Origin of the sequence: Streptomyces sp. NPDC005533, assembly GCF_042871845.1 — a bacterium.
Lineage (GTDB): Bacteria > Actinomycetota > Actinomycetes > Streptomycetales > Streptomycetaceae > Streptomyces.
The window spans coordinates 56,622-171,964 of the sequence record NZ_JBIAJH010000016.1; the positions used below are offsets into that span (position 1 = coordinate 56,622).

Annotated in this window: 92 protein-coding genes and 1 pseudogene (2 of these 93 cut by a window edge); 33 read left to right on the forward strand and 60 right to left on the reverse strand. The window is 72.2% G+C overall.

The features are described 5' to 3' along the window. Window positions 1-1,047: the 3' portion of an HRDC domain-containing protein gene (locus ACFYP3_RS18250; RefSeq protein ID WP_388833167.1), read on the forward strand. Its footprint begins 237 nt before the window's first position; the window shows 1,047 of its 1,284 coding nt (coding positions 238-1,284); its start codon lies beyond the left edge, outside the window; the stop codon is at window positions 1,045-1,047. A gap of 53 nt (window positions 1,048-1,100) precedes the next feature. Here ACFYP3_RS18250 and ACFYP3_RS18255 read toward each other — a convergent pair whose 3' ends face one another. Then, on the reverse strand, window positions 1,101-2,288 hold the full coding sequence (locus ACFYP3_RS18255) for an alpha/beta fold hydrolase (RefSeq protein WP_388833170.1): 1,188 nt from the start codon (window positions 2,286-2,288) through the stop codon (window positions 1,101-1,103). 321 nt (window positions 2,289-2,609) lie between these two features. On the opposite strand from ACFYP3_RS18255, the gene ACFYP3_RS18260 reads away from it, so the two are divergent. The 3 genes from ACFYP3_RS18260 to ACFYP3_RS18270 all read left to right on the forward strand — a co-directional run bounded on the left by ACFYP3_RS18260 (window position 2,610) and on the right by ACFYP3_RS18270 (window position 7,094). Beyond that, entirely contained in the window at window positions 2,610-3,836 is a 1,227-nt protein-coding gene (locus ACFYP3_RS18260) for an acetyl-CoA C-acyltransferase (RefSeq protein WP_030713513.1), read from the forward strand. Next, window positions 3,833-5,962, forward strand: coding sequence for a 3-hydroxyacyl-CoA dehydrogenase NAD-binding domain-containing protein (locus tag ACFYP3_RS18265; RefSeq protein WP_388833173.1), 2,130 nt, complete (start codon window positions 3,833-3,835; stop codon window positions 5,960-5,962). Before ACFYP3_RS18260 ends, ACFYP3_RS18265 begins: the two co-directional genes overlap by 4 nt. Window positions 5,963-6,053: 91 nt before the next feature. After that, window positions 6,054-7,094 (forward strand): LCP family protein, encoded by a 1,041-nt coding sequence (locus ACFYP3_RS18270; protein ID WP_388833176.1) that lies wholly within the window; start codon window positions 6,054-6,056, stop codon window positions 7,092-7,094. 71 nt (window positions 7,095-7,165) lie between these two features. Here the strand turns inward: ACFYP3_RS18270 and ACFYP3_RS18275 are convergent, their stop codons facing one another. The 6 genes from ACFYP3_RS18275 to ACFYP3_RS18300 form a co-directional block, all read right to left on the reverse strand. Next, window positions 7,166-8,650: an amino acid permease gene (locus ACFYP3_RS18275; protein ID WP_388833179.1), complete on the reverse strand. Its 1,485-nt coding sequence runs from the start codon at window positions 8,648-8,650 to the stop codon at window positions 7,166-7,168. A 132-nt stretch (window positions 8,651-8,782) separates the two neighbouring features. After that, window positions 8,783-10,699: a 1-deoxy-D-xylulose-5-phosphate synthase gene (gene dxs / locus ACFYP3_RS18280; protein WP_388833182.1), complete on the reverse strand. Its 1,917-nt coding sequence runs from the start codon at window positions 10,697-10,699 to the stop codon at window positions 8,783-8,785. Window positions 10,700-10,960: 261 nt separating this feature from the next. Further along, window positions 10,961-12,247 (reverse strand): sugar ABC transporter permease, encoded by a 1,287-nt coding sequence (locus ACFYP3_RS18285; RefSeq protein ID WP_388833404.1) that lies wholly within the window; start codon window positions 12,245-12,247, stop codon window positions 10,961-10,963. A 26-nt stretch (window positions 12,248-12,273) separates the two neighbouring features. Beyond that, window positions 12,274-13,062 carry an ATP-binding cassette domain-containing protein gene (locus ACFYP3_RS18290; protein WP_030713496.1) on the reverse strand — a complete coding sequence of 263 codons (789 nt, stop codon included), beginning with the start codon at window positions 13,060-13,062 and terminating at the stop codon, window positions 12,274-12,276. A gap of 164 nt (window positions 13,063-13,226) precedes the next feature. Then, window positions 13,227-14,342 (reverse strand): sugar ABC transporter substrate-binding protein, encoded by a 1,116-nt coding sequence (locus ACFYP3_RS18295; protein ID WP_030713494.1) that lies wholly within the window; start codon window positions 14,340-14,342, stop codon window positions 13,227-13,229. A 117-nt stretch (window positions 14,343-14,459) separates the two neighbouring features. Beyond that, window positions 14,460-15,674 carry an ROK family protein gene (locus tag ACFYP3_RS18300; RefSeq protein ID WP_376612551.1) on the reverse strand — a complete coding sequence of 405 codons (1,215 nt, stop codon included), beginning with the start codon at window positions 15,672-15,674 and terminating at the stop codon, window positions 14,460-14,462. A 627-nt stretch (window positions 15,675-16,301) separates the two neighbouring features. Here ACFYP3_RS18300 and mgtA point away from each other — a divergent pair. Continuing rightward, complete coding sequence (gene mgtA / locus ACFYP3_RS18305) at window positions 16,302-19,028, forward strand: magnesium-translocating P-type ATPase (protein ID WP_388833186.1); 2,727 nt, start codon at window positions 16,302-16,304, stop codon at window positions 19,026-19,028. 58 nt (window positions 19,029-19,086) lie between these two features. Here the strand turns inward: mgtA and ACFYP3_RS18310 are convergent, their stop codons facing one another. The 4 genes from ACFYP3_RS18310 to acnA form a co-directional block, all read right to left on the reverse strand. Further along, entirely contained in the window at window positions 19,087-20,013 is a 927-nt protein-coding gene (locus ACFYP3_RS18310) for a carbohydrate ABC transporter permease (protein ID WP_388833189.1), read from the reverse strand. Between the two features lie 13 nt (window positions 20,014-20,026). Continuing rightward, window positions 20,027-20,971, reverse strand: a complete 945-nt coding sequence (locus ACFYP3_RS18315) for a carbohydrate ABC transporter permease (RefSeq protein ID WP_388833192.1) — start codon at window positions 20,969-20,971, stop codon at window positions 20,027-20,029. A gap of 42 nt (window positions 20,972-21,013) precedes the next feature. Beyond that, window positions 21,014-22,438, reverse strand: coding sequence for an N-acetylglucosamine/diacetylchitobiose ABC transporter substrate-binding protein (ngcE, locus tag ACFYP3_RS18320; protein ID WP_388833195.1), 1,425 nt, complete (start codon window positions 22,436-22,438; stop codon window positions 21,014-21,016). 295 nt (window positions 22,439-22,733) lie between these two features. Continuing rightward, on the reverse strand, window positions 22,734-25,451 hold the full coding sequence (gene acnA, locus ACFYP3_RS18325) for an aconitate hydratase AcnA (RefSeq protein WP_388833198.1): 2,718 nt from the start codon (window positions 25,449-25,451) through the stop codon (window positions 22,734-22,736). Window positions 25,452-25,946: 495 nt separating this feature from the next. Between acnA and ACFYP3_RS18330 the strand changes: the two genes are divergently transcribed. From ACFYP3_RS18330 to ACFYP3_RS18345, 4 genes are all read left to right on the forward strand, one after another. After that, the gene (locus ACFYP3_RS18330; protein WP_388833200.1) at window positions 25,947-27,476 is read left to right on the forward strand and encodes a helix-turn-helix domain-containing protein; all 1,530 of its coding nucleotides are present in this window, start codon (window positions 25,947-25,949) and stop codon (window positions 27,474-27,476) included. A 563-nt stretch (window positions 27,477-28,039) separates the two neighbouring features. Further along, window positions 28,040-28,288 carry a hypothetical protein gene (locus ACFYP3_RS18335; protein WP_388833203.1) on the forward strand — a complete coding sequence of 83 codons (249 nt, stop codon included), beginning with the start codon at window positions 28,040-28,042 and terminating at the stop codon, window positions 28,286-28,288. Between the two features lie 156 nt (window positions 28,289-28,444). Next, a complete protein-coding gene (locus ACFYP3_RS18340) occupies window positions 28,445-28,654 on the forward strand; it encodes a DUF6879 family protein (protein WP_388833206.1) in 210 nt (69 codons plus the stop codon). Between the two features lie 160 nt (window positions 28,655-28,814). Then, window positions 28,815-29,372, forward strand: a complete 558-nt coding sequence (locus tag ACFYP3_RS18345) for a hypothetical protein (RefSeq protein ID WP_388833208.1) — start codon at window positions 28,815-28,817, stop codon at window positions 29,370-29,372. 2 nt (window positions 29,373-29,374) lie between these two features. On the opposite strand, the gene ACFYP3_RS18350 is transcribed toward ACFYP3_RS18345, so the two are convergent. Next, window positions 29,375-30,346: a MerR family transcriptional regulator gene (locus ACFYP3_RS18350; RefSeq protein WP_388833211.1), complete on the reverse strand. Its 972-nt coding sequence runs from the start codon at window positions 30,344-30,346 to the stop codon at window positions 29,375-29,377. 162 nt (window positions 30,347-30,508) lie between these two features. On the opposite strand from ACFYP3_RS18350, the gene ACFYP3_RS18355 reads away from it, so the two are divergent. Beyond that, window positions 30,509-31,498, forward strand: a complete 990-nt coding sequence (locus tag ACFYP3_RS18355) for an excalibur calcium-binding domain-containing protein (protein ID WP_388833214.1) — start codon at window positions 30,509-30,511, stop codon at window positions 31,496-31,498. A gap of 108 nt (window positions 31,499-31,606) precedes the next feature. Here the strand turns inward: ACFYP3_RS18355 and ACFYP3_RS18360 are convergent, their stop codons facing one another. Further along, on the reverse strand, window positions 31,607-31,912 hold the full coding sequence (locus ACFYP3_RS18360) for a putative quinol monooxygenase (RefSeq protein WP_388833217.1): 306 nt from the start codon (window positions 31,910-31,912) through the stop codon (window positions 31,607-31,609). Window positions 31,913-32,136: 224 nt separating this feature from the next. Between ACFYP3_RS18360 and ACFYP3_RS18365 the strand changes: the two genes are divergently transcribed. Continuing rightward, complete coding sequence (locus tag ACFYP3_RS18365; RefSeq protein ID WP_388833220.1) at window positions 32,137-33,558, forward strand: cytochrome P450; 1,422 nt, start codon at window positions 32,137-32,139, stop codon at window positions 33,556-33,558. Between the two features lie 101 nt (window positions 33,559-33,659). Continuing rightward, window positions 33,660-34,178 (forward strand): FBP domain-containing protein, encoded by a 519-nt coding sequence (locus tag ACFYP3_RS18370; protein WP_388833223.1) that lies wholly within the window; start codon window positions 33,660-33,662, stop codon window positions 34,176-34,178. A 51-nt stretch (window positions 34,179-34,229) separates the two neighbouring features. Here the strand turns inward: ACFYP3_RS18370 and ACFYP3_RS18375 are convergent, their stop codons facing one another. Beyond that, complete coding sequence (locus ACFYP3_RS18375; protein WP_388833226.1) at window positions 34,230-35,174, reverse strand: LysR family transcriptional regulator; 945 nt, start codon at window positions 35,172-35,174, stop codon at window positions 34,230-34,232. A gap of 71 nt (window positions 35,175-35,245) precedes the next feature. Here ACFYP3_RS18375 and ACFYP3_RS18380 point away from each other — a divergent pair, with 71 nt between their 5' ends. Then, window positions 35,246-35,980, forward strand: coding sequence for an SDR family oxidoreductase (locus tag ACFYP3_RS18380; protein WP_388833228.1), 735 nt, complete (start codon window positions 35,246-35,248; stop codon window positions 35,978-35,980). A 71-nt stretch (window positions 35,981-36,051) separates the two neighbouring features. Here the strand turns inward: ACFYP3_RS18380 and ACFYP3_RS18385 are convergent, their stop codons facing one another. Further along, entirely contained in the window at window positions 36,052-37,605 is a 1,554-nt protein-coding gene (locus ACFYP3_RS18385) for an MFS transporter (protein WP_388833231.1), read from the reverse strand. A gap of 83 nt (window positions 37,606-37,688) precedes the next feature. On the opposite strand from ACFYP3_RS18385, the gene ACFYP3_RS18390 reads away from it, so the two are divergent. Further along, the gene (locus ACFYP3_RS18390) at window positions 37,689-39,788 is read left to right on the forward strand and encodes a prolyl oligopeptidase family serine peptidase (protein ID WP_388833233.1); all 2,100 of its coding nucleotides are present in this window, start codon (window positions 37,689-37,691) and stop codon (window positions 39,786-39,788) included. An 89-nt stretch (window positions 39,789-39,877) separates the two neighbouring features. Here the strand turns inward: ACFYP3_RS18390 and ACFYP3_RS18395 are convergent, their stop codons facing one another. The 14 genes from ACFYP3_RS18395 to ACFYP3_RS18460 form a co-directional block, all read right to left on the reverse strand. Beyond that, window positions 39,878-40,903: an ABC transporter ATP-binding protein gene (locus tag ACFYP3_RS18395; RefSeq protein WP_388833236.1), complete on the reverse strand. Its 1,026-nt coding sequence runs from the start codon at window positions 40,901-40,903 to the stop codon at window positions 39,878-39,880. After that, window positions 40,900-41,904 carry an ABC transporter ATP-binding protein gene (locus ACFYP3_RS18400; RefSeq protein ID WP_388833238.1) on the reverse strand — a complete coding sequence of 335 codons (1,005 nt, stop codon included), beginning with the start codon at window positions 41,902-41,904 and terminating at the stop codon, window positions 40,900-40,902. Before ACFYP3_RS18400 ends, ACFYP3_RS18395 begins: the two co-directional genes overlap by 4 nt. Then, a complete protein-coding gene (locus tag ACFYP3_RS18405) occupies window positions 41,904-42,890 on the reverse strand; it encodes an ABC transporter permease (RefSeq protein WP_388833240.1) in 987 nt (328 codons plus the stop codon). Before ACFYP3_RS18405 ends, ACFYP3_RS18400 begins: the two co-directional genes overlap by 1 nt. Further along, window positions 42,887-43,972: an ABC transporter permease gene (locus ACFYP3_RS18410; protein ID WP_388833243.1), complete on the reverse strand. Its 1,086-nt coding sequence runs from the start codon at window positions 43,970-43,972 to the stop codon at window positions 42,887-42,889. The genes ACFYP3_RS18405 and ACFYP3_RS18410 overlap by 4 nt, the downstream gene beginning before the upstream one ends. A 23-nt stretch (window positions 43,973-43,995) precedes the next feature. Beyond that, window positions 43,996-45,738: an ABC transporter substrate-binding protein gene (locus ACFYP3_RS18415; protein WP_388833246.1), complete on the reverse strand. Its 1,743-nt coding sequence runs from the start codon at window positions 45,736-45,738 to the stop codon at window positions 43,996-43,998. 178 nt (window positions 45,739-45,916) lie between these two features. Next, window positions 45,917-46,627, reverse strand: coding sequence for a GntR family transcriptional regulator (locus ACFYP3_RS18420; protein WP_319725896.1), 711 nt, complete (start codon window positions 46,625-46,627; stop codon window positions 45,917-45,919). 66 nt (window positions 46,628-46,693) lie between these two features. Continuing rightward, window positions 46,694-47,599, reverse strand: coding sequence for an ornithine cyclodeaminase family protein (locus ACFYP3_RS18425; RefSeq protein WP_388833406.1), 906 nt, complete (start codon window positions 47,597-47,599; stop codon window positions 46,694-46,696). A 134-nt stretch (window positions 47,600-47,733) separates the two neighbouring features. Then, window positions 47,734-48,750, reverse strand: coding sequence for a proline racemase family protein (locus ACFYP3_RS18430; RefSeq protein WP_388833249.1), 1,017 nt, complete (start codon window positions 48,748-48,750; stop codon window positions 47,734-47,736). Further along, on the reverse strand, window positions 48,747-49,751 hold the full coding sequence (locus ACFYP3_RS18435; RefSeq protein WP_388833252.1) for a proline racemase family protein: 1,005 nt from the start codon (window positions 49,749-49,751) through the stop codon (window positions 48,747-48,749). The genes ACFYP3_RS18430 and ACFYP3_RS18435 overlap by 4 nt, the downstream gene beginning before the upstream one ends. Before the next feature lie 20 nt (window positions 49,752-49,771). Next, window positions 49,772-50,704 (reverse strand): dihydrodipicolinate synthase family protein, encoded by a 933-nt coding sequence (locus tag ACFYP3_RS18440; RefSeq protein WP_388833255.1) that lies wholly within the window; start codon window positions 50,702-50,704, stop codon window positions 49,772-49,774. Window positions 50,705-50,779: 75 nt separating this feature from the next. Then, complete coding sequence (locus ACFYP3_RS18445; protein WP_388833258.1) at window positions 50,780-52,243, reverse strand: NAD(P)/FAD-dependent oxidoreductase; 1,464 nt, start codon at window positions 52,241-52,243, stop codon at window positions 50,780-50,782. After that, window positions 52,224-52,538 (reverse strand): (2Fe-2S)-binding protein, encoded by a 315-nt coding sequence (locus ACFYP3_RS18450; protein ID WP_388833261.1) that lies wholly within the window; start codon window positions 52,536-52,538, stop codon window positions 52,224-52,226. Before ACFYP3_RS18450 ends, ACFYP3_RS18445 begins: the two co-directional genes overlap by 20 nt. A gap of 82 nt (window positions 52,539-52,620) precedes the next feature. After that, on the reverse strand, window positions 52,621-53,772 hold the full coding sequence (locus ACFYP3_RS18455; RefSeq protein ID WP_388833264.1) for an NAD(P)/FAD-dependent oxidoreductase: 1,152 nt from the start codon (window positions 53,770-53,772) through the stop codon (window positions 52,621-52,623). Window positions 53,773-53,863: 91 nt separating this feature from the next. Continuing rightward, window positions 53,864-56,236: a collagenase gene (locus ACFYP3_RS18460; RefSeq protein ID WP_388833267.1), complete on the reverse strand. Its 2,373-nt coding sequence runs from the start codon at window positions 56,234-56,236 to the stop codon at window positions 53,864-53,866. Between the two features lie 174 nt (window positions 56,237-56,410). Here ACFYP3_RS18460 and ACFYP3_RS18465 point away from each other — a divergent pair, with 174 nt between their 5' ends. Continuing rightward, window positions 56,411-57,781: an aminopeptidase P family protein gene (locus ACFYP3_RS18465; RefSeq protein WP_388833270.1), complete on the forward strand. Its 1,371-nt coding sequence runs from the start codon at window positions 56,411-56,413 to the stop codon at window positions 57,779-57,781. Between the two features lie 86 nt (window positions 57,782-57,867). On the opposite strand, the gene ACFYP3_RS18470 is transcribed toward ACFYP3_RS18465, so the two are convergent. Beyond that, window positions 57,868-58,551: an alpha/beta fold hydrolase gene (locus ACFYP3_RS18470; protein WP_388833273.1), complete on the reverse strand. Its 684-nt coding sequence runs from the start codon at window positions 58,549-58,551 to the stop codon at window positions 57,868-57,870. A 127-nt stretch (window positions 58,552-58,678) separates the two neighbouring features. Continuing rightward, window positions 58,679-59,608, reverse strand: a complete 930-nt coding sequence (locus tag ACFYP3_RS18475) for a LysR family transcriptional regulator (RefSeq protein ID WP_388833276.1) — start codon at window positions 59,606-59,608, stop codon at window positions 58,679-58,681. 106 nt (window positions 59,609-59,714) lie between these two features. Here ACFYP3_RS18475 and ACFYP3_RS18480 point away from each other — a divergent pair. Continuing rightward, window positions 59,715-60,458, forward strand: a pseudogene (locus tag ACFYP3_RS18480) (SDR family NAD(P)-dependent oxidoreductase). A 236-nt stretch (window positions 60,459-60,694) separates the two neighbouring features. Here ACFYP3_RS18480 and ACFYP3_RS18485 read toward each other — a convergent pair. Together ACFYP3_RS18485 and ACFYP3_RS18490 are read right to left on the reverse strand one after the other, a co-directional pair. Continuing rightward, window positions 60,695-61,093: a RidA family protein gene (locus tag ACFYP3_RS18485; RefSeq protein ID WP_388833280.1), complete on the reverse strand. Its 399-nt coding sequence runs from the start codon at window positions 61,091-61,093 to the stop codon at window positions 60,695-60,697. Next, the gene (locus ACFYP3_RS18490) at window positions 61,090-62,220 is read right to left on the reverse strand and encodes an acyl-CoA dehydrogenase family protein (RefSeq protein ID WP_388833283.1); all 1,131 of its coding nucleotides are present in this window, start codon (window positions 62,218-62,220) and stop codon (window positions 61,090-61,092) included. The genes ACFYP3_RS18485 and ACFYP3_RS18490 overlap by 4 nt, the downstream gene beginning before the upstream one ends. Before the next feature lie 127 nt (window positions 62,221-62,347). Between ACFYP3_RS18490 and ACFYP3_RS18495 the strand changes: the two genes are divergently transcribed. The 4 genes from ACFYP3_RS18495 to ACFYP3_RS18510 are packed head-to-tail and all read left to right on the forward strand — an operon-like array spanning window position 62,348 to window position 66,111. Continuing rightward, complete coding sequence (locus ACFYP3_RS18495; RefSeq protein WP_388833286.1) at window positions 62,348-63,997, forward strand: AMP-binding protein; 1,650 nt, start codon at window positions 62,348-62,350, stop codon at window positions 63,995-63,997. Window positions 63,998-64,001: 4 nt separating this feature from the next. After that, entirely contained in the window at window positions 64,002-64,802 is an 801-nt protein-coding gene (locus ACFYP3_RS18500; RefSeq protein ID WP_388833289.1) for a PaaX family transcriptional regulator C-terminal domain-containing protein, read from the forward strand. Between the two features lie 25 nt (window positions 64,803-64,827). Next, window positions 64,828-65,229: a hypothetical protein gene (locus ACFYP3_RS18505; RefSeq protein ID WP_388833292.1), complete on the forward strand. Its 402-nt coding sequence runs from the start codon at window positions 64,828-64,830 to the stop codon at window positions 65,227-65,229. Between the two features lie 42 nt (window positions 65,230-65,271). Continuing rightward, complete coding sequence (locus tag ACFYP3_RS18510) at window positions 65,272-66,111, forward strand: GNAT family N-acetyltransferase (RefSeq protein ID WP_388833294.1); 840 nt, start codon at window positions 65,272-65,274, stop codon at window positions 66,109-66,111. 16 nt (window positions 66,112-66,127) lie between these two features. On the opposite strand, the gene ACFYP3_RS18515 is transcribed toward ACFYP3_RS18510, so the two are convergent. From ACFYP3_RS18515 to ACFYP3_RS18555, 9 genes are all read right to left on the reverse strand, one after another. Beyond that, window positions 66,128-68,395: a bifunctional salicylyl-CoA 5-hydroxylase/oxidoreductase gene (locus tag ACFYP3_RS18515; protein WP_388833297.1), complete on the reverse strand. Its 2,268-nt coding sequence runs from the start codon at window positions 68,393-68,395 to the stop codon at window positions 66,128-66,130. A 4-nt stretch (window positions 68,396-68,399) separates the two neighbouring features. Beyond that, on the reverse strand, window positions 68,400-69,227 hold the full coding sequence (locus ACFYP3_RS18520; protein WP_388833300.1) for an enoyl-CoA hydratase family protein: 828 nt from the start codon (window positions 69,225-69,227) through the stop codon (window positions 68,400-68,402). An 85-nt stretch (window positions 69,228-69,312) separates the two neighbouring features. Next, window positions 69,313-70,332: an ornithine carbamoyltransferase gene (gene argF / locus ACFYP3_RS18525; protein ID WP_388833302.1), complete on the reverse strand. Its 1,020-nt coding sequence runs from the start codon at window positions 70,330-70,332 to the stop codon at window positions 69,313-69,315. 130 nt (window positions 70,333-70,462) lie between these two features. Continuing rightward, window positions 70,463-71,689, reverse strand: a complete 1,227-nt coding sequence (locus tag ACFYP3_RS18530; protein WP_365477242.1) for an arginine deiminase — start codon at window positions 71,687-71,689, stop codon at window positions 70,463-70,465. Between the two features lie 46 nt (window positions 71,690-71,735). Beyond that, a complete protein-coding gene (locus ACFYP3_RS18535; RefSeq protein WP_388833305.1) occupies window positions 71,736-72,212 on the reverse strand; it encodes a hypothetical protein in 477 nt (158 codons plus the stop codon). Window positions 72,213-72,419: 207 nt separating this feature from the next. Further along, window positions 72,420-75,008, reverse strand: a complete 2,589-nt coding sequence (locus ACFYP3_RS18540; RefSeq protein WP_388833308.1) for a polynucleotide kinase-phosphatase — start codon at window positions 75,006-75,008, stop codon at window positions 72,420-72,422. After that, window positions 75,005-76,501, reverse strand: coding sequence for a 3' terminal RNA ribose 2'-O-methyltransferase Hen1 (locus tag ACFYP3_RS18545; RefSeq protein WP_388833311.1), 1,497 nt, complete (start codon window positions 76,499-76,501; stop codon window positions 75,005-75,007). Before ACFYP3_RS18545 ends, ACFYP3_RS18540 begins: the two co-directional genes overlap by 4 nt. Before the next feature lie 62 nt (window positions 76,502-76,563). Continuing rightward, complete coding sequence (gene mmuM / locus ACFYP3_RS18550; protein WP_388833314.1) at window positions 76,564-77,505, reverse strand: homocysteine S-methyltransferase; 942 nt, start codon at window positions 77,503-77,505, stop codon at window positions 76,564-76,566. A 12-nt stretch (window positions 77,506-77,517) separates the two neighbouring features. Beyond that, window positions 77,518-78,444 (reverse strand): LLM class F420-dependent oxidoreductase, encoded by a 927-nt coding sequence (locus ACFYP3_RS18555; protein WP_388833316.1) that lies wholly within the window; start codon window positions 78,442-78,444, stop codon window positions 77,518-77,520. A 201-nt stretch (window positions 78,445-78,645) separates the two neighbouring features. On the opposite strand from ACFYP3_RS18555, the gene ACFYP3_RS18560 reads away from it, so the two are divergent. After that, window positions 78,646-78,900: a hypothetical protein gene (locus ACFYP3_RS18560; protein WP_365477425.1), complete on the forward strand. Its 255-nt coding sequence runs from the start codon at window positions 78,646-78,648 to the stop codon at window positions 78,898-78,900. A gap of 65 nt (window positions 78,901-78,965) precedes the next feature. Here the strand turns inward: ACFYP3_RS18560 and ACFYP3_RS18565 are convergent, their stop codons facing one another. The 4 genes from ACFYP3_RS18565 to ACFYP3_RS18580 all read right to left on the reverse strand — a co-directional run bounded on the left by ACFYP3_RS18565 (window position 78,966) and on the right by ACFYP3_RS18580 (window position 81,835). Then, on the reverse strand, window positions 78,966-79,451 hold the full coding sequence (locus tag ACFYP3_RS18565) for a DUF6099 family protein (protein WP_388833320.1): 486 nt from the start codon (window positions 79,449-79,451) through the stop codon (window positions 78,966-78,968). A gap of 123 nt (window positions 79,452-79,574) precedes the next feature. Beyond that, window positions 79,575-79,916, reverse strand: coding sequence for a nucleotide pyrophosphohydrolase (locus ACFYP3_RS18570; protein ID WP_388833409.1), 342 nt, complete (start codon window positions 79,914-79,916; stop codon window positions 79,575-79,577). A 164-nt stretch (window positions 79,917-80,080) separates the two neighbouring features. Further along, window positions 80,081-81,373: an ATP-binding protein gene (locus ACFYP3_RS18575; RefSeq protein ID WP_388833323.1), complete on the reverse strand. Its 1,293-nt coding sequence runs from the start codon at window positions 81,371-81,373 to the stop codon at window positions 80,081-80,083. 66 nt (window positions 81,374-81,439) lie between these two features. Beyond that, window positions 81,440-81,835: a cell division protein SepF gene (locus tag ACFYP3_RS18580; RefSeq protein ID WP_030721444.1), complete on the reverse strand. Its 396-nt coding sequence runs from the start codon at window positions 81,833-81,835 to the stop codon at window positions 81,440-81,442. A 157-nt stretch (window positions 81,836-81,992) separates the two neighbouring features. Here ACFYP3_RS18580 and ACFYP3_RS18585 point away from each other — a divergent pair, with 157 nt between their 5' ends. Beyond that, window positions 81,993-82,700 carry a DUF2470 domain-containing protein gene (locus ACFYP3_RS18585; protein WP_388833326.1) on the forward strand — a complete coding sequence of 236 codons (708 nt, stop codon included), beginning with the start codon at window positions 81,993-81,995 and terminating at the stop codon, window positions 82,698-82,700. Between the two features lie 37 nt (window positions 82,701-82,737). Further along, on the forward strand, window positions 82,738-83,658 hold the full coding sequence (locus tag ACFYP3_RS18590; RefSeq protein WP_388833329.1) for an NADP-dependent oxidoreductase: 921 nt from the start codon (window positions 82,738-82,740) through the stop codon (window positions 83,656-83,658). A 58-nt stretch (window positions 83,659-83,716) separates the two neighbouring features. On the opposite strand, the gene ACFYP3_RS18595 is transcribed toward ACFYP3_RS18590, so the two are convergent. The 8 genes from ACFYP3_RS18595 to ACFYP3_RS18630 all read right to left on the reverse strand — a co-directional run bounded on the left by ACFYP3_RS18595 (window position 83,717) and on the right by ACFYP3_RS18630 (window position 92,417). After that, window positions 83,717-84,070, reverse strand: coding sequence for a 4Fe-4S dicluster domain-containing protein (locus ACFYP3_RS18595; protein WP_388833332.1), 354 nt, complete (start codon window positions 84,068-84,070; stop codon window positions 83,717-83,719). After that, complete coding sequence (locus ACFYP3_RS18600; RefSeq protein ID WP_388833335.1) at window positions 84,067-85,656, reverse strand: FAD-dependent oxidoreductase; 1,590 nt, start codon at window positions 85,654-85,656, stop codon at window positions 84,067-84,069. The genes ACFYP3_RS18595 and ACFYP3_RS18600 overlap by 4 nt, the downstream gene beginning before the upstream one ends. After that, on the reverse strand, window positions 85,653-86,987 hold the full coding sequence (locus tag ACFYP3_RS18605) for an LLM class flavin-dependent oxidoreductase (RefSeq protein ID WP_388833338.1): 1,335 nt from the start codon (window positions 86,985-86,987) through the stop codon (window positions 85,653-85,655). The genes ACFYP3_RS18600 and ACFYP3_RS18605 overlap by 4 nt, the downstream gene beginning before the upstream one ends. A gap of 103 nt (window positions 86,988-87,090) precedes the next feature. Continuing rightward, complete coding sequence (locus ACFYP3_RS18610) at window positions 87,091-87,840, reverse strand: ABC transporter permease (RefSeq protein ID WP_388833412.1); 750 nt, start codon at window positions 87,838-87,840, stop codon at window positions 87,091-87,093. 734 nt (window positions 87,841-88,574) lie between these two features. Then, on the reverse strand, window positions 88,575-89,369 hold the full coding sequence (locus tag ACFYP3_RS18615) for an ABC transporter ATP-binding protein (RefSeq protein WP_388833341.1): 795 nt from the start codon (window positions 89,367-89,369) through the stop codon (window positions 88,575-88,577). Window positions 89,370-89,377: 8 nt separating this feature from the next. Next, on the reverse strand, window positions 89,378-90,412 hold the full coding sequence (locus ACFYP3_RS18620) for an ABC transporter substrate-binding protein (RefSeq protein ID WP_388833344.1): 1,035 nt from the start codon (window positions 90,410-90,412) through the stop codon (window positions 89,378-89,380). Window positions 90,413-90,511: 99 nt separating this feature from the next. Next, window positions 90,512-91,072 carry an NADPH-dependent FMN reductase gene (gene ssuE, locus ACFYP3_RS18625; protein ID WP_388833347.1) on the reverse strand — a complete coding sequence of 187 codons (561 nt, stop codon included), beginning with the start codon at window positions 91,070-91,072 and terminating at the stop codon, window positions 90,512-90,514. Between the two features lie 406 nt (window positions 91,073-91,478). Then, window positions 91,479-92,417 carry a TauD/TfdA dioxygenase family protein gene (locus ACFYP3_RS18630; RefSeq protein WP_388833350.1) on the reverse strand — a complete coding sequence of 313 codons (939 nt, stop codon included), beginning with the start codon at window positions 92,415-92,417 and terminating at the stop codon, window positions 91,479-91,481. A 1,356-nt stretch (window positions 92,418-93,773) separates the two neighbouring features. Between ACFYP3_RS18630 and ACFYP3_RS18635 the strand changes: the two genes are divergently transcribed. Further along, window positions 93,774-94,898 carry a MerR family transcriptional regulator gene (locus tag ACFYP3_RS18635; protein WP_388833353.1) on the forward strand — a complete coding sequence of 375 codons (1,125 nt, stop codon included), beginning with the start codon at window positions 93,774-93,776 and terminating at the stop codon, window positions 94,896-94,898. Window positions 94,899-94,911: 13 nt separating this feature from the next. Here ACFYP3_RS18635 and ACFYP3_RS18640 read toward each other — a convergent pair whose 3' ends face one another. Continuing rightward, complete coding sequence (locus ACFYP3_RS18640; RefSeq protein ID WP_388833356.1) at window positions 94,912-95,409, reverse strand: hypothetical protein; 498 nt, start codon at window positions 95,407-95,409, stop codon at window positions 94,912-94,914. A 231-nt stretch (window positions 95,410-95,640) separates the two neighbouring features. Between ACFYP3_RS18640 and ACFYP3_RS18645 the strand changes: the two genes are divergently transcribed. The 4 genes from ACFYP3_RS18645 (at window position 95,641) to meaB (ending at window position 101,400) form a co-directional block, all read left to right on the forward strand. Further along, a complete protein-coding gene (locus ACFYP3_RS18645; protein WP_388833358.1) occupies window positions 95,641-96,030 on the forward strand; it encodes a hypothetical protein in 390 nt (129 codons plus the stop codon). Window positions 96,031-96,360: 330 nt separating this feature from the next. After that, window positions 96,361-98,226, forward strand: coding sequence for a methylmalonyl-CoA mutase family protein (locus ACFYP3_RS18650; RefSeq protein ID WP_388833360.1), 1,866 nt, complete (start codon window positions 96,361-96,363; stop codon window positions 98,224-98,226). Further along, the gene (gene scpA, locus ACFYP3_RS18655; protein ID WP_388833363.1) at window positions 98,223-100,406 is read left to right on the forward strand and encodes a methylmalonyl-CoA mutase; all 2,184 of its coding nucleotides are present in this window, start codon (window positions 98,223-98,225) and stop codon (window positions 100,404-100,406) included. The genes ACFYP3_RS18650 and scpA overlap by 4 nt, the downstream gene beginning before the upstream one ends. A gap of 10 nt (window positions 100,407-100,416) precedes the next feature. Continuing rightward, window positions 100,417-101,400, forward strand: a complete 984-nt coding sequence (meaB, locus tag ACFYP3_RS18660; RefSeq protein ID WP_362856612.1) for a methylmalonyl Co-A mutase-associated GTPase MeaB — start codon at window positions 100,417-100,419, stop codon at window positions 101,398-101,400. Between the two features lie 147 nt (window positions 101,401-101,547). Here the strand turns inward: meaB and ACFYP3_RS18665 are convergent, their stop codons facing one another. Next, the gene (locus ACFYP3_RS18665; protein WP_388833366.1) at window positions 101,548-102,549 is read right to left on the reverse strand and encodes an asparaginase; all 1,002 of its coding nucleotides are present in this window, start codon (window positions 102,547-102,549) and stop codon (window positions 101,548-101,550) included. A 140-nt stretch (window positions 102,550-102,689) separates the two neighbouring features. On the opposite strand from ACFYP3_RS18665, the gene ACFYP3_RS18670 reads away from it, so the two are divergent. Beyond that, on the forward strand, window positions 102,690-103,148 hold the full coding sequence (locus ACFYP3_RS18670) for an Lrp/AsnC family transcriptional regulator (RefSeq protein ID WP_388833369.1): 459 nt from the start codon (window positions 102,690-102,692) through the stop codon (window positions 103,146-103,148). A gap of 87 nt (window positions 103,149-103,235) precedes the next feature. Here the strand turns inward: ACFYP3_RS18670 and ACFYP3_RS18675 are convergent, their stop codons facing one another. Beyond that, window positions 103,236-105,485, reverse strand: a complete 2,250-nt coding sequence (locus tag ACFYP3_RS18675) for an MMPL family transporter (protein ID WP_388833371.1) — start codon at window positions 105,483-105,485, stop codon at window positions 103,236-103,238. A 497-nt stretch (window positions 105,486-105,982) separates the two neighbouring features. Beyond that, a complete protein-coding gene (gene argB / locus ACFYP3_RS18680) occupies window positions 105,983-106,891 on the reverse strand; it encodes an acetylglutamate kinase (protein WP_388833374.1) in 909 nt (302 codons plus the stop codon). A 417-nt stretch (window positions 106,892-107,308) separates the two neighbouring features. Here argB and ACFYP3_RS18685 point away from each other — a divergent pair, with 417 nt between their 5' ends. Beyond that, window positions 107,309-107,545 (forward strand): MbtH family protein, encoded by a 237-nt coding sequence (locus ACFYP3_RS18685; protein WP_388833375.1) that lies wholly within the window; start codon window positions 107,309-107,311, stop codon window positions 107,543-107,545. A 110-nt stretch (window positions 107,546-107,655) separates the two neighbouring features. Here ACFYP3_RS18685 and ACFYP3_RS18690 read toward each other — a convergent pair whose 3' ends face one another. Next, a complete protein-coding gene (locus ACFYP3_RS18690) occupies window positions 107,656-109,014 on the reverse strand; it encodes a lysine N(6)-hydroxylase/L-ornithine N(5)-oxygenase family protein (RefSeq protein WP_388833378.1) in 1,359 nt (452 codons plus the stop codon). A gap of 235 nt (window positions 109,015-109,249) precedes the next feature. Between ACFYP3_RS18690 and ACFYP3_RS18695 the strand changes: the two genes are divergently transcribed. Beyond that, entirely contained in the window at window positions 109,250-109,897 is a 648-nt protein-coding gene (locus ACFYP3_RS18695; RefSeq protein ID WP_388833381.1) for an FMN-binding negative transcriptional regulator, read from the forward strand. Between the two features lie 78 nt (window positions 109,898-109,975). Here ACFYP3_RS18695 and ACFYP3_RS18700 read toward each other — a convergent pair whose 3' ends face one another. Further along, entirely contained in the window at window positions 109,976-110,773 is a 798-nt protein-coding gene (locus tag ACFYP3_RS18700; protein WP_388833384.1) for an LmbU family transcriptional regulator, read from the reverse strand. A 490-nt stretch (window positions 110,774-111,263) separates the two neighbouring features. On the opposite strand from ACFYP3_RS18700, the gene ACFYP3_RS18705 reads away from it, so the two are divergent. After that, window positions 111,264-112,454, forward strand: a complete 1,191-nt coding sequence (locus ACFYP3_RS18705) for a cytochrome P450 (RefSeq protein ID WP_388833386.1) — start codon at window positions 111,264-111,266, stop codon at window positions 112,452-112,454. A gap of 109 nt (window positions 112,455-112,563) precedes the next feature. Next, window positions 112,564-115,343, forward strand: part of the annotated coding region (locus ACFYP3_RS18710; protein ID WP_388833388.1) for an acyltransferase domain-containing protein (this coding region is incomplete at its 3' end). The annotated region continues 3,555 nt past the right edge of the window; 2,780 of its 6,335 annotated nt are in view.

Below are 115,343 nucleotides of genomic sequence, written 5' to 3' on the forward strand. Positions count from 1 at the left end.
CGCGCCTACCTGGTGCAGCTGCGCCGCGAGGGTGCGGGGTCCGCGCTGATCGACCCGGTGGGCTGCCCCGACCTGTCCGCGCTGGGCGAGGCCCTGTCCGGCACCGAGTGGATCCTGCACGCCGCCACCCAGGACCTGCCCTGCCTGCGCGAAATAGGCATGGTGCCCACCTCCCTCTTCGACACCGAGCTGGCCGGCCGCCTGGCCGGCTTCCCCCGGGTCGGACTCGGCGCGATGGTCGAGAGCGTGCTCGGCTACGCGCTGGAGAAGGGCCACTCCGCCGTCGACTGGTCCACCCGCCCGCTTCCCGAGCCGTGGCTGCGCTACGCCGCTCTGGACGTGGAGCTGCTGGTGGACCTGCGGGACGCGCTGGAGAAGGAGCTGGACCGGCAGGGCAAGCTGGAGTGGGCCCACCAGGAGTTCGACGCCATCGCCTCCGCCCCGCCCGCGCCGCCCCGCAAGGACCCCTGGCGCCGTACGTCCGGCATGCACAAGGTGCGCCGGCGCCGTCAGATGGCGGTCGTACGGGAGCTGTGGGAGTCCCGGGACCGGATCGCGCAGCGGCGCGACGTGTCGCCCGGCAAGGTGCTGGGCGACGCCGCGATCGTCGAGGCTGCGCTGGCCCTGCCCGCGAACGTGCACACCCTGTCCGCCCTGCCCGGCTACGGGCAGCGGATGGGCCGGCGCCAGCTGGACCAGTGGATGGCCGCCGTGGACCGGGCGAAGGCCCTGCCCGAGAACGAGCTGCCGCAGCCGGGGGCGACTCCGGCCGGTCCGCCGCCGCCGCGTTCCTGGGTGGACAAGGACCCGGCGGCCGCGGCCCGGCTGTCGGCGGCCCGTACCGCCGTGTCCGCGCTGGCGGAGGCCCTCAACCTGCCCCAGGAGAACCTGATCACCCCGGACACGGTCCGCCGGCTGTGCTGGGAGCCGCCGCAGCGCGTCGACGCGGACACGGTGGCCGTGGCCCTGGCGGGCTACGGCGCCCGCCCGTGGCAGATCGAGCAGGTCACCCCGGCCCTGGTCACGGCCCTGGCCGCGACCGCCTGACCCCGCTCCTCCGCGCGCAGGCCCCCGGCTCCCCGCCGGGGGCCTGCGCGCGTTCACGGCGCGGGGGTGATGTTGCCCTCCTTGTCCATAAGGAAGCTGCCCTGGGTGTGCCCTTCGATCGCGGTGTGCTTGAGCCATTCGCGGGACAGGTGGTGCACGTGCTTGGACGCCCGCTCCCACGGGATCTGGTGACCGGCGCAGGCCACCTTGAACATCAGCTTCTTCGCGCCGGGAATGGTTTTGTAGAGCTCGGTGACGGAGAGGAAGGGCACGGTCCCCGCCGGACTCTGGACCGTCTGGTCACGCTCTCCGTACGCGATGAGCACGGGCACCTTGTCACCGAGCACTCCGTGGAGCTTGGCACCGGTCTTGTTCCAGCCCCACCAGAAGGGGTTGCGGTAGCGGAGCACCCCCTGCGGCGCCCCGGAGGCGGTCGGCGGACCCCAGGTGCGGCCCAGCGTGTCGCTTTCCATGATCGCGGCCCACACCTTGTCCTCGATGTCGTCGTCGCGCTGGCCGGGACAGCCCAGCTCCTTGGCCCAGGCGTCCCCGAAGCCCTTCCGGCTGAGGAGGTTCATCGGGAAGCCCCACGTCTCTGCGGGAGTGGACCGGGGCAGCTCGACAGGCGGGTCCCAGTCGGTCCCGCTCAGGGCGGCCGGGCCGTCCGGCGGGAAGACCGGTGCCAGGAGGAACAGGCTCGACACGTTCTCCGGGTACCGAATGGCGTAGGGGCCGAACGCCTGGGCCGCGGCGGACCAGCCCATGAGGGTGACCTTCTTCAGGTTGTGCCGCTTCTTGATGAACTCCACGACGGTGTGCACCTCGGACACGTCGCTGCGGGAGTCTCCGAGCTGCCGGGGGTCCTGCACCGGGTCCGGCCCCGGGCCCGGCAGCGGGTGGCCGTTGTGGACGATGCCCTGGTGCTTGGGGTTGGCGTTGCGGGGGTCGTCCATCACCGGGGGACGGTACGAGCGGCCGTGGCCCTGGAGGTCCATGGCGAAGACGTCGTAGCCCGCGTCGGCCAGGAACATCATCCAGTTGTACTTGCCCGTGCCGAGGTCGGCGCCCGGCAGCACCGGGATGCTGCGGCCGTGCAGCATCAGCACCGCGGTGCGTTCCGCGGGGTTCTGCGTGCCGTCGCGCTCGCGCACGAAGAGGTTGATGGTCTCCCCCTTGTTGACGGGGAGCTGGGAGACGTGGGGTACGGGGTGGTCGGTGGTGATGACGGGCGCGGCGGGCATGGCGGGGCCCCTTTCGGTCCGCTCGGTCCGGTCGGGTTGCCGGGACGCCGAGACCGGGCCAGGATCCGGAAGCTGGGGCTCCCGGAGCCGTCGACGCGACCATGCGGGCCGGTGTCCGACCCGTTCGGGTAGCCCGGGGCGCTCCGATCGGACGGGCGCGAGGAGGGGGCGCGCGCGGGGTGCGGAGTGTGACCTTCGCCGCTGTTCGGGGAGGGGGTGTGCACGTCGGTTACCGACAAGTAGCATGACCGGGTGAGCGGGCGCTCAGTGATGGGCCGCCCCCGCGCAGCAGTGCACACCCGCACCTGGAGGAGAGCCAACGTGCCTCGTACCGTCAGGGACGTCGTCTTCGTCGACGGCGTCCGCACCCCGTTCGGCAAGGCGGGCCCGAAGGGCATCTACCACGAGACCCGCGCCGACGACCTCGTCGTGAAGGCGATCCGGGAGCTGCTGCGCCGCAACCCGGACCTGGACCCCAAGAAGATCGACGAGGTCGCCATCGCCGCGACCACCCAGATCGGCGACCAGGGCCTCACGCTGGGCCGTACGGCCGGCATCCTCGCGGGCCTCCCGCAGTCCGTCCCGGGCTACTCCATCGACCGCATGTGCGCCGGCGCGCTGACCGCCGTGACCGCCGTCGCGGGCGGTGTGGCCTTCGGTGCGTACGACGTCGCCCTCGCCGGCGGTGTCGAGCACATGGGCCGCCACCCCATGGGCGAGGGCGTGGACCCGAACCCGCGCTTCGTCTCCGAGAAGCTGGTCGACGAGTCCGCCCTCTTCATGGGCATGACCGCCGAGAACCTGCACGACCGGTACCCGACGATCACCAAGCTCCGCGCCGACGAGTACGCCGTGCGCTCGCAGGAGAAAGCCGCCAAGGCGTACGCCGACGGCAAGATCCAGCAGGACCTGGTCCCGATCTCGGTGCGCAACACCAACGAGGCGGCCGGTGAGACGGGCTGGGGCCTGGTCACCACCGACGAGCCGATGCGCCCGGGCACCACGCTGGAGAACCTGGCCGGCCTGAAGACCCCGTTCCGTACGCACGGCCGGGTCACCGCGGGCAACGCCGCCGGTCTCAACGACGGTGCCACCGCCGCGATCATCGCGTCCGAGGACTTCGCCCGGGAGAACAACCTCCCGGTCAAGATGCGCCTCGTCTCGTACTCCTTCGCCGGTGTCGAGCCGGAGGTCATGGGCTACGGCCCGATCCCGGCCACCGAGAAGGCCCTCGCCCAGGCCGGCCTGTCCATCGAGGACATAGGCCTGTTCGAGATCAACGAGGCGTTCGCCGTGCAGGTGCTCGCCTTCCTGGAGCACTACGGCATCGCCGACGACGACGCCCGCGTCAACCAGTACGGCGGCGCCATCGCCTTCGGTCACCCGCTCGCCTCCTCGGGCGTGCGCCTGATGACGCAGCTGGCCCGTCAGTTCGAGGAGCAGCCGCACGTCCGCTACGGCCTGACCACCATGTGCGTCGGCTTCGGCATGGGCGCCACGGTCATCTGGGAGAACCCGCACTTCACCGCCGAGGGAGACGCCAAGTGAGCACCACCGCCGAGCTCCTGAAGGGTGCGGCCGAGCTGTTCCCCGACGAGGTCGTCACCTCCGCGCACGTCCGCCACCTGGACCTGCCGTTCGGCGCCGGGCGCTTCGCGCTCATCACGCTGGACAACGGTTTCGACCACACCAAGCCGACCACCTTCGGCCCGCAGTCCCTCGCCAACCTGAACGCGGCGATCGACCAGGTCGAGCAGGAGGCCATCGCGGGCTCCATCGTCGGCGCGGGCATCACCGGCAAGCCGTTCATCTTCGCGGTCGGCGCCGACCTCAAGGGTGTCGAGCTGCTGAAGAACCACGACGAGGCGCTCGCCATCGGCAAGGGCGGCCACGACGTCTTCAAGCGCCTGTCCGCGCTCGCGGTCCCCACCTTCGCCTACTACAACGGCGCGGCGATGGGCGGCGGCGTCGAGGTCGGCCTGCACTGCACCTACCGCACCGTCTCGAAGGCCATCCCGGCCTTCTCGCTGCCCGAGGTCTTCCTCGGCCTGGTTCCCGGCTGGGGCGGCTGCGCCCTGCTGCCGAACCTGATCGGCGCGGAGCGCGCGGTCTCGGTCATCATCGAGAACTCGCTCAACCAGAACAAGCAGCTGCGCGGCAAGCAGGTCTTCGACCTGGGCATCGCCGACGCGCTGTTCGAGGGCGCGGACTTCCTGGAGCAGTCGCTCCTGTGGACCGCGAACGTCCTGAACGGCACCACCGAGGTCGTCCGCGCCGAGGTCGACCGCGGCGAGGCCTGGGACGCGGCCGTCGCCAAGGGCCGCTTCATCGCGGACTCCAAGGTGCACGGCGCCGCTCCGGCCGCCTACCGCGCGCTGGACATCATCGCCGCGGCCAAGGACGGCGACCTCCAGGCCGGCTTCGACGCCGAGGACTCGGCCCTGGCCGACCTCATCATGGGCGGCGAGCTGCGCTCGGGCATCTACGCCTTCAACCTGGTCCAGAAGCGCGCCAAGCGCCCGGCCGGTGCCCCGGACAAGTCCCTGGCCCGTCCGGTCACCAAGGTCGGCGTCGTCGGCGCGGGCCTGATGGCCTCGCAGCTGGCGCTGCTCTTCCTGCGCCGCCTGGAGGTGCCGGTGGTCCTCACCGACATCGACCAGGAGCGCGTGGACAAGGGCGTGGGCTACGTCCACGCCGAGATCCAGAAGCTGCTCGGCAAGGGCCGCATCAACCAGGACAAGGCCAACCGCCTGACCGCCCTGGTGACCGGTGTGCTCGACAAGGCCGAGGGCTTCGCGGACGCGGACTTCATCATCGAGGCCGTGTTCGAGGAGATGTCCGTCAAGCAGAAGGTGTTCGCGGAGGTCGAGGCGGTCGCCCCGGCGCACGCGATCCTCGCCACCAACACCTCCTCGCTGTCGGTGTCGGAGATGGCCTCGAAGCTTCAGCACCCGGAGCGCGTGGTCGGCTTCCACTTCTTCAACCCGGTCGCGATCCTCCCGCTGCTGGAGATCGTCCGCGGTGAGCAGACCGACGACGCCTCGCTGGCCACGGCCTTCGGTGTCGCCAAGAAGCTGAAGAAGACCGCGGTCCTCACCAAGGACGCCCCGGCGTTCGTCGTGAACCGCATCCTGACCCGCTTCATGGGCGAGATCCAGAACGTCATCGACGAGGGCACCCCGGTCGTCACGGCGGAGAAGGCCATCGAGCCGCTCGGCCTGCCGATGTCCCCGCTGGTGCTGCTGGAGCTGGTCGGGCCGGCGATCGGTCTGCACGTCTCCGAGACCCTGAACCGCGCCTTCCCGGAGCGCTTCACCGTCTCCCCGAACCTCGCTGCGGTCGTCAAGGCCGGCAAGCGCGGCTTCTACGTCTACGATTCCGGCAAGCCGGAGCTGGACCCCGAGGTCGCCGCCCTCCTGGTGCAGGGCGACTCCGTCCTGACCGAGGAGCAGGTCCGCGACCGCGTCCTGGACGCGGTGGCGCAGGAGATCGGCCTGATGCTGGAGGAGGGTGTCGTGGCCGAGGCCCAGGACATCGACCTCTGCCTCATCACGGGCGCCGGCTGGCCCTTCCACCTGGGCGGCATCACGCCGTACCTGGACCGCGAAGGCGTCTCGGAGCGCGTGAACGGCAAGAAGTTCCTCGCCCCCGGCCTGGCGAGCGTCCCGGCCTAGTCCGGGTCGCGGACGGCCGTTCCACGGCCCGGCCCGCCCCCTCCGGGGGGCGGGCTTCGGCCGTTCGAATATCTGTCTAAGATTCACCCCCATGACGGAAACGCACGCGCGGCCCAGGCGCCGCCGACGCCGCATTCTGCGGATCACCCTGCTGCTGGTCGCCGTGCTGATCCTGGGCGCGGCCGGGGCCGGCTGGTGGACGTACAGCCATCTCAACGGCAACATCGACAGCGTCGACCTGGATCAGGCGATCGGGGACAACCGCCCCCCGAAGGTGGTCGCGAACGCGCAGAACATCCTGGTGCTCGGCTCCGATTCGCGCGCCGGTGCCAACGGCGACCTCGACCACGGCGACGTCAGCGGCGCCCGCTCGGACACCGCGATGCTGGTGCACATACCCGAGGGCCGGGCCAAGGCGACCGCGGTGAGCATCCCCCGCGACACCCTCATCACCCGGCCCGAGTGCAAGGACCGCGACGGCAAGACCGTGCCGTCCGCGAAGCGGGTCATGTTCAACTCCGTCTACTCGCTCGCCGGTCCGGCCTGTGTGGTCAACACCGTGGAGCAGCTGTCCGGGGTGCGCGTGGACCACTTCGTCGAGGTGGACTTCGCCGGGTTCAAGGGCCTGGTGGACGCGCTGGGCGGGGTCACCGTCACCCTGGACAAGCCGATGAGCGGCGCCAAGGGCGGCCTCAAGCTGGACGCGGGCACGCACCGGCTGAACGGCACCGACTCGCTCAAGTTCGTCCGGACCCGCTACGGCTACGGCGACGGCAGCGACCTCGGGCGCATAGGCCTGCAGCAGCAGTTCATGCTGGCGATGCTGTCGGAGATCAAGAAGCAGGACGCCCTCGGCAACCCGGCCCGGCTGTACAAGCTCGCGGACGCCGGGACCAAGTCGCTGACCACCGACTCCGATCTCGCCTCCCTCACCGCACTGTCCGACTTCGCGCAGAGCATGAAGGGCGTGAACCCGGACACGATGGAGACCATCATGCTGCCGGTCGCCTACGACAAGGTGGACCCGAACCGCGTGGTCGTGGCCGAGCCGCAGGCCACCCAGCTGTGGGACGCCCTGCGCAAGGACGAGAAGGTGCCGGCCTCCGCGAAGAACTCCCCCGCCAAGGGCTGACGGGGCCCGCGCACACCGAGCCGGCCGTACGGGTGACCGTACGGCCGGCTCCGTCGTTTTCTCCCGCTGCGCTAGAACTTCGCCTCGGCGCCGACCTGGCCGAGGCGGCTGTGGGAGCGTCCGTAGGCGAAGTAGACGACGATGCCGATCGCCATCCAGATGCCGAAGCGGGCCCAGGTCTCGACCGGCAGGTTGAGCATCAGCCAGAACGAGGCCGCGATCGACAGGATCGGGATCACCGGTACCCACGGGCAGCGGAACGCCCGGTGCAGGTCGGGGCGGGTCTTGCGCAGGATGATCACGCCGAGGGCGACGAGCACGAAGGCGAACAGGGTGCCGATGTTCACCAGTTCCGCGAGCTTCTCCAGGCTGGTGAAGCCGGCGACGACGGCGATGACCCCGCCGAGCAGGAGAGTGGCCCGGTAAGGGGTGCGGTACTTGGGGTGGGTGACGGAGAAGACGCGCGGCAGCAGCCCGTCACGGCTCATCGCGAAGAACACGCGGGTCTGGCCGAGCAGCAGGATCATGCTGACGGTGATCAGGCCGACGGCCGCGCCGAGACTGATGGCACCGGAGAAGAAGGGCTGGTTCACCGACTTGAAGGCTTCGGCCAGGGGCGCCGTCGGTGACATCTCCGAGTACTTCTGCATGCCGGTGACCACCAGCGTCACGGCGACGTAGAGCACCGTGCAGATCAGCAGCGAGCCGAGGATGCCGCGCGGCATGTCCCGCTGGGGGTTCCTGGTCTCCTCGGCGGCGGTGGCCACGACGTCGAAGCCGATGAAGGCGAAGAAGATGAGGGAGGCCGCCGTGAAGATGCCCATGACGCCGAAGTTGGTGGGCGCGTAGCCGAAGAGCACCTGGACCAGTGGCGCGTGCCAGCCGCCGCCCGCCTCCTGCGGCTGGGCCGGGGGGATGAACGGCGAGTAGTTGTCGGCCTTGATGAAGAACAGGCCGGCGATGATGACCAGCAGGACCACGAAGACCTTGATGGCGACCACGACCGCGGTGATCCGCGCGGAGAGCTTCGTGCCCACGACCAGGATCGCCGTCAGCACCAGGATCAGCAGGAAGGCCAGCAGGTCGAAGCTGCCTCCGGCGTCCGGCCCCTCCAGCGCCCTGGGCAGGTCCCAGCCCAGGTTGGTGTGCATCAGGTGGCGCACGTACCCGGACCAGCCGACCGCGACGACGGCGGTGCCGAGGGCGAACTCCAGCACCAGGTCCCAGCCGATGATCCAGGCGGGCAACTCACCGATCGAGGCGTACGAGAAGGTGTACGCGGATCCGGCCACCGGCACGGTGGACGCGAACTCGGCGTAGCAGAGCGCCGCGAGCGCGCAGACGATGCCCGCCGCCACGAAGGCGAGGGCGGTGGCGGGTCCGGCGTTGTTGCGGGCCGCGATGCCCGTGAGGACGAAGATGCCGGTGCCGATGATGACACCGACACCGAAGACCGTCAGGTCCCAGGCGGAGAGCGACTTCCGGAGCGCGTGTTCCGGCTCCTCCGTGTCGCGGATGGACTGCTCCACCGTCTTGGTGCGGAAGGGGCTGTTCATATCCCTACTCACCGACGCACCTCCGAAACAGGTGTCGACGCACGCGAACGGGCCGGGAGGCCCACCCCTTCAAGGGTGATCTCCCGGCCCGTGACGTGCAACCGCGCGGCGATCTAGTGGCCGGTACCCGACCTAGTCGACGGCGGCGGCCGGCTCGCTGTCGTAGCGCCCGTCCAGCTTCGCCACCAGGCCCGTGACCTGCCGTGCGATGTCCGGGGCGGTCAGCCCGATCTCGGCCATGACCTCCTTGCGGGAGGCGTGGTCGAGGAAGCGCTGCGGGATGCCGAAGTCGCGCAGCGGTACGTCGACGCCCGCGTCCCGCAGGGCCTGCGAGACGGCGGAGCCCACACCGCCGGTACGGCCGTTGTCCTCGACGGTCACGACCACGCGGTGGCCGTCGGCCAGCGGGGCCAGGGCCTCGTCCACGGGCTTGACCCAACGCGGGTCGACCACGGTCGAGGTGATGCCCTGCTTGTCGAGCAGGTCGGCGATCTCCAGGCACATCGGGGCGAGCGCGCCGACCGAGACGAGCAGTACGTCCGGTCGGGTGACGTCGGCGCCGGGAGCGCGCAGCACGTCCATGCCGCCGACCTTGCCGACGGCCGGGACGGCCGGGCCGACGACGCCCTTGGAGTAGCGCACGACGGTCGGCGCGTCCTTGACCTCGACGGCCTCGCGCAGCTGGGCGCGCAGCTGCTCGGCGTCACGCGGGGCGGCGAGGCGCAGACCGGGCACGACCTGCATGATCGACATGTCCCACATGCCGTTGTGGGAAGCGCCGTCGGTGCCGGTGACACCGGCGCGGTCCAGGACGAAGGTGACCCCGCACTTGTGCAGGGCGACGTCCATCAGGACCTGGTCGAAGGCGCGGTTGAGGAAGGTGGCGTACACGGCGAAGACCGGGTGGGCGCCGCCGGTCGCCAGGCCCGCCGCCGAGGTGGCGCCGTGCTGCTCGGCGATGCCGACGTCGAAGATCCGGTCGGGATAGGCGTCCGCGAACTTCTTCAGGCCGACCGGCTGGAGCATGGCCGCAGTGATCGCGACGATGTCCGCCCGCTCCTTGCCGAGCTTGACCATCTCGTCGGCGAAGACGGAGGTCCAGCTGGCGGCGTCGGTGCTGACCGGCAGGCCGGTGTCCGGGTGGATCACGCCGACGGCGTGGAACCGGTCCGCCTCGTCCTGGACGGCCGGCTCGTAGCCCCGGCCCTTCTGGGTGAGGCAGTGCACGATGACCGGGCCGCTGAAGCGCTTGGCGCGCTGCAGGGCGGACTCCAGGGCCTCGATGTCGTGGCCGTCGATGGGGCCGATGTACTTCAGGCCCAGGTCCTCGAACATGCCCTGCGGGGCGATGAAGTCCTTGAGGCCCTTCTTGGCACCGTGCAGGGTCTCGAACAGCGGCTTCCCGACGACCGGGGTGCGCTCCAGGATCTCCTTGCCGCGGGCCAGGAAGCGCTCGTAGCCGTCCGTGGTGCGCAGGGTGGCCAGGTGGTTCGCGAGGCCGCCGATGGTGGGGCCGTACGAGCGCTCGTTGTCGTTGACGACGATGACGAGCGGGCGGTCCTTGGCGGCGGCGATGTTGTTCAGCGCCTCCCAGGCCATGCCGCCGGTCAGCGCGCCGTCGCCGATGACGGCGGCGACGTGGTGGTCCTCGCGGCCGAGCACCTCGTTGGCCTTGGCGAGGCCGTCGGCCCAGCCCAGCACGGTGGAGGCGTGCGAGTTCTCGATCACGTCGTGGTCGGACTCGGCGCGCGAGGGGTAGCCGGACAGGCCGCCCTTGGAGCGCAGGTTGCCGAAGTCCTGGCGGCCCGTGAGGAGCTTGTGGACGTAGGCCTGGTGGCCGGTGTCGAAGAGGACCTTGTCCTTGGGCGATTCGAAGACCCGGTGCAGGGCGATCGTCAGTTCGACCACGCCGAGGTTGGGGCCGAGGTGCCCGCCGGTCTTGGAGACGGCGTCGACGAGGAAGGACCTGATCTCGGCGGCGAGCTGGTCGAGCTCCTCCTGGCTGAGCCGGTCCAGATCGCGCGGTCCCTTGATGCGGGTCAGCAGCACCCGTGCCTCCTTGCAGTTGCTTGCTGGTCTGTCGAGTCTAATGTTCCGCCGCGCGGCGCGGTCATCGGGCCGTCGCGGCGGAGTCACACCTTTGTCATACATGTACGCACCACCACGCGGCCACACCTCACATACGGGCGTATACCCGCACAGGAGTACCCGCACTTGTACGCACGGATGCCCGGCGCCACGTGAGTGGCGCCGGGCACTGTGACCGGTCTTACCGCCGGATGCCGCTCCGGCGCGCAGTCGGACGGGCCGTCAGGCGCGTCCGGCCGTCTTCTGGGTCTTGCGGGAGACCGAGTCGATCACCACGGTGGTCAGCAGCACCGCACCGGTGATCATGTACTGGATCGGCGTCGCGATGCCTTCCAGTGCCAGACCGTACTGGATCGAGACGATGACCATGACGCCGAGGAGGGCGTTCCAGGTCCGGCCCCGGCCGCCGAAGAGGCTGGTGCCACCGATGACGGCCGCCGCGATGACGTTCATCAGCAGGTCGCCGGCGCCGGCGCTCTGGTTGGCCGCCGCGATCTTGGAGGCCCAGAACAGACCGCCGATGGCGGCGAAGGTGCCGGAGATCGCGAAGACCGTGATCCGGATCCGGGTGACGTTGATGCCCGCACGGCGGGAGGCCTCGACGCTGCCGCCCAGTGCGAAAACGTTTCGCCCGAACGTCGTGCGGCGCAGCAGGAAGTCCGTGACGACCAGCGCCAGCAGGAACAGCACCACCGCGAGCGGCAGGCCCTTGTACTGGTTGAACAGCACGGCGGGACCGAAGGTGCACAGCGCGAGCAGGCCGGTGCGCAGCAGGATCTCGGCGAGCGGCCGGGAGGGCATCCCGGCGGCGTCACGGCGCTTCGCGTCGAAGAAGGCCGCGAGGAAGTAGCCGACCACCGCGAGCGCGGCCAGCCCGTAAGCGACGGCCACGTCCGAGAAGAAGTACGTGGTCAGCTGGCCGACCACGCCGTCGGAGTCGATGTTGATCGTGCCGTTGCTGCCGAGGATCTGCAGCATCGCGCCGAGCCAGAAGAGCAGGCCCGACAGGGTGACGGCGAAGGCCGGGGCGCCGATCCTGGCGAAGAAGAAGCCGTGGATCGAGCCGATCACGGCGCCGCCCGCCACGGCCGCCAGGATCGCCAGCCATTCGTTCACGCCGTGGGTGACGGCGAGGACGGCGACGACCGCGCCCGAGACACCGCTGACCGAGCCGACCGAGAGGTCGATCTCGCCGAGCAGCAGCACGAAGATGATGCCGATGGCGATCATGCCGGTGCCGGTCATGGTGATCGCGATGTTGGTGAGGTTCTCCGGGGAGAGGAAGTTCGAGTTCAGCCCCTGGAAGATGGACCAGATGACGATCAGGCCGATGACCACCGGCAGGGAACCCAGGTCGCCGGCCTTCATCTTGCGCTTGAACTCGCCCACGTATCCGGCGAGGCCCTGCTCCCTGACGAGGAGGCGGGGGTCCACGGCCGGGATCGCGTCGTGGGCCGCCGCCGGGTTGACCGGGTCGACGTGCTCCTGACCGGCGGGGCCCTTGCCCAGGGGATCGGTGGCGGGGTTCTGGGTGCTCACTTGCCGGCCTCCGAGGTGCGGGCCGCCCGGCGGGTCACGGCGTTGTCCGTGGCACCGGTGATGGCGGAGATGATCTCTTCCTGCGAGGTGTCGGCGACGTTGAAGACACCGTTGTTGCGGCCGAGCCGCAGGACCGCCACCTTGTCGGCGACGGCCTTCACATCGGCCATGTTGTGGCTGATGAGGATGACGGCGTGGCCGCGCTCGCGCAGCCGCTCCACCAGGTCGAGCACCTGTGCGGTCTGCTCGACGCCGAGCGCGGCGGTGGGCTCGTCGAGGATGACGAGCTGGGGCTCGCCCAGCATGGAGCGGGCGATCGCCACGGTCTGGCGCTGACCGCCGGAGAGCGAGGCGATGGGGATACGGACGCTGGGGATCCGGATGGACAGGGTGGTCAGGAGCTCGCGGGCGCGCCGCTCCATCTCCACCTCGTCGAGGACGCCGTAGCGCTTGAGCTCGCGGCCGAGGAAGAGGTTGCCGACGACATCGATGTTGTCGCACAGCGCCAGGTCCTGGTAGACCGTCGCGATGCCCAGGTTCTGGGCGTCATGGGGCTTGCCGATGGAGACCGGCCGGCCCTCCCACTCGATGACACCTTCATCGATGGGGTGCACGCCGGCGATCGTCTTGACCAGCGTGGACTTTCCGGCACCGTTGTCGCCGACGAGGGCGACCACTTCACCGGAGTGGATCTCGAGTTCTACGTCGGTCAGGGCCTGAACGGCGCCGAACCGCTTCGAGACCCCTCGCAACGCCAGCACGGGCGCAGCGGACACATGAACCATCTCCTTCGCCGCCTGACCGGCGGGGATGTCGTGCAAAAGAGCAGGAGCGGGGCGAATGGGGGGGAGGATCGTTTCTGCCCGGCGCCCCGCCGCGTGGCGGGGATGAGGTGGGCGGGGCGCCGGTCAGGCACGGGGGCCGCCTCGCGAGGAGGCGGCGGAGGCCGCTACTTCAGGCCGGCCGCGGCGCAGGCCGCCGCGTACTTGTCGGTGCAGATCTCGGCGGCCGAGTAGACGCCGTCCTTGACGACGGTGTCGTTGATGTTGGCCTTGGTCAGCGAGACGACGGGGATCAACACGGAGGCGACGCCCTTGGTGGTCGGGCTGTCGACGGTGGAGGTGGTGACTCCGTCGAGCTTCTCGCCCTTGGCGAGGGCGACGGCCATCTTCGCGGCGGCCTCGGCCTCGGGGGCGTACGGCTTGTAGACGCTCATGAACTGCTCGCCAGCGACGATGCGCTGCACACCGGCGAGTTCGGCGTCCTGGCCGGTGACCGGCGGCAGGGGGGAGACGCCGGCGGCCTTGAGGGCGGTGATGATGCCGCCCGCCATGCCGTCGTTGGCGGAGTAGACGCCGATGACCTTGTCCTTGCCGAGCGCGGACAGCGCGGCCGCCATGTTGGTGTTGGCGTTCTCCGGCTTCCACTCGACGGTGTCGTACTCCTTGCCGACGTTCACCTTGCCGTCGAGGACGGAGTGCGCGCCGGACTTGAAGAGCTTGGCGTTCGGGTCGGTGACCGAACCGTTCATCATGACGATCTGGCCGTCCTTGGCCTTGTCGCCCAGCGCCTCCAGCAGCGCCTTGCCCTGGACCTTGCCGACCTCTTCGTTGTCGAAGGAGGTGTACGCGTCGATCGGGCCCTCGGCCAGACGGTCGTAGGCGATGACCGGGATGCCGGCGTCCTTCGCCTTCTTGACCGAGCCGGCGATGGCCTTCGAGTCCACCGCGTCGACGATCAGGACGTCCACCTTGTTGGTGATCATCGTGTCGACCTGGGAGTTCTGCGTGGTCGCGTCCTGCTTGGCGTTGGCGTAGACGACCTTGCCCTTGCCGCCGGTGAGCTCGGCGACCTTCTTCTCGATCAGCGGCTTGTCGAACTTCTCGTAACGCGCGGTCTGGTTCTCCGGCAGGAGCAGACCGACCGTGATCGCGTCGCCCTTGGCAGCGCCGGAGGACTCCTTCGTCGTGTCGCCGGCTTCCTTCGCACTGCCACAAGCGGCGAGCGAAACGGCCATGGCACCGGCGGCAACAGCTACGGCGGCTCTGCGCATACGCGTGTTCATTACTTGAACCTCCCTGACGAGGCCGCAGCACTGCGGCCGAGGTGGATGTGAGTCAACCCCGGCCGCGTTTTGCCGTCAAGGAGTGAATCCTTAACGAGATGACAACGGTGCCATCCGTTATCTACCTGAAGGCAAGACGGCGGGAGCTCGCACTCCACTTCCATGATCTGACAAAAGCGTCGAATCGCCCATCTCGCTGAGTACGAGCGCCAGCGCGCCCAGCACCTCGGCCCGTCCCCCGAGGGACCCGGTCAGCACCGACAATTGCCGTGCCGCGCTGGGAATCGCGTACCTCCCCACTGATTCACGGATGGGGGCCAGGACGAGTTCACCGGCCTCCGCGAGCGAGCCGCCCAGCACCACGCGGCTGGGGTTCAGGAGGTTGCACAGGCTGGCCACGCCGCTGCCGATGTGGCGGCCCACGTCCGTGATCACGCGGCGGCAGCCCGGATCCCCGTCCCGGGCCAGTTCGACCACCCGCTCCATCGTCAACTCCGGTCCGTGCGTGCCCTGGAGCAGCGGCAGGACGTACCGGGCGGCGGTGAAGGTCTCCAGGCAGCCGCGGTTGCCGCAGCGGCAGACCGGGCCCGATTCGTCCAGCGTGATGTGCCCGATCTCGCCCGCCGTGCCCCCCGGTCCGCGGTAGATCTGGCCGTTGATGACCAGGCCGGCACCGACGCCGCTGGCCACCTTGATGTAGGCCAGGTCCTTTACTCCCCGCCCGCTCCCCCAAACGAGCTCACCGAGGGCGCCGAGGTTCGCGTCGTTGTCCACGTACACCGGCACGCCGAGGCGCTGCGAGAGCTCCTGGCGGGGGTTGATCCCCGCCCATCCCGGCAGGATCGCGGTCGAGCCCAGGGTCCCGGACTCCACGTCGATCGGGCCGGGCACGCCGAGACCGACGCCGATGACCTTCTCCAGCCCGACCCCGATGTCCGTGATCAGCCGCCCGACCAGGGCCTCCGCCCGGTTGAAGCCGTCCGCCCAGGAGGCGTCGACGTCGAGCGGCTCGGACTCCTCGGCCAGCACCTGGTGGGCCAGGTTCCCCACCGCCACCCGCAGGTGGGTGTGACCGAAGTCGACGCCGATGACGATCCCGGCGTCACCGCTGAGCGAGACGCTGCGCGCGCGCCGGCCGCCCGCCGAGGTGTCGGTGACCTCGACGGTCCCGCCGTCCTTCAGTTCCCGGACGATGTTGGAGACCGTGGCCGCCGACAGTCCGGTGGTGCGGGCGATCTCCGCCTGGGTCAGCGATCCCGCGAGCCGCACCGCCCGCACGACCCGTTCGAGATTCGCGCGATGCAGCGAGGACTGCGATCCGGGAGTCTGCACGACTCATCCACTCCTGCCCATAAGCGACGGCGAGCCGTCGCCCCCCGGCCGGGACACGTCGCGGTTTCGCGCTCCGAGACCCCGGCGTCTCTCCAACTTGTGAACCTTAAGTCGAGCCTTTGCGCATCCACACGTCAAGAGGCTGACACGACACGAAACGGCCGTACTGGCCTAAAGGGGGAGGGAACCGGCCCCCTGGATCGTGCTACGGTCGCTGAGGCGCCGGTCCTCTGCGGCCTTCCCGGCCGGATCGGGCGCCTCGTCATGACAGCGCTACGCGAGGAGGTGTTCGGGATGAGTCCCGATCGAAGTCCTTGCCGCGCTCTCCTCGGCTGACCTGTTGATCAGCTGACGCCCGCCCGAGTGCGCACGGCCGCGGTTCATCGCTGTCCCGTGCGCGGTCGCGTTTCTTTCCATTCTCTTCCTTCCGCGCGCCCCGGCAGCTCCGCCGGGCGCGCTCCCCCCGGGTTCCCCCACGGCTGTCGCCGAGGCGTGCCCCGGGGCCGCTCCCACCATGCCCACCGGCGCCCTCCGCGGCCTTCCCTGCCGCCTTGCGCCGATATGTGATCACTCCACGTGACCGCGCGGCTGCGCGCTGCCCGGACACCGTGGAGGGAGGTATTCGTCATGACCATGCTCACCCCCCGTACCCCGACCAAGCTCGCACCGCCGGGCCGGTCCCGCCGCAAGCGCAAGAGCGCCGAGCTGGAGTCCCGTACCCGGCTCGTCGGCGAGCGCCTCGCCGAGACGAGCGCCCGCCCGGTCGTCCACGTCCTCCAGGCGGTGGACGCCTCCCCCGACGGCCTCACCCACGCCGAGGCGGCGCTGCGCCTGGAGCGCCACGGTCCCAACGTCGTCGCCCAGGAGCGCGCCCCGCGCTGGTACGTCCAGCTGGCGAAGGCCTTCCGGAACCCCTTCATCGCCGTCCTGGTCTTCCTGGCCGCGGTCATGTACTGGCAGGACCCCGCGGACCCGGGTGTCGTCATCCTCTCCGCGATGGTGGGGATCAGCGGGCTGCTGCGCTTCTGGCAGGAGTACCGCTCGGGCCGCGCCGCCGACGCGCTGAAGGAGCTCGTCACCACCACCTGCGCGGTGCGGCGCCGGGCCGGCAGCGGTTCCGGGCCCACCACCGTCGAGGTGCCGATGGACCGGGTGGTCCCGGGCGACGTCGTCAGGCTGGCCGCCGGCGACCTGGCCCCGGCCGACCTCCGGCTGATCAGCGCGAAGGACCTGATGGTCGGCCAGGCCGCCCTCTCCGGCGAGTCCCTGCCCGTCGCCAAGGCCGATACGGGCGTCCGCGGCGAGGACCTCGGCGGGCTGCCCGCCACCGACCCGGTCGAGGCCGACAACCTGGTGCTGATGGGGACCTCGGTCACCTCCGGCACCGCCACCGGCGTCGTCGTCGCCACCGGCTCCGACACCTACTTCGGCTCGATGGCCGGCTCGCTGGTGGGCGAGCGCCCGCAGACCACCTTCGACACCGGCGTGCGCAAGGTCAGCTTCCTGCTGATCCGCTTCATGCTGGTCATGGTCCCGGTCGTCTTCATGGTCAACGGCTTCACCAAGGGCGACTGGGAAGAGGCCTTCCTCTTCGGCGTCGCCGTCGCCGTCGGCCTGACCCCCGAGATGCTGCCCATGGTCGTCTCCGCCAACCTGGCGCGCGGCGCGGTCGCCCTGTCCAGGCGCAAGGTGGTCGTCAAGCGGCTGGGCGCGATCCAGAACCTGGGCGCGATGGACGTGCTCTGCACGGACAAGACCGGCACCCTCACCGAGGACCGGATCGTCCTGGACCGCTACCTGGACGTGCACGGCAACGAGGACGACGAGGTCCTGGAGTACGGCTACCTCAACGCGCGCTTCCAGACGGGTCTGCGCAACCTCATGGACCAGGCGGTCATCGACCGCGTCGACGAGGCCGAGGAGGTTGTCGTCGACGCACGGTTCTCGATGGTCGACGAGATCCCCTTCGACTTCGCCCGGCGCCGGATGTCCGTGGTCCTGGGCCGGAACAGCGTGGTGGGCGACCCCGGCCGCACCGAGCACGTCATGATCACCAAGGGTGCCGTGGAGGAGGTCCTGGACCTCTGCACGCACATGACCGACCGCGGCACGCAGGTCGAGCTGACCGAACAGCTGCGGTGGCACGTCACCCGGATCGCGGAGGACAACAACCGCCGGGGCCTGCGGGTCCTCGCCGTCGCCACCCGCACCGTCGGCACTCCGCGCGACGCCTACACGGTCGCCGACGAGGACGGGCTGACCCTGGTCGGCTTCCTCGCCTTCCTCGACCCGCCGAAGGCCGACGCCGGGCGCGCGCTCCGGGGCCTCGCCGACAAGGGCATCGCCGTCAAGGTGGTCACCGGCGACAACGACCTCGTGGCCGCCCGGGTGTGCGCCGACGTCGGCATCGAGGTCGGGCACGTGGTGCTCGGCAGCGAGATCGACGGCCTCGACGAGGCGGGGCTGCGCGCGCTGGCCGCCCGTACGACGGTCTTCGCCAAGGTGAATCCGGTCCAGAAGGCCCGGATCGTCCGGGCGCTGCAAGCCGACGGCCACACGGTCGGCTTCCTCGGCGACGGCATCAACGACGCCGCCGCGCTGCGCGACGCCGACGTCGGCATCTCGGTGGACACCGCCGTCGACATCGCCAAGGAGTCGGCGGACATCATCCTGCTGGAGAAGGACCTGACCGTCCTGGAGCAGGGCGTCCTCCAGGGCCGCACCACCTTCGGCAACACGATCAAGTACATCAAGATGACGGCGTCCTCGAACTTCGGCAACGTCTTCTCGGTCCTGGTGGCCAGCGCCTTCATCCCCTTCCAGCCGATGCTCGCGATCATGCTGCTGGTGCAGAACCTGGTCTACGACATCGCGCAGCTGGCGACCCCGTGGGACCGGATGGACGAGGAGTACCTGCGCAAGCCCCGCAACTGGGACGCCAAGGGCATCGGCCGCTTCATGCTCGCCATCGGCCCGGTCAGCTCGGTCTTCGACATCGCGATGTTCCTGGTCATGTGGCACGTCTTCGGGGCCGACAGCGAGGCGAACCAGGCCCTCTTCCAGTCCGGCTGGTTCATCGAGGGCCTGCTCTCGCAGACCCTGATCGTCCACATGATCCGCACCCGGAAGATCCCCTTCATCCAGTCCCGCGCCTCGTGGCCGGTGATGGTGACGACGGTCCTCGCGGTGCTGACGGGGCTGTGGCTGCCCTTCTCCCCGCTGGCTCCCACGCTCGGCTTCGTGGCCCTGCCGGCGAGCTACTTCCCGTGGCTGGTCGGCGTGCTGCTCGCGTACTGCACCCTCACCCAGCTCGTGAAGACCTGGTACATCCGCACGTTCGGCACCTGGCTCTGAGCGGACGACGAGCCGATGACCAGCGGGTGGATCACGGCCGGTCATCCGGCCGCGTGACCTACTTCAGGGTGGCGGAGGTCAGGCCGGCCTGGATCTGGCGCTGGAAGGAGAGGTAGACCACCAGCATCGGGATCATCGCGATCGTCACGCCGGCGAACAGCACCGGCAGGTCGGTCTCGTACCCCTGCTGTTGCTGGAGCTGGATCAGGCCCTGGGTGAGCAGGTAGCGCTCGGGGTCCGATCCCGTCTGGGGCTGCATCAGCACGGAGGGCAGGATGTACTGGTTCCACTGGCCCAGGACGTTGAAGATCCCGACGCTGATCAGGCCCGGCTTGGCCATCGGCACCATCACCTGGAAGAAGATCCGGGTGTCGGAGGCGCCGTCGATCACCGCCGCCTCGTGCACCGCCGTCGGCAGCGTGCGGAAGAACGAGTGCATGAAGAAGACGGTGAACGGCATCGAGTAGGCGACGTACACGAGGATCAGGCCCTGGTACGTGTTCAGCATGTCGAAGCGCTTGACCATGAAGAACAGCGGGACCAGCGCGAGGAAGACGGGGAACATCGCCCCGCTGACGAAGAAGTAGTAGATGAACCGGTTCCCCGGGAAGGGGTAGCGGGCCAGGACGTACGCCGCCATCGAGCCGAGCAGCATCGTCAGCGGGACCGAGAACGCCATCACGAGCAGCGTGTGGGCGAAGTAGTCGCCGATGCCCTTGTCCCAGGCCCGGCCGAAGGCGTCGACGTTCCAGTTGGCGGGCCAGCTGAGGGCCGAGCCGCCGATCTGCGCGTCGGTCTTGAAGGAGCCGAGCGCCAGCCAGATCAGGGGCAGGACGATCAGTACGGCCCAGACGGCGAGGAAGCCGTGCGAGAAGACGTTGAGGACGGTGCCCTCGGAGCCCTTCGCGCCCCGTTCCCCGCTCGGGCCGGCTCCCCCGGACCGCTCCGCTGCCTTTTCGCCCGGAGCCTTGATCACTGTGGTCATGAGGGTCTCCCGCTCAGAACTCGATGCGCTCGCGGCGGGTGGCGCGCAGCGTGATGACGGAAAGGATCATGGTGAGGACGAGCATGACCACGCCCATGGCGCAGGCGTAGCCGCTCTTGCCGAAGTAGAGGAAGTTCCTCATCAGCACCGTGGCCATGACCTCGCTGTGGTGGTCGGGGCCGCCGCCGAACTGGCCGGAGGTCATGGTCGACACGAGGACGAACATGTCCATCGCGGCGATGCCCAGGTAGACCGCGGAGGTCTGTACGGAGTCCCACAGCAGGGGCAGCGTGACCTTGAAGAAGGTCTGCGCGCGCCCCGCCCCGTCGAGCAGGGCGGCCTCGTAGATGTCCTTGGGTACGGACTGCATGGCCGCCGAGAAGAGCACGAGGTAGAAGCCGACGCCGTGCCAGACGACCACGAGGAGCAGGCACCACAGAACGAGCCTCGGCTCGTTGAGCCATTCGATGGGGTGCAGCCGGTCGACCAGGCCCAGCTTGATGAGGACGCCGTTGAGCAGGCCGCCCTCGTCGGTGCGGTACACGGCCCCGAAGAGCACCGCGAGGATGGCGAGGGAGAGCACCTGCGGGAAGAAGTAGACGATCTTGTAGAAGCCCGATCCCCGCACGCCCTGCACGCCGCCGGCCCCGCCCCGCCCGCCCGCGTTCACCATGAAGGCGAAGAAGAGGGCCAGCAGGATGGTGACCGTCGGGACGAACACCAGGAGCAGCAGGTTGTGCCACAGGGCGCTGCGGAAGACCTCGTCCTTCATCAGGGCCGTGTAGTTGTCCACCCCGACGAAGTCGAAGGTCGGCGACTGGCCCGTCCAGTTGGTGAAGGAGTAGCCGAACGTCTGTACGTACGGCCAGATGACGAAGGTCAGGTACAGCGCGAGGGGTGCGAGGAGGAAGCCGGCGATGAAGCCGCCCCGTCCCCTGCCCTGGGCTACTTGGCTCATGGTGTCCGTCCCTGGTGTGCCGGTGACCGGTGGGGCGTGCGATCAGCTGCGACGGTTGTTCTTGGCGTTCGGGTCCTGCGCCGCCTTGTTCACCGCAGCCTGAGCCCGCTTGATCCACTCCTTCGGCTGAATCCGCTTGGCCATCAGTTCATTGGACGCGTCCTGGATGGCCGTGTCCATCTCGCTGTACCAGTCGGGGTAAAGGTAGTTGAAGGTGTTCGTCCCCGCCGCCTTGAGAGCGGTCACCGCGGACTGGGTGCCCGGCCGCAGCTTGACGCCCGGGTCCACGCCGTCCTTGACCACGGTGAGCGAGTTGGCCTGCTGGGCGAAGATCGTCGACCACTCGCGGGAGAGCATCGAACGGATGAACTCCAGGCCGGCGGCCTTGTTGGCCGCCTTCTCCGGAACGATGAAGGGCTCGCCGGCGCCGGCCCGGATGGCCTCGAAGGGCAGCTTGCTGTCGGCCAGCAGCGGGACCGGCAGGAACTGCATGTCGAAGTCGTCCGGCGTCTGCTTCAGCTGCTCGTTCTCCAGCCAGGAGCCGGAGGGGATGAAGGCCGCCTTGTACTGGTTCCACGCGGTCTGGGACTCGGTGTGCGTGAGGCCGTTGGTGCCCGGCAGCAGCAGGTCCTTCTCGACCACCTCGTAGACCGCCTCGACGGCGGCGAGGGCGGCCGCACTGCCCTCGAAGGCGTTCGGCTCCAGGTTGTCGATCGCCTTCATGGCGTCCAGACCGCCCTTCTTGGCGATCAGGTCCATGATGACGACGTTGATGTAGTACGGGAACTTGCCCTGGTGGGCGAGTCCGCCGATGCCGGCCTCCTTGGCCTTCGCGCAGACCGCGAGGAACTCGTCCCAGGTCTTGGGCGGCGTCCAGCCCTTCTCCTTGAAGAGCTTGCCGGAGTACCAGAAGCCGAAGACGGTGTAGACGTAGTTCAAGGAGACGAACTTGCCGCCCTGCGTGCCCTGTTCGACGGTGCCGGCGATCAGCAGGTCGCGGACCTTCTTGCTCGGGTCGTCGAGCGAGGGGGCGTCGAGCACCGGTGTGAGGTCGGCGAGCTGGTTGCTCTTGAAGAGCACGTCCAGCTTGATCTTCTGGGCGCCGGAGTCGTCGACGACGTCCGGCGGGTTCCCGCCGTTGAAGCGCGTCTGGAGCTTTCCGGTGATCTCCTGGGTGCCGAGGTGGGAGCTGGTGGTGCCCCACTTCTTGTCGAAGGCGGCCTCCCAGGCCTTCGCGTAGTCGTCACCGAATCCGCCCTTGAAGACGACGACGTCGAGCTTGCCGCCCTTGGCGACGCCGAAGGGGTTCTCCTTGGTCACCGCGGCCTTGTCCGGCCCCTTCGTCGTGCCCTCACCCCCGGAGGCGCAGGCGGACAGGAAGCTCATCGTGGGCACCGAGATCAGTCCCAGCGCTGCGGAGCGCTTGATCAGGTCACGGCGGCCGAGGCCCTCACCAGTGGATCCCATGCTCATGTCCTCGCCTTCGTCAGGAGTGTGAAGGAGGCCGGAAAACACGACGGCACCGCACATACGGACATCACCGCAGGTCCCCGCCATCCCCCGGTCCGGTGCCGCTCAGTGTCGCGACGATCCGGACGGGCACAGGTATAGTCCACTTCCGCTCGTGTGAGCAAGATCATGCACACGGTTGCCTGTCAGCTTTTCCGAGTTGAGACCTCCCCGAAACCTGGCCCCGGCCGGAAAAGGCCGAAGGGCCGTACCCCCTTAACGGGGATACGGCCCTTTGGTGCCGCTACGGTGCTCAGCCTCGGATGAGGTTCCGGAGCACGTACTGCATGATGCCGCCGTTGCGGTAGTAGTCCGCCTCACCCGGCGTGTCGATGCGAACGACCGCGTCGAACTCCACACCGGTGTCGGTGGTGACCTTGACGGTGCGCGGGGTGGTGCCGTTGTTCAGCTCCTCCACACCGGTGAAGGCGAAGGTCTCCTCGCCGGTGAGGCCCAGGGAGGCGGCGGTGGCGCCCTCCGGGAACTGCAGGGGCAGGACGCCCATGCCGATCAGGTTGGAGCGGTGGATGCGCTCGTAGGACTCGGCGATGACGGCCTTGACGCCGAGCAGCGCGGTGCCCTTGGCGGCCCAGTCGCGGGAGGAGCCGGAGCCGTACTCCTTGCCCGCCAGGATGACCAGCGGGATGCCGGCGGCCTGGTAGTTCTGCGAGGCGTCGTAGATGAACGCGACCGGCGCGCCCTCGACGGTGAAGTCGCGGGTGAAGCCGCCCTCGGTGCCCGGCGCGATCTGGTTGCGCAGGCGGATGTTGGCGAAGGTACCGCGGATCATGACCTCGTGGTTGCCGCGGCGGGAACCGTACGAGTTGAAGTCGCGGCGCTCGACGCCGTGCTCGGTGAGGTACTTGCCGGCCGGGGTGTCGGCCTTGATCGCACCGGCCGGGGAGATGTGGTCGGTGGTGACCGAGTCGCCCAGCTTCGCCAGCACGCGCGCGCCGGCGATGTCGGAGACCGGGGTGGTCTCCATCGTCATGCCCTCGAAGTAGGGGGGCTTGCGCACGTAGGTGGACTGCGGGTCCCACTCGAAGGTGTTGCCGGTGGGGATGGACAGCGCCTGCCACTGGGCGTCGCCCGCGAAGACGTCCTGGTAGGACTTGGAGAACATGTCCTCGCCGATGGCGTTCGCCACGACGTCGTTGACCTCGGCCTCGGAGGGCCAGATGTCCGCGAGGAAGACCGGCTTGCCCTCGGTGTCGGTGCCGATGGCCTCCGTCGTGATGTCCACCTTCATGGAGCCCGCGATGGCGTACGCGACGACCAGCGGCGGGGAGGCCAGGTAGTTCATCTTGACGTCGGGGTTGATCCGGCCCTCGAAGTTGCGGTTGCCGGAGAGCACCGAGGTGACCGCGAGGTCGTGCTCGTTGATCGCCTTCGAGATCTCCTCGTCCAGCGGACCGGAGTTGCCGATGCAGGTGGTGCAGCCGTACCCGACGAGGTTGAAGCCCATCTTGTCGAGGTACGGGGTCAGGCCGGCCTTGTCGAAGTAGTCGGTGACGACCTTCGAGCCCGGGGCCAGGGTGGTCTTGACCCACGGCTTGCGGGACAGGCCCTTCTCGACCGCCTTCTTGGCCACGAGCGCCGCGGCGACCATGACGTAGGGGTTCGAGGTGTTGGTGCACGAGGTGATCGCGGCGACGGTGACGGCGCCGTGGTCGATCTCGAAGGAGGAGCCGTCGGCCAGGGTGACCAGGGTGGGCTTCGACGGGGCGCCGTTCGGGTGGTTCGCCGGGGCGTCGGAGGCCGGGAAGGACTCGATGCCCGCCTCGTCCACGTCGTCGACGTAGTTGCGTACGTCCTGGGCGAACTGCTCGGCGGCGTTGGCGAGGACGATGCGGTCCTGCGGGCGCTTCGGGCCGGCGATGGAGGGGACGACCGTGGAGAGGTCGAGCTCCAGCTTCTCGGAGAAGTCCGGCTCGGCGGCCGGGTCCAGCCACAGGCCCTGCTCCTTGGCGTACGCCTCGACGAGCGCGACCTGCTGGGCGTCGCGGCCGGTCAGGCGCAGGTACTTCAGGGTCTCGTCGTCGATCGGGAAGATCGCGGCGGTGGAGCCGAACTCCGGCGACATGTTGCCGATGGTGGCGCGGTTCGCCAGCGAGGTGGCGGCGACGCCCTCACCGTAGAACTCGACGAACTTGCCGACGACGCCGTGCTTGCGCAGCATCTCGGTGATGGTGAGCACCAGGTCGGTGGCGGTGGTGCCGGTGGGCAGCTCGCCGGTCAGCTTGAAGCCCACGACGCGCGGGATCAGCATGGAGACCGGCTGGCCGAGCATCGCGGCCTCGGCCTCGATGCCGCCGACGCCCCAGCCGAGCACGCCCAGGCCGTTGACCATGGTGGTGTGCGAGTCGGTGCCGACGAGGGTGTCGGGGTACGCCTGGCCGTTTCGGACCATGACCGTGCGGGCCAGGTGCTCGATGTTGACCTGGTGGACGATGCCGGTGCCCGGGGGGACGACCTTGAAGTCGTCGAAGGCGGTCTGGCCCCAGCGCAGGAACTGGTAGCGCTCCTTGTTGCGGCCGTACTCCAGCTCGACGTTCTGCGCGAAGGCGTCCTTCGTGCCGAACTTGTCGGCGATGACCGAGTGGTCGATGACCATCTCGGCGGGCGAGAGCGGGTTGATCTTCGCCGGGTCGCCGCCGAGGGCCTTCACGGCCTCACGCATGGTGGCGAGGTCCACGACGCAGGGGACGCCGGTGAAGTCCTGCATGATCACGCGAGCCGGCGTGAACTGGATCTCCTCGCTGGGCTGGGCCTGCGAGTCCCAGTTCCCGAGCGACCGGATGTGGTCGGCGGTGATGTTCGCGCCGTCCTCGGTACGGAGCAGGTTCTCCAGCAGGACCTTCAGGCTGTAGGGAAGGCGGGCGGAGCCCTCGACCTTGTCCAGCTTGAAGATCTCGTACGACTCGTCGCCCACCTGCAGCGTGCTGCGGGCGTCGAAGCTGTTCGCCGACACGACAGTCTCCTTCATGCATGAATTCGCGCGTATAACCGCATCCTGCCGCCACGCCCCTTGGCCAATCCGCTAAGGTAGGGCTAAGTTAGGTAACCCTTACCAGCGGGGGCGGCTGCGGTACGCCTTCGGCAGATATCTCGATGTCGAGATAACTCTAGTACATGTACGGCTCCGGGGACGAGGCGCGCACCCGCGGACCGGCCTCGACGTGCCCGCGACCTGCCGTCGGGCTGTCGCCGAGGGGGTGCCGAGGGGGCGCCGACCGGCCGCCAGGGCCGCCGCCGCGCACCCCGGCCACCGACCCCGCCCCGCCATACGGGAGGGGCGGCGCCGACGATCCACTCACCCGTCTGCCCGGCCGGACCGGCGAGGCATCACGCGCAGATGAAGCGACTATGGGACCTGACGGTCAATAACCCCCAAATCGCCCATCTGACACACCCATCTGGCATACCCAGCGCGGGAGTCATCTCATATCTGAGATAACGTGCCCCCATGGCAGACGACTACCTCGTACGCATCGGCAAGCTCATCCGTGACGCCCGTCAACACCGGGGCTGGACACAGAGTCAGCTCGCCGAAGCACTCGGCACCAGCCAGAGTGCCGTGAACCGGATCGAGCGCGGCAACCAGAACATCAGCCTTGAGATGATCGCCCGCATCGGCGAAGCGCTCGACAGCGAGATCGTCTCCCTCGGCTACGCCGGCCCGATGCACCTGCGAGTGGTCGGCGGCCGCCGGCTGTCGGGCGCCATCGACGTCAAGACGAGCAAGAACGCGTGCGTCGCCCTCCTCTGCGGCTCGCTCCTGAACAAGGGCCGTACGGTACTGAGGCGGGTGGCCCGCATCGAGGAGGTCTACCGCCTCCTGGAGGTGCTCAACTCCATCGGCGTCCGCACCCGCTGGATCAACGACGGCGTCGACCTGGAGCTGATCCCGCCGGCCCGCCTCGACCTGGAGGCCATGGACGCCGACGCGGCGCGCCGGACCCGGAGCATCATCATGTTCCTGGGCCCGCTGCTGCACCGGATGGACAGCTTCCGCCTCCCGTACGCCGGCGGCTGCGACCTCGGCACGCGCACCGTCGAGCCGCACATGATCGCCCTGCGCCGCTTCGGCCTGGACATCACCGCGACCGAGGGCATCTACCACGCGAAGGTCGAGGCCGGGGTCTCCCCCGACCGCCCGATCGTCCTCACCGAGCGCGGGGACACGGTCACCGAGAACGCGCTGCTGGCCGCCGCCCGGCACGACGGCGTCACCGTCATCCGCAACGCCTCCTCCAACTACATGGTCCAGGACCTCTGCTTCTTCCTGGAGGCGCTGGGCGTCAGGGTCGAGGGCGTCGGCACGACCACCCTCACCGTCCACGGCGTCCCGAACATCGACGTGGACGTGGACTACTCCCCCTCCGAGGACCCGGTCGAGGCGATGAGCCTGCTCGCCGCGGCGGTCGTCACGGAGTCGGAGCTGACCATCCGCCGGGTGCCGATCGAGTTCATGGAGATCGAGCTCGCGGTACTGGAGGAGATGGGCCTCGACCACGACCGCTCGGCGGAGTACGTCGCGGACAACGGCCGCACCCGCCTGGTGGACCTCACCGTCCGCCCGTCCAAACTCGAAGCCCCGATCGACAAGATCCACCCGATGCCGTTCCCCGGGCTGAACATCGACAACGTCCCGTTCTTCGCGGCCATCGCCGCCGTCGCGCAGGGCCAGACCCTGATCCACGACTGGGTGTACGACAACCGCGCCATCTACCTGACCGACCTCAACCGCCTCGGCGGCCGCCTCCAACTCCTGGACCCCCACCGCGTCCTGGTGGAGGGCCCCACCCGCTGGCGCGCCGCGGAAATGATGTGCCCCCCGGCGCTCCGCCCCGCGGTGGTCGTCCTCCTCGCGATGATGGCCGCGGAGGGCACCTCGGTCCTGCGCAACGTCTACGTGATCAACCGCGGCTACGAGGAGCTCGCCGAACGCCTCAACTCGGTCGGCGCCCAGATCGAAATCTTCCGCGACATCTAGGAAGCAGGACAGAAGGTAACCAACCAGGCAGTGCGGACGTACTCAAATGGCCGCTGAACTGCCAAAGCGCTGCCGTCGCCGTGTGCAGGATGTGTGCAACGGATGACCCATTGACTGATGCCGCATCAGCCGCATGCGAAGGCCCCGGCACTCTTCACGGAGCGTGACGGGGCCTCAGTCTTTTGATCCACATTTACGCGAAGGGCGCGGCCAATGACCTCGTCCGGGATCTGACGAGGCGTTGGACGCTACGGCGCCCGAGGGGGCGCCAACGCAAAGGGGTCCGGGGTCCAGGGGGACGGGGTCGCACCCGTCCCCTTCCAAAAAGCTCGGCCCCCTGAGCAGCGGGGCGTCCTTCCCCTTGCTTCCTTCGCTGCTACCAACAGCTCCTCGTCCAGGAGTGCGGTTCAGCGACGGGAGTGCGACCGCCCGCCCGCAGCCGACCACGGACCACACGTCGAAGCCCCCGCCCCGGCACCGAGCCGGCCCGCGGGGCTTCGTCGTGTCCCAGCCCTCTACCGCCCGTTATGCATCTGAACCAACTTGCTTCAGAAAGGCATTCCGTGGCTCACCCGCAGAACCCGTACCAGCAGCCGAACCCGCAGTACCCGCAGCCGGGCATGCCGCCCATCATCATCAACAACTCCGCCGCCGCCTCGGCGTCGGCCGCAGCCGGGGGCTACGGGTGGCGCCCTCCCTACCGCCGTCAGTCTGTCGGCCTACACATCCTGCTGTTCATGTTCACCGTGGGCATCGGCAACATCGTCTACGCGATGAACGTCAACTCCTGGAACCGCCGACACGGCTACTGAGCTGCGGCTGAGGGCATGTTGAGCCCCCTCCCAGGCCAGTGGGGAGGGGGCTTTTCACGTCGGGATAGATCCCGACACCGATGAGGAGGGCTCTCCCACAGTGTGGGTAGAGGTAGAAACCGCCGACCCGGCGGGCGGAGCGCTCACTGGCTGAACATGGTCTCGGCCGCCCCTACACGGGGCGTCGTCATGCGCCGGGCCCGCATCGTCTCCGAGCCGGTGAGCGACTACATCGGCTGTGCGCGTCGGCGTTCGAGTCGGTGTGGGAGCGCGGGATCCCGCACGACCAGTACACCGGGGACGCTTGACCTCAGCGGCTGGCGGAGTCGGACACTACTGCGTCCGCATCGAGCTGTAGAGCTGTAGGCTGCCGCGAACTCCGGCGCGCGGGGCAGCCGCGCGGCGGGGCCCGCCGGCGGGTCGGGGGCATCACCGCCCCCTTGCCGCCGACCGCTGACGGGGAACACAAGTGGAACTTCCGCGCACTCGCACCCTGTCCGTGCTTGCGGTCCTCGGAGCGGGTGGAGTGATCGGCACGCTCGGTGCGCTCGCGGGCACGTTCGACGGGCCGGTTCCTCATGTCGTGAACCTCGTGTTCTCCGCGGGATGGTCGTGGGCGTGCTTCGCCTTCCTGATCGGGTACACCCGACCGTCGAAGACGGAGTCGGCCTGGCTGGCCTCTTCGGCCCTGGCCATCGGTGTGGCCGTGTACTACCTGCTCAAGTCCCTGAGTCCCGCGGCACCGATCGGAATGACGTCCGACGCGATGAGCAGCGACGGCGTGTCCTCCGGCATTCTGGTCTGGGGCGTGTGCGCCTTCGTGTTCGGAGCCCCGATGGGGCTCTTCGGGAATCTGGCACGGATCCCCGGAATCGGCGGACTGTCCTTCCGCCTCCTTGTTCCGCTCATCGCCTTCGTGGAGACCTCTGCCCGCCTGAAGGTGGAAGCGGACGCTGCGGGGCACTTCGTCGAGGTCACCTGGAGCACGATCCGCGTGATCGCCGTCCTCGGCGCCGTGGCTCTCGTCGCGCACACGGTGGGGCAGTGGACGCGCTCGGCCCGACGGTCCGGGACCCGGGCCTGAATTCAGGTCCGCAGGGCCCGGATCAGCCAGGGGTAGACCGGGATCAGGTCCGGTACGACCTGCCAGCCGTTGACGATCCACACCAGCCGCCAGTACCGGTCCACCAGGGGATCGTGCGCTTCCTCGAACTGCCGGGCCATCCACTCCCGGAACTCCCTGTCGGGGGTACGGGCGAAGACCTCGGCGAAACGGTGCACGAGGTCGTCGATGACGGCCGCGCCCCGCTCGCTCCGCGGGTCGGTGCCCGACTCCCTCTCCTCGGTGACCTTCTGGCGGGTGAACTCCATCAGTTCGTCGCCGGCCGCGCTCTCGATGTCGAGCGGGCGCCCGGCGGCCTGCCGTCCGGCCGTCCGGCGCATCCGGGCCCGGAAGTCCTCGTCGCCGACCAACTCGGCGAGTTCCACCCACGCGGCGACCTGCTCGCGGGACGGATCGTCGCAGAGGTCGGGAAGGGCCGCGCGGACCATGGCCGCCGCGGCGGGGTCGGCGTCCGCCGCGCCACTGGTCCCGAGGTCGCCGAGGTCCCCGAGGGTTCCCCGGGTCCCGAAGGTGCCCTCGATGAAATCGTCCGTCAGCCGGCGACGTTCCTCGCCGGACAACTGCGTGAGCCTGTGCATGAGTGTGATCTCCTCAGGGCCGGCCCCGCCTGCGGCGACGGCTCGCAGAACGCTCCGGCGCAGTTGCAGCACCCGGATCCGGGCGTCCATGGCGTCGGCGTGCACCGCGGCGACGTCCGCCACGGAAAGCTCCCGGTCCAGCACCCGTCGGATCGTGGCCAGGTCCACGTCCAGCTCGCGCAGGGTGCGCAGGAGTTCCAGGCGAAGCAGTGCGTCGAGGTCGTAGAGCCGGTAGCCGGCGGGGGTTCGAGTGGTCGGCGCCACCACCCCGGCATCGGAGTAGAACCGGATGGTCCGCACGGGCAGGCCCGTGCGCCGGGAGAGCTCGCCGATGGAGAAGAGGGTCGTGGCGTCCATGTCCCCCACTCTGCGGTCTCCAGTCACTGGAGACTCAAGGCGTTTGCCTGCCGGGCCGCCGCGACCGAGATTTCCTCGGCCTCATCTCCCGTACTACTCGGTACAAGTTTCAATCTTCTATACGCTCGCCGGGCCCACCACGTACCGCCAGAAGGACTCCACGTGACCTATGCCCCGCCGTACCCGCACCCGCAAGCGCCCGTACGGCGCTGGTGGCAGCACCCGGCACTGATCATCACCCTGCTGGTCCTCATACCGCCCGTCGGCATAGTCCTCGCGTGGCTCAGTCCGTGGAGCCGGGTGAAGAAGGTCGTCGCGACGGTGCTGGCGGGCCTGTGGTTCCTGACCCCGTTCCTGGGCGATTCGCCGAAGAAGGCCGAGACCGAGGCGAAGCCGAAGGCTGTCGCGGCCCCGAGCACGGCGCCCACGGCGGCTCCGAGCCCGAGCGGGCCGGCCAGCTACGTCGGCCAGAACCTCAAGCAGGCGAAGAGCGCCGCGTACGCGGCCGGGTACGAGTCGGTCTCGCACGACGCCGGCCCGGACGATGCCGGTCAGCTGGACACGGACAACTGGAAAATCTGCTTCCAGAGCGCGGCGGCGGCTCCCGCCGGGACGATGCCCACGCTCGACTTCGGCGTGGTGCGCAACGAGTGGCCGTGCCCGGCGAAGGACGGCGATCCGATCCCGTATCCGAAGATGCCGACGGTGGTCGGCCTCACCTTCACGAAGGCGTCCGAGGCCCTCAAGCCGATCGGCCTCAAGTCGGTCGATGCGCGCAGCGCGTACACCGACGTCCCCCTCCCGGCCGCCGTGGACGACTGGACCGTCTGCTTCCAAGACCCTGCCGAGGGCAAGGAGATCCGGGACCCGAAGGCCACCGGCGCCCACCTCACGGTCGTGGCGCCCGCCACCACGTGTCCCGCGGCGGAGGGCGGCAGGCTGCATCCGAAGCCCACCCCGCCGAGCAACGACGAAGACCCCGGCACCTCCTCCTCGGCCGGAACGTCCACGAGCTCCGGCGGCGGGGGTGGCAGCGTCTACTACAAGAACTGCACCGCCGCCCGGAGCGCCGGCGCCGCCCCGGTCCGGCGCGGGGACCCCGGTTACGGACGCCACTTGGACCGCGACGGCGACGGAGTCGGCTGCGAGTAGCCCGGGGTGACGGCCCGGCGGATGCCGCGTGCCCCCTCGTCCGGCGAGGGGGTCATCGCGGGATGGGCGGGGCCTCGGGGTCACGCCGTCGAACGACCTCGCGCCCGGCTACAGGGCGCCCCGCGCGGTTCCCGCCGGGCGGGGCTGGAGGATCGTGACGTCGGCGGGCTGGTCGCGCAGGGCGTCGAGTTCGGGTCCGAGCTTCGCCATCACCTCGCCGTTCGCGTGTGCGTCGAGGGCCGCCTGGTCGGCCCACTTCTCGATGATCACGATCGAGGTCCCGTCGGTGTGCAGCGCGTAGAGCTCGCAGCCGGGCTCGGCGTGGACGGCTTCGATGTGGCGGGCGTAGGTGGCCAGCGCTTCCTCCAGCAGCCCGGGCTTCGGGTGGACCACGGCGGTGACGACGACGGACATCGGGAACTCCTTCAACGAAGGCGACATGGGCGGGCTTTGGGCGTAACCGCCCGGCGTTCGCCAGCGTAGGTGATCTCGCGTCACCCGCCGTGTGCCGATCACCTGGTGGACCGCTCGGGGCCCCGGGCCCACGTCGCAATTCGGCCGGATGGGACGGAAGTCCTGGTCATACCTGCCGGGGGACCGGCAGAATCGGGCCTCCGGTACCGGACGAGGGAGCGGGCATGGCGGGTGGTGCGGACGCAGGGGCCGGTGCGGGGGCGGAGGTTCCCGAACTCGGCGGGGTCCCGCTGCTCGGGTCGCTCTTGGACCTGAAGTCGGACTCGCTCGGCACCTACCTGCGGGCGCAGCACCGGCACGGAGACCTCGTACGGGTCACCGCCGGCCCGCCCGGGATGAGGGCCGAGCTGTACTGCGTCTTCTCACCCGAGGGCGCCCAGCAGGTGCTCGCCTCCGACTCGGCCAACTTCCGCAAGGACAACGCCTTTTACCAGGAGGTCCGGGACTCCTTCGGCAACGGGCTGCTGACCAGCCAGGACGAGGACTACCTGCGTCAGCGCCGGCTGGTGCAGCCGCTCTTCACCCGGCGCCGGGTCGACGGCTACGCCGGAGCCGTCGCCGCCGAGACCACATCGGTCATCGCCGCGTGGGAGGAGGCCCTGGACGGCGTCGTCGACGTCTCCGACGAGATGACGCACCTGGCTCTGCGCGCCGTGGCCCGGATCCTCTTCGGCACCGACGTCGAGGCCACCGCGGAGGTCGTGGCCCGGTGCTTTCCGGTCATCACGGACTACGTGCTGCGCCGCGGCTACTCCCCCGCCAACATCCCTCGGCACTGGCCCACCCCGGGCAACAGGCGGGCGGCCGCCGCGATGGACGAGCTCTACGGGGTGTGCGACAAGATCATCGCTGAGCGGCGGGGCGGCCCCGGCGCGGACGCCGCCGGCCGGAACGCCGCCGGTCAGGACGGTGGCGGCGACGACCTCCTGTCGCTGCTCGCCGCCGCGAGGAGTTCGGACGACGGTGAGTTCGACGCCACCGAGCTGCGCGACCAGGTGCTGATCTTCCTGCTCGCCGGGCACGAGACGACCGCCACCTCCCTCTGCTTCGCCCTGCACCTGCTGGCACGCCATCCCGCGGAGCAGGCCCGGGCCCGCGACGAGATCTCCCGCGTCCTGGGCGACCGTACGCCCGAGGCCGCCGACCTGGACCGGCTCCCGTACCTCACCCGGGTGCTCAAGGAGGCCATGCGCCTGTACCCGGCCGCGCCCGTCATCGGCCGCAAGGCCGTCGTCGACACGAGGATCGGGGAGCACACCGTCCCCGCGGGCGCGGACGTGATCGTGGCGCCCTGGGTGACGCACCGCCATCCGCGGCACTGGCCGGATCCCGACCGTTTCGACCCCGAGCGGTTCACGCCGGAGGCGGAGGCGGCGCGGCCGCGCTACGCGTGGTTCCCCTTCGGCGGCGGCCCGCGCGCCTGCATCGGGCAGCACTTCTCGATGCTGGAGTCGGTGGTCGCACTGGCGATGATCCTGCGGGCGTACGCGTTCGAGGCCGTGGACACCGAGATCCCGGTGGGGGCCGGGATCACCCTGCGGGCGGACGGCCCGGTGCGCTGCCGGGTCCGTCGCCTGATACGGTAGCGACCGTTTGCCGCCAGGGCGGCCCCTGCGCGGATACGCACCGGATACGGCGCGGGGTATTCAGGTGCGATCGGCCGGAACGGGTCATAAGGTCGATGCCCGTGGAACCACTCAGTGAGAAACAGATCCGTGCGTCCTTCGTGAACTGCACCAAGGGCGAGGCCGCGCGACTGCGCCTGCCGCTCGACTTCGCCGAACTGCCGTGGGAAGACCTGGACTTCCTGGGATGGGTGGATCCGGGTGCGCCCCTGCGGGCCCACCTCGTGCTGCCGCGGCAGGCGGGGCCGCTGGGGATCTCCCTACGCGTACCGGCCGTGAGCCGTACCAGTGCGCTGAAGTCCAGCCTGTGCCAGATCTGCCTGACGGGTCACGCGTCCTCGGGGGTCACCCTGCTCGCCGCGCCCCTGGCGGGCGCCCGCGGCCGCGAGGGCAACACGGTCGGCACCTACATCTGCGCCGACCTCGCCTGCTCCCTGTACGTACGCGGCAAGCGGCAGCCGAAGCTGCGGACCGGTGGCCAGGAGGAGTCCCTGACCCTGGACGAACGCCTCGCCCGCATGTCGGGCAACCTGGACGCCTTCGCGGCCCGCGTCACCGGCGCCGGAGTCCCCACGGTGTGACCCCGGCGGCCCCGCCGGGACCCCCGGAGGAGCCTCCGGAGCGCCGAGCGGTCAGGCCAGTGCGGCCAGGTGGTCGGGGTGGTGGGTGGCGGCGTCGTGGGCGGCTTGGACGAAGGCGGCGACGGCCGCGGACCGCGAGGTCTCCGGCCAGGCGACCATGACCGCGCTCGGGCTGAGGTCGGTGACCGGCCGGTACGCGATGTCCGGGCGCTGGTGCCGCTCGGTGGTGGAGCGTGACAGGAACGCCACCGCCTGCCCCAGCGCGACCACCTCCAGGAGTTGCTCGACGCCGGCCACGAGCGGCCCCTCCGGGGTGTCGGCCGGCGCGGAGCCCGGGTGGCCGTCGCCCGCCTCCGCTCCGTCGCAGCCCGTGTAGTAGGCGGTGGCGGAGGGGGCGGCGCCCTTCCAGCGCGGGATCGGTTCGCCCTTGAGGTCGCTCAGCCGCAGGCGCCGGCGTCCGGCCAGGCGATGCGCGGCGGGAAGGACGGCCAGGCGCGGCTCGACCACGAGTGTCTGGGAATCCAGTCCTTGAGCGTCGAACGGGCTGCGCAGCAGCGCTACGTCGGCACGGCCGTCCCGCAGCATGGCGATCGGCTCTCCGCTGCCGCCGACGACGACTTCGGGCGGCGGCAGATGCGAACCCGCTGCCCGGTAGGCGGCGAGGACCTCCCGCAGCAGCCCGGCGTCGCCTCCCGGTTTGACGGCCACGACGAGCTGGGGTGTCGGCTGGCCGGCCCGGCGTGCCCGCCGGCCTGCGGCGTGCACCGCGTCGACCGCGATCCGGGCCTGGTCGAGCAGCACCCGACCGGCGTGGGTCAGCCTCACCTGCCGGGTGGTGCGCTCCAGCAGGCGCACCCCGAGCCGGGACTCCATCTGAGCGATCGCCTTCGACAGCGGGGGCTGCGCCATCCCCAGGCGCCCGGCGGCCCGGCTGAAGTTCAGTTCCTCCGCGACCGCGATGAAGTACCTCAGCTCCCGCACCTCCAACTCACTCATATCCGTGGACTATAGATCCAAAGCCTTCCGGTCTTTCCCTGCGGCCCGTGGGTGAGGGGAGGCTGGGTGCCATGACGACTTCGCAGAAGACTGCTCTGATCACCGGCGCGAACAAGGGCATCGGCAAGGAGACGGCGCGCAGGCTCGCGGCCCTCGGCATCACCGTGCTGATCGGCGCCCGCGACGCCGAGCGTGGCGAGGCGGCGACCGAGGAGCTTCGCGCGGGCGGCGCCGACGTACGGTTCGTATCCCTGGACGTCACCGACGAGGCCTCGGTCCAGGCGGCCGCCCGGCACATCGACGCCACGTTCGGCCGCCTCGACATCCTCGTCAACAACGCCGCGATCGCCGCCGGACCGCAGCAGCCGAGTGAAACCCCGGCCGCTACCGTCCGGCAGGTCTACGAGACCAACGTGTTCGGCGTCATCGCGGTGACCCACGCCATGCTCCCCCTGCTGCGCCGCTCCCCCGCCGCACGCATCGTCAACATGTCCAGCGAACTCGGCTCCCTGACCCACCTGGCCGACCCGGGCAGCCCCTGGACCGCCTACTCCTCGATCCTCCTGCCCTACTGCACCTCGAAGAGCGCGCTGAACGCGATCACCGTGCTCTACGCCAATGAGCTGCGCGCCGAAGGGATCCTGGTCAACGCGGTGAGTCCCGGCTACTGCGCGACCGATCTCAACCGCCACACCGGGATGCGCACGGCGCAGGAGGGCGCGGCCGTGGCGGTCGACCTGGCGACGGCGGGCGAGGACGGCCCGACGGGCGCGCTTTTGGCCGAGGACGGGCCGATCCCGTGGTGAGCCGTGCCGCGCCGGCACCGCCCTGAGCAGGCGCTGATCCCCGAGGGCGGGCCGTTTCCGGGAGAGACAACCTAAGTGCGGTCCGCCGCCGGGGTGTGGTTGCCCTGGAGGCGTTCGAGGTCCGAGGGGCGCACCTGGATGGCGAACAGCGCGATCGCCGCTCCGACCAGGGTGAACATGGCCGCCACGACGAAGGCCGCGCTGATGCCGGAGGTGAGGATCTGGTCGCTCCACGGCTTCGGGACCTGGCCGGTCTGCTGGAAGGCCGCCCGCTGGGCGGGGGTGGCCGTGCTGAGGAAGCCGGCCACCTGGTCCTTCGCCTCGTTGCGGCTCGCCGTGCCGAAGACCGTCACCAGGATCGACAGGCCGAGGGAGCCGCCGACCTGCTGCATCGTGTTGAGCAGTCCGGACGCGGCTCCCGACTCGCGGTCGGGGACGTTGGACAGGGCCATCAGGGTCAGTGACACGAACTGGAGGCCCATGCCGAGGGCGAAGAGCAGCATCGGACCCAGGATGCTGCCCAGGTACGTCGAGTGGACGTCCGTCTGCGTCAGCCAGCCGAGCCCGGCCGCCGAGGACAGGGCGCCGCCGACCATGAACGGTTTGGGCCCGAACTTGGGGAGCAGCTGCGAGGTGAGGCCGGCGCCCAACGCGACCATCACGCTGACCGGGAGGAAGGCGAGGCCGGCCTGGATCGGGCTGAAGCCGAGCACGATCTGCACGAAGAGGGTCAGGAAGAAGAACATGCCGAAGATCGCGCAGGCGAGCATGAGCATGATGCCGTAGGTCCCGGCCCGGTTGCGGTCGGCGAACATGTGCAGCGGGGTGATGGGCTGGGGCGAGCGCCGCTCGTTCAGGATGAACAGGGTCAGCAGGACCACGGCGGCCCCGAAGGAGCCGAGGGTCACCGGGTCGCGCCAGCCCTCCTGGGAGGCCCTGATGAAGCCGTAGACCAGCGCGACCATGCCCACGGTGGACAGCAGCGCGCCGGCGAAGTCGAAGTGGCCGGGGTGGCGTTCGGACTCGCGCAGGACTTTCGTGGCCAGGACCGCGATGACGATGGCGATGGGGACGTTGACGAAGAGCACCCAGCGCCAGTCGAGCCATTCGACGAGGATGCCGCCCGCGAGCAGGCCGATGGCGCCGCCGGCCGCCGAGACGCCGGCGAACACGCCGAAGGCCCGGTTGCGGGCGGGGCCTTCGCGGAAGGTGGTGGTGATCAGCGCGAGGGAGGTCGGGGAGGCGATGGCGCCGCCGACGCCCTGGAGGGCGCGGGCCGCCATCAACTGGCCTTCGTTCTGGGCGAGTCCGCCGAGGAAGGAGGCCAGGCCGAACAGCAGGACACCGAAGATGAAGACCCGTTTGCGGCCGAGGATGTCGCCGGTGCGGCCGCCGAGGAGCAGCAGACCGCCGAAGGCGAGCGTGTAGGCGTTGACGACCCAGGAGAGGCTTTCGGTGGAGAAGCCGAGCGCGGTCTGGATGTGGGGCAGCGCGATGTTCACGATCGTGATGTCGAGCACCACCATCAGCTGACAGGAGGCGATGACGAACAGGGCGAGTCCGTTGCCGCTTCCTCGGACCTTGCCATCGGTCCCGTTGCTGCTCGGCGTTGCGTTCGGGTCCACCCTTTCGACGCTAAGCCCGCGCTCCTGGGGTCACCACTCGAACAGCCTAGTGGTAGTGACATTGCACATGTCACACTACGATCATGGATGACTTCCTCAGGCTCTCCGCGAGCACCGCCCGCTTCTCCTACGGAGCCCCGCGCGCGTTCTCCTTCGGCGACGACGGCCGGCTCCTCTGGTTCCTCCGCTCCACCGGCCCCACCGACGCCTTCGACAGCCTCTGGGTGCTCGACACCGCCACCGGCGCCGAGACCCGGCTCGCCGATCCGCGCGAGGTGTGTCCCGAGCCGGGGGCCCTCCCGGACGCCGAGCGCCGGCTGCGCGAGCGGACCCGGCTCGTCGCCGCCGGCATCGGCTCGTACGCCCTCTCCGCGGACGGCCGGCGCGCCGTCTTCGCACTGTACGGACGGCTCTACGGGGTCACCGCCGCCGCGGACGGCAAGCCCGAGGAGATCCCGGCCGCCGGACCCGTCGTGGACCCCCGGCCCAACGCCGACGGCTCGCGCACCGCGTACGTCACCGACGACGCCCTGTACGTCACCCCGGGCGGCCGGGTCAGCCCGGACGACGGGGCCCGCTGGGGCCTCGCCGAGTTCGTCGCCGCCGAGGAGCTGGGCCGCTCCCGGGGCCACTGGTGGTCCCCGGACGGAGTCACTCTGCTGGCCGCTCGGGTCGACGAATCCGCCCTCCAGCGGCGGTACTTCGCCGACCCGGCGCACCCCGAGCGACCCGCCGAGGACTTCGCCTATCCCGAGGCGGGCGGGCCCAACGCCGACGTCCAGCTGTGGGTGCTGCGCGAAGGCGGAGGCGAGGGCCAGGACTCGGGCGTTGGCTCGGCCGGGGCGCCGGCCCGGATCCGGCTCGACTGGGACGCCGAGACCTACCCCTACGTGTCCGACGCGGGCTGGGAGTCCGCCGGGGAGATCCTGCTGACCGTGCAGGACCGGCTCCAGCAGAACGTACTGCTGCTCTCCGCCGACCCGGCCACCGGCCGCACCACCGAACTGTCCCGCACCACGCACCCGCGGTGGGTGGACCCCGACCTGCCCGGTACCCCGGCCCGGCTGGCCGACGGGCGGATACTGACCGCCGCCGACACCGAGGGCGGCGTCGCCCGGGCCCTCGCGCTGGACGGCCGACTGATCACCGGGGACGGGATCCAGGTCCGGCGGGTGGCCGGGGTCCACCAGGACCGGTTGCTGATCGAAGCCGGTCTGCGCGACCCCGCCGAGCAGCAGGTGCTGTTGCTGGACCCGGACACCGGCGAGCTGACCCCCGTGGCCGACGGGCCCGGCGTGCACAGCGTCCAGGCCTCGGCCGGGTTCCTGCTGCTGACGTCGGCCGGCGCGGACGGGGTCCGGCGCACCCTGCGCACCCCCGACGGGCGGGAGTTCACCCCGGTCGACCTGTCGCAGCCGCTGCCCTACCGGCCGGCGCCCCTCCTGGAGCGGGTCACCGAGCACGGCGTCCCCACCGCCCTCGTACTGCCCCGCGACCACGTGCCCGGCCGGAAGCTGCCCGTCCTGATGGACAGTTACGGCGGCCCCGGCATGCAGGACATCACCGTCGACGCGCGCCGCTGGCAGCTCCGCCAGTGGTGGGCCGACCAGGGCTTCGCGGTGGTGACCGTGGACAACCGCGGGACCCCGAACGTCTCCCCCGCCCACGTCCAGGCGATGTACCGCGGCTTCTCCGAGGTCACCCTCGAGGACCAGGTCGCGGCCCTCCACGCCCTCGCGGCCCGCCACGGGGACCTGGACCTCGGCCGGGTGGGGGTGCGCGGCTGGTCGTACGGCGGCTACCTCGCGGCCATGGCGGTGCTGCGCCGGCCGGACGTCTTCCACGCGGCGGCGGCCGGCGCCGCGCCGACCGACTTCCGGCACTACGACACCGCGTACACGGAGCGGTACCTCGGCCTCCCGCAGGAGCACCCGGACGTCTACGAGCGCGACTCCCTCATCCCCGACGCCCCCACGCTCTCCCGCCCGCTGCTGCTCATCACGGGCCTGGCCGACGACAACGTCCACCCCTCCCACACCCTGCGCCTCTCGCAGGCCCTGACCGACGCGGGCCGCCCCCACCAGCTCCTGGCCCTGCCGGGCATCACCCACATGACCCCGGGCGGCACCCGCGAGAAGCTGATGGCCCTGGAACTGCAGTTCTTCCGCCGCGAACTGGGCTGACGCGAACGGGCCGCCTACGGGCGCGGACAGCGGGAGGGGCCCCGGAGACGCCTTTGTCTCCGGGGCCCCTCCCCTTCCCCGGGTCCCCGTCAGTCGCCGGGGAAGTGGCAGGCCACCTCGCGGGAGGCGGCGGGCTGGAGCAGGGGGCGTTCGGTGCGGCAGATCGGCTGTGCCTTGGGGCAGCGGGGGTGGAAGGTGCAGCCGGGGGGTGGAGCGGCCGGGCTCGGCGGGTCGCCGAGCAGCACGATCCGCTCCCGCCGCCGTTCCGCCGCCGGGTCCGGCAGCGGGACGGCGGACAGCAGCGCCCGGGTGTACGGGTGCTGCGGGTTCTCGTACAGGGACTTCTTGTCCCCGATCTCGACGATCCGGCCGAGGTACATGACGGCGACCCGGTCGCTGACCCGCTTGACCACCGACAGGTCGTGGGCGATGAACACGTAGGCGAGGCCCAGTTCGGCGCGCAGCCGCTCCATCAGGTTGACGATCTGGGCCTGTACGGAGACGTCCAGCGCGGAGACCGGTTCGTCGGCGACGATCAGCCGGGGGCTGGTGGACAGCGAGCGGGCGATGCCGATGCGCTGGGCCTGGCCGCCGGAGAACTCGTGCGGGTAGCGGTCGATCTGCTCGGGGATCAGCCCGACGAGTTCCATCAGCTCGGCGGCCCGGCGGCGGGCGTCCGCCGCGCTCCAGCCCTGTACCAGCAGCGGGTCGGAGATGATCCGGGCGACGGTCTGGCGCGGGTTCAGCGAGGAGTGCGGGTCCTGGAAGACCATCTGGATGTGCTTGCGCAGCGGGCGCATGCCGGACGGGGAGAGGCGGCTGATGTCCTTGCCCTCGAAAGCGATCCGGCCCGAAGTGGGTTCCAGCAGCCTTACCAGCATCCGTCCGGTGGTGGACTTCCCGCAGCCCGACTCCCCCACCAGGCCGAGGGTCTCCCCGGCCGCCAGGTCGAAGGACACCCCGTCGACGGCGCGCACGGGCGCCCCCCGGCGCCCGGTCACGGATCGTCGGCCGGGGAAGGTCATGGTGAGGTCCCGTACGGACAGCAGAGCCGGGGAGCCCTCGCGAGCGGAGCCCATACGGGCGGCCCTCTCGTGTGCGGCGGTGTCGGTCATCGGGCCGCCTCCTCGGCGGTACGGGTCGGGGCCCCGGCGAAGTGGCAGGCGACCGTCCGTCCCGGTCCGTCCCCGTACGCCGCCGGCTCGGGCCGTACGTCGGTGCAGCGCGCGACCGCCCGGGGACAGCGCGGGGCGAAGGCACAGCCGGGGGCCGGTGTGAGCAGGGACGGCGGGGAGCCGGGGATGAAGGGCAGCGGCTCGTCGTCCGCGGTGTCGAGGCGGGGCAGCGAGTCGAGCAGGCCCCGCGTGTAGGGGTGGGCGGGGTCGGCGAACAGCGCCTCGGCCGTCGCCTGTTCGACGGCCCGGCCGCCGTACATGACCAGTACCTCGTGGGCGACGCGGGCGACGACGCCCAGGTCGTGGGTGATCATCACGACGCCGAGTCCGCGCTCCTGCTGGAGCCGGGCGATCAGTTCCAGGATCTGCGCCTGCACGGTGACGTCCAGGGCGGTGGTCGGTTCGTCGGCGATCAGCAGGTCGGGCTCGCAGGCCAGGGCCATGGCGATCATCGCCCGCTGTCGCATGCCGCCGGAGAACTGGTGCGGGTACTCCCGTGCGCGTCGGGCCGGTTCCGGGATGCCGACCTCGCCGAGCATGTCGACGGCCCGTTTGCGCGCGGCGGCCCGGCCGGCCTTGAAATGCACCCGGAAGTGCTCGGCGATCTGCTCGCCGACCGTGTAGTAGGGGTGCAGGCTGGAGAGCGGGTCCTGGAAGATCATGGCGATCCGGCGGCCGCGGACGCGGGAGAGTTCCCGCTCGGACAGGGTGGTCAGTTCCTGTCCGGACAGCCGCACGGAGCCGCCCACCTCGACCGTGCCCCGGTGCAGGCCCATGACGGCGAGCGAGGTGACGGACTTGCCCGAGCCCGATTCGCCGACGATGCCGAGGGTGCGTCCCGCCTCTACGGTGAAGCCGATCGAGTCGACGGCCCGTACCGTCCCGCGTTCGGTGGTGAACGTGACGCGCAGGTCGCGTACTTCGAGGAGCGGAGCGGTCATCAGTACCTCACTCTCGGGTCGATGACGGCGTACAGGACGTCGACCAGGAGGTTGGCGACGACGATGAAGAAGGCGGCGAGCAGGGTGACGCCGAGGACCACGGGCTGGTCGGAGTTGACGAGCGCGCCGTAGAACAGCCGCCCGATGCCGGGGAGTCCGAAGATGGACTCGGTGATGACGGCCCCGGCGAGCAGGCCGCCGAGGTCCATCCCGAAGATGGTGAGGATCGGGGTCATCCCGGAGCGAAGCCCGTGTTTGACGACGACGGTCCGTTCGGGCATGCCCTTGGCGCGGGCGGTGCGGATGTAGGGCTCGGCCATCGCCTCGATCATCGAGCCCCGGCTCTGACGTGCGTACATGGCGGCGTACAGCAGGGCGAGCGCGGTCCAGGGCAGGAGCAGGTTCGAGGCCCAGCCGAGCGGGTCGTCGGTGAGGGCCTGGTAGGTGGGGTAGGGCAGGAGGCCGGCGATGCGGATGACCCCGTAGATGAGCATCACCGAGGTGAAGTAGACGGGCAGCGAGGCGGCGGCGACCGCCCCGACCATCAGGGCCTTGTCGGTGGCGGTGTCCTTGCGCAGGGCGGCGGTGACGCCGGCGCCCAGCCCCAGGACGAGCCACAGCAGGGCGGCGCCGACGGCGAGGGAGGCGGAGACCGGGAGCCGGTCCATGAGCAGGTCCCACACGGGCAGGGAGTTCTCGTACGAGTAGCCCAGGCACGGGAAGTCGCAGGCGACGGCGTACTGGCCGGTGCCGAGGGTGCGGCCGGTGAAGATGCCGGTCAGGAAGTCGGCGAACTGCCGCCACAGGGGCTGGTCGAGGCCCAGGTACGTCCGTACGTCGGCCAGGCGCTCGGCGCTGCAGGTCTTTCCGCAGGCGGCCGCGGCCGGGTCGGCGGGCAGGACGTAGAAGATGAGGAAGGTGACGGCGGCGATGGCGAGGAGCACCCCGGCGAGGGCGAGCAGCCGGCGGGCGAGGTAGGCGATCACGTGCGGCCGCCCCTCGGGTCGAGGATGTCGCGCAGCGCGTCGCCGAGCAGGGTGAAGGCGAGGACGGCGAGGAAGAGGAAGACGCTGGGGATGACGAAGTACATGGGGTCGGTCTCGTAGTAGGCGACGGACTCGGCGATCATCTGGCCCCAGGACGGGGTGGGCGGGCGGACTCCGACGCCGAGGTAGCTCAGGGCGGCCTCGGTGCTGATCATCCCGGGGATGAGCAGGGTCGTGTAGGCGATGACCGGGCCCGAGACGCCCGGAAGGACGTCGCGGGTCAGGATCCGCCAGGGGCCGGCGCCGCCCACGCGGGCGGCGTCGACGTACTCGCGGTGCTTGAGGGAGAGGGTCTGGCCGCGGACGACGCGGGCGACGCCGGGCCAGCCGAAGACTCCGATGACGGAGGTCATGAGGACGATCCGGTTGACGTCCTTGGCCACGGACAGCATCGCGATCATGAAGATCAGCGAGGGGAAGGACATGGTGAGGTCCATGAGCCGGGACAGGACCGCGTCGGTGCGGCCGCCGAAGTAGCCGGCGGCGATCCCGGCGGCGGTGCCGACGACGACCACGATGGCGGTGGCGGCGAAGGCGATGAGCAGGGAGACCTGCGCGCCGTGGACCACGCGGGCGAACAGGTCGCGGCCGGTGACGGGTTCCACGCCGAGCCAGTGCTCGGGGCTGATCCCGCCGAAGGAGCCGAGGGGCTGGCCGCCGAGGTAGGGGTCGATGGCGGACTTGTCGAACTCCTCCGGGGACCAGCCGCCGAGGGCTCCCAGCCAGGGGGCGGTCGCGGCCATCAGGACGAAGAGGACGACGACGCAGAGGCTGACGCGGACGGCGGGGCGGCGGCGGAGCTCGCGCCGGGCGAGCTGCCAGGGGCTGCTGCCGGTGGCTGCCGCGGGCAGGGCCGCGGCGGTATCGGGGGGACGGGGGGCAACGGGGGTACGGGGGGCCTCGGGGGCCGGGGTCGTGCCGGGGGCCGGTGCGCTGCCGGCGGCGCGGGCGGCACCCGGCGTCGGGGGGTCGTCGGGACCCAGGGGTGCCCGGTCGTCCGGGACCGGTGCGGTGGTGGTCATGGCTGCGGGGATCCCTCGGGCCCTCAGCCCTGGCTCTTCGAGGGGTCCTTGAGGCCGACCGTCGCGTAGTCGATCTCGCCGGTCCACACGGGGTGGCCGAACGCGCCGGCGATGTTGGGGCCGACGAGCAGCGGCTTGCGCTCCAGCAGCACCGGGATGGACGGGGACTTCTTCATGAGTTCCGCGTCCAGGTCGATCCAGGCCTGGTTGGCCTGCTTCGCGTCGGCCATGTTGTTGATCTCGTCGATCCGCTTGATGGTCGCCTCGTCGCGGAACTGGCTGTAGTTGCCCTGGTTGCCCTTGGCCTTGATGGTGCGTCCGTCGAAGACGAAGGGGATCCAGGTGGAGCCGGACGGGTAGTCGGGGCACCAGCCGGTGAAGGTCATGTCGGGGGTGGTGGAGAGGTCGCCGATGACGTCGTAGTACGCGCCCGGGTCGACGGTGTCGATGACGACCTCGACGCCCGCGCGGGACAGGCCCTGCTGGATGGCCTCGGCGGCGCCCTTGTCGCCGGTGGAGACGGACAGGGAGACCTTGAGCTTCTCCTTGCCGGCGGCCTTCAGCAGTTCCTTGGCCTTGGCCGGGTCGCCGGCCGGGGCGATCTTCAGCGTGTCGGCCTGCTTGCCGCCGGTCAGGGCCGGGGGCAGGTAGGCGGTGGCGATCTCGTTGAGGGCCGGGCCGCCGCCGGCGGTGACCACGGCCTCCTTGTCGACGGCGTACTGCATGGCCTCGCGGACCTTGGGGTCGTCGAAGGGGGCGCGGGAGGTGTTGAGGTAGAGCATCTCGGTACAGCCCTTGGATTCCGCGATCAGGCGTGCCTTGACGTCCGGCTTGGGCAGCACCTTGGGGGCGCTCTCGGGGCGCATGTCGGCGTACTGGACGGTGGAGGCGTCGGCGCCGTCGCCGGCGATGATGCGGTCGTCGACCTGGCCGCCCTTGAGGCCCATGACGACGACGAACTTGTCGGGGTAGGCCTTGCGCACGGTGTCGGTCTTCGCGTCCCAGTGCTCGTTGCGGACCAGGACCAGCTTCTTGTCGCGGTCGTACGACTCGATCTTGTACGGGCCGGAGGAGAACGGGCGGGCGTCGTACTGGGTGCCCTTCTCCTGGGACTGGGGCACGGGCGAGAAGGTCGGCAGGGTGGCCGTGGCCGAGAACTCGGCGACCGGGCGCTTGAGTTCGAAGACGATCGTACGGTCGTCGGGGGTCTTCACCGAGTCCAGGTGCTGCCCCTGGAGGGGGCCCTTGTAGCTCTCGGTCCCGGCCAGGTACTGGGCCGCGTAGTCGGGGCCGCCGGTGAGGTCGGGGGCGAAGGAGCGCTCGACGTTGTACTTGACGTCCTGGGCCTTGACGGGGGTGCCGTCCTCGTACTTCACGCCCTCCTTGAGGGTGAAGGTCCAGGTGCGGCCGCCGTTGGAGGGGGTGCCGAGGTCGGTGGCGAGGTCGGGGACCAGCTCGCTGCCCGCCTTGCCGGGCTCGGCCTTGAAGGTGACGAGCGTGCGGTAGAGGAGGCGGGTGCCGAAGTCCATGGTCGGCATGACCCAGTTGCGGGCGGGGTCGAGGTGGGCGAAGTCCTGGTTGGACAGGACGGTGAGGGTGCCGCCCTTGACCGGGGTGCCGCCGAGGATCTTGCCGTCGTTGGCTGCGGCGGGGTTGGACGCGCCGTCGCCGGCGGAGCCCTTCCTGGTGTCGGAGCAGCCCGAGGCGCCGAGTGCGAGTGCTGCCACCAGGGCGGTGGCGAGGGCGAGTTGGGTGCGCTTGGTCATGGGTCACTCCAGTGAAGGGCCGCGCTCTAGGATGTGACCGGTAACATAGTAATGTGAAATTGTACTGACAAGAGGTTGAGCGGCCCGTTATCCAGCCGTGTCCAAATCCCGCCGCCCGGTGCGGTGTTGGGGGTGATCGGGCATACCCCGGGGAGGGGACCGGGCCCGGTGGGACGCCCTAGAGGCCGGAGCCGAGGCCGCCCGGGGTGCGGCCGACCGGCTCGTCGCGGCCCTGGGCCCAGAGCGAGCGGACGTGGCCGAGGTGGCGGACCATGCAGGCCTCGGCCGCCGCGGCGTCGCCGCTGATCATCAGGTCGAGCAGCTCGATGTGCTCCTCCGCCGAGGAGACGAGCTTGCCGGCCTCGTCCAGGCCGGTCAGCCCGTACAGCCGGGAGCGCTTGCGCAGGTCGCCGACGGTCTCGACGAGCCGGTCGTTGCCCGCGAGGCCGAGCAGCGTGAGGTGGAAGCGGCGGTCCGCCTCCAGGTAGCCGATGAGGTTGTGCTCGCGCGCGCTGGTGACGATCTCCTCCGCGATCGGCCGCAGCGCCTCCAGCTGCTCCGTCGTGGCGATCTTCGTGATCCGACCGATGGTCGGCACCTCGATCATCGTGCGCAGTTCGGTGAACTGGTCCAGGTCGCGCTCGCTGACCTCGGTGATCCGGAAGCCCTTGTTGCGGACCGGTTCGACCAGTCCCTCCCGGGCCAGGTCGAGCATGGCCTCGCGCACCGGGGTGGCCGAGACACCGAGTTCGGCCGCGAGGCCGGGGGCCGAGTAGACGCTGCCGGGGCGCAGCTCACCCGCTATCAGGGCGGCTCGGAGCGCGTGGCCGACCTGGTCGCGGAGCCGTTCCTGGGCCTTGATGAGACTGTGCTGCTTCAGGTCACCCATTGCATTTCCTCCGAGACCCCACCACCGACGCGCAGAGGAACAGCGTACAATGTCACGTTGCGCTGCTCACACTCCGGCGGCCTCCCACAACGCGACCGCCACGGCGAGATCTTCCCAGGCCATGCCCACGCTCTTGAAGAGCTGTGGACAACTCTGCGCTCCGCCCGCCGGCATCCGCCCCGCGACCAGGTCGGCGAGGGTGCCCGTGATGTGGCCGGGCCCGATCGCCCCCTCCGCCTCCGGGACCAGCAGGTCACCGGCCTCCCGCAGGGCCGCCGCGCGGGATTCCACGTACACGGCCGCGCGTCGCACGAGGGCCGTGTCCGTCTCCCGGGCGGTCGGCTCGTGCGAGCCCACGGCGACGACGGTGGCGCCCGGGCCGACGAGGCGCCCGTCGAAGAGCGGTTCCCGGGCGGTGGTGCAGCAGATCACCAGATCCGCGTCGGCCACCGCCTTCGGGGTGCCGGTCCGGGCGGGCACCCCCAGGCCGCGCGCGTGCTCCGCGAGCCGCTCCCCGCCCGCCGGGTCCCGGGCGACCACCACCGCCTCGGCCAACTCCCGGACCGAGAGCGCCGCTTCGAGGTGCCCGTACGCCTGGGGCCCGGAGCCGAAGAGCACCAGCCGCAGCGGCCGGCCGGCCGGAGCCAGGTGGCGCAGCGCGAGGGCGGAGACGGCAGGCGTGCGCAGGGTGGTCAGGGCGGCTCCGTCGAGCAGGGCCAGCGGACGCAGGGTGGGCCCGTCCAGCAGCAGGTAGGAGCCGGTGATCCGGGGCAGCCCGCGGGCCGGGTTGCCGGGCGCCACCCCGGCGATCTTCACCCCGGCGTACGCGCCGGACGCGGCCGGCATCAGCAGCAGTTCGCCGCCGGGTACGGCGAGCGCCGTACGCTGCGGACAGTTCTCGGGATCCAGCCCGGCCCGGAGGACCTCCGCCAGGGCATCCGCGGCCGCCGCCGGGGTCAGGAGCCCGGCCATGGCGCCGGCGCCCAACTGCGGGAGCCCGTCCGCAACCGGACCCGCCACGGCCCTGGCCGGCGCCGCGGCGGCCGGCGCGGCCGGGGCCGGTCCTGCAGACCTCCCCACATCGGACCTCCCCACATCGGACCGCCTCACCATGGGAATCCCGTCCCCAACGCGTCGTGCGGGTCGAGCACGAAGGCGTGTTCGCCGGTGCGGTGGGCGCTGCCGGTGACCTCGGTGACCCCGCCGTCCAGCATCCGTCCGGTGAACATCGTGCCGGTGACCGACTCGCTCAGCAGGTCCTCGCCGGGGCCGAGCCGCCCGTCCTCCGCGAGCAGCGCGAGCCGCGTCGAGGTGCCGGAGCCGCAGGGCGAGCGGTCGACCTGGCCGTCGGCGAACACGGTGACGTTGCGCTGGTGCGGCCCGAACGGGGTGTCCGGGAGCTCCTCGTGGAGGACCACCCCGTACACCCCGGACAGCAGCGGGCCGTCGGGGTGCCAGGTGGCGGGGTGCGTGGCGAGCGCGGCCCGGATCTCCCGGCCGGCCCGCACCAGCGCGGGCAGAGAGGACCGGGAGACGTCCAGGCCGAGGTCGCGGGCGCGGACGGAGGCGTAGCAGGCCCCGGCGTGCGCGATGTCCACCTCGGCGAGGCCGAGGGTGGTGGCGACGGGGACCTTGCGGGCGCCCACCCGGGCCGGCACGTTGCGGAAGGTGACCCCGGTGGTGCGGCCGCCGTCCCGGTGCACGGTCGCGGTGACCCGCCCGGAGGGTACGTCGATGCGCACCTGGACCTCGCCGTGGTCCGGGGCGGCGACCCGGCCGGTGTCCACGGCCCAGGCCCCGAGGGCCATCGTGCCGTGGCCGCACGCGGTGGAGTAGCCGTCCTTGTGCCAGAACAGCACGCCGAAGTGGGCCCCGTCGTCGTCGGCCGGGACCACGAACCCCCCGTACATCCCGGCGTGTCCGCGCGGCTCCTGCACGAGCAGGCGCCGTACGTCGTCGAGCGCGCCCCGGCGCGGGGCGGTCCCCGAGCCTCCCGGGCCGATGGCGGTGGCGCAGCGCTCGGCCACGGTGTCACCGGGCACCGCCGGGCCCTGCGCACCGCAGTCGACGATCCGGAACGGCTCGCCGGCGGTGTGGTAGTCCACCGTACGGACGGTGATCACAGGAGGAAGCCTCCGGGAAAGGGGTCGGACGGGTCGAGGAAGTACTGGGCGGTGCCGGTGATCCAGGCCCGGCCGGTGACCGTGGGCACCACGGCCGGGAGCCCGCCGACGGTGGTCTCCGCGACCAGCCGCCCCGTGAACTCGGTCCCGATGAAGGACTCGTTGACGAAGTCAGCGCCGAGCCCCAGGAGGCCGCGGGCGTGCAGCTGGGCCATCCGCGCGCTGGTGCCCGTACCACAGGGCGAGCGGTCGAACCAGCCCGGGTGGATGGCCATGGCGTGCCGGGAGCGGCGGGCGTCGGAGCCGGGGGCGGCGAGGTAGACGTGTTTGACCCCGGCGATGGAGGGGTTCTCGGGGTGGACGGGCCTGTCGTCGCCCGCGTTGATCGCGTCCATGACCGCGAGTCCGGAGGCGAGCAGGTCGTCCTTGCGGGCGCGGTCGAAGGGGAGGTCGAGGGCGTCGAGTTCGACGAAGGCGTAGAAGTTGCCGCCGTAGGCCAGGTCGTAGGTGACCGTGCCGAAGCCGGGGACCTCGGTCTTGAGGTCGAGGCCGACGCTGAAGGAGGGGACGTTGGTGAGGGTGACGGCGGTGGCCGCACCGTCCTCGACGCGGACGTCGACGCTCACCAGTCCGGCGGGGGTGTCGAGCCGGACGGTGGTGACCGGCTCGACGACGGGCACCATGCCGGTCTCGACGAGGACGGTGGCGACACCGATGGTGCCGTGCCCGCACATGGGGAGCAGGCCGGACACCTCGATGTAGAGGACGCCGAAGTCGGCGTCGGGGCGGGTGGGGGGCTGCAGGATGGCGCCGCTCATCGCGGAGTGCCCGCGCGGTTCGTACATGAGCAGGGTGCGGACGTGGTCCGTGTGCTCGATGAAGTGGAGCCGCTTCTCGGCCATGGTGGCGCCGGGGATCACCCCGACTCCCCCGGTGATCACCCGGGTCGGCATGCCCTCGGTGTGCGAGTCCACCGCGTGGTAGACGTGGCGCGTACGCATCTGGCGTCCCCTCCGGTCGGTTAGTTGAGGCCCTCGGCGAGGGCCTTCTCGGTGGCGGCCCGGACGGCCGCCTCGGTGTCGCCGGTGAGCGGGAAGCGGGGCGGGCGGGTGGCGCCGCCGGGGCGCCCGGCCAGGTCCATGGAGAGCTTGATGGCCTGGACGAACTCCGTCTTGGAGTCCCAGCGCAGCAGGGAGTGCAGGGACTTGTAGAGCGGCAGGGCGGTGGTGAGGTCCCCGGCGACGGCGGCCCGGTAGAGGGTGGCGCAGGCGTGGGGCAGCGCGTTGGGGTAGCCGGCGATCCAGCCGACGGCGCCCGCGAGGGCGAGTTCGAGCAGGACGTCGTCGGCGCCGATGAGCAGGTCGAGGCCGGGGGCGAGTTCGGCGATCTCGTAGGCGCGGCGCACGTCCCCGCTGAACTCCTTGACGGCCACGATGGAGCCGTCGGTGTGCAGCCGGGCGAGGAGGGCCGGGGTCAGGTCCACCTTGGTGTCGTACGGGTTGTTGTACGCGACGACGGGCAGCCCGGCGCGGGCGACCTCGGCGTAGTGGGCGCGTACGGTCTCCTCGTCGGCCCGGAAGGCGTTGGGCGGCAGGAGGAGTACGGAGCCGGCGCCGGCCCCGGCGGCCTGCTCGGCCCAGCGGCGGGCCTCGGCGCTGCCGTAGGCGGCGACGCCCGGCATCACGCGGGCGCCGTCGCCGGCCGCCTCGACGGCGGTGCGCACGACCTGCGCGCGCTCCTCGTCGGTGAGGGTCTGGTACTCCCCGAGGGAGCCGTTGGGGACCACGCCGTCGCAGCCGTTGGCGATCAGCCAGGCCACGTGTTCGGCGTAGGCGTCGTAGTCGACGGTGAGGTCCTCGCGCAGGGGGAGCGCGGTGGCGACCATGATGCCGTGCCAGGGGCGGGTGCGGGTGTCCGTACCGGTGGTGGGCGCGGGGGTGTGCGCGTCGGTCATGAGAGAGCTCCCTAGAGTGGTGTGTGACATTTTACTAGCGGGTGTGGACCGGCCACAAGGGGCCGGGCCGTCCGATCAGCCGTCGGCCGGGGGCAGTTGCGCGAGGTGGCGCAGCGGGACCGGGCAGGACAAGGGCCGCCGGTCGGGTCCGGGCTCGCCACCGGCGAGGGCGGCGACGGCCGGTCCGCACATGCGGCCCTGGCACCAGCCCATTCCGGAGCGGGTGAGGAGTTTGACCGTACGGGCGTCCCGCGCGCCCAGATCGGCGACGGCCTCGCGGATCCGGCCGGCCGGCACCTCCTCGCAGCGGCACACGACGGCGTCGTCGCGGAGCCAGCCGGTCCAGCCGTAGCCGGGGCGGTGGGCGGCGCCCATGGCCTCGGCGAAGCCGCGCAGGCGGGCGCGGCGGCCGGTGAGGGCGGCGGGCGCGGGCCGGCCGGCGATCGCGTGGGCGGCGATCTCCCCCTCGATCAGGGCCAGTTGGGCGCCGCCGATGCCGCCGGTCTCGCCCGCGGACCAGATCCCGGGGACGGAGGTCCGCTGCTCGGCGTCCAGCGCCAGCGCGACCGTGCCGTCGGCGCTCCGGCGGGTGGCGCAGCCGAGGCCGGTCGCCAGCTCCAGCTGCGGGACGAGCCCGTGGCCGACGGCGAGGGCGTCGCAGGGGATGCGGCGTGCGGTACCCGGCAGCGGACGCCAGTCCCGGTCGAGCCGGGCCACGGTGACGGCCTCGACCCGGTCGGTGCCGTGGGCCTCGGTCACGGCGTGCCGGGTGAGGAGGCGGATGCGGCGGCGCACGAGGGCGCCGCCGTACGTGGCGGCCTCGCCGAGCTTGCCGGGGTTGCGGAGCAGAGCGCGCAGGTGGCCGGCGTACGCGGTGTACGCGGCGGCCTCGACCACGGCCGGCACCCGGGCCCCGGCGGCCGCGAGCGAGCCGGCGACGGCGAGCAGCAGCGGGCCGCTCCCGGCGACCACGACCCGCTTGCCCGGCAGCACGAGCCCGCTCTTGAGCATGGCCTGGGCCCCGCCGGCCCCGACCACCCCGGGCAGGGTCCAGCCGGGGAAGGGCAGTTGCCGCTCGTACGACCCGGTGGCGAGGAGCACGGCCCGGGCGCGCGGGGCGGCGGCCGCCTCCTCGGGACCGGCGACGGCGTGCAGGGTCCAGCCGGGGCCGCCGTCCGGGACCACGGCCCAGACGTGGTGGGCCGGGAGGTACGTGATCCGGCCCGCCGACTCGTGGGCGCGCAGGGCGGCTTCGCGGCGGGCGAAGTCGGCCCAGCCGTGGTGCAGGGCCTCGGGGCGGGCGGCGCCGAGGCCCGGGGCGGGGTGACGGTAGTACTGGCCGCCGGGGCGCTCCCCCGCGTCGAGCACGGCGACCCGCAGGCCGAGCGCGGCGGCCGTGACGGCCGCGGCGAGCCCGGCCGGGCCGGCCCCGACGACGGCGAGGTCGAAGGCGCCGTCGGCCGACGCGGTGGCGGCCGGGGCGGCGACGGCCGGGGCTGTGGCGGCCGGGCCGGCGGGGTCAGACGGTGAGGTCGGCACGGCCGGTTCCCTCCTGGGTGGTGACGGTGTCCCCCGGGCGGGCCGGGACCAGGCAGGCGCGCTGGTTCGGGCGGCCGTTGACGGTGACGAGGCAGTCGTAGCAGCTGCCGATCCCGCAGAAGGCGCCGCGCGGGGCGCCGCCCTCGCGGGTGGTCCGCCAGGCCAGGATCCCGGCGCCCCAGAGCACGGCGGCGACGCTCTGGCCCGCCTGGGCCGTGAGCTCGCGGCCGTCGAAGCGCAGGACGTACGTGGCCGAGGGGGCTCCGCCGACGAGGGTGCGCGGGGTCTGGCTCATCGGCGGTTCTCCTCGGGCGCGGTGCGGGGGGTGGGCGCGGGCCGGTACCGGGTCGCGCTGCGCGTGCCTGCTCGCCGGACCGTCATCGGGCCGGGGCCTGGTCGAAGCGGGCGGGGTCGAACGGGGCCGGCGGGAGCGGGGGTTCGGCGCCCGTCAGGGCGGCGGTGACCAGGGCGCCGGTGGCCGGGGCCAGGCCGATGCCGGCTCCTTCGTGGCCGCAGGCGTGCAGGAGCCCCGGGCGCCGGGGGTCGGGGCCGATCGCCGGGAGGTGGTCGGGGAGGTAGGGGCGGAAGCCGTGGTAGGTGCGCAGCACCCGGACGTCGGCCAGCACCGGGAAGAGCGCCGCCGCCTGCGCGGCCAGCCGGCGCAGGGCTTCCGTCGAGAGGGAGCGGTCGAAACCGACCCGCTCCCGGGTGGCTCCGATCAGGACCGGGCCCGAGGGGGTGCCCTCGACCACCGCCGAGGACTGCAGGGCCGCCGAGCCGCTGGCGACGTCCGCGATGTAGTCGGCGGCGTAGACCTTGTGCCGGACCAGCCGCGGGAGCGGCTCGGTCACCAGGACGAAGCCGCGGCGCGGGAGGACGGGCAGGGTGACGCCGGCCAGCTCGGCGATGCGGCCGCCCCAGGTGCCGGCGGCGTTCACCACGGCCGGGGCCAGGAGTTCGCGGCGCGGGGTGCGCACGCCTCGTACGGCACCCCGGTCCAGCAGGACGCCCGTCACCTCCTCGCCGAGGTACACCTCGGCTCCGGACGCGGCGAGCAGCCGCGCCGCCGCCTGGGCCGGCTGGACCTGGGCGTCCTGCGGGTAGTGGAACCCGCCCGCCAGGCCCTCGGCCAGGTGCGGCTCCAGCTCGTGCAGGGCGTCCCCGGGCACCTCGACGGCGTCGACGCCGGCCTTGCGCTGGCCCTCGGCGAAGCTCCGCAGGGCCCGCACGGTCGCTTCGTCCGGGGCGACGACGAGCCCGCCCTTGGGCTCGTACTCGATCGCGGGCGGGAGGACCGCGGCCAGTTCGGTCCAGAGCCGGGTGGACAGGAGGGCCAGGTCGAGTTCCGGTCCCGCCTCCTTGTCGGAGACGAGCAGGTTGCCTTCGCCGGCGCCCGTGGTGCCGCCGGCGACGGCGCCGCGGTCGACCACGGCGACGGTGAGCCCGGCGCGGGCCGCGTAGTAGGCGCAGGCCGCCCCGACGACGCCGGCGCCGATGATCACGGCGTCCAGGGAGTGTCTCTTGAGCACGGCAGTAATATGTCACATTCTTTATTGGCTGCCCAGACCTGACCGGACCGGTCCCGCACCCTCCTCGGTGCGGGACCGGTCCGGGGCCGGGTCAGCTGCGGAGCGGTCCCTCACAGCTGTAACTCGAGGTGCCCGCCTTGTTGTTGGTCCAGATCTCCAGCGGACCGAAGGAGCAGTTCATGTCGGCGAGGTTGTTGGAGGCCGCGCCCGCCCGGTCGAGGATGAAGTAGTCGACCGTCTCCGACATGTCCTTGAAGTTCTGGTCGTCGCTGCGCCAGTTCTTCAGGTTGGCCGTGATCCGGCCGGTACAGGTGAACCGGCGCTTGCCGGCGTCGCCGTTCTCGACGCAGTCCGGGGTGTTGTACGTGGCCGTGGCGAAGGCCGACTTCACCGACGCGAGCGCGGAGTCGCGCAGCTGGTCGTTCGGGGTGAAGGAGGTGTTCGGCACGTACAGCTGGTCGACCTTGGCGATCTGCGCGTCCAGGAAGCGGTCGTAGTCGCGCTGGAGGTAGGTGTCGGCGCCCATCCGGTGGCGCCAGGAGTCGTACGCCGCCACGTCGTTGTTGCGCAGGTGGGTGTACATCTCGCGCAGCAGGGTGGGCTTCTCGGTCCACAGGAACTCGAAGAAGGTGCCGGCGTAGCTGTAGAAGCGGAAGCCGTCGCCGTCATAGGTGGCGTTCAGCAGCTGCTCGACGCTCATGCGCGGGCCGCCGCCCGAGGTGTCGCTGATGACGCTCTTCACGAGGGACTTGCGGACGGCGATGCCGTTGTCGCGGGTGGCGCCGTCGAAGAACTCGGCGGTGCCCTCGTCCATGGCGGTGGTGCGGTCGCCCTCGTACCAGGGGCCCTCACCGAAGAAGCCGGGGACGGCGTACCGGCCGTTGAGGTAGTGCGTGTACTCGTGGCGGAAGAGCTCTTCCAGGGTCAGGGAGGAGTCCTGCGGGACACGGCGCTGGTAGGTGTAGAAGGTGGCGCCGTTCTCGATGTAGATGCCGCCGTTGTTGGTGCCGTAGCCGGTCAGGATCGGGTGGTAGTTCACGTAGTCGGCACGGGAGGCGTAGAGCACGATGTTGAGCGTGGTGTTGGGGTCGCCCGCCAGCGGCTGCTCGGTGCCGAGCACGCGGTGGTACTGGGACTTGACCTGCTTGCTCGCGTAGTACAGCTGGTCCACGGTGGCCCGGTCCAGGGCCGTGCGGACCTTGATGGCGCCGTTGTCGTAGGAGTACGTGTAGGGGAAGAGCTTCTTCTCGATGTCCTCCTTGCACACCCCGTACGGCTTGCACGCCTCGTAGAAGTTCAGCCAGGAGACGAGCTTGGCCCACTGCTCGCTGCCGTCGCCGAAGCCGGCCTTGACGGGCCCGAGGAGCGCGCCGAGGTCGGCGACGGTCTGGTCCCGCAGGCCGTCGACCTGGCCGAAGCGGCCGTACTCGCCGAGCGCGTCGCGGGCCACCCAGGCGTTGCCGGTTCCCTTGAGGTGGGTGTAGCCGGCGAAGGCCTTGAAGGCGGCGCGGTAGGCGGGGTCGGCGGAGACGGCGGCGTGGAAGGCCGTGTCCTGGTTGCCCGGGTATACGCCCAGGTAGTTGGTGGAGAGCGCGGCGAGGACGGCGCCGGCCCAGGTGGCGTCGAGGTGCGTGGCGGGGTGCGCCGGGTCCATGGTGGCCAGGACCTTCTTGATGAGCCCGAGCTGGTGCTGGCGCAGGCCGGGGCCCGTGGCGTAGAGGGCCTCGCGCAGGGTGCGGGCGTTGGAGGGGGTGACGTCGAAGGTCCGCGCGGCGTTGCCGAAGTCGTCGATGGCCTGGCGGGTCGCGGCGACGGTCGGGGCGTCGGTGACGTCGATCTCGTCGCGTGAGAAGTCGTGGTAGGCGACCGCGTGCAGGTACGTGAACATCTCCTCCAGGTGGGAGGAGTTGCGGCCGTCGTGGGCGGCGGCCAGGGCGGATATCCGGCGGGCGACGGCCTGGACGTGCGCGTCCGACATCACCGGGGCCAGTCGGGCGTCCCAGGTCCAGATGAGGCCGCGCAGGCAGCCGTCGGCGAGGACGGCCTGGTCGCCGAGGAAGTCGGCGAACTGCTCCGGAGTGAGGTTCGTGATCCCGTCGAGGGTGCAGGGGACGCCGGCGGCGACGCTCTTCGCGGTGGGGGCCGCCTTGGCCGCCGTGCCGCGCTTCTCCAGGTCGGCGGCGGGCGCGCTGGCGGGCGCCGCGCCGGGCACCTGGCCGGTGAGGGCCTGTCCGCCGGGGGCCGGGGCGGGCGCCGGCGCGTTGTCCTTCGCGTGGGCGAGGCGGTCGACCTCGTCGAAGGGGTTCCCCGTGGGGCCGGGGGCGGGAGCGGTCCGTGCGGCGGTGAACGGGGCCGGCGCCGCGGACTCGGCGGCCTGCGTCGCTGCCTGTCCGGCGGTGGCGAGGAGGGTCACGGCCACGGCGGAGGCGAGAAGGGAAGAGCGCACAGCTCTGTGCTTGAGCACCGAGAACTCCTGATGGGGAGAGAGGTGAGGTGGGGGGTGGTGCGTGAACTGCCCTGGGTCACACGGCGTTTGACGGGGGTTAACGTGCCGCGGTGTGAGCTGTAACATAGTAATGTGAAATTGCACTGACAAGACCTGTGCGCCCATCAGTTCGCATCTTTCTGGAGGAGCCGCGTGACCGAGACCCCCGCCCCCCTCAACACGGGCAGTCACGACCGCCCGGTATCACCGGAGTTGTCCCGCTTCATGGCGGGCGACTGGGCCGCTTCTCCGCTCCCCGACACCGCACGCGTAGCGGCGTACGCCGTCACCCCGGCCCGCCGGGCACGGCTCTCGGCCCGCTTCCCCGGCGAGCGGCTGATCGTCCCGGCCGGCGAGCTGAAGGTCCGCTCCAACGACTGCGACCACCGCTTCCGCCCGCACAGCGCGTACGCCTGGCTGACCGGCCTCACGGGCGAGGACCAGGCGGGTCACGTCCTGGTCATGGAGCCGTCGGGCCCGCACGCCCACGAGGCGGTGCTGTACCTGCGGCCGCGCTCGCCGCGGGCGGGCGGGAACGAGGAGTTCTTCCGGGACCGCAGGTACGGGGAGTTCTGGGTGGGCCGCCGGCCGGACCTGGCGGAGGCGCAGCGCCTCACCGGCATCCGCTGCGCGCACCTGGACGAGCTGGGGTCACCGGCGGGCCGCGACGCGGCCTCCGACGCGGAACTGGCTTCCGCGCTCTCGGAGTTGCGGCTGGTGAAGGACGCGTGGGAGGTCGAGCAGCTCCAGCTGGCCGTCGACCACACGACGGCGGGCTTCGAGGACGTCGTACGGGCCCTGCCGCGCGCCCTGGCGCATCCGCGCGGGGAGCGCTGGATCGAGGGCGTCTTCGGCCTGCGCGCGCGGGCCGAGGGCAACGGCACCGGGTACGAGACCATCGCGGCCTCGGGCGCCCACGCCTGCACCCTGCACTGGATCCGCAACGACGGCCGGCTGAACGGGGACGAACTGCTCCTGCTGGACGCGGGCGTGGAGACGGACACCCTCTACACGGCGGACATCACCCGCACCCTCCCACTGTCGGGCCGCTTCTCCCCCGTCCAGCGGCAGGTCTACGAACTGGTCCTGGCCGCGCAGGAGGCGGGCATGGCGGCGCTGCGTCCCGGCGCGAGCTTCGGGGACTTCCACCGGGCCGGCATGCGGGTGATCGCGGAGGGCCTGGCGGAGTGGGGCGTCCTGAAGGACGCGGAGGGCGATCTGCACCGCCGGTACACGCTGTGCAGCAGCGGGCACATGCTGGGGCTGGACGTGCACGACTGCGCGAAGGCGCGGGCGGAGACCTACCTCGACGGCGTCCTGGAGGAGGGCCAGGTCCTCACGGTGGAGCCGGGCCTGTACCTCCAGCCGGACGACGAGACGCTCCCGGCGGAGCTGCGGGGCATCGGGGTCCGCATCGAGGACGACCTGGTGATCACGGCGGACGGCGCCCGCCTGATGTCGGGCGCGCTGCCGCGCACGGTCGCCGGGATCGAGGAGTGGATGGGCCGCCTACTGGAGGGCTAGGCCGTCTCTTTCGGATCTCGCCGGTCAAGCCCGCGTACCCGCCCCTTTCGGCGGCGGGTGCCACGGACGGGTCGGTGGCCGGCTGGTCAGAGGGAGCGCACGGCCGTCCGGATGAGGTCCAGGACGGCCTCCGGCCGCGACAGCATCGGCACGTGGGCGGATTCGACCTCGACGGCCGTGGCCCCCATCCGCTCCGCGGCGAACCGCTGGAGGTCGGGGTTGACGGCCCGGTCCTGCGTGGTGACGAGGAACCAGCTGGGCTTCGTCCGCCAGGCCGGCTCGGCGACGGTCGAGCCCAGGACCTCCGCGCGCGGAGCGCCCTGCGTGGCCCACACCACCTGCTGTTCCGCCTCGGGCAGGTCCCCGACGAAGTCGAAGATGCCCTCCCGGGAGATCCAGATGCGGCCTTCCTCGTTGTCGAGGCGGGAGAAGAGCGGCGGCGCCTCGAACTTGCCGATCAGGTCCTGGGGCGTCTCCCCTGCGTCCGGGGCGAGGGCCGCGATGTAGAGGAGTCCGGCGACGCGCTCGTCGGTCCCGGCCGCGGTGATGACGTAACCGCCCCAGGAGTGACCGACGAGGAGGGCCGGGGCGCTCACCCGGCCGAGCGCGTGATGGACCGCCTCGACGTCCCCCGCCAGGGAGTCCAGGGGGTTCTGCGCCGACACCACCTCGTGGCCCTCGCTCTGGAGGACGGGGATCAGCTTGCTGTAGCAGGACCCGTCGGCCCACAGGCCGTGGGCGAAGACGATGCTCGGCTTGCTCGGCGACATCGGCGCGTTCCTCCACTCGACAGTGCGGACCCGGGTCCGCGGGGACCGATCGGCACCCCGAGTCCACACCAGGACCCCGCGGCCCGCATCTCGTGCGGGCCCGCCCCGCGGGCCGCCGCCCTGGGCCTCAGGCGCCGGCTTCGCCCGGGAGCCCGCACCGGGGGGCCGTGAGGCGGGCGGTGAGCTCCTCGACGAAGGCTTCCAGATGGGGTGGGCGGGGCCCGGTCCTCGTGGCGCAGAACCAGGTGCGGGTCATCGGCTGCGCGCCGATCCGTACGAGGGCGAGGCCGTGCGAGGCGACGTACGGGGCTGCCACCCAGTTGGGCAGGACCGACACGCCCTGCCCGCCCGCGACCATCTCGACCACCAGCTCGGTGACCACCGGCATGGTGGTGATCCGGCCGGGCCGGGACCCCGGCGGGATCGGCAGCGGCAGGGAGGGGATGCGGTTCTGGTCGTAGCCGTCGTAGAGGACCAGGTCGACGCCGTCGAAGTCGCGGGCGGTCAGGTGTGCCCGCCCGGCCCACGGGTGGCCGGCCGGCACCACGGCCATCATCTCGTCGTCGAACAGCCTGGTCAGGGAGACCCGGTCCATCTGCAGGTCCGGCTTGGTCACCAGCGCGACGTCGACGAGGTCGGCGAGCAGCGCCGGTACCGGCGCGTCGTCGGGGACGGTCTCCAGGCGTACGTCGATGCCGGGCTCGCGCTCGCGGAAGGCGCGCAGCACGGGCGGCAGCCAGGGGAAGGTCGTGCTGCACTGCGCGGTGAAGCGGACCCGCCGGTCCCGCCCGTCGCGGATCTCCTTCAGGTCCCGGGAGGCCGAGGCCAGTTCGCCGAGGACCTGGCGGGCCGCGACCAGCATCCGGCGGCCGGCCGCGGTGGGGACCAGGCGGCGGCCCTTGCGGTCGAAGAGGGGCAGGCCCAGGCGCGCCTCCAGGCGGGTCAGCCGCTGGCTGAGGGCGGGCTGGCTCACGTAGAGCCGCTCGGCGGCGGCGGTCAGCGAGCCGGCCTCGGCGGTGGCGTCCAGGAGTTCGAGGTCGCGCAAATCCACATCCATAACGCGGGATTATGACATGCTCCATTTTCCGTCGTGGTGTTATGGGTTGATGGTTCGTAGGTTTTCGGTGTCAGCACGTCGGACCCTCGCCCGGAAGGCACCCACCATGACCACCCACCCCCTCACCGCCCTCGTCACCGGCTCCTCCAGCGGCATCGGGCTGGACATCGCCCGCGCCTTCCTCGCGAGTGGCGCCAACGTCGTCCTCAACGGCCGGGACGCCGACCGCCTCGCCAAGGCCGCAGCCGCGCTCGGACACCCGGAGCGGACCGCCTCGGTCGTGGGCGCCATCGCCGCACCGGAGACCGGGGAGGCCCTCGTCCGTACGGCGCTCGACCGTTTCGGCGGTATCGACGTCCTGGTGAACAACGCGGGGACCTTCGCCTCCAAGCCCTTCACCGAGGTCACCGAGGCCGAGCTCGACGGATTCCTGACCGGGAACCTGAAGGGGACCTAACTCACCACCCAGGCCGTGGTGCGGGCACTGCGCGCCCAGGGCCGCGGGGGCAGCATCGTCAACATCGGCACCGTCCTGGTGGACCACGGCCTGGCCGGCTTCCCGGCCTCCGCGCCGGTGGTCAGCAAGGCCGGGGTGCACGCGCTGACGACGAGCCTGGCCGCCGAGCTCGCCGCGGACGGGATCCGGGTCAACCTCGTGTCGCCCGGCATCATCCGCACTCCGCTGCACACCGGCTCCGACGTGGACGCCTTCGGCGGGCTCGCCCTGCTGAACCGCGTCGGCGAGGTCCCGGAGATCTCCGACGCCGTGCTCTACCTCGCGGGCGCCACGTTCGTCACGGGTCACGCCCTGCGCGTGGACGGCGGCCATGTGACCGGCCGCGCCGCCTAATCCCCTTCCTGGGTCGTCGGCGGCCGCCCGACGGAGAGGAGTACCGCCGGACCCGCGCGAAGGGCTGAGCGGCCGCGGGCCGGCGGCGGAGGGGCGGCAGGGCGGGGCGGCGGGCAGCGGGGGGGGGGGGGGGGGGGGGGGGGGGGGGGGGGGGGGGGGGGGGGGGCCGGGGGCGGGGGGGGGCCCCCCCCCCCCCCCCCGCCCGCCGCCCCGGTCGCTGCGCGCCCCCGCGGCCGTTACGGAAGGACGGCCACGCCGTCGAGCTCGACCAGGGCCTGGTCGTCCCAGAGGCGGACCACGCCGATGACGGCCATCGCCGGGTAGTCGCGGCCCGCCAACCGGCCCCAGATCCGGCCCAGTTCGGCCGCGCACGCGCGGTACGCCGGCACGTCCACGGCGTACACCGTCACCCTGGCCAGGTCCGCCGGGGCGCCACCCGCCGCGGCCAGGGCCGACAGCAGGTTGGCCAGGGCCGTCTCGAACTGCTCCGGCAGGGTCTCCCCCACCACCTTGCCCGAGCCGTCCAGCGCGGTCTGGCCCGCCAGGAACACCAGCCGGGAACCCGAGGCGGCGACCGCGTGCGAGAAGCCCTTCGCCGGTGACAGCTCCGCCGGGTTGATGCGCTCCAGGCTCATCGCGCCACCGACCCGTACAGCTCCTTCGCGATGATCGTGCGCTGCACCTCGCTCGCCCCCTCGTAGATCCTCGGCGCCCGCACCTCCCGGTAGAGGTGCTCCAGCAGGTGGCCCCGGCGCAGGGCGACCGCCCCGTGCAGCTGGACGGCGTGGTCGACCACGTACTGGGCCGTCTCCGTGGCCAGCAGTTTCGCCATGGCCGCCCGGCGCGGAACGTCCGCCGCGCCCCGGTCGTAGGCCCCGGCCGCCGCGTACACCAGCAGCCGGGCCGCCTCCGTGCGGGTGGCCATCTCGGCCACCCGGTGCGCCACCGCCTGGAGGTCGCTCAGCGTCCCGCCGAACGCCGTCCGCCCCGCCGTGTACGCGAGCGTCGCGTCGAGCGCGGCCCGGGCCATGCCCACCGCGAAGGCGCCGACGCTCGGCCGGAAGAGGTTCAGGGTGTCCATCGCGACGCGGAAGCCCCGCCCCGGTTCGCCGAGCAGGTCCCGCGGCCCGACCGGGACCCCGTCGAAGGTCAGGGAGCCGATCGGATGCGGGGAGAGCATGTCCAGCGGCGTGCCGGAGAGTCCGGGACGGTCGGCCGGGACGAGGAAGGCGGAGACCCCCTTGGCGCCCGGCCCCTCACCCGTCCGGGCGAACACGGTGTAGAAATCCGCTTCCGGGGCGTTGGAGATCCAGCACTTCTCCCCGCTGAGCCGCCGGCCGCCCCGGGCGTCCGGGTCGGCCTCGGCCGTCAGCGCCAGGGCCGCCGCGTCCGATCCGGCGCCCGGCTCGCTGAGGGCGAAGGCCGCCACCGCCCGCCCGGAACGCACCTGCGGCAGCCAGCGCTCCCGTTGCGCCTCGCTGCCGAACCGCAGCACCGGGTACGCGCCCAGCCCCTGGAGGGCGAGAGCCGTCTCGGCCTCCGTACAGCCGTAGGCGAGGGACTCGCGCAGCAGGCACAGTTCCAGCGCGCCCGAGGCGAACACCCGCTCCAGCAGGCCCAGCTCGCCGAGCGCGGCCAGCAGCGGCCGGTTGACCCTGCCCGGTTCCCCCTTCTCGGCCAGCGGCCTCAGCCGATCGGTCGCCAGTGCGCGCAACTGCCCGCACCACTCCTCCTGGTCCACCCCGAGCGCGAATCCGGTCATCCGAATGTCCCCGCATCTATCGCGTCCTGTTGACTGCCGTCACCATCACGATACGCTCGTAGGGCAACAGCACGGCCGGCCCCACACCACTCCGGACCGCTGCAGGGGGCGACCCGCCTTGGACCTGATGCCTTCCGCTCACACGGACACCTTCGCCCGTGACCATCTGCCACCCGCCGACACCTGGCCGGAGCTCGTCTTCGATCTGCCCGAACTGGCCTATCCCGACCGCCTGAACTGCGGGGTGGAGCTGCTCGACGCCACCATCGACCGGTTCGGCCCCGCGGGCGCCGACCGCCCGGCCTTCCGCAGCGGCGCGGGCGAGGTGTGGACGTACGGCGGGCTGCGCGAGCGCGTGGACCGCCTCGCCCACGTGCTCACCGCCGACCTCGGCGTCGTCCCCGGCAACCGGGTGCTGCTGCGCGGGCCCACCGGCCCCTGGCTCGCCGCCTGCTGGCTGGCGGTCATGAAGGCGGGCGCGGTGGCGGTGACCGTCCTGCCCCAGCAGCGCGCCAAGGAACTGGCCACGGTCTGCGCGATGGCCCGGGTCGGACACGCCCTGTGCCATGCCGACGTGCTGGACGACCTGGTCAAGGCCGAGGTGCCGGGGCTGCGGATCACCGCGTACGGCGGCCGCGCACAGGACGACCTGCTGCGGCTGGCCGAGCGGCACGAGGGCCCCTTCCAGGCCGCCCCCACCTCCGCCGACGACGTCGCCCTGATCGCCTTCACCTCCGGGACCACCGGACGGCCCAAGGGCTGCATGCACTTCCACCGCGACCTGCTCGCCGTCGCCGACACCTTCTCCCGCAGCGTGCTGCGCCCCCGCCCGGACGACGTGTTCGCGGGCAGCCCGCCGCTCGGGTTCACCTTCGGCCTCGGCGGGCTGGTCGTCTTCCCCCTGCGTGCGGGCGCGTCCGCGCTGCTGCTGGAGGAGGCGGTGCCGCGCCGGCTGCTGCCCGCCCTCGCGGAGCACCGGGTGACGGTGCTGTTCACCGCGCCCACCGCGTACCGGACGATGCTGGACGCCCTGGGCCCGTACGACGTGGGCACGTACGACCTGTCCGCGCTGCGCCGCTGCGTCTCGGCCGGGGAGAACCTGCCCGCGGCCACCTGGCGGGCCTGGTACGAGCGCACCGGCCTGCGGATCATCAACGGCATCGGGGCGACCGAGCTGCTGCACATCTTCATCTCGGCCGCCGACGAGGAGATCCGGCCCGGCACGACCGGCCGCGTGGTCCCGGGCTGGCAGGCGCGGGTGGTGGACCGCGCCGGCCGTCCCGTCGCGGACAACGAACCGGGGCTGCTGGCCGTACGCGGTCCGGTGGGCTGCCGCTACCTGGCCGATCCGCGGCAGGGGGAGTACGTGCAGGGCGGCTGGAACCTGACCGGCGACACCTACGTGCGCGACCCGGAGGGCTACTTCCGCTACGTCGCCCGGGCCGACGACATGATCGTCTCGGCGGGCTACAACATCGCGGGACCGGAGGTGGAGGAAGCCCTGCTGCGCCACCCGGACGTGGTGGAGGCGGCGGTCGTGGGCCGCCCGGACGAGCGACGCGGCCAGGTCGTGGTGGCGTACACCGTCACACGTGACGGCGTGGTCCTCACGGAGGAGGCGCTGCGCACCTTCATGCGGGCGGAGCTGGCCCCGCACAAGTGCCCGCGCTCCTTCGTCTTCCTGCCCGCGCTCCCCCGCACGGCGACGGGCAAGCTGCAGCGCTTCCGGCTGCGGGATCATGGAAGCCTGCCCGACCGGCCCGACGGCCTAGAGTGAAGCCGTGGTCGAGCAGCACACCCCGCGATCCCTGATCGTCACGTTCTACGGAGCCTACGGGCGGGCCTTCGAGGGCCCCGTCCCGGTGTCCGCGCTGATCCGCCTGCTGGGCGCGGTCGGCGTGGACGCCCCGTCGGTCCGCTCGTCGGTGTCCCGGCTGAAGCGGCGCGGCTTCCTGCTGCCCGCGCGCGCCGCGGACGGTTCGGCGGCGTACGGGCTCTCCGAGGAGGCCCGGCAGCTGCTGGACGACGGCGACCGCCGGATCTACGGCAGTCCGCCGCCGTCGGACGAGTGGCTGGTGGCGGTGTTCTCCGTCCCGGAACAGGAGCGGAGCAAACGACACCTGCTGCGCTCCCGGCTGGCCCGGCTCGGTTTCGGCGCGGTGGCGCCGGGCGTGTGGATCGCCCCGGCCCTGCTGGCCGAGGAGACCGCGCACACGCTGGAGCGGCTGCACCTGACGCCGTACGTGGAGCTGTTCCGCGGGGCGCACCTCGGTTTCGCGCCGAGCGCCGAGGCGGTGGCCCGATGGTGGGACCTCGCGGCCCTGGCCAAGCAGCACGAGGAATTCCTCGACCTGCACGAACCGGCCCTGCGCGCCCTCCAGTCGGGCCCGGAGCCGACGCCGGAGGAGGCCTACCGCGGCTACCTGTTCGCGCTGGACTCCTGGCGGCGCCTGCCGTACGCCGACCCGGGCCTGCCGCGCGACCTGCTCCCGGCGGGCTGGCCGGGCGACCGCGCGGCGGCCGTCTTCGCCGAACTGCACGCACGGCTGCGCGATGGCGGGGCGGCCTTCGTGGAACCGTGATCGGCGCCCGACCGTCGAGCGGGGTATGACGCCATCCGCCCCGACCGCGGCCCCCTCCCTGCGGAAACGTCTCCTCACCCTGGTCCCCGCCACCCTCGCCGGGCTCGCGGCGGGCTGCCTCGCCATCGCCCTGGCCTCCCGCGCCCGGGAGTACTGCGACGCGGGCGCGGACGCGGGCGGCCGCTTCGAGCTGGGCCTCACCCTGCTGCCGCTGACCGCGGCCTTCGGCGTCATCGCGCTGCTCGTGGCGCACCTGCTGGACCGGCGGCCCGTGGCTCTGCAACTGGGCGCGGTGCTGGTCGTGCTGGCCGGCCTGACGATCCTGTACTTCGCCGTACGCGGCACCCTCGACGGCTATCCCGGGGACCGGGCCGCGTGCGGACCGGACAACGTGCCGCCGTGGTGGCCGGGGTGGCTGCCCGCGTGAAAATGGCGGGCGCCGGCGGGCGGCGGCGCGCCAGAATGCGCCATGACGTGGACCTTCACCTCCGACCTCGCGGCCTATCTGGCCGCCGCCCACCTGGCCGTGGCCGCACGGCCCGTCTCGGACACCCTCATGCTGACCGTGACCGACGCGCTGGAGCGGCGCGGGAGCGGCGCCTACGGTGCCGGGGCTCCCGTCTTCGGCTGGTGGACCGGGTCCGACGGGGCCGTCGCCGGCGGGCTGCTGTGCACCCCGCCGTTCCCGATGGTGCTCGGCGTGGTTCCCGCCGAGGCGGTGCGGGCGCTGGGGCCCGCGCTCTCCGCGGAACCGCTGCTCGCCGGGGTCCGCGCGGTCAACGCCCGCCGCCCGGACGCGGAGGCGCTGGCCGCCGCCTGGGGGCGGACCACCCGGATCGCGGCGGAGCTCCGCCTGTACCGGCTGGCCGGCCTGGTCGCCCCGGATCCCGCCCCGGCCGGGCGGTCGCGCCCCGCCACCGTTGCGGACCTCCCGCTGCTGCTGGACTGGATCGGGGCCTTCCACGAGGAGGTGGGCGGGCACGGCGCCGCCTCCGAGGCCGGCCAGCGCGACCGCCTGTCGTACGGCGGGTCCCTGCTGTGGGAGCACGAGGGCGAGCCGGTCTCCCTGGCGGGCTTCTCCCGCCCGATCGCCGGGGCCTCCCGCATCGGCCCGGTCTACACCCCGCCCGCCGTCCGCGGCCGCGGCTACGCCGCCGGGGTCACCCACGCGGCGACCCGGGCCGCGCACGCGGCCGGCGCCGCGGAGGTCCTCCTCTTCACCGACCTGGCCAACCCCACGAGCAACGGCGTCTACCAGCGCCTGGGCTACACCCGGGTAGAGGACCGCGCCGAGGTCGTCCCGGCGTGAAACCGCCGCGGCCGACCTAGCCGCGTCCCGTCGGGGGTTTGCGGCTGCCCGCGCGGTACGGGGTGGGCCAGGGGGCGGCCGGGCCCTCGTAGGACTGGTCGGCGGCCGCGTGCAGGGTCCAGTGGGGGTCGTAGAGGTGGGGGCGGCCGAGGGCGCAGAGGTCGGCGCGGCCGGCCAGCAGCAGGGAGTTCACGTCGTCCCAGGAGGAGATGGCGCCGACCGCGATGACGGGGACGCCGAGCGCGTTGCGGATCCGGTCGGCGTACGGGGTCTGGTACGAGCGCCCGTACTCCGGGGCCTCGTCCGCGACCACCTGGCCGGTGGAGACGTCGATGGCGTCGGCGCCGTGCGCGGCGAAGGCGGCGGCGATCCGCACCGCCTCCTCGGGCGAAGTGCCGCCGGCGGCCCAGTCGGTGGCCGAGAGGCGGACCGTCATCGGGCGGTCCTCGGGCCAGACGGCGCGGACCGCGTCGAAGACCTCCAGCGGGAAGCGCAGCCGGTTCTCCAGGGAGCCGCCGTAGTCGTCCGTGCGCCGGTTGGTGAGGGGGGACAGGAAGCCGGAGAGCAGGTAGCCGTGGGCGCAGTGCAGTTCCAGGAGGTCGAAGCCGCAGTCGGCGGCCCGCACGGCGGCGGTCGCGAAGTCGGAGCGCAGCGCCACGAGGTCCGCCTGGTCGAGGGCGCGCGGCAGCGCCGAGACGCCCGGCCGGTAGGGCAGCTCGGAGGCGGCCACCAGCGGCCAGTTGCCCTCCGGGAGGGGGTCGTCCATGCCTTCCCACATGACCCGTGTCGAGCCCTTGCGGCCCGCGTGCCCGAGCTGGACGCCGAGCGCGGTGCCGGGTGCGCAGGTGTGGACGAAGTCGGTGATGCGCTGCCAGGCCGCGGCCTGTTCCTGGGTGTAGAGGCCGGCGCAGCCGGGGGTGATCCGCCCCTCGGCGCAGACGCACACCATCTCGGTCATGACCAGGCCGGCCCCGCCGAGGGCCCGGGCGCCCAGGTGGACGAGGTGGAAGTCCCCGGGGACGCCGTCCACGGCCGAGTACATGTCCATCGGCGAGACGACGACCCGGTTGCGCAGGGTCAGGCCGCGCAGGGTGAGGGGGGTGAACATCGGCGGGGTGTGCTCGTCCGGGCAGCCGAAGTCCCGTTCCACCGCCCGGGTGAAGCGCTCGTCGCGCAGCCGCAGGTTGTCGTGGGTGACACGGCGGCTGCGGGTGAGCAGGTTGAAGGCGAACTGCCGGGCGGGCTGGTCGACGTATCCGGCGACCTCCTCGAACCAGGCCCGGCTCGCGGCCGCCGCCCGCTGGGTGCTGGCGACCGCGGGGCGGCGCGCCGCCTCGTACGCGGCGAGGGCGGCCGGTACGTCGCCCTCCGCGCCGGCCACCGCTTCGGCGAGTGCGAGCGCGTCCTCGACGGCCAGCTTGGTGCCGGAGCCGATGGAGAAGTGGGCGGTGTGCGCGGCGTCGCCGAGGAGTGCCACGTTGCCGTGTGACCAGCGGGTGTTGACGAGGGTGTCGAAGCGGGTCCAGGCCGAGCGGTTGCCGCGCAGCGGCCGTCCGCGCAGGGCCTCGCTGAAGATCTTGGCGCAGCGGGCCGCTGACTCGTCCTCGTCGCAGAGGTCGAGGCCGGCCGCCCGCCAGACCTCCTCCCGCATCTCCACGATCACCGTGGAGGCGTCCGCCGCGTAGGGGTAGGCGTGCAGTTGCATGACGCCGTGCTCGGTCTCCGCGATCTCGAAGCGGAAGGACTCGAAGGCGAAGTCGGCGGCGAGCCAGATGTAGCGGCAGCGCCCGGGGGTCAGCGTCGGCCCGTAGTGCGCGGCCCCGGCCTCCCGGAGCGCGCTGTGCACCCCGTCCGCCGCGACCACCAGGTCGTAGGCGGCGGCGAGGTCCCGCACGTCGGGGGCCGCGGTGCGGAAGCGGAGCCGGACGCCGAGGCCGGCGCAGCGCTCGTGCAGGATCTGCAGCAGGCGGCGCCGCCCGATGGCGGCGAAGCCGTGGCCGCCGGAGGTCAGCAGCCGGCCCCGGTGCACGACGTCCACGTCGTCCCAGCGCACGAACTCGGCGCTCAGGGCGGCGTAGACGACGGTGTCGGCCCGCTCGATGCCGCCGAGGGTCTCGTCGGAGAGGACGACGCCGAAGCCGAAGGTGTCGTCGGGGGCGCCCCGCTCCCAGACCTCCACGGTGTGCCCCTGGCGGGCCAGCAGCGCGGCCGCGTACAGCCCGCCCGGTCCCCCGCCGACGACGGCGACCCGCATGGCGCCCGGAGAGACGCGGCACCCCGACATCCGGCTACCTGCCCTTCCAGGCGGGCGGCCTTTTCCCGGTGAAGGCCGCGTGGAACTCCGCGTAGTCCTGGCCGTGCATCAGCAGGGCCTGCGTGGCGGCGTCCAGTTCCACCGACGCGGCCAGCGGCATGTCGAGTTCGGCGGTGAGCAGTGCCTTGGTCTGCGCGTGGGCGAGGGCGGGGCCGGCGGCCAGGTGCGCGGCGAGTTCCGCGGCCCGTACGTGGGCCTTGCCCTCCTCGGTGAGCTCGCTGAGCAGGCCGATCCGCTCGGCCTCGGGGGCGCGTACGGGCTCTCCGAGCATCAGCAGCCGGGTGGCGTGGCCGAGGCCGACGACCCGGGGCAGCAGGTAGGCGGCGCCCATGTCGCCGCCGGAGAGGCCGACGCGGGTGAAGAGGAAGGCGAAGCGGGCGGTGGGGTCGGCGATGCGGAAGTCGGCGGCGAGCGCGAGGACGGCGCCGGCGCCGGCGGCCACGCCGTGCATGGCGGCGATCACCGGGAAGGGGCATTCGCGCAGGGCGCGCACCACCTGGCCGGTCATCCGGTTGAAGTCGAGGAGCTGGGCGGTGTCCATGGCGAGGGTGGCGCCGATGATCTCGTCCACGTCCCCGCCGGAGCAGAAGCCCCGGCCCTCGCCGCCCAGGACGAGGGCGCGCACGGAACGCTCGCGGGACAGTTCGGCGAGCAGGTCGCGCAGGTCGGCGTAGGCGCCGAAGGTGAGCGCGTTCAGCTTCTCGGGGCGGTCGAAGGTGACGGTGGCCACGCCGTCCTGCCGGGTCACCCGGAGGTGGTGCCACCGTTCGGTCGCTGCTGTGGAACCGGTGAAGGGGCTCACACGACCGACGGTATCAGCACTTCCTGACTTCCGTCACAGAAACGCAACACGCGTCGCGCGGTGCGCCCACGCTTTCGGCGTATGACTATGCGTCACTCCGGGCGGGGCGGGCGAGGGTGGCGACGAGGACGGCCTTGATGGTGTGGAGCCGGTTCTCGGCCTCGTCGAAGACGACGGAGTGCGCCGACTCGAACACCTCGTCGGTCACCTCCAGGGATTCGAGCCCGTGCCGCTCGTGGATCTCCCGGGCCACCTTGGTGCCGAGGTCGTGGAAGGCCGGCAGGCAGTGCATGAACTTCACGTCCGGGTTCCCGGTGGCCCGCAGCACGTCCATGGTCACGGCGTACGGGGACAGGGCCGCGATGCGCTCGTCCCAGACCTCCTTGGGCTCGCCCATGGACACCCAGATGTCGGTCACCACGAAGTCCGCCTGCGCGACCCCCTCGGCGACCTCCTCGGTCAGCGTGATCCGGGCGCCGCTGCCCTCCGCGAGCTCCCGCGCCGCGGCCACCACCGACTCGGCCGGCCAGTAGGCCCTGGGCGCGACGATCCGTACGTCCATGCCCAGCAGCGCGCCGGTCACCAGGTACGAGTTGCCCATGTTGAAGCGGGCGTCGCCGAGGTAGGCGAAGGCGATCCGGTCCAGCGGCTTGGTGGTGTGCTCGGTCATGGTGAGCAGGTCGGCCAGCATCTGGGTGGGGTGCCAGTCGTCGGTGAGCCCGTTGAAGACGGGGACGCCCGAGTGGGCGGCGAGCTCCTCGACGGCCTGCTGGCTGTCACCCCGGTACTCGATCCCGTCGAACATCCGGCCCAGCACCCGCGCGGTGTCCTTGACCGACTCCTTGTGGCCCATCTGGGAGCCGGCGGGGTCGAGGTAGGTGGTGTGGGCGCCCTGGTCCGCGGCCGCGACCTCGAAGGCGCAGCGGGTCCGCGTCGAGGTCTTCTCGAAGATCAGCGCGATGTTCCTGCCCTGGAGGAGGCGCTGCTCGACCCCGGCCTTCTTGGCCGCCTTCAGTTCGGCGGCGAGCTCGATCAGGCCGCGGAACTCGGCGGCCGTGAAGTCGAGCTCCTTGAGAAAACTACGGCCGGCGAGGTCGGTGGCCATGGGGTCGCTCCAGCGTCACGGTGACAGGGGATGTTGGAAGTCTATACGACGCTCTGCATTGATATACAGAGCCCCCCCGCCTCCCAGCGTCCCCCACCCCCTCTCCCCCGGCCGGTGGCCGCCCGAGGGCTCAGACCGCGTCCCGCTCCACCGGGCAGCTCATGCAGCGCGGACCACCCCGGCCCCGCCCCAGTTCGCTGCCCGGGATCTCGATCACCTCGATGCCCTGCTTGCGCAGGTGCGTGTTGGTCGTCACGTTCCGCTCGTACGCGACCACCACGCCCGGCTCCACGGCCAGCACGTTGCACCCGTCGTCCCACTGCTCGCGTTCCGCCGAGTGCACGTCCTGCGTCGCGGTCAGCACCCGGATCGAGTCCAGGCCGAGCGCCGCCGCGATGGCCCGGTGCATGTGCTCCGCGGGGTGATCGGTCACCTTCAGCTCCTGCGGACCGGCGCCCGGCTCGATCGTGTAGGAGCGGAGCATGCCGAGCCCCGCGTACTGAGTGAACGTATCTCCGTCCACCATCGTCATCACCGTGTCCAGGTGCATGAAGGCCCGGCTCTTCGGCATGTCCAGCGCCACGATGGTGGTGGCCGAGCCGGCCGCGAACAGGCCCCGCGCCAGCATCTCCACCGCCTGCGGCGTGGTGCGCTCGCTCATCCCGATCAGCACCGCGCCGTTGCCGATGACCAGCACGTCCCCGCCCTCGATGGTCGAGGGGTAGTCCGCCTGCCCCTGCGACCAGTAGTGGAAGGCGCCGGAGGAGGTGAAGAGCGGGTGGTGCCGGTAGATCGCCTCGAAGTGCACGGTCTCGCGCTGCCGGGCCGGCCAGCGCATCGCGTTGATGGACACCCCGTCGTAGATCCAGGCGGAGGTGTCACGGGTGAAGAGGTGGTTGGGCAGCGGCCCGAGCAGGAAGCCGTCGGTGTCCAGGGCGTGGAAGCGCACGGACACCGGCTCGGCGTGCCGCTCCAGGAACTCCCGCTTGGTCATCCCGCCGACCAGCGCCTCCGCCAGCTCGGCCGAGGGCAGCCCGTCGAAGACCGACCGCAGGTGGTCGGTGGCGAGCGGCCCGTACTCCTTCTCGTCGAAGACCCGGTCCAGTACGAGGTGTCTCGCCTCCGGGATGTCGAGGGCCTCGCACAGCAGGTCCCCGAAGAGGTGGACCTCCACGCCCCGGTCCCGCAGCACGTCCGCGAAGCCGTCGTGCTCCTGGCGGGCCCGGCGCACCCACAGCACGTCGTCGAAGAGGAGCGCGTCCTTGTTGCTCGGTGTGAGCCGCTTCAGCTCCAGGTCGGGCCGGTGGAGGATGACGCGGCGAAGCCGCCCGGTCTCGGAGTCGACATGGAATCCCATGCCGTACACGTTCGCAGACCGGGCGGCCTTTTGACGTGGCGTCCGCTCAGCGGGGGGTGACGAGGCCCAGAAGTGCCGAGGGGGCGCCGGTGAGTTCCGGGGTGGTCAGGCCCAGTTCGGGCGCGGCCAGGTTCGGGATCCCGGAGTTGGAGGCGTCCGGCATCGTCAGCAGACCGCCGGCGACCACCCCGGGCGTCCGGGCGAGCAGGTCGGTGGCCGGGGCCTCCACGGAACCCTCGCCGTCCGTCTCCGGCTTGCCCAGCAGGTTCGGCACCGGGGAGGTGACGAGGGTGCTGCCGAGCTCGGTGCCGATCGGGACCACCGGGAGCAGGGGGGTCGGGAGCATGTCCCCCTTGTGGAAGCGGGGCGCCTCGGGCGCTCCCACGACCGGCACCGGCACGCCCGTGCCCACGCGCGGGGTGTCCACGCCCAGCGTGGTCTTCACGGCGTCCAGCGGCACACCGACCGGCACCGAGTCCGCCGCGGCCGGGGTGGCCGCGCCGGCCGCTGCCATACAGGTCATCAGCGCCGCAATGCTTCCGCGCGCGGTCATCTTCATAAGTGACGTTCCGTCCTTCCAGGGTCGCGGACATTCCGCTGCCCTGGTTGAACGATCCCGCCGGTGGGTTTCCCGGAGTTCTCCGGGAAAGTTCCCCCATACGACCTAATTAGCGGCCGTACGGGGGCCACCCCTTTACGGGTCGTGCTGACGCGGCCCCGGCCCGTCCCCTCACAGCCGCGGGTCCACCGGCTCCGACTCCAGGGCGAGCACCGCGAAGACGGCCTCGTGGACCCGCCACAGCGGCTCCCCCGCCGCCAGCCGGTCCAGCGCCTCCAGCCCGAGCGCGTACTCGCGCAGGGCGAGCGAGCGCTTGTGCCCGAGGAACCGCTCGCGCAGCCGCTCCAGGTGGTCCGGGCGCGTGTACTCCGGGCCGTAGATGATCCGCAGGTACTCGCGTCCGCGCACCTTCACCCCGGGCTGCACCAGGCGGCCCTTCCCGTCCCGGGCGTACGCCTGGAGGGGCTTGACCACCATGCCCTCGCCGCCCGCGGCCGTCAGTTCCAGCCACCAGTCGGTGCCGGCCCGTACGGAGTCCTCGTCCGCGGTGTCCACGAGGATCCGGCCGGTGCGGCGCAGCAGCCCCCTCCCCGCCGCCTCGTCGGCGGCGACGAGGCGGTCCAGCCGGAACAGCTGCTCGTCGTGGGGCACGGCGGCCAGCGACCGCCCGGCCGACGCCAGCAGCTGGAAGGGCGCGAACCGTACGCCGTCCAGCCCGTCGGTGGTCCAGCAGTAGCGGCGGTAGGCCTCGGTGAAGGCGGCCGCGTCGGCGGCCCGGCCGCGCTGGCGCTCCAGCAGCTCACCGGTGTCGACGCCCCGGGCCGCGGCCGCCTCCAGGGCGGCGATCGCGCCCGGGAAGACGGCGCCCGAGGCCGCGCCCACGGCGGCGTACTGGTTGCGCAGCAGTCCGCCGGACTTCAGGGACCAGGGCAGCAGTTCCCCGTCGATCAGCAGCCAGTCCGTGTCGAGCTCCTCCCAGAGGCCGGCGTCGGTGACCGCCGAGCGGAGTCGGGTGAGGACCTCCTCGGTGACCTGCGGATCCTTGAAGAAGGGCCGCCCGGTGCGGGTGTAGACGGAGCCGGTCGGGCCTTCGGCGCCGAAGCGCTCGCGGGCCGCGGCGGCGTCCTTGCAGACCAGGACGGTGGCGCGGGAGCCCATGTGCTTCTCCTCGCACACGACCTGGGCGACGCCGTCCGCGCGGTACTGCGCGAAGGCCTCGGCCGGGTGCTCCAGGTAGCCCTCCGCGCGGGAGGTGGCGGTGGGCGCCATGGTCGGCGGCAGGTACGGGACGAGCCGCGGGTCCACCGCGAAGCGGCTCATGACCTCCAGGGCCGCCGCCGCGTTCTCCTCGCGCACGTTGACGTTGCCCAGGTGCCGGGTCTCCACCACGCGGCGCCCGTGCACGTCGGCCAGGTCGAGCGGACGCCCGTCGTGACCGCCCGGCACCTCGGCGACGAGCGGCTTGACCGGCTCGTACCAGACCTTCTCGGCCGGTACGTCGACCAGTTCGCGCTCCGGCCAGCGCAGCGCGGTCATCTTCCCGCCGAAGACGGCTCCGGTGTCGAGGCAGATGGTGTTGTTGATCCAGGCGGTGTTCGGGACCGGGGTGTGGCCGTAGACCACGACGGCCTGGCCGCGGTAGTCCTCCGCCCACGGGTAGCGCACGGGCAGGCCGAACTCGTCGGTCTCGCCGGTGGTGTCCCCGTACAGGGCGTGCGAGCGGACCCGGCCGGAGGTGCGGCCGTGGTACTTCTCGGGCAGGCCGGCGTGGCAGACGACCAGCTTGCCGCCGTCGAGCACGTAGTGGCTGACGAGGCCGCGGATGAACTCCCGTACCTCCTCGACGAACTCCGCCGGCTCCCGCTCCAGCTGTTCGATGGTCTCGGCGAGGCCGTGGGTCCGCTGGACCTTGGAGCCCTTGAGGTGGCGGCCCAGCTTGTTCTCGTGGTTGCCGGGCACGCACAGGGCGTTGCCGGACTTCACCATGCCCATGACGCGGCGCAGCACGCCGGGGCTGTCCGGGCCGCGGTCGACGAGGTCGCCGACGAAGACGGCCGTGCGGCTCTCGGGGTGGACGCCGTCCTCGTAGCCGAGCTTGGTGAGCAGGGTCTCCAGCTCGGAGGAACAGCCGTGGATGTCTCCGACGATGTCGAAGGGCCCGGTGAGGTGGGTGAGGTCGTTGAAGCGCTTCTCCAGGACCACCTCGGCGGTCTCGGCCTCCTCGACGGTGCGCAGGACGTGGACCTTGCGGAAGCCCTCGCGCTCCAGGCCGCGCAGCGAACGCCGCAGGTCGCGGCGGTGCCGCTGGATGACGGCGCGGGGCAGCCCGGCCCGGTCGGGGCGGGCCGCGTTGCGCTCGGCGCAGACCTGTTCGGGCAGGTCCAGGACGATGGCGATGGGCAGGACGTCGTGCTCGCGGGCGAGCCGGACCAGCTGCCGGCGGGCGTCGGCCTGGACGCTGGTGGCGTCGACGACGGTGAGGCGGCCGGCGGCGAGGCGCTTGCCCGCGATGTAGTGCAGGACGTCGAAGGCGTCGCGGCTCGCGCTCTGGTCGTTCTCGTCGTCGCGGACCAGGCCGCGGCAGTAGTCGGAGGAGATGACCTCGGTCGGCTTGAAGTGCTTGCGGGCGAAGGTGGACTTGCCCGATCCGGTGGCCCCGATCAGGACGACGAGGGACAGGTCGGTGACGGGAAGTACGCGGGTGCGGTGGGGCCGGGTGCCGGTCTCCGTGCCGGTCTCGGTGCCGTTCTCGGTGGTCATGCTGCCTCGCCCTCCTTCGGGGTGTCGGTGTCGGTTCCGGTGTCGGCGGTGGTGTCGGTCCGGGTGAAGACGGCCATCTGGGTCGGCGGCCCGACCTCGGGGTCGTCGTCGCCGACGGGGACGTACGCGGCCTCGTACCCGTGGCGCGCCGCCACGGCGCCGGCCCAGGCGCGGAACTCCTCGCGGGTCCACTCGAAGCGGTGGTCGCCGTGCCGGACGTGCCCGGCGGGCAGCGTCTCCCAGCGGACGTTGTACTCGACGTTCGGCGTGGTCACGAGGACCGTGCGGGGGCGGGCCGAGCCGAACACCGCGTACTCCAGCGCGGGCAGCCGCTCCGGGTCCAGGTGCTCGACGACCTCGCTGAGCACCGCCGCGTCGTAGCCGGCCAGCCGCTTGTCGGTGTAGGCGAGCGAGCCCTGCAGCAGGGTGACGCGCGAGCTCTGCCGCTCGCCCAGCCGCTCCAGGCGCAGCCGCCGGGCGGCCGTGTGCAGGGCCCGGACGGACACGTCCATACCGACGATCTCGGTGTACGCGGGGTCCTTGAGCAGTGCCTGCACCAGCTGGCCCTGTCCGCAGCCGAGGTCCAGCACCCGCTGGGCGCCCGCGGCGCGCAGCGCGGCGAGGATCGCCTCGCGCCGCCGCACGGCGAGCGGCACCGGCCGCTCCTCCGTGTCCCGCGTCTCGTCCACGGCGTTGTCGATCTCTTCGACCTCGCTGCCGTCGGACTCGGCGAGGCGGACCAGCTCCAGGCGCTCGATGGCGTCCTGGGTCAGCCGCTTGTGGCGGGCCAGGTAGCGGGAGCTGATCAGCCCGTTCTCGGGGTGGGCGGCGAGCCAGCCGTCTCCGGCGCGCAGCAGCTTGTCGACCTCGTCGGGGGCGATCCAGTAGTGCTTGGCGTCGTCGAGCACCGGCAGCAGCACGTAGAGCTGGCGCAGGGCGTCCGCGAGGCGCAGTTCCCCTTCCAGGACGAGCCGTACGTAGCGCGAGTCGCCCCACTCGGGGAACTGTTCGTCGAGCGGCAGCGCCTCGGCCTGTACGAGGTCCCAGCCGAGCGGGTCGAACAGCCGGTGCACCAGCGCGGCCCCGCCGCGTGCGGGGAGCACCGGGATCTCGATGCGCAACGGCAGCGCCCGCTCCGGCAGTTCCGGGCGCAGGGCGCACTGGCCCTTGACGGCGGTGCGGAACACCCCGCCGAGCGCAACGGCGAGGAGCGAGGAGGCGGCGTACGGGCGGTCGTTGACGTACTGCGCGAGCGCGGCGTCGGGGGCTCCGCCCCGGCCCTTGCCCTGGCCCCGCCGCACGAGCGCGACGGGATCCACCTCCAGCAGCAGGGCCGCCGTGCACCGTTCGGCCGTGGCCTCGGGGTAGAACACGTGGGCGGTGCCGTGGGAGGTGGAGAACGCCTGCGTCTTCCCGGGATGCTTGTGCAGCAGGTAGCCCAGGTCGGTGGCGGGGCGTTCAGGGGAGCCGGTGGTGGAGATCGTCAGGAACACACGCCCGATTGTTGCTGGTCACCGGCGTCGAGCGCCTCTCGTTTTCCGGGCGCGGGAGAGGGTCAGGCGAGATCCCCGCCGGGGGTGTCCCGGCCCTCCCCCGGGTGGACGGCGCCGGCCAGGGCGGCGATCGCGGCGGGACCGATGCGGCAGCAGCCGCCGATGAGGCGGGCGCCGGCGCGGTGCCAGGCGCGGGCGGGCCAGGGGGCCGGGGTCGCGGGGGTGTGCCAGGTGTGCGTGGCGGCGTCCCAGACGGAGCCGTCGTTGGGATAGGCCAGGAGCGGCTTGCGGGTGGTGGCGGCGGCCTCTTCGAGGGCGGGCAGGACCTCGGCCGGGTCGCAGCAGTTGACGCCGAGAGCGATGATCTCCGGGGCGTCCGCGGCGAGGGCGAAGGCCTCGCGGAGGGGCGCGCCGGAGCGGGTGCGCCCGTCGGCCACGGTGTAGGCGAGCCAGGCCGAGGCACCGGTTTCCGCGAGGACGGCGAGCACGGCCTCGGCCTCGTCCGGGTCGGGGAGGGTCTCCACGGCGAGGACGTCGGGGCCGGCGTCGAGCAGGGCCTCGATGCGGGGGCGGTGGAAGGCGGCGAGCTCGCGCACGCTCAGGCCGTACCGGCCGCGGTACTCGGAGCCGTCCGCGCGCACCGCCCCGTACGGGCCCACCGAGGCGGCCACCCACACCTCGTGGTCGGCGGCCTCGGCCGCGCGGGCGGCGAGGGCGACGCCGCGGTGCAGCAGGGCGGTGGTCGCGGCGCGGTCGTACCCGTGGGCGGCGAAGGCCTCGTAGCCGACCTGGTATCCGGCGGTGATCAGTACCTCGGCGCCGGCCCGCGCGTACGCCGTGTGGGCGGCCTCCACCTGGTCCGGCCGCTCGGCGAGCACCCGGCCCGTCCAGAGGCCGCCGGACAGGTCGCAGCCCTGGTCGGCGAGCTGGTTGCTCAGACCGCCGTCCAGGATCACGGTCCTGTGGCGGAGGGCCTCGGCGAGCGGGCCGGACGCGCGTGGCACGGGGGTGGCTCCCTACCGGCCGAGCTGGGAGAGCACCTGGGCGGAGATCAGCTCCAGGTGGTCCAGGTCGTCGAGGTCGAGGAGCTGGAGGTAGACGCGGGAGGCGCCGACGGCCTCGTAGGCGCCGATCCTCTCGACGACCTCGGCCGGGGAGCCGGCCAGTCCGTTGGCCTTGAGCTCGTCCACGTCCCGGCCGATGGCGGCGGCCCGGCGGGCCACCTCGGCGTCGTCCTTGCCCACGCACACGACGAGGGCGTTGGAGTAGACCAGGTCCTCGGGCTTGCGGCCGGCCTCCTCGGCCGCCTCCCGGACCCGGCCGAACTGCCGCTCGCTGTCGGCGACCGACGCGAACGGCATGTTGAACTCGGACGCGTAGCGCGCGGCGAGCCGCGGGGTGCGCTTGGCGCCGTGGCCGCCGATGAGGACGGGGACCTTGGCCTGGGCGGGCTTGGGCAGCGCGGGCGACTTCTCCACCTGGTAGTGGCGGCCCGCGAAGTCGAAGGTGGCGCCGACCTCGGTGGCCCACATGCCGGTGACGATGGCCAGCTGTTCCTCCAGCCGGGACATCCGGTCCGGCGGGAAGGGGATGCCGTACGCCTTGTGCTCCTCCTCGAACCAGCCCGCGCCCAGGCCCAGTTCGACGCGGCCGCCGGACATCTGGTCCACCTGGGCCACCTGGATGGCGAGGACGCCGGGCAGCCGGAAGGTGCCGGCGGTCATCAGCGTGCCCAGGCGGATCCGCTTGGTCTCGCGGGCCAGGCCGGCGAGGGTGATCCAGGCGTCGGTGGGGCCGGGCAGGCCGTCGGCGGATCCCATCTTCAGGTAGTGGTCGGAGCGGAAGAAGGCGTCGAAGCCCAGGTCCTCGGTGGCCTTGGCGACGGTCAGGAGGGTGTCGTAGCTCGCACCCTGCTGGGGCTCGGTGAAAATGCGCAGATCCATGTACCCATCCTGCCCCTCCCGCCCCGGCAGGGTGAATCTGCGTCAACCGGACGGTCCACCGGGACGCCGCCAGTGACCAGCCCGGACGGGGATCGTTTCCTCCGACGGAGCCGGACCGCCCGGCCCGCGCGCCGGCGGACTGTCGCCGTTGCGTCCACCGCGCCCTTCCGCCTTGGAAGGGCCAGGGCCGAGGAGGCCGCCATGTCCCACGAGGCCGTGCCGGAGACCCCCCGACAGACCGGACCGAACGGACCGGCCGGACAGGCAGCACAGGAGTACGCGCACCAGGAGCCCGCGGTGCCCGCCCAGGGCGGCGGCGCGCCGAAGGGTCTGCTCCAGCAGATGGAGGAGCTGATGGCCGCGCTGAACGCCGACCTCTCCCGGCTCGACGCCGATCTCCAGTCCTCCACGGACCGCACCGCCGAGGGCGAGCGCCCGTCCTACCGGTCGTCCTGACCGTGCGGGTCCCGCCGCGCACGGCGGGACCCCACTCGCTCCGCCCGCGCCGCCGAAGCGTCCGCTCAGGCCACGCCCGAGGCGGATCCCCGCTCGCGGACCGCCATGCGGCGCAGGATCGCCCGTACCCGGTCGCTCGACTCGTCAGCCGCGTCGATCGACTCTATGCACTGCCAGTACAGGGTCTCGTCGTCCGTGCCGCAGGCCACCCCGACCAGGGCTATGCCCACTTCGCCGAGCAGCGCCTGAAGCCCGAGCAGCGCCTGGCGGACATCCGACACCTCGCTCAGCTGCGCCGCCCGCGGCGGATACTCGGGCGCACTGCCCTCGCCGCACAGGGCGGCTCTGTCGAGCACCCCGCATCCTCTGCCTCCCGCTTCCCCCAGTCCCCGTGCCTCCGCTCTCAGCTCCGGCGGCCCGGTGACCGCCAGACAGCTCCCGATCCCCTGCGCGAGCGCCTGGGCCTGCCAGGCCTCGCCCACGATGTCCCACGCAGCCCCACTCTGTGCCAGCGCGTGCCGACCGGCCGCGATGAGCCGTACCGCATCCATATGCCGTCCCCCGTCCGCACGACATCCCGCCGTCCTCACCACTACCCAGCGTGAGGGCAACACGCCAGTAAAGCCAGGGGTATTCGGAAAATGTGGACAGAAACGTGATTGTGGATGAGTCCATCACTCCGAAGAGTGACGATTTGATGTCGGTGTATCGGCCACGGGGAAGCGGAGTTCGTTCCTCTCGATCTTCGCGGCCAGCGCATCCAGCACATCCACCCCGAGAACCTCACAGAACTGCAGCAGATACGCGAGCACGTCGGCCACCTCATCGGCCACGCGGTGGGCGGTTTCCGGCTTCTCCATGACCTGCGCCGACTGTTCCGGTGTCAGCCACTGGAAGATCTCGACCAGTTCGGCCGCCTCCACGCTCAGCGCCACGGCCAGGTTCTTGGGCGTGTGGTACGGCTCCCATCCGCGCGCGGCCGCGAACTGCGCGAGCCGGCGCTGCAGTCGGTCCAGCCGTTCGTCGGGCCGTTCGGCCGGCCGTTCGTCGAGCCGTTCGTCGGGCTGTCCGGCCGGCCGTTCGTCGGGCTGTCCGGCCGGCCGTTCGTCGGGCTGTCCGGCCGGCCGTTCGTCGGGCTGTCCGGCCGGCCGTTCGTCGGGCCGCGGCTCCTGGGTCTCGTTCATGCGGTCAGGTCTACCATCGCGACGCCGGGGAGGCGGCGGGCGGCCGCCGCGGTGTCCTCCCCCACCGCCGCCACCAGCCGGATGTGGCCGCGCGCCCCGGACAGCAGGGCCAGGCGCAGCAGCTCGGCGCTCTGACGCCGGTCCAGGCCGCGGTCGAAGCCGTCGGCCAGCACGGTCAGGGCCTGCTGCGCGGAGAGCAGTTCGGCGGCGGGGTCCATGGCCAGCACTCCGGGGCCGGTCAGCAGGACCAGGGCCAGCGCGAGGAAGCGCAGTTCGCCCGCGCCGAGGCGGGCCAGTTCCGTGGCGGGCCGGGCGGGGCCGCGGTCCAGTACGGCCGTGACCGCCCCGCCGCCCGCGGGGGCCCGTACGTCGAGGCCGGCGACGGGTCCGGCGCAGCCGGTGCGGGCCGCTCCGGCCAGCAGGGCGTGGCGCGTGCCGCATTCGTGGCGGGTCCGGCGCAGTACGTCGGCCAGGTTCGCGCAGTCGCCGAGCAGCCGGCCCTGACCGGGCGGGACGGCGGCGCGCATCCGGTCCGGGCGGGGGTCGCAGGGGAACACCGAGCGCAGGGCGACCACGACCTGTTCGGCGGCGGCCAGGACCTGTCGCTGGCCGGTCGTGGAGCCGGCGACGCGCAGCGGGAGCAGCGCCGTCCCGAGCCGGTCGTCGGGCAGCGGGGCCCGGGTGACGCCGATGGCGCCGCCGGTCAGCCAGGCGGCCTGGACGGAGCGCCAGCCGGGGTCGCGCAGGGCGGTGGCGAACAGGATCTGCCCGTCCTGCGAGAGCCGTTCACCGACGATCCGCAGCGTGGGCTCGGCCTGGACGGCGAGGTCGAGCCGGACCGGGCCGGCGGGGCCGTCGACCGTGCAGCCGAGGCGGAACCCGCGCCGCCGCTGGGCGTCGGGTACGGCCAGGTCGGGTACGCGGGCGCGGGGGTCCGGGAAGGCCTCCTCCAGGGTGGCGCCGGAACCGAGCCCCGCCAGGGCCTCGTAGGCGGCCAGGGCCTGCGACTTGCCGCTGCCGCTCGGCCCGGCGAAGAGGGTGACGGGGCCGAGCGGGAAGGCCGCCGACCGGTGCGGCCCGAAGGCGGAGAGCCGCAACTCGGTGACCACGGGCCGCAGGTGCGGCTGCTGCGGCGCGGGCTCGGCGCGCGTCGGCGCGGCCTGCGCGGGCACGGTGGGGCGGTCGGTCGGCGCGCCGTCGGCCGGAGCTCCCCCGGCTAACGAGGGGTCGACGTCGGGGGCGAGTGCGGCGGGGGCGGGGCCCACCGCCGCGTGCAAGGTGGCGTCCATGCGCGGACGGTACGGGCCGCCGGACCCCCTGTGGACCCGACGAACCGTTCCCTCGCGTGGACCTTCCTACGAACGGGGGACGGCCGCGGCCGCGATCCCCTCGACCTCGGTCCCCACCGGCGCCAGCAGGAAGACGTTGCGGTCCACCCGGTGCATCCCGCTGCCCAGCCCGAAGACCACGCCGCTGCTGAAGTCCAGGATGCGCTTGGCGACTTCGCTGTCCGCCCCGGTGAGGTCGAGCAGCACCGGGATCTGCGCGATGAGGTACTCCGCCACCTCCCGCGCGTCCGCGAAGATCTGAACTCTGATCACCACGAAGCGCCGCTGCTCCGCCACCGACGCTCCGGGCGCCTTGGGAATCGTGCGGTGGTCCACCCGGGAGGGCCATTCGTTGCGACTGCGCAGGGGGACCACCTGCGCGAGCCCCTCCCACTGTTCGTCGGTGACGTCGTACCTGCTCACCGGGCCGCCTCGGCCGCGCGCTTCTTGTGCATCCCCCCATCCTCTCGCGTTTCACCCGTTCAGCCCAACAGCGACACGAACCGTGCCGGGTACTCTCCGGGCACAAGATGAGTTAGGTTAGGCATGCCTAACTTACTCGGACGAGGGAGAGATCCGCATGCGCATGTCCGGTGCCCCCGCCACCCCGGCCGCCCGGCCCACCGACGCCGAGCGGATCCGGTCGATCCTGGCCGCCGCCCACTCCATGACGCTGATCACCGACGAACAGCGCACCGAGGTCCGCCACCTCGACGGCGGCGACCCGATGGGCCGACTCCACCTGCACCCGACCGAACCGGGCGGCGACGGCGAGTACCGGCCCACGATCCGACTGGAGTTCACCGACGTCGCCCCCACCCCCGTACGCGACCGGGTGCGCGCCCGCGTCACCGTGCTGGGCCGCCTGCTCACCCCGTACGTGGACGAGACCGCCGACTCCACCTGCGTGGAGTTCGGCCGGGCCGTCCTGGAAACCGGGCACGGACTCGCTGACGTCGGCCTGGAGGAGCTGGAGGCGACCCGCCCCGACCCGCTCGCCCCGTACGAGGCGGGCATGCTCACGCACCTCCTCGACGACCACCACGACCTCGTCACCCTGCTGCTGCGCCTGGTCCGGCCGCTGCCCACCGCGGCCGTCGTGCGCGCGCTCCCGGTCGCCATGGACCGGTACGGGATCACCCTGCGGCTGGAGGAGCGGCGCGGCCACCGGGACGTGACGCTGCCCTTCCCCTCCCCCCTCGACGACGTCGAGCAGTCCGGTGCGCAGATCCAGGCGCTCTTCGGCGCGGCCCGCCGGAGCTCGCACCGCAACACCCTGCCCGCGTGAGGGAATAGGGTCCGGCGGGGCCCCGTTGGGGGTGATCATGAAGGCCATCACGTACAGCGCATACGGAACTGCCGAGAACCTCCAGCTCGTCGACGTACCGCAGCCGAAGGTGGGACCGGGCGAGGTCCTCGTCCGCGTCAAGGCCGCCGGGGTCAATCCGGTGGACTGGAAGCTCGCCGCCGGATACCTCGACCCGATCCTCGAGGTCCGCCATCCCGTCATACCCGGCTGGGACGTCGCCGGAGTCGTCGAGGCGCTCGGCCCGGACACCTTCGACTACGCCGTGGGCGACGAGGTGTACGGCTACGTCCGCAAGGAGTGGGTGGAGCTCGGCACCTACGCCGAACTGGTCAGCGCCCCCGTCCGCACCCTCGCCCGCAAGCCCCGCGCGCTGAGCTTCGAGCAGGCCGCGGGCATCCCGCTGGCCGGCCTCACGGCCTACCAGGCCCTCACCCGCGTGGGCGTCAAGGCCGGCGAGACCGTCGTCATCCACTCCGCGGCGGGCGGCACGGGCTCGTTCGGCGTGCAGATCGCCGTCGCGCTGGGCCTGCGGGTCATCGGCACGGCGGGCGCGCACAACCACGACTACCTGCGCGGGCTCGGCGCCGAACCGGTGCTGTACGGGGAGGGCCTGGCGGACCGGATCCGCGAGTTGGCACCCGAAGGCGTCGACGCGGCCCTGGACTTCTACGGGGACGACGTCGTGGAGACCCTGCAGTCCCTGGTCAAGGAGCGCGGCCGGGTCGTCTCCATCACCGACCGCCAGGCCGCCGCCAAGGGTGCCCACCAGCTGTGGGTGCGCGCCGACACGGCCGACCTGACGTTCCTCGCGGAACTGGCCGACGCGGGCGACCTCACCGTCAACGTGGAGCACGTGCTGCCGCTCGCCGAGGCCGCCAGGGCCTGGGAGCTGAGCGCCTCGCGCCGTACCCGCGGCAAGATCGTCCTGACGGTCTGAAGCGAGGACCGGCACCGGCAGGGGGCGGTCCCGCAGAGACCGCCCCCTCCCCCGGGCCTCAGGACGTGATCGGCCGCAGGTCCCCTCCCAGCGGTGGCCCGATCGCCCTGAGCGACCCGGGCGTCCGGCCCTCGCCCCAGCCGATCTCGCGCCGGTAGCTGCCGAGCAGGCCCCGGTCGGCCAGGGCTGCCTCGTCCCGCACGGCCGGGTCGTCCCCCGCCGGGCGGGTCAGCGGCGAGACGAACAGCGCGTCCGCCGGGCAGTTGGCCTCGCACAGGAAGCAGGTCTGGCAGTCCTCCTGCCGGGCGAGCAGCGGGATCCCCTCGGGCCCGCGCTCGAAGACGTCCGTCGGGCACACCTCGATGCACTTGTCACAGGTGATGCACCGTTCGTGCGAGACCAGTTCGATCACGCCGCCACCCCCGTGCCCGCCGGGGCCGCGGGCCGGGTCCACACCCGGTCCAGGCCGCCCACCAGGATCCGGTGGTGCAGTGCCGGGTCCTGCCGCGGATGGTCCAGCCGCTTGGCCATCCCCCGCGTCTCGGGCCGGGCGAGCGCGGCCGCGTACATCCACCGCGCGTGCGCCGTCATCGCGGCCGCCTGCCGGGCCCGGACCAGCTCCGCGCCCTCGCCGTGGAGCGTGGCCCGCAGCTGCGACCAGGCCGCGTCGAGAGTGCGCAGCGAGGCGGCGAGGACGTCACCGCGGCGCAGGTAGTTCTTGTCGTACGGGAGCACCTCCGCCTGTACGAGTTCCACGGCGGCGCGGTGCCCGCCCGGCGCGGCCGGGCGTCCCGTCGGGCGCAGCCCCGCTCCGCCGGCGCCGGTGACCGGGCGGTCGGCGGCCCGTCCCGCACCGAGGGACAGGGCGTGCGCGGCGGCGCCCCGGCCGGCCCAGCTGCCGGAGGAGACGGCCCAGGCGGCGTTGTGGCTGCCGCCTCCGGTGAAGCCGCCGCAGATCTCCTCGCGGGTGGCCGCGTCACCGGCGGCGTACAGGCCGGGGACGCCGGTGGCGCAGTCGTCGCCGGTGATCCGGATGCCGCCGGTGCCGCGGACCGTGCCCTCGGCGAGCAGGGTCACGGCGAAGCGGTCGGTGAAGGGGTCGATGCCGAGGCGGTCGAAGGTGAGGAAGAAGTTGGGCTGGGCCAGGCGCATGGCGGCCCGGGCGTTCTCGTCGGCGCGGTCGAGGCGCGCGTACACGCGGGCGCCCGTGAGGAGTTCGCGGGCGATCGCCGAGCGTCCGCCCTGGCTGGCCGCGCCCTCCAGCACGCTGCCGTCCTCCTGGTAGAAGGTGGCGAAGGAGTAGAAGGCGGTCTTGGTGACCGAGGTGCCCTCGGGGGCGATGCCGTAGGCGTTGGAGAACTCCATGCCGGAGAGCTCCGCCCCGGCCTCGGCGGCGAAGAGCGCGCCGTCGCCGGTGTTGGTGTTGGTGCCGAGCGCCCCGCTGAGGAAGGCGCAGCCGCCGGTGGCGAGGACCACGGCGCCGGCCCGGACCCGGTAGTGCTCCCGGGCCTGGCGGCGGTACCCGGCGGCGCCCGCGACGGCGCCGTCCGCGTCGGTGAGCAGTTCGGTGACCGGGCTGTGGTCGAGGATCTCGACCCCGGCGCGGCGGATCCGGATGCGCATCCGCCGCATGTACTCGGGTCCTTGGAGGCCGTTGCGGAGCGGCCGGCCGTCGGGCCCGGTGGGGAAGGGATAACGGCCCTCGGTGGCCAGCTCGTTCATCCGGTCGTACGTCTCGTCGAGGACGCGGGCCATCCAGCGCCGGTCGGCCAGGTAGCCCCCGAGTCCCTCACGGGAGGCCATGGCCGCCTCGCGGGCGGCGGGCTCGGGCGGCACGTACCAGACGCCGGTGCCGCCGGCGGCCGTCGCGCCGCTCGTCCCGCAGTAGCCCTTGTCCGCGAGGACGACCCGGGCCCCGGCCCGGGCCGCCTTGAGGGCGGCCCAGGTCGCGGCCGGTCCGCCGCCGACGACGAGGACGTCGGTGACGTGATCGGTCATGCGCTCCCCCTGGTGTGGCGGTTGGCCGGCCGGGGCAGGCCGTAGTTCTCGCGGAGGGTGCGGCCGGTGTACTCGGTGCGGAACAGGCCGCGCCGCTGCAGGATCGGCACGACGTGGTCGACGAAGTCGGTCAGACCCGTGGGCAGGACGGGCGCCATGATGTTGAAGCCGTCGGCGGCGCCCTGGGTGAACCACTCCTCCAGCTGGTCGGCGATCTGCTCGGGGGTGCCGGCGAAGGTGCGGTGGCCGCGGCCGGCGCCGAGGCGGGCGATCAGCTCGCGCAGGGTGAGGCCGTCACGGCGGGCGAGCTCGGCGACGAGGGTGAAGCGGCTCTTGTTGCCGTTGACGTCCCGCTCCTCCGGCAGGTCGGGCAGCGGGCCGTCGAGCGGCAGGCCGGTGAGGTCCACGTTGAGCATGCCGGAGAGCTGGGCGAGGCCGTACTCCGGCACCTGGAGGTCGGTGAGCTGCTGCTCCAGCGCCTTGGCCTCGGCCTCGGTGGAGCCGATGACCGGGGCGATGCCGGGCAGCACGAGCAGGTCGCCCTCGGTGCGGCCGTACTTGGCGAGGCGGGACTTGAGGTCCTTGTAGAAGGTCTGGCCGTCGGCGAGGGTCTGCTGCGCGGTGAACACGGCCTCGGCGTACTGGGCGGCGAACTCCTTGCCGTCCTCGGAGGAGCCGGCCTGCACGAGGAGCGGGTGGCCCTGGGGCGAGCGGGGGACGTTGAGCGGTCCGGCGACCCCGAAGTACTCGCCGCGGTGGGCGGCGGGGTGGAGCTTGTCGGTGTCGGCGTAGATGCCGGCCTCCTTGTCGAGGACGATCGCGTCGTCCTCCCAGCTGTCCCAGAGCTTGGTGGCGACGTCGAGGAACTCGCGGGCGCGGTCGTAGCGGAGGTGGTGCGCCAGGTGCTCGTCGCGGTTGAAGTTGCGGGCCTCGTCGACGGTGCCGGAGGTGACGATGTTCCAGCCGGCGCGGCCCCCGCTGATGTGGTCGAGGGAGGCGAACTTCCGGGCGGTGTTGAAGGGCTCGTTGAAGGTGGTGGAGACGGTCGCGATCAGCCCGATGTGCTCGGTGACGGCGGCGATGGCGGACAGCAGGGTGAGGGGCTCGAAGCCGCCGAGGGCGTTGTAGCGGGCCTTGCCCCAGAGGGCGAGTCCGTCGGCGAAGAAGATGGAGTCGAGCCGTCCGCGCTCGGCGGTGCGGGCCAGCTCCTGGAAGTACCGCAGGTCGGTGACGCGTTCGGGGGTGCTGTCGGGGTGGCGCCAGGCGGCGTCGTGGTGCCCGGCGTTCATGAGGAAGGCGTTGAGGTGGAGGGTCCGGGGGGCGGTGGTCATGACTGTTCCTCGTGGGTCGGGTGGTGCGAAGCGGGGGGCCGTCGGTTTCGGCACCGGGTGCGTGGTGCAGGGCGTCGGGCGTCGGGCGTCGGGCCGGGAAGCGTCAGGCCGGGACGCGCCAGGTGCTGAGCCGGCGCTCGATGGTGACCAGCAGCTGGTTGAAGGCCACGCCGATGGCGGAGATGGTGACGATGCCCGCGTACATCTGCGGGATCGCGAAGTTGAACTGCGAGGCGTTGATCAGATAGCCGAGGCCGGCCTTGGCGCCGATCATCTCGGCGGCGACGAGGACGAGGATGGAGACGGCCCCGGCCAGCCGGATCCCGGTGAAGATCGCCGGTACGGAGGCCGGGAGGATCACCTTCTGGAACAGGCGGGGCGTCGAGAGGTCCATGGAGCGGGCGAGCCGGACCAGGGTGGGATCGGCGTTGCGCACGGCGCTGATGGTGTTGAGCAGGACGGGCCAGAGGCAGGCGTAGACGACGATCGACACCTTCGAGGTCTCGCCGATGCCGAGGAGCAGGACGAACACCGGGAGCAGCGCGAGGGCCGCGGTGTTGCGGAAGACCTCCAGCAGCGGCCCGAGGAAGTCGGCGAGCGGCCGGTACCAGCCGATGAGCAGGCCGAGGGGGACGGCGACGGCCACGGCGATGCCGAAGCCGCCGAAGGAGCGGATCAGGCTGGCCTGGGTGTGGTCGGCGAGCTGGCCGTCGCCGGCCAGCTCCCACCAGGCGACGGCCACCTCGCTGATGGGAGGCAGGAAGGTGGCGTCGACCAGGCCGGCGCGCGGGGCGAACTCCCAGAGGGCGACCAGCGCGAGGATCGCGGCGCTCCGCACGGCGACGGCCTTCAGTGCGCGTACGACGGCGAGCCCGGCGGTTCTCGTACGCGCGGGGGCCGGGGCCGCGGGTGCGGCGGGTATCGGGTCCGGCCCGCGGGCGGCGTCGGTGTCGGCGCCCGCCGGGGACTTCCCGGCCGGGTCCCCGGCGGGTGCGGCCGCGGCATGCCCGGCCTCCGGCACGGATTCGGCCGTGCCGGGGGCGCTCCCCGCGTCCGGCACGGCGACGGCGCCGCCCCCGGCCCGGGCCGGAGCCTGGGCCGAGGCCGGGGCGTTGAGCGCGGAGGCTCCGGCCGCGGCGGCGTTGCCCGCCTCCGGGACGGACCTGGCCGGGGCGGAGGCAAGGGCGGACTCGGCCGGGGCCGGGGCCGGGGCCTTGAGAGCGGAGGCTCCGACCGCGGCGGCGTTGCCCGCCTCCGGGACGGACCTGGCCGGGGCGGAGGCAAGGGCGGACTCGGCCGGGGCCGGGGCGGAGTCCGCCGGGCCGCGGACGTTCCCCGCGTCCGGGACGTAACCGGCCGGGACGGCGCCGCCTCCGGCCCGGGCCGGAGCCTGGGCCTTGAGCGCGGAGGCTCCGTCCGCGGCGGTGGTGACGGGCCGCGCGTCCGGGACGGACTCGGCCGGGCTGGAGGCGCGGGCGGACTCGGCCGGGGGCCGGGCGGAGCCGGGGGCGGTCCCCGCGTCCGGGGCGGACTCGGCCGGGGCCGGGGCGGGCGGGGTGGTCAGGGGGGTGGTGTCGGTTCCGGTGCTCATGCGGCTGCCGCCTCCTTCTCCAGTTGCTGGGCGCGGGCCACCTCGTCGTGGAGGAGGTTCCAGATCTCGTGCCGGTAGCGGGCGAACTCCGGGCTGGACCGCAGGGCCTCCCCCAGCAGTCCGCCGCGGTCGCCGAACGAGACCGGGACGACCTCCTTGACCCGGCCGGGCCGGGAGGTCATGACGGCCACCCGCTGCCCGAGGTAGACCGCCTCCTCGATGCCGTGCGTGATGAAGACGACGGTCTTGCCGGTGCTCTGCCAGATGCGGCGCAGCTCGTCCTGCAGGGACTCGCGGGTCTGCGCGTCGAGCGCCGCGAACGGCTCGTCCATCAGCAGGACGTCCGGGTCGTACGCCAGCGCGCGGGCGATGGCGACGCGCTGGCGCATGCCTCCGGAGAGCTGGTGCGGGTGCCGGTCCTCGAAGCCGGTCAGTCCGACGAGGTCCAGGAACTCCTTCGCCCGGACAGCCCGTTGGCGGCGCGGCACCCCCGTGGCCTCCAGGCCGAACTCGACGTTGCCCTGGGCGGTGCGCCACGGCAGCAGCGCGTACTGCTGGAAGACGATGCCCCGGTCCAGGCCCGGCCCGGTGACCGGCTTGCCGTCGAGCAGGATCCGCCCGGCCGTGGGGGCCGCCAGGCCGCCGAGGAGGTCGAGGAGCGTGGACTTGCCGCAGCCGCTGGGGCCGACGACCACGAGGAACTCCCCGCTGCGGATCTCCAGGTCGATGCCGTCCAGGGCGGTGAAGTCCCCGAAGGTCTTGCGTACTCCCTCGAACACGATCTTCGTCATGGTGGCCGTCACCCCTTTCCGTACGCGTTGAACTCGTTGGTGTAGAGGTCCGACGGCTTGAACTGCCCCGGCTTGATCTCGCCGCGCTCGCCGAGCCAGTCGAGCCAGAGCTGGAACTCCTGGTCGGGGATCCGGCCGCCCGTCTCGGCGATCCCGTACGAGCGCCAGTACTGCAGGGCGGTGGTGTCCTCGTTGCGGCCGCGCTTCTTGACGATCTCGGTCATCCGGGCGACGGCCTCCTCGCGCGGGGTGGTGCGGGACCACTCGATGGCCTTGGCCACGCCCGTCACGAAGGTCCGTACGGTGTCCGGGTTCTGCTTGATGAAGCGCTCGGTCATGATGTAGGTGCCCGCGCTGAACGGGCCGAGCAGTTCCACGTCGGTGAAGAGCGGGCGGATACCGCCGGAGGCGACGGCCTTGTCGCGCAGGATGCCGGTGAGCACCCCGACCTCGATCTGCTTGGCGCGCAGCGCCTGTTCGGTGTTGACGGGCGGGATGACCAGGGCCTCGACCTTGGCCGCGTCCGCCTTGGAGAGGCCGTTGCGGCTGAGGTAGGTGTCGAGCAGCGCCTGGTAGTGGGCGCCGAGGGTGTTCATGCCGACCGATCTGCCGATCAGGTCCCGGGCGGAGCGGATCGGGCTGTCCTCCAGGACGAAGTAGCCGGCGTAGGAGTACTGGTCCGAGCCGTAGGAGGAGATGACCGCCTTGATCGGCGCCTTGCCGGCGGCGAGCTTGATGACCGCGCCGTTGAAGGCGCTGCCGAAGTGGGTCTGGCCGGTGGCGGCGGACTGGATGTCCTGCGGGCCGCTGATGGTGTTGCCGACCCATTCGAGCGTGACGTCCTCGAAGTAGCCGAGATCGGCAGCGAGTTCGGGGAGCGTGACCGCACCGACCGCGCCCTGGTACTTCAGGGTCTTGACCTGCGAGCCGGAACCGCCGCCGGTGGCGGTGGCCGTGCCGCAGCTCACCGCGGCCGCGGAGATGCCGAGCAGGGTGAGGAACTGGCGTCGGGAGGTGCGGGTCGAGGTGAATCCTGCGGGCATGACGAGGTCCTTGTCGGTGCGGTTGCGTGGTCGCTTCGCGTGGTCGGGGTGTCGGGTCGGCGGGTGTCGGGTCGGGTCGGGTCGCGTCGTGGCGTCGTGTTACGGAGCGGTGGTGAGCGCGGCGGCGGCGGGCGCGGCGCGCACGGCCTCGGCGAACTCGTCGACCGCCTGGAAGAGGTCGAGCTCGGCCTCGGGTCGCAGCCGGTCGGGGCCGGAGCCGCGCTCGACGGAGGAGTCGAGGACGAAGCGGCCGGCGGTGACGTGCCGGGCGCCGAGGGCGGCGAGGACGGGGCGCAGGGCGTAGTCGATGGTCAGGACGTGGGCGAGGCTGCCGCCGGTGGCCAGCGGGAAAATCGTTTTGCCGGCGAGGCCGTCCTGCGGGAGCAGGTCGAGGAAGGCCTTGAGCAGGCCGGTGTACGAGGCCTTGTAGACCGGGGTCGCGATGACCAGGCCGTCCGCCTCGGCCACGGCTTCGAGCGCCCGGCGGATCTCGGGCTCGCCCCGGCGGGCGGCGAGCAGGTCGGCGGCGGGGAGTTCGCGCACGGACAGGTGCGCGGTCCCGAAACCGGAGTGGGACAGGCGGCGCAGCACGTGGTCGGCGACGACGGCGGTACGGGAGTGGGCGGAGGGGCTGCCGGTGATGGCGAGCAGGTGGGGCACGGGGGCTCCTTGGGTGACGTACGGGCGAGGCCGGGCGGAGCCCGGGAGGGACTGGGCGGTACGGGCGGTGCCCGGGGCGGAACGGGGCGGTGCGGGGCGGTGTGGTGCGAGGCGGGCGGGGCCCGGACGGTGCGGGGCGGTGCCCGGAGGGCCGTGCCTTGGGGGCGGTGCAGTGCGTGCGGTGGTGGTGGGTAGTGCCCGGGCGGAACGGGGGGTGCGGGGCGGTGCCACGGGGACGGGGCCGTGTGGGCGGGCGGTGGGTAGTGCCCGGGGCGGTGTGGGGCGGTGCCCCGGGGGTGGAGCCGTGCGGGCGGGCGGTGCCCCGGGGACGGGGCCGTGCGGGCGGGGGCGGTGGGTAGTGCCCGGGCGGAACGGGGGGTGCGGGGCGGGGGCGATCGGGTGGTGGTCAGGCGGTGGTGGAGGCGCCGGACGGGATGCCGAAGGCGGGGTCCGGGACGGTCTCCGGGCTGATCAGGCGGGAGGGTTCACCGTCGGGACCGACCGGGACGTCGCCGTCGACGGTGACGCGGCGCAGGGTGCGCTCGTGGTCGTCGGAGTCGTCCACGCCGTAGTGCTGGGTGGCGCGGTTGTCCCAGATCGCGACGTCGCCCGCCTGCCACTGCCAGCGGACGGTGTTCTCGGGGCTCTCGATGTGCGACTGGAAGAGGTCCTGGAGGACGCGGGAGTCGCGGCCGGTGAGGCCCTTGATCCGCTGGACGAAGTTGCCCAGCAGCAGGGTGCGTTCGCCGGTCTCGGGGTGGACGCGGACCACCGGGTGCTCGGTGAGGAACGTGGTGGAGGTGAACACCTCGCGGTACTGGGCCAGGGCCTCGGGGAGGGCGTCGGGCTTGAGGGCGGCGTAGTCGTACTCGTTGGAGTGCACGGCCCGCAGGCCGTCGGCGAGGGCGCGGAGCGGCTCGGGGAGGTTGTCGTAGGCGGTGGCGGTGTTGGCCCAGAGGGTGTTGCCGCCGTACGGGGGGACGGTGACGGCGCGGAGGATGGAGAAGGCGGGGTAGGCGGGGACGAAGGTGACGTCGGTGTGCCACTGGTTGGCGCGGGCGCCGTGGTGGGAGTCGATGCCGAGGGCGTAACGGCCGTCCGCGGAGGGGACGGTGGGGTGCGCGACGGGTGCGCCGAGCAGCTCGGCGAAGGCCTCGTGGGAGGCCTCGTCGAGGTGGTCCTGGCCGCGGAAGAAGACGACCTTGTGCGCGAGGAGGGCGGCGCGGATCTCGGCGACGGTGCCGTCGGGCAGGTCGCCGCCGAGCCGGACGCCGCCGATCTCGGCGCCTATGAGGCCGCCGATCTTGGTGACGGTGACGGTGGGGGCGGGAAGGGTGGTGGCCATGGGAGCTCCCTGCTGAGGACTGGCTGCGGGCGGGCTGGCCGCCGCAGCGGCGGAACGGTGTGACGTGACGTGACGTGGTGCGGTGCGGGTGGTACGGCTGCGGGCGCCGGCCCCCGAAGGGCGCGGAGTCCCTCGGGAGCCCGGCCGCCCCGCGGCTGCTCGGCGGGGTCCCGGCCAGCGACCCCGCCTACGGACCCCGCCCCGACGGACACACCTGGTAGGGCGAGCCGCCGGGGAAGCCGGGGCCGCCGGCGAGGCCCGTGGGACACCCCGGGGCGACCGTCCCGGCCGAAGTCCCCTGGTGGGGAGGCCCGTCGGGACCTCCCCGGCGAGGCGCACCCCGCCGGGGGCGGTGCCCACGGCGAGCCACCCCGGCACGAGACACCCCTGGGGCCTCGGTGGGGAACGCGCCGCGGTCACCCACGCCGGAACGGCACCCCCGAACGAGCACCGCCCCTACGGGTTCCGGTGGGGCACCCACACCCGGGCGGCGCGGGCGGAACGGCGGCCCCTGGTCGGGGACCGTCCCGGTCGGACAACTCCGGTGCGGGGCCGCGCCGGTGGGTTCCGGCGAGGCACCCGCCCGGGCCGCCCTGCCGGATGGGCGGACCCTGGTCGGGGCACCCTCCCGGTGCGGGTACCGGTCTGGCGTGGCGGGGTTCGTCGTGGGCAGCCGTGGGGGCGTTCCCCGGCGTCGACCCCCGTCGGGCGCCCCGGTCAGGGGGCCGAGTCGAGGTGGGCTCGCCGACGGGCACGGTGGTGCGGAACGTCCCCGGTCGGGGGAGCCGGGTCGGGGACCCGCCTCGGGACGGCGGCCCTCGGGCAGCGGTCCGGTGACGTGTCGTCCTGGGAAGGCGGTCCTGGTGGGCGCCGGCCCGGGAGGGCACGCGCCCCGGGGGCCGGCCCGGAGTGCTCCGGAGAGGTGCGCCCCGGGGCCCGACCGCGGAGGAGGCGGTCCGGGAGGACGCTTCCGCGGGCGGGCCCGTGGGGCGGGGTCCGGGAGGGCGTGCGGGCGGGGGTCAGGCCGTGGGGGCCGGACAGCGGCCCGGACACTCGCCCGGCTCGGTACAGAGGCCGGGGGTGTGGAGCCGCGTGGCGAGGAGTTCGGTCGCGGACATGGCTCGGAGACTGTCAGTGCCCCCGCCGCCGGTCAACCCCCTCCCGCCGCTCTCCGAGGTGGCCGGAACGAACCCCTCACCTGACTCCGTACACCTGCCGCGACCTGGTCTTTCCGTCAGGGCGACAGATCATCCACACGGCCCTGGACGGCCGAAAATCCATGGCTGGATTTCACGAGGCCGCAACGCCGCCGCCACGGTTGACCCTCGACCTGGTGGAGGGCGCAGAGTTCCCGGTATGGAGAGCGAGATGCGCAGCATCGGCGAGATGGCCCGGGACAGCGGACTGGGTGTCAGCGCCCTGCGGTTCTACGACGGGGCCGGCGTGCTGGTCCCGGCCTGGGTGGATCCGGTCAGCGGCTACCGCTGGTACGGCCCCGAACAGCTGGAAGAGGCCGGCCTGCTGGCCCGGCTGCGGCGGGCCGGCATGCCGTTGGCGGACATCCGGCTGGTGCTGGCCGGCTGGTCCGGTGCGGACACCGACCTGGTGCGCAGGCTGCTGGAGGTACACCTGCGCCGTCTCGAACGGGGCCTGTCTGATGCCCGCAGCGCGTTCTCCGCCGTCCGAGCGCTCCTCGATCGCAGGGAGAAAGACCCGATGACCGTGCTCCGCCCCGCCACCACCGCCGCAACCGACGCCACCGCCACCGTCCGCCCGACCGTCTCCGCCCGCGAGCTGGCCGCCGCGCTGGATGCGGTCCGCTTCGCCGCCGGCACCGATCCGGAATTGCCGATGCTGTGCGGCGTCCTGTTCGATATCGAGGGCGACGCGCTCCGCGTGGTGGCCACCGACCGGTACCGGCTGGCTGTCGCGCAGGCCGCCACCACCGGCTACGGCGGGCCCCGCGTGCAGGCCATCGTGCCGTCCCCGCTCGTGGACGCGATGCGGGCGCTGCTGACCGACGAGACCCCGGTCCGGCTGACCGTGGACGGTGACCGGGTGACGTGGGAGGCGGGGGACCGTCAGACGGCCGGCCGGTGCGTCGACCACGAGTTCCCCGATTACCGTCGCCTCGTCCGCGTGCCGGCAGGGCGCCGCGTCCCCGTCGATGTCGCGGCGTTCCGGGAGGCGGTGGAGACCGGTGCGGTCCGTACGGGTGAGGCGCTCGGGCAGGACGGGGCGACCTGCGACCTCACCGTGCTCAAGGTGACCGCCGCCGGTGGGGTGGGCGTCTGCGAGGACGGCGACGACGATCCGGCCCGCGTCGCCGTCAACCGCGACTTCCTGCTGGACGCCCTCGCCGCCGGAGCCCGCGACCGGCTGGTCCTGGAGGTCGGCGCCCCCACCGCGCCCCTGGTGGTCCGCCGCACCGACACCGAGGACGCCTATTCGCTGCTGATGCCCGTCCGCCTGGAGGACTGACGCCCGGGCCCGCTCAGGGCCGGGCCCAGGTGCGCAGGAGCGACTCCCGCTCGGCCGCCGCGGGCGTACCGTCCGCGGCGTGATCGCGGCCCCAGGCCGCCGGCCTCCCGGGGTCCGCGGTCCCCGCGACGAAGCGGGCGAGCAGCTCCTGGGAGAGGGCCGTCTCCTCGGCGCCGTAGCCGGCGACCGCGGCGTACACCGTCACCTGGTCCGGCCCGTTCTCCGTCTCCAGCCGCAGCGTCATCTCGGGCGGACCCTCGCCGGTGAAGGCGCCGAGCGCGGCCGAGACCACCGCCCCGAGGAGCTTCGAGGCGCGACCGGACGAGCCCTCGACGGGCACGTCGTCGACGACCGCGGAACGCAGCCCTGCCCAGGTCCACGCACGGTCGCCGTCGGGGTCCACCGCTTCCGGCCCGTCGCCGGTCAGCCGCACGCAGCCCCCGAGGGCGTTCGGCGGCGACCCCACGTACACGGCGTCCGGGGTGATCCAGAACAGTCCGACCATCGTCACAACCGACTCCCGCCACTCGCGCCCCGTGCCACGGGCGCCGCCGGCCCGCCCCCCACCCGTACCGCCCGGACGGAACGCACCACCGCAGACACGCCCGGGGCGGGCCCGTCCGGATGCCTCCGGACCCGTCGGGGCGGACGCTGGGAGGGCGGGCCGGGAAGCCGCACCGATCGTCCGTCCCCGGCCCCGCCACCCCGCCACCCCGCCACCCCGCCGGAGGAAGTGATCTGCATGACCGACCGTCCGCGTACGCGCCGCCTCCTGATGCTCTCCGCCTCGGCCGCCCTGGTGGCCGCGGGCTGGCTCCCCTGCGCTCCCGCGCTCGCCGCCCCCGCCCTCTCCGCCGCTCCGCCCGCGTATGTCGGCGCCGTCACCGCGACGCCCGCCGTGGAGTGGGTGAAGACCACCGATCCCCCCAGTGGCATCACGGCCGAACTGCCCGGAAAGGTCGAGGTGCGGAAGAACTCCGTGCCCACCGCCGGCGGCGAGTCGGTGGAGGTCCGCGGGTACGGGCTGGAGACCCCCGGGGGAACCGTCGGCTTCACCGTCCACGACCTGCCCGGCGACCAGCTCTCCCTCGACGAGGCCCTCGTGGTGGTCGACAGCGTCCACATCCCCTGACCCGGGGCCCCGAGTGGCAGGACCGGGTCCGGGACCCGTGCTTCTGTCGGAAGTGTTCAATCCGGTGCTCGCGGGCAGGACCGCGCTGGTGAGGCGTCCCGTACGGGGGAGGTCACCGGGAGAGCGGGGGCGCCGCGACGGAGCGCCCGCCCTTCCGTGGAGATCTCCGGCGGATCGTGGTAACGCGCGCGGGTCCGGCCCTACTCTCCAGTACCCCGACAACGGTGCTGCTCAGCCCTGTGGTCAAGATCCTTGCCGGATCTCACGAGAGGGCGAGATCACACCGGACGGTATGGTGCGCCCCAAGCGCCCGCCCCTAGCATTCGAGCCATGACGGTCCTGCCTGACGACGGGCTCTCCCTGGCCGCCGAGTTCCCTGACGCGACGCATGAGCAGTGGCAGCGCCTTGTAGAAGGCGTACTGCGCAAGTCGGGCAAGGAAGCCTCCGGCGCGGCCGCAGAAGATGCGTTGTCCACCCCTCTCGAGGACGGGCTCACCACCCGCCCGCTGTACACCGCGCCGCCCGACGGGACGGCTCCCGACATCGGATTGCCCGGCTTCGCCCCCTTCGTACGCGGAGGCCGGCCGGAGGGCACCACCGCGAACGGCTGGGACGTGCGCCAGCGCCTCGCGGGCACCGACCCGGTGCGCGTGAACGAGGCGGCCCTCGCCGACCTGGAGAACGGGGTCACCTCCCTCTGGTTCACCGTGGGCCCGGGCGGCCTCCCGGTCGACGGCCTCGCGCGGGCGCTGGAGGGGGTCTACCTGGACCTCGCTCCGATCTCCCTGGACGCGGGAGCCCAATACGCGGAAGCCGCACGCGAGTTGCTGCGCCTGTTCACCGAGAGCGCGGTGGCCCCCGAGGTCGCGCGGGCCTCGCTGGGCGCCGACCCGCTGGGCCACGAGGCCCGGACCGGGGAAGCCCTGGATCCGGCCGCCGCCGTGGAGCTGGCCCGGGAGGCCGCCGCCGGCTGGCCCGGGGTGCGCGCCATGACCGTGGACGCCCTGCCGTACCACGAGGCCGGCGGCAGCGCCGCCGAGGAGCTCGGCCTGTCCCTGGCCACGGGCGTCGCCTACCTGCGCGCCCTCACCGAGGCCGGACTGGGCGTCGAAGCCGCCCTCGGACAGCTGGAGTTCCGTTACGCCGCCACCGCGGACCAGTTCCTCACCATCGCCAAGCTGCGCGCCGCGCGCCGGCTGTGGGCCCGTATCGCCGAGGCCTCGGGGGCCCCGGAGGCGGGTGCCCAGCTCCAGCACGCGGTGACCTCGCCGGTGATGATGACCCGCCGCGACCCGTGGGTGAACATGCTGCGCACCACCGTGGCCTGCATGGCCGCGGGCGTGGGCGGCGCGGACTCGGTCACCGTGCTCCCCTTCGACCACGAGCTGGGTCTGCCGGACGCCTTCGCGCGCCGGATCGCCCGCAACACCTCCACCATCCTGCTGGAGGAGTCGCACCTGGCCCGGGTCATCGACCCGGCCGGCGGCTCGTACTACGTGGAGCGACTCACGGACGAACTGGCCCACGCCGCCTGGGAGTTCTTCCGGACCGTCGAGAAGGCCGGCGGCCAGGCCGCCGCCCTGCGCTCGGGTCTGGTCGCCGAGGGGCTGGCCGCCACCTGGGCGGAGCGCTCCAAGAAGCTGGCCAAGCGCCGCGAACCGATCACCGGCGTCAGCGAGTTCCCGCTGCTGTCGGAGAAGCCCGTCGTACGTGAGCCCGCGCCCGCCGGACCCACCGGCGGACTGCCGCGCGTGCGGCGCGACGAGGCGTACGAGGCCCTGCGCGCCCGCAGCGACGCGCACCTGGCGGCGACCGGGGCCCGGCCGAAGGTCTTCCTCGCCGCGCTGGGCCCGGCGGCCGCGCACACCGCGCGGGCCACCTTCGCCTCGAACCTGTTCCAGGCGGGCGGGATCGAGCCCGTGCACGACCCCGTCTCCGTGGACGCCGAGAGCGCCGCCGCGGCCTACGCCGCCAGTGGCGCCGACGGCACGGCCGTGATCTGCTCCAGCGACGCGCTGTACGAGGAGCAGGCCGCGGCGGTGGCCGGGGCCCTGCGCGCGGCGGGCGCCACGACCGTCTTCCTCGCCGGGCGGCCGGGCACCGCAGAGGCTTCCGTGGACGCGTACGTCTTCGCCGGCTGTGACGCCGTCGCCGTGCTGTCCTCCGTACTCGACCGGATGGGAGTGCCGTCTTGAGCATCCCCGATTTCTCCGAGCTGTCGCTCGGCTCCTGCGCCGCCGGGGTCTCCGAGGAGCAGTGGCGGACTTCGGTGAAGGAGTCCACCGGCACCGCGGCCGCCGACCTGCTGTGGGAGACCCCCGAGGGCATCGGCGTCAAGCCGCTGTACACCGGGCGGGACCTGGAGGGCCTGGACTTCCTGCAGACGTACCCGGGCGTGGCCCCGTACCTGCGCGGCCCGTACCCGACGATGTACGTGAACCAGCCCTGGACGATCCGGCAGTACGCCGGCTTCTCCACGGCCGAGGAGTCCAACGCCTTCTACCGGCGCAACCTGGCGTCCGGTCAGAAGGGCCTGTCCGTGGCCTTCGACCTGCCGACGCACCGCGGCTACGACAGCGACCACCCGCGCGTGACGGGCGACGTCGGCATGGCGGGCGTGGCGATCGACTCGATCTACGACATGCGGCAGCTGTTCGACGGGATCCCGCTGGACAAGATGTCGGTGTCGATGACGATGAACGGCGCGGTGCTGCCCGTCCTCGCGCTGTACATCGTGGCGGCGGAGGAGCAGGGCGTCTCCCCCGACAAGCTGGCCGGGACCATCCAGAACGACATCCTCAAGGAGTTCATGGTCCGCAACACCTACATCTACCCGCCCAAGCCCTCGATGCGGATCATCTCCGACATCTTCTCCTTCACCTCGCAGAAGATGCCGCGGTACAACTCGATCTCCATCTCCGGCTACCACATCCAGGAGGCCGGGGCCACGGCCGACCTGGAGCTGGCGTACACCCTCGCCGACGGCGTGGAGTACCTGCGGGCGGGTCAGGCGGTCGGGCTGGACGTGGACGCGTTCGCGCCGCGCCTGTCGTTCTTCTGGGCGATCGGCATGAACTTCTTCATGGAGGTCGCGAAGCTGCGCGCGGCCCGCCTGCTGTGGGCGCGCCTGGTCAAGCAGTTCGACCCGAAGAACGCCAAGTCGCTGTCGTTGCGCACGCATTCGCAGACCTCGGGCTGGTCGCTGACCGCGCAGGACGTCTTCAACAACGTGACGCGCACCTGCATCGAGGCGATGGCGGCGACCCAGGGCCACACCCAGTCGCTGCACACCAACGCCCTCGACGAGGCGCTCGCGCTGCCGACGGACTTCTCGGCGCGCATCGCCCGCAACACCCAGCTGCTGCTCCAGCAGGAGTCGGGGACCTGCCGGTCCATCGACCCGTGGGGCGGCAGCGCGTACGTCGAGAAGCTGACGTACGACCTGGCGCGGCGGGCGTGGCAGCACATCGAGGAGGTCGAGGCGGCCGGCGGCATGGCGCAGGCCATCGACGCGGGCATCCCGAAGCTGCGGGTGGAGGAGGCCGCGGCGCGCACGCAGGCGCGCATCGACTCCGGGCGGCAGCCGGTGATCGGCGTGAACAAGTACCGCGTGGAGAACGACGAGGCGATCGAGGTCCTGAAGGTCGACAACTCCTCGGTGCGCGCCCAGCAGATCGCCAAGCTGCGGCGGCTGCGCGAGGAGCGCGACGAGGCGGTCACGCAGGACACCCTGCGGGCGCTGACCAACGCGGCGGAGCGCGGGGACGGGAACCTGCTGGCCCTCGCCGTGGACGCGGCGCGCGCCAAGGCCACGGTGGGTGAGATCTCCGACGCACTGGAGAAGGTGTACGGGCGGCACGCGAGCCAGATCCGTACGATCTCGGGTGTGTACCGCACCGAGGCAGGCGAGTCCCCGTCCCTGGAGCGCACCCGTGCGCTCATCGACCGGTTCGAGGAGGCGGAGGGCCGCCGTCCGCGCATCCTGGTGTGCAAGATGGGCCAGGACGGGCACGACCGCGGCCAGAAGGTGATCGCGTCGGCCTTCGCCGACCTGGGCTTCGACGTGGACGTCGGCCCGCTGTTCCAGACCCCGGCGGAGGTGGCCCGTCAGGCCGTCGAGGCGGACGTCCACGTGGTGGGCGTCTCGTCGCTGGCGGCCGGCCACCTGACCCTCGTACCGGCGCTGCGCGAGCAGTTGGCGGAGGAGGGCCGCGAGGACATCATGATCGTCGTGGGTGGGGTGATCCCGCCGGCGGATGTCCCGACGCTGCTGGAGATGGGCGCGACGGCGGTGTTCCCGCCCGGCACGGTGATCCCGGACGCGGCCCACGACCTGGTGACGCGGCTGGCCGCGGACCTGGGCCACGAGCTGTAGGCGGCCGCCGGTGCCGAAGATCGACATCGAGGCCTACGCGAAGGGGGTGCTCGACGGGAAGCGCGCGTTCATCGCGCGCGCGATCACTCTCGTCGAGTCCACCCTGCCCGCTCACCGGGTGCTGGCGCAGGGGCTGTTGACGGAGCTGCTGCCGCACGCGGGCCGGGCCCGCCGGATCGGCATCAGCGGTGTCCCGGGGGTGGGCAAGTCCACCTTCATCGACGCGTTCGGCACCATGCTGACGGGTCTGGGCCACCGGGTCGCGGTCCTGGCGGTGGACCCGTCGTCCACGCGCACGGGCGGCTCCATCCTGGGTGACAAGACCCGGATGGAGCGGCTGTCGGTGGACCCGGCGGCGTTCGTACGGCCGTCCCCCTCGGCGGGGACGCTGGGCGGGGTCGCCAAGGCCACCCGCGAGTCGATGATCGTGATGGAGGCGGCGGGCTACGACGTGGTCCTCGTCGAGACGGTCGGCGTGGGCCAGTCCGAGACCACGGTGGCGGGCATGGTCGACTCCTTCCTGCTGCTCTCCCTGGCCCGTACGGGCGACCAGTTGCAGGGCATCAAGAAGGGCGTCCTGGAACTGGCCGACGTCCTGGCGGTCAACAAGGCGGACGGGCCGCACGAGCGCGACGCGAAGGCGGCGGCGCGGGAGCTGTCGGGCGCGCTGCGGCTGATGCACCCCGTGGACGCGGCGTGGACCCCGCCGGTCCTGACGTGCAGCGCGCGGGAGTCGGCCGGGCTGGACGAGGTGTGGAACCGGCTCGAACAGCACCGGACGCTGCTGGACGCGGGGGGCCGGCTGGCGGCGAAGCGGGCTGCGCAGCAGGTCGAGTGGACGTGGTCGATGGTCCGGGAGGAGCTGCTGGAGCGGTTGCGGGCGGATCCTGCCGTACGGGACGTCTCCCCGGGCCTGGAGGCCTCGGTCCGGGCGGGCACCGTCACGGCCACGTCTGCGGCGGACCAGATCCTGGCGGCGTTCGGCCGCGGCTGACGGGGCGCGTGGGGCGCCGTTGCGGGGCCTCTGCCTCCGAGCCCCCGCGCCTCGAACGCCGGCGGGGCTGGAACGTGCGCTGCGCGCCCGTGCCCTCACACGCCGTGCGGGCTGGAAACCAGCCTCGCCGGCGTTTGAGGCGCGGGGTCAGACCTCGGCCAGGATCGGGCTCGCCGCGTTGAGGGCGAGGCGCAGGATGCGGGTCTGTTCCACCGGGTTGTCGGTGGCGAGCAGGGCGGAGAGGACCGCGATGCGGGCCTGGCCGGCGCGGAGGGTGCCCGTCGGGACGGCTCCGGCGGCCACCAGGTCCACCGCACCGCCGTGCGTGTAGATCTCGGTGACCGGCCCGGCCATGACCCGCGTGCTCAGCGCGACCAGCACCCCGCGGGCGACGGCGGCCTCGACCGCGGTCACGATCTCCGGGGTGGCGTTGCCCGCGCCGGTGCCGACGAGGACGATGCCGCGCGCGCCCGCCTCGACGGCGGCGTTCAGCAGCAGCGGGTCGCCGTCGGCGTGGTGGACGACGACGTCCACGCGCGGCGGGAGTTCCGGCATCGCCGGGAGGGGGAGCGGGGCCGGGCGCTGCGGGGTGCGCAGGATGGTGACCTTGCCGAAGCCGATCTTCCCGAGCAGTTCCTTCGAGGGGTCCGCGAACGCGTCCAGCTCCACGGCCTGGGTCTTCACCGTGCCCCGCGCGGCGTGGACCCGCCCGGCGAAGGCGATCAGCACGCCGAGGCCGCGGGTGTTCGCGGCGGTGAGCAGCGCGTCGTAGAGGTTGCCCGGGCCGTCCCCGTCGGCGGTGCCCATGGGGCGCTGCGATCCGGTGAACACGACGGAGCGCGGGTCGTGGTGGTGGAGGTCGACGAGGAACGCCGACTCCTCCAGGGTGTCGGTGCCGTGCGTGACGACGATGCCGTCCACGTCGGGGTCGGCGAGCACCTCGTGGACGGTGCGCAGCAGGGTGAGCTGGTGGGCGGTGGTGAGCCGGGGGCTGTTCACGCTGAACAGGTCCACGACCTCGACCGTGACGCCCTCGGGCAGCGGCGCGGTCGCGATGACCTCGCTCCCGTCGGCGTCCGCGGCGAAGCCGGAGCCCTGCCAGCGGCTGGCTATCGTTCCGCCGGTGCTGATGACGACGATCCGTCCCATTGGCCGTGGCCGCCCTTCTCGTATCTCACTCATGGTCACTCGCACATATGTGCTCAAAGCAGCAATGATAGAGCGATCTAGGCGCAATGTGATTGCGTCTTCCCCCGTGCCCGTGACACAGCGTGGGTGATAATTGCGTCATGGATGCGATTGACAGGGAAATCTTGCGCGAGCTCCAGGCCGATGGCCGACTCAGCAACCAGGAGCTCGCCCAGCGCGTGGGGCTGACGCCCTCCCCCTGCATGCGCCGGGTGCGCCAGCTGGAACAGGACGGCGTGATCCAGGGCTACCGCGCGGTCATCTCCCCCGAGGCGGTGGGCCGGGGCTTCGAGGTGCTCGTCTCGATCGAGGTGCGCCGGGACCGCGAGGCGGTCGAGGCCTTCGAGGCCGCCCTCCAGGGCATTCCCGACGTCATCGAGGCCTACCGCCTCTTCGGCAGCCCCGGCTGCCTGCTGCGCATCGCCGTGGCGGACCTGCGCGCGTACGAGCGGCTGTGGATCGAGAAGCTGACGGCCCTCACCGGTATCACCGAGGTCAACTCGCAGATCATCATGAAGCGCATCAAGGAACCGAACGGCCTGCCCGTCGACTCCCGCTGACACCCGTGAACGGCAGGAGGCGCGAACGCCCGTACGCCGACGGCTCCGGGGGCCGTCGGCGTACGGGGGTGGGCGGTCAGCCGGTCATCAGCCGGGGATGTGGACCTCGTGCTCCCGGCGCTGCTGGGCCGGGACGGGGGCGCCGAGCACGTGGTTCAGCTTCTCCCCCTCCACGTCCATGTTCGGCAGCAGGCGGTCGAGCCAGCGGGGCAGCCACCAGGCCGACCTGCCGAGCAGGGCGAACAGGGCGGGCACCAGCGCCATGCGGACGACGAAGGCGTCGAAGAGGACGGCGATGGCGAGGCTGAAGCCGACCATCTTGACGAAGACGTTGTCCTCCAAGATGAAGCCGGAGAAGACGCTGACCATGATGATCGCGGCGGCGCCGACCACCCGTCCGCCGTAGCGGAATCCGGTGACCACGGCCTCCGAGGGCTGCGCCCCGTGGACGTAGGCCTCCCGCATGCGGGTCACGAGGAAGACCTCGTAGTCCATCGCGAGACCGAAGACCACACCGATCATGAAGATCGGCAGGGTGCTCATGATCGGGCCGGGCTGCTCGACTCCGAAGAAGTCACCGAGCCAGCCCCACTGGAAGACGGCCACGACCGCGCCGAGGGCCGCGCTCACGGAGAGCAGGAAGCCGAGCGCCGCCTTGAGCGGGACGAGCAGGGACCGGAAGACGAGCACCAGCAGCAGGAAGGCGAGGCCGACGACCAGGCCCAGGTAGGGCAGCATCGCGTCGTCGAGGGTCTGGGAGAAGTCGATGAACAGGGCGGTCTGACCGGTCACCAGGATCTCGGCGCCGCCGTTGGCGGTCCCGAGGGTGCCGGCGACGCCCCGGATGTGCGCGACCAGTTCCTCGGTCTCGCTCTCGGTGGGACCGGTCTTCGGGATGACCGTGAGGACCGCGGTGTCGCCCTTGTCGTTGGGCGTCGCGGGAGTCACCGTGGCGACGCCCTCGACGGTGCCGAGCTCCTTGCCCACACCCGCGGCGGCGGTCGCCGCGTCCTTGGCCTGGACGGTGACCATCAGCGGTCCGTTGAAGCCGGCCCCGAAGGACTCGGACAGCATGTCGTACGCCTTGCGCTGGGTGGTGTCCGGCGCCATGGTGCCCTCGCCGGGCAGGCCGAGCTGCAGGCTGGCGGCGGGCACCGCGATGACACCGAGGCCCACCACCCCGAAGAGGAGGACGACCAGGGGACGGCGTACGACGAACCGCGCCCAGCGGCTGCCCAGGTTCGACTTCTGCCGGCCGGCCCGCTTGTCGGCCTTGCGCTGCTGACGCTCGGAGAGCGGCTTGCCGTAGTACTTCCTGCGCTCCCTGCGGGGCATGACCTTGATCGGCGCGAAGCCGAGGAGCGCCGGGACGAAGGTGGTGGCGATCAGGACGGCGACGGCGACCGTGCCGGCGGCGGCGAGACCCATCTTGGTGAGCATCGGGATGTTCACCACGCTGAGGCCGGCGAGGGCGACGATGACGGTGAGACCGGCGAAGACGACGGCCGAGCCGGCCGTGCCGACGGCCCGTCCCGCCGCGTCCTGGCGCTCGCGGCCCTCGGCCATCTCGGAGCGGTAGCGGGAGACGATGAAGAGGGCGTAGTCGATGCCGACAGCCAGACCGATCATCAGCGCCAGGGTGGACGTGGTGCTGGAGAGACCGAAGGTGGTGCCGAGGGCGGTGATGGCCGCGCCGCCGATGGCAACGCCGAAGATGGCCGTCAGCAGGGGCATGCCCGCCGCGATCATCGAGCCGAAGGTGAGGACCAGGACGATCGCCGAGACCAGGATGCCGATGCCTTCCGCACCACCGCCCGGGGCTCCGTCCACCTTGACGGCGTCACCGCCGGCCTCGACGGTCAGGCCGGTGGCCCGGCCCTCGTCGAGCGCCTTGTCCAGGCCGTCGTGCGCCTCGTCGGTCACCTTGAGGGCCGTGACGCTGTACGTGGCCACGGCGTAGGCGGTGGTGCCGTCCTGGCTGACGGTGTTGGTCTTGAAGGGGTCGGAGGCCGAGACGACGTCGGGCGCCTTGGCGAGCGCGCCGACCAGGCTCTCGACCTTGGCCTTGTGGGCCGGATCGGTGAGCTTCTCGCCGGCGGGGGCACGGACCACCACGCGGGCGGTCGCGCCGTCCACGCTCATGGCCGGGAACTTCTCCTTCAGCAGGTCGAAGGCCTTCTGCGACTCCGTACCCGGCATCGAGAACGTGTCGGTGGGCGGCGGCGGAGCGACGGAGGCCGCGAAACCGGCCCCGACGACGACGGCGAGCCACAGCAGTGTCACCAGGCCTCGTCGCCTGAAGGCGAATCGGCCCACTTTGTAAAGGAAGGTGGCCATAGCGAAAAGAACTCCTGTTTGAATCGGTACCGCGAGCGGCGGCGGGTGTTTCCGGTGGGGGCGGACGGCCTGTCGGTACGGCCGCCGGAGCCCTGCTCAGCGACCCGGGACGGACCGACCGAGCGGAGCAGACGAAGAAGGCGAGGTGGCGAGGTCTGGCGAGGTGGTGAGAGGCGGGGCCTCAGCGGCACGCTTCCCACGCCGTCGAGGCGATGACGCCATCATGGCACACACATGGCGCCACTGTCGCGCCACATCTGAGCCAGGACGGCATGCCGGCCGAAAGAAGTCGTTCGTTCGAGCCGATCGCGCGTCTTACGGTGCGGCCTCGCGCACCGCGCCCACCTGGGCCCCGACCGCCGGAGTCGACCTCACATCCCGCTGGGGACAGGGCCCTTCGAGCCCTCGGGTTCCGGCCGAGGCCCATCAGGCCCTCCCGCCGACAGCGGCGGCATCGACCCGGCCCACCTGGCGCCACCGTGGCGCCACAGAACGGCTCACAGCGACGCCTCCGCCTCGTCCAGGTCCGGCACGATCACCGTGCCGACCCCTTCGTCCGCGAACATCTCCAGCAGCACCGCATGCGGGACCCGCCCGTCGATCACCCGCGCCATCTCGACGCCGCCCCGCACCGCGTGCAGGCAGCCGGTCATCTTGGGGACCATGCCGTCGGCGAGTTCCGGCAGCAGCTTCTCCAGTTCGCGGGCGGTGAGCCGGTCGATGACCTCGTCGCTGAGCGGCCAGCCCGCGTACAGGCCCTCGACGTCGGTGAGCATGATCAGTTCCTGCGCGCCCAGCGCGGTCGCGAGCGCCGCGGCCACGGTGTCGGCGTTGACGTTGTAGACGTGGCCGTCCTCCGCGCTGCGCGCGACGGGCGAGACCACCGGAATGCGACCGTCCGCCAGCAGCGCCTCGATGGCTCCGGTGTCCACGCGGCAGATGTCGCCGACCCTGCCGATGTCCACCGGTTCCCCGTCGATCCACGGCACGTGGCGGGTCGCGGTGAGCGTGTCCGCGTCTTCACCGGTGATCCCGACCGCGAGCGGACCGTACGCGTTGATCAGCCCGACCAGCTCGCGCTGCACCTGTCCCGCGAGCACCATCCGGACCACGTTCATGGCGGGCGTGGAGGTGACCCTGAGCCCCGCCTTGAACTCGCTGGCCAGGCCGCGCCGTTCGAGCTCGGCGCCGATCTGCGGACCGCCTCCGTGGACGACCACGGGCTTCAGTCCGGCGTAGCGCAGGAAGACCACGTCGCGGGCGAAGGCGGCGGTCAGCGCCTCGTCGACCATGGCGTGCCCGCCCAGCTTGATGACGACGGTCCGGTCCTGACGGCTGGTCAGCCAGGGCAGCGCATCGCCCACGGACTGCGCCTTGGCCAGGGCGGGATGCAGACGGGTCGTCATGAGAACCTCGCGCGCGGGGTGAAGAGAACGCCGGCCGCGTTGGTGACGCTCATCGGCACAACTCCTTCTGTGGAGGACGCAGAGCTCCCGGACCACACGAATTCCCGCGGGCCGGGGCCGCGGTCACCGGTCCAGCATCGCGCGGTGGAATGGCCCACCGGAAGCCCATTCCGCGGAACTCGGTGCAGAACGGCGAAGATTCAGGGCAATGTGTTACCGCTGTCCCGTCAACAGGACAGCGGGGGAAGAACATCGACGACCGGTGGAGCGCTTCATGGGCACACCGGTCTCCACGGGGCGCCCGAAAGGTGCCATGATCGGGCATGGCGGTCTCGCCAACTCCATCCCCACTAACGGATGACGGTCCGTTTCCCGGCCGGGAAACGAGCCGTGAACGGCTTGAATTGGAGTGCATTCATGAGCAGCAACCCGTTCGACGACGCCGAGGGCCGGTTCTACGTCTTGGCCAACGACGAGGAGCAGCACTCGCTGTGGCCTTCGTTCGCCGAGATCCCGGCCGGCTGGCGCATCGTATTCGGCGAGGAAAGCCGCCAGCAGTGCCTGGAGCACGTCGAGGCGAACTGGACCGACCTCCGTCCGAAGAGCCTGCGCGACGCGATGGCCTCCGACCCGGTTTCCGCCGGCGCCGCGTGAGGTGAATGCGGCATTCCACGGAATGGCCGAAGACGTACGAAGGGTGGGCCCCGGTGCTGCACGAACAGCACCGGGGCCCACCCTTCGGCGTGGCGGGGAGGAACGCGGGGTCAGGCCCGGCCGGCCGCGCCCGCGACCTCGACGGCACGGACCCCGGCCTGCTCCTGCTCGGCCCGCCGCAGCACGATGGAGTCGGCGATCTCGCCGCTGCGCACCGCGATGTTCGACAGCAGGGACGAGGACAGCCCGTGGGTGTGCTCGGTGCCGCCCTGGAGGTAGATCCCGCAGGACGGTCCGGTCGCGGTGACGAGCCGGTAGTCGCGCTCCACCCGGTGGCGTCCGTTCACGTCCCGCAGGAAGTGGCGGTCGAAGTCGCCGAGCAGGCGGGCCGGGTCCATGCCCTCGTAGCCGGTGGCGAAGACGAGTGCGTCGACGTGCAGCTCCTGGGGCTCGCTGTCGAGCAGTGAGTTCAGGGTGATCCGCGTGTCGCTGCCGGCCCGGGTGACCTCCGCAACCCGGGTGAGGTTGAGGAAGTGCAACCGCTTCCTGCCGCGCACCTCCTCCTCGTACGAGCGCTGGTGCAGGTCGCGGATCACCTCGTCGTCGACCACCGAGTAGTTCGTGTTCCGGTGGTAGTGCCAGAAGGCCTCCCGCGCCTGGTCGGTGCCGAAGTAGTACTCGTCGACCGCGGCGGGGTCGAACACCTGGTTGGCGAAGGGCGTGTCGTCCGCGACGGAGTACCCGTAGGACGGGATGACCGCCGAGACGCGCGCGTGCGGCAGCTTGTCGTACAGGAACCTGGTGATCTCGGCCGCGCTCTGGCCGGCGCCGACCACCGCCACGCTCCTCAGCCCCTCGGGGTCGAGGCCGTGGAACCGCTCCAGGAACTCGGAGCTGTGCCACACCCGCTCGTCGCGCGCGACCCCGGCCGGCATGCGCGGCACGAGGCCCGTCGAGATGGTCACGTTGCGCGCGCGGACGTGGCGGAGACCGCCGGCCGCGTCGCGGACCTCGAGCCGCAGGTGCTCGGGGGTCCCGGAGCCGCTGTCCTGCGCGGGCCGGATCGCGGTGACCTCGGACCCGTAGGAGACGCGGTCGGAAAGTCCCGACGCGGCCCATTCCAGGTACTGGTGGAATTCCTGCCGGGTCGGGAAGAAGTCCTGGTTGTTCACGAACTGGACCAGCCGGCCCGCGGCGTGCAGATACGACACGAAGCTGAACCGGGACACCGGATTGCGGAAGGTGGCCAGGTCCTTCAGGAACGAGATCTGCATCGTCGTCGACGGCAACAGCATGTTGCGGTGCCAGCCGAAGGCGGCCTGCCGCTCGAAGAACGCGGCCTTGACCGGGTGCTCCGGAACATTGGCCCGGTGCTCTTCCAGAGCGATCGCGAGCGACAGGTTCGACGGGCCGAAGCCGATGCCGACCACGTCGTATATCTCGTGGTTATGCGTACCCGTTGTACCCATAGACAATTCTCCCGCTAGCGTCTTTGGAATCTCGACCGGTGATCCGGGAGACCTCTGTTCAGTATTGCGCCGGAGAACGGCCCGGCGCCAACCTGAAGACGTCAAGAAGACGATCCCGGCGGCCCCGGTGCGGGCCGGATACCGAATGCCACTGTCCGGCCGACGGGACAGCGGTATGGTCGGTCCGGATTTCCATGTCCTCGCGCATCGCGCCGACCGAAAGGCTGAATTCCGGATGTTCGTCCCGAGTAACTATCGCGAACCGGACGGTTCGTGGATGACCGATCTGATACGAGACAATCCACTGGCCATGGCGGTGACCAACGGGACGCCTGAAGACGGCCCCTTCGCCACGCACCTGCCGGTCATCGCGGACCCGCAGGCGAATGAGGAATGGTCGGACGACCTGTCCGGCGGCATTCTGCTCGGCCATATGAACAGGGCCAATCCGCACTGGGCGGCGCTGGAATCCGGAAGCCTCGTCCTGTTGACCTTCACCGGCCCGCACTCCTACGTCTCGCCCACGGTGTACGAGAAGTCGCCGGCCGCCCCGACGTGGAATTTCACCTCGGTGCACGTGCGCGGTGTGGTGGAGAAGATCGACTCGATCGAGGAGACGATGGGGGTCGTGCAGTCGACCGTGCGCGCCTTCGAGGAGTCGAAGTTCGGCACCGGCTGGGACATGTCCGACTCCCTCGGCTACTTCCGGCAGATCGTGCCCGCCGTCGGCGCCTTCCGGGTCGTCGTCTCGGGGGCCGAGGGCATGTTCAAGCTCAGCCAGGAACAGCCCTCCGAGGTCCGCGGCCGCGTACTGGACTCGTTCACGCACAGCCCGTGCACCCGGCAGCGCGACACCGCCGACCTGATGCGCCAGTTGCCCTGACCGGCCAGGCCGGCCCCAGCCTTCAGGGCCCACACTCCCGAGGGAGTGCGGGCCCTGGGACGCGCACCGCCGAAGCGGTCAGGCGGTGATGGCCGGCCGGCCGGAGGGCGCCGGTCCGCCGGGTTCCGCCGCCCCTTCGCGCTCCGCGGGCCCATGGTCGTCCTCCAGCCTGTCGAGTTCCTCCAGGGCTTCCAGGGCGTCCAGGGCCTCCTTGGCCGCGCTGTCCAGGGTGACCAGCACCCAGCGCTCGAAGTCGACGCCCGCCTGCTCCGCGGCCTTGTGCCACCACTGGAGCCGACTGCCGGGCACCTCGAGCCGCCGCGTCGGCTCGGCGGGCGTCCTGACCTGGGCCTCGTCCTCGCGCGCGGCGCGGATGGCGCTGCGCAGCTGCTTGGTGGTCCACTTCCGCTGCTCGGCCCGGTCCAGCCAGGCCTCCTGCTCGTCGTGCGGCAGGGAGGCCAGCTCGGCGTGGTGCTGGAAGCTGAGGGCGCCGCGCCGCCGGCTGAAGTCGAACCGGCGGGAGACCCAGGCGTAGTTGCGCAGGGTCTGGTACTGCAGCCCGGCCGCCCGGATGCCGCGCTGGTAGCGGTCGGTGTAGTGGTCCTTGCCGTACACGAGCCAGTCCCCCAGCCACCACGAGGAGGAATCGACGATTCCGGACAGCTGGCGGCCGGCCTTCTCCCAGTCGTCGAAGGACATCCCCGCCGGCATCTGCAGGCCCACCTTCGTGGTCAGCACCTGACCACCGCGCGGATCCTCACCCATGGCCCGCCGCTGCCTCGGCGCCAGGTCGGGGCTCGTACGGATCTGGTCGGGGCTCGTACGGATCTGCCCGATTCTCGATCCCTCGATGTCGCTGGCCTGAATCGCCATCATGCCTCCATGTGAAGGGTCCACAGAACAGGTGTGGAGGCTCCCAGCCCGTGCTAAAGGCAGGCCAAAGCGGCCGGAGGCCGAGCCGTCCCGCCGACCCCTCCCGCCGGCGCGGACCCCGAGGGACGTCCCGTCGACAGGACAGCGTCACGGAGCTCGTCGAACAATTGAACAGCCGTCGGCCGTTGTCGGCGACTTTCTGTTCTCCGCCTCCCCGGCGGAGGGTATGTTCATTCTCGGCCAGAGTTTCTCCGCTGCGGCACGTCGGAATTCCCGTCGCCGCCGGCCCGGCTTGTTCGCGAGGCATCACGCGAGGCATCAGAGGTAAAAGCGGGCGGTCTTTTCTCCTTCTTTCCACGCGCCCGCACCGCGCCTCCCCCATTCAGCTCGTCCAGTCAATTCAGCAGGAGCAGGAGGATCGGAAATGACGCAGCGCGGGGCCGGGCACCGGCTTCCGATCACCTGACAGCCGAACACAACGGGGAGGACACGCATGAAGCACCGCAGCGCCGGCCCGCTGGGCCCGCTTCCGGAGTTCCTTGGGCAGTACGTGGCCGGGGAGGGGCAGGTCCCGGACGGCATCGACGTCGTCCCGTTCTTCACGCCCGCCGGGGACAAGATGTGGCTGGTGTGCGACTACGCGCTGGCCCGCAAGGTCCTGACGGACAAGCGGTTCAGCCGGGCGGAGGCCGTCGCGCCGCACGCCCCGAAGCTCAACGACGCCCAGCCCGTGCCGAATTCGATGATGAGCATGGACGGAGCCGACCACTCCAGGCTGCGGCGCGTGGTCACCCGGGCGTTCACCACCGGCCGGACCAGCGCGATGGCCCCGGCCGTCGAGGAGCTCGCCGACCGCCACCTCGACGCCATGGCCGCGTCGGGTCCGGGGACCGACCTGATCGAGGCGCTCGCGGCGCCCCTGCCGCTGGCCGTCCTGTGCTCGCTGCTGGGCGTTCCGCCCGAGGACAGCACCCGGTTCCGCGACTGGGTCGAGGTGCTCTTCGACATCTCCGCCAGCACCCCGCAGGAGAAGGCCCGCCGCCGACTCGAACTCATCGACTACATGGCGGACTTGATCGACCGCAAGCGGCGCCGCCCGGAGGACGACCTGCTCACCTCCATGATCGGTGCGCACGAGCAGGGCGACCTGTCCATGGGCGAACTCCTCACCATGGGGCTGACCCTCCTGATGGCCGGCTACGAGACCGTCGTCGGGCAGCTCGGCACCTCGGCGCACGCCCTGCTCAGCGATCCCGGCGCGTACGGGGAGCTGTGCGAGCAGCCCGAGCGGCTGGCCCCCACGGTCGAGGAACTGCTGCGGCTGACGCCTTCCACCCCCATCAGCTTCCCGCGCGTCGCGGTGGAGCCGGTGCCGCTCGGCAGCGTCACGGTCCAGGCCGGGGAGGGCGTCATCATCTCCCTCCTGCACGGCAACCGTGACGGCAAGACGTTCGCGGAGCCCGAACTGATGGATCCGCAGGGGCACGACGCCGCGCACCTGACGTTCGGTCACGGGGTGCACCGCTGTCTCGGCGCGCCGCTGGCCCGGCTCCAGTTGCAGATCGTCCTGGAGCGCCTGGTGCGGAGGTTCCCCACCCTCCGCCTGGCTCCCGGCCCCGACGCCGTGGTCTGGAAGGACGGCCTCGGCACGCGCGGGCTGTCCCGGCTGCGGGTGGAGTGGTAGCCGCTCCGCGCAGGCCGGTCGTACAGGCGGGTCGCCCCCCGGGTGTTCCGGGCGTCCCCCCTCAAGTGCTGCTCCCTGGAACACCTTTGGACTTGGAGTGAGGATCCGCATGTCTGTCGAGACCACCCGCCGCGATGCCGAGCCCGTCGGGGACGCCGGGAATGCCGGGGAGCCCGTTGCCGTCATCGGGCTGACCTGTCGCCCCACGGGCGCGCACTCCGGCGACTGCGAGGCCTTCGACGCGGACGTCTTCGGCGTCGCGCCGGACGCGGCCGCGTCGACGGACCCGGGGCAGCGGCTCCTGCTGGAACTGGGCTGGGAGGCCCTGGAGGAGGCCGGGATCGTGCCCGGGTCGCTGCGCGGCACCCGCACGGGCGTCTTCCTCGGCGCGCCCGGCCCCGACCGGGCCGCGGATCCGGGCGCGGATCCGGGCGTGGACGGAGCCCCCTACGCGGACGGCGCCGAGGGCGTCCGTACCGTACTGGGTCTGAGCGGACCGGGCCGGACCGTGACCGGCGGCGCCGCCTCCACCCTGGCGGCGGTGCACCTGGCGTGCGAGAGCCTGCGCGCCGGCGAGTGCGGGATCGCGCTCGCGGGCGGTCTCGACGCCGGACCCGCGGGCGGGGCCGTTGTCGTACTCAAGCCCCTGGCGCGGGCCCTGGCCGACGGCGACCGCGTGCGCGGGGTCCTGCACGGCACCGGGCCGGCCGCCGGGCCCGCCGCGGGCGGGCCCACGGACAGCGCCGGTACCACCGGGCTCGTCGAGGCCCTGCGCTCCCCCGCCTCCCCCACGGCCACCGGGCAGCCGGTGGCCGTCTCCGCCGTCGACGCCGACGGCACGGCCTGGTCGGTGGAGGTCGCCGGGGCGCCCCGTACCGAGCGGGAACCGTCCACCGCGCCGGCCGCCTTCCGGGGCGGCGCACTGCCGTGGGTCCTCTCCGGAGCCGACGCCGCCGCCGAACGCGCGCAGGCCGGACGGCTCCTGGCCCACCTCACGGCGAGCACCACGGGCGTCGGGGGCGCAGCGGGCACCGCGGCCACCGCACGCCCCGGCCTCGCCGACATCGGCCGCTCCCTGGCGGTGTCGCGCACCGCGTTCGCCCACCGCTCGGTCCTGCTCGCCGGCACCGAGGCGGAGTTCGCCGGGGAACTGGCGGCGCTCGCCGAGGGCCGCCGCGGCTCCGGCCGGGTGAGCGGCACGGCCGCGGCGCGCGAGCGGGCCGTCTTCGTCTTCCCCGGCCACGGTTCGCAGTGGCCCGGCATGACCGCCGACCTGCTCGACACCTCGGACGTCTTCCTGGCCGTCATCCGGGCCACCGCCGAGGCGCTCACCCCGTACGTCGACTGGTCGCTGGAGGACGTCCTGCGCGAGGTGCCCGGCGCGCCCGCGCTGGACCGTATCGACGTCATCCAGCCCGCCCTGTTCGCGACCGCGCTCGGCCTCGCCGCCCTGTGGCGCTCCTTCGGCATCGAGCCCGCCGCGGTCGTCGGGCACAGCATCGGCGAGCTCGCCGCGGCCGTCGTCGCGGGCGGGCTGACCCTGGAGGACGGCGCCCGCGCCGCTGCGCTGTGGGGCAAGGCGCAGGCCCGGCTCGCGGGCCGGGGCTCCATGCTCTCGGTGCTGCTGCCCCTGGACGAGGTGCGGGCGAGACTGGAGCCGTGGGGCGGGAAGCTGGCCGTCGCGGGCATCAACGGGCCGCGGTCCATCGCCGTCGCCGGTGACATCGACGCCATCGAGCGCCTCCAGGAGGAGTTCACCGCGGAGGGGGTGCGGGCCCGGCGGGTCGCCATCGACTACGCGCCGCACTGCGCGCACATGGACGAGATCCACGAGGAGCTGCTCACCGTCCTGGCCCCCCTGCGACCCCGGAAGGGGAACATCCCCTTCTATTCCGCGCTGACCGGCGCCCTGCTGGACACCCGCTCGCTGGACGCCTCGTACTGGTTCCGCAGCCTGCGCGAGCCCGTGCTGTTCGAGGACTCGATCCGCCGCGTCACCGACCACGACCTCTTCGTCGAGATCAGCCCCCACCCGGTGATGACCCTGCCCGTCGAGCAGATCCTGGAGACCACCGACTCCACGGCGCTCGTCGTCGGTTCGCTGCGCCGCGGCGCGGACGGGCCGCACCGCTTCCTGTCCTCCGTGGCGCAGGCCTACGCGCACGGCGCCCCCGTGGACTGGAGCCCCGTCTTCCCGGCGGACGCCGCGATCGTCTCCCTGCCCACGTACCCCTTCCGGCAGAGCGTCCCGGATGCGCCGGCCGCCGACCCCTTCGGAACCGGCGGGGACCCCGAGCGGACGACCAGGTTCCTGATGGATCTGGTGCTCTCCGAGGTAGCCCTCGTCCTCGGCCGCGGCAAGGGCGCGGACATCGACCCCACCCGTTCCTTCCAGGAACTCGGCTTCGACTCGGCGACCGCCGTGGAACTGCGCAACCGGCTCGCCGCCGCCACCGGGCTGAAGCTGGCGACCACCCTCCTCTTCGACCGGCCCACGCCCGAGAAGCTGGTCGCGCGGCTCGCCGAGCTCTCGGGCGTCGTCACCGCGCACGAGCCCGTGACCCGCGCGGTCGCGCGCCGGGTTACCGGCTCCGACGAGCCCATCGCCATCGTCTCCATGGCCTGCCGCTTCCCGGGCGGCGTGGCCTCCCCGGAGGACCTGTGGCGGCTCCTGGTGGAGGAGCGGGACGCCGTCACCGAGTTCCCCGGCAACCGCGGCTGGGCGCTGGAGACCCTCTTCGACGGCGACCCCGACCGCGCGGGCCGCTCGTACACCCGGCAGGGCGGGTTCCTGCACGACGTCGACCAGTTCGACGCCGAGTTCTTCGGGATCAGCCCGCGCGAGGCCACCGCCATGGACCCGCAGCAGCGCATGGTGCTGGAGACCGT

Coding starts and splice junctions, on each gene's coding strand:
- ACFYP3_RS18255 (WP_388833170.1), bottom strand. CDS start 2,288: ATGCCCGCCGCGCCCGTCATCACCACCGACCACCCCGTACCCCACGTC.
- ACFYP3_RS18270 (WP_388833176.1), top strand. CDS start 6,054: ATGACGGAAACGCACGCGCGGCCCAGGCGCCGCCGACGCCGCATTCTG.
- ACFYP3_RS18275 (WP_388833179.1), bottom strand. CDS start 8,650: ATGAACAGCCCCTTCCGCACCAAGACGGTGGAGCAGTCCATCCGCGAC.
- ACFYP3_RS18290 (WP_030713496.1), bottom strand. CDS start 13,062: ATGGTTCATGTGTCCGCTGCGCCCGTGCTGGCGTTGCGAGGGGTCTCG.
- ACFYP3_RS18295 (WP_030713494.1), bottom strand. CDS start 14,342: ATGAACACGCGTATGCGCAGAGCCGCCGTAGCTGTTGCCGCCGGTGCC.
- mgtA (WP_388833186.1), top strand. CDS start 16,302: ATGACCATGCTCACCCCCCGTACCCCGACCAAGCTCGCACCGCCGGGC.
- ACFYP3_RS18310 (WP_388833189.1), bottom strand. CDS start 20,013: ATGACCACAGTGATCAAGGCTCCGGGCGAAAAGGCAGCGGAGCGGTCC.
- ACFYP3_RS18315 (WP_388833192.1), bottom strand. CDS start 20,971: ATGAGCCAAGTAGCCCAGGGCAGGGGACGGGGCGGCTTCATCGCCGGC.
- ngcE (WP_388833195.1), bottom strand. CDS start 22,438: ATGGGATCCACTGGTGAGGGCCTCGGCCGCCGTGACCTGATCAAGCGC.
- ACFYP3_RS18330 (WP_388833200.1), top strand. CDS start 25,947: ATGGCAGACGACTACCTCGTACGCATCGGCAAGCTCATCCGTGACGCC.
- ACFYP3_RS18340 (WP_388833206.1), top strand. CDS start 28,445: ATGGTCTCGGCCGCCCCTACACGGGGCGTCGTCATGCGCCGGGCCCGC.
- ACFYP3_RS18350 (WP_388833211.1), bottom strand. CDS start 30,346: ATGGACGCCACGACCCTCTTCTCCATCGGCGAGCTCTCCCGGCGCACG.
- ACFYP3_RS18360 (WP_388833217.1), bottom strand. CDS start 31,912: ATGTCCGTCGTCGTCACCGCCGTGGTCCACCCGAAGCCCGGGCTGCTG.
- ACFYP3_RS18365 (WP_388833220.1), top strand. CDS start 32,137: ATGGCGGGTGGTGCGGACGCAGGGGCCGGTGCGGGGGCGGAGGTTCCC.
- ACFYP3_RS18375 (WP_388833226.1), bottom strand. CDS start 35,174: ATGAGTGAGTTGGAGGTGCGGGAGCTGAGGTACTTCATCGCGGTCGCG.
- ACFYP3_RS18380 (WP_388833228.1), top strand. CDS start 35,246: ATGACGACTTCGCAGAAGACTGCTCTGATCACCGGCGCGAACAAGGGC.
- ACFYP3_RS18390 (WP_388833233.1), top strand. CDS start 37,689: ATGGATGACTTCCTCAGGCTCTCCGCGAGCACCGCCCGCTTCTCCTAC.
- ACFYP3_RS18395 (WP_388833236.1), bottom strand. CDS start 40,903: ATGACCGACACCGCCGCACACGAGAGGGCCGCCCGTATGGGCTCCGCT.
- ACFYP3_RS18400 (WP_388833238.1), bottom strand. CDS start 41,904: ATGACCGCTCCGCTCCTCGAAGTACGCGACCTGCGCGTCACGTTCACC.
- ACFYP3_RS18410 (WP_388833243.1), bottom strand. CDS start 43,972: ATGACCACCACCGCACCGGTCCCGGACGACCGGGCACCCCTGGGTCCC.
- ACFYP3_RS18415 (WP_388833246.1), bottom strand. CDS start 45,738: ATGACCAAGCGCACCCAACTCGCCCTCGCCACCGCCCTGGTGGCAGCA.
- ACFYP3_RS18420 (WP_319725896.1), bottom strand. CDS start 46,627: ATGGGTGACCTGAAGCAGCACAGTCTCATCAAGGCCCAGGAACGGCTC.
- ACFYP3_RS18425 (WP_388833406.1), bottom strand. CDS start 47,599: ATGGCCGGGCTCCTGACCCCGGCGGCGGCCGCGGATGCCCTGGCGGAG.
- ACFYP3_RS18435 (WP_388833252.1), bottom strand. CDS start 49,751: ATGCGTACGCGCCACGTCTACCACGCGGTGGACTCGCACACCGAGGGC.
- ACFYP3_RS18440 (WP_388833255.1), bottom strand. CDS start 50,704: ATGACCGACGCGCACACCCCCGCGCCCACCACCGGTACGGACACCCGC.
- ACFYP3_RS18450 (WP_388833261.1), bottom strand. CDS start 52,538: ATGAGCCAGACCCCGCGCACCCTCGTCGGCGGAGCCCCCTCGGCCACG.
- ACFYP3_RS18470 (WP_388833273.1), bottom strand. CDS start 58,551: ATGTCGCCGAGCAAGCCGAGCATCGTCTTCGCCCACGGCCTGTGGGCC.
- ACFYP3_RS18475 (WP_388833276.1), bottom strand. CDS start 59,608: ATGGATGTGGATTTGCGCGACCTCGAACTCCTGGACGCCACCGCCGAG.
- ACFYP3_RS18485 (WP_388833280.1), bottom strand. CDS start 61,093: ATGAGCCTGGAGCGCATCAACCCGGCGGAGCTGTCACCGGCGAAGGGC.
- ACFYP3_RS18490 (WP_388833283.1), bottom strand. CDS start 62,220: ATGACCGGATTCGCGCTCGGGGTGGACCAGGAGGAGTGGTGCGGGCAG.
- ACFYP3_RS18495 (WP_388833286.1), top strand. CDS start 62,348: ATGCCTTCCGCTCACACGGACACCTTCGCCCGTGACCATCTGCCACCC.
- ACFYP3_RS18505 (WP_388833292.1), top strand. CDS start 64,828: ATGACGCCATCCGCCCCGACCGCGGCCCCCTCCCTGCGGAAACGTCTC.
- ACFYP3_RS18510 (WP_388833294.1), top strand. CDS start 65,272: ATGACGTGGACCTTCACCTCCGACCTCGCGGCCTATCTGGCCGCCGCC.
- ACFYP3_RS18515 (WP_388833297.1), bottom strand. CDS start 68,395: ATGTCGGGGTGCCGCGTCTCTCCGGGCGCCATGCGGGTCGCCGTCGTC.
- argF (WP_388833302.1), bottom strand. CDS start 70,332: ATGGCCACCGACCTCGCCGGCCGTAGTTTTCTCAAGGAGCTCGACTTC.
- ACFYP3_RS18530 (WP_365477242.1), bottom strand. CDS start 71,689: ATGGGATTCCATGTCGACTCCGAGACCGGGCGGCTTCGCCGCGTCATC.
- ACFYP3_RS18535 (WP_388833305.1), bottom strand. CDS start 72,212: ATGACCTGTATGGCAGCGGCCGGCGCGGCCACCCCGGCCGCGGCGGAC.
- ACFYP3_RS18540 (WP_388833308.1), bottom strand. CDS start 75,008: ATGACCACCGAGAACGGCACCGAGACCGGCACGGAGACCGGCACCCGG.
- ACFYP3_RS18555 (WP_388833316.1), bottom strand. CDS start 78,444: ATGGATCTGCGCATTTTCACCGAGCCCCAGCAGGGTGCGAGCTACGAC.
- ACFYP3_RS18560 (WP_365477425.1), top strand. CDS start 78,646: ATGTCCCACGAGGCCGTGCCGGAGACCCCCCGACAGACCGGACCGAAC.
- ACFYP3_RS18565 (WP_388833320.1), bottom strand. CDS start 79,451: ATGGATGCGGTACGGCTCATCGCGGCCGGTCGGCACGCGCTGGCACAG.
- ACFYP3_RS18575 (WP_388833323.1), bottom strand. CDS start 81,373: ATGGACGCCACCTTGCACGCGGCGGTGGGCCCCGCCCCCGCCGCACTC.
- ACFYP3_RS18585 (WP_388833326.1), top strand. CDS start 81,993: ATGCGCATGTCCGGTGCCCCCGCCACCCCGGCCGCCCGGCCCACCGAC.
- ACFYP3_RS18590 (WP_388833329.1), top strand. CDS start 82,738: ATGAAGGCCATCACGTACAGCGCATACGGAACTGCCGAGAACCTCCAG.
- ACFYP3_RS18600 (WP_388833335.1), bottom strand. CDS start 85,656: ATGACCGATCACGTCACCGACGTCCTCGTCGTCGGCGGCGGACCGGCC.
- ACFYP3_RS18605 (WP_388833338.1), bottom strand. CDS start 86,987: ATGACCACCGCCCCCCGGACCCTCCACCTCAACGCCTTCCTCATGAAC.
- ACFYP3_RS18615 (WP_388833341.1), bottom strand. CDS start 89,369: ATGACGAAGATCGTGTTCGAGGGAGTACGCAAGACCTTCGGGGACTTC.
- ACFYP3_RS18620 (WP_388833344.1), bottom strand. CDS start 90,412: ATGCCCGCAGGATTCACCTCGACCCGCACCTCCCGACGCCAGTTCCTC.
- ACFYP3_RS18630 (WP_388833350.1), bottom strand. CDS start 92,417: ATGGCCACCACCCTTCCCGCCCCCACCGTCACCGTCACCAAGATCGGC.
- ACFYP3_RS18635 (WP_388833353.1), top strand. CDS start 93,774: ATGGAGAGCGAGATGCGCAGCATCGGCGAGATGGCCCGGGACAGCGGA.
- ACFYP3_RS18645 (WP_388833358.1), top strand. CDS start 95,641: ATGACCGACCGTCCGCGTACGCGCCGCCTCCTGATGCTCTCCGCCTCG.
- ACFYP3_RS18650 (WP_388833360.1), top strand. CDS start 96,361: ATGACGGTCCTGCCTGACGACGGGCTCTCCCTGGCCGCCGAGTTCCCT.
- ACFYP3_RS18665 (WP_388833366.1), bottom strand. CDS start 102,549: ATGGGACGGATCGTCGTCATCAGCACCGGCGGAACGATAGCCAGCCGC.
- ACFYP3_RS18670 (WP_388833369.1), top strand. CDS start 102,690: ATGGATGCGATTGACAGGGAAATCTTGCGCGAGCTCCAGGCCGATGGC.
- ACFYP3_RS18675 (WP_388833371.1), bottom strand. CDS start 105,485: ATGGCCACCTTCCTTTACAAAGTGGGCCGATTCGCCTTCAGGCGACGA.
- argB (WP_388833374.1), bottom strand. CDS start 106,891: ATGACGACCCGTCTGCATCCCGCCCTGGCCAAGGCGCAGTCCGTGGGC.
- ACFYP3_RS18685 (WP_388833375.1), top strand. CDS start 107,309: ATGAGCAGCAACCCGTTCGACGACGCCGAGGGCCGGTTCTACGTCTTG.
- ACFYP3_RS18690 (WP_388833378.1), bottom strand. CDS start 109,014: ATGGGTACAACGGGTACGCATAACCACGAGATATACGACGTGGTCGGC.
- ACFYP3_RS18695 (WP_388833381.1), top strand. CDS start 109,250: ATGTTCGTCCCGAGTAACTATCGCGAACCGGACGGTTCGTGGATGACC.
- ACFYP3_RS18700 (WP_388833384.1), bottom strand. CDS start 110,773: ATGATGGCGATTCAGGCCAGCGACATCGAGGGATCGAGAATCGGGCAG.
- ACFYP3_RS18705 (WP_388833386.1), top strand. CDS start 111,264: ATGAAGCACCGCAGCGCCGGCCCGCTGGGCCCGCTTCCGGAGTTCCTT.